Here is a 109870-nt window from a genome sequence, read left to right as displayed (position 1 = left end):
TTGCCTCGCGCGCCGATAGCAGCCGGTCCAGCAAGCCCAGCAAGCTGCGCACCGACCCCAGCCGGAGGACCGAATGATCACGAAATACCTTGTCTCCTTTCCTGCAAGGGCGATGGAAGTCCCGGCAGAGGATCTGGCCGTCGTGGGTGAAGCTGCGCGCGAGGTCATACGCGAGGCGAAGGCTGCAGGCGTGTACGTGTTCGGTGGTGGTATCAACGCGGATGTCGCACCACTCATGGTCGCCTCGGACGGTGCGGTCACAACCGAAACCTATCCCCAGACGAAGGAGTTCGACGGCGGCTTCTGTGTACTCCAGCTCCCGTCGCGCGAAGCCGCCATCCTGTGGGCTGCAAAGATCGCAAAAGCTTGCCGCTGCTCGCAGGAACTTCGCGAGTTTGGGTATGACCCCGAGAGTTGACGGGAAAGGCCTGCAGTCGGCCGCGAGCCGACGTTCGCCAGACGCATCAATCAAACACCAGGGCGGGTGCGAGAATCAATTGCTGACTAGCACCCTCTCTTCATGGCTCTTCTTCTCAAGTGTCTTCTCGGCGCCGCAGCCGTCCTTCTCATCGCGGTCCTTTCCAGAACACGCAACTTCTACATTGCCGGGCTCGTGCCGTTGTTCCCGACGTTTGCGCTTATTGCACACTTCATTATCGGCACTGACCGTACTATGGCCGACCTGCGTATTACTGCGCTTTTCGGTTTGGCATCGCTCGTACCTTACGCGGTGTACTTGGGTGTTGTGTATTGGTTGGCGATACGCATGTCGTTATTCAGCACGCTGGGACTCGCAACACTTGCGTGGTGCGGAGCGGCTGCCGTACTACTGATACTTTGGCCCAAGTAGCGCCCTGCGTCTGAGGCGGACGTACCCATGCCGTTGTCTTCCGCCCGCGAAACGGTCGACTTGCTTTGATATTGAGCGGCTGCTCGGGAGACAAGACGAAGGACGGCTCAGGGCGCGAACCGCTGGTAGCCACGTCTGAGCCATTGAGCGCCGTGTTTGCAATAGCGAGACGGCCGGGCGGCTCGACATGGGGTTGACCCAGCCGGTGCAAGCGAAAAGCGTATCCCCGCGACGCTCGTCCCGGAATTGAAAGTTGCCCTTCATCCCGGCGACGGCGCTCTGGCGTTCTCGCCATTCAGACGCATCACTCTTGCCGTGCGACACGCGTCGGGGCAGTCGGAGCCAGGCTTGCGCCGCCAGTTCACGACGCCGCGCTCACTGCATATCAGGAAATACCCCAGGATTCCGCCTCAATTGTCAATACTATTGAGGATGTATCCTTCGTGTTTCAAACCACACAATCGATTACACGAACGAAGTAGACCGATTCGCCTATACAACCCGTCCCTCCAACGATTTGACCGGCAACTTGCATTTATGCGCGCTGATTTGGCATTGAAGAAGAACTCGGACCTGTTCTGGACAGGGCCCGTGCTACGCCTTCCGTTTCTCGGTTCGGCGATGCTGGCGGGCCTTCAAACCAGCGTGGTGAAGGTGATCACGCGAGACCAGGAAATATCGCTGACCTTCTGCGGCGATCGATAGCTGGCTGAGTTCGTAGATCAGTGGAAGGGAAAGTACGGGGTGTCTCGAGTCGCAGCGACCAGGCCGTCGCCAACAACGGAAAAGTTGCGCGGCAGGCGTGCAATCAACGGACTCGTGATTGCAATGATGACTGCGACGCAAACATGCGCCGCCGAGAGCACCCAGGCCGCAGCAGGCTCCAATAGCACCTCGAGTCGCCTGCAGTTCAACATTGCGATTCCGCCGGTGTTTCGCGTGCTGCAGGTCACGCCAATCAAAGAGGGCTATCAGTACCGGGTCTGGACAAATGTTTCCTCCATCCGACTCAATGGCATCGAGTATCGGTTTGACCGACTCGGGGAGAACACACTGATCATTCTGGCATTGCCAGGCGAGCTAATGGTGGTGCACGGACTGTGACGTTTGAAGCGATGCACGTGCGCCCCAAATGGATTGCGCGAAGAAAGATGGTCTCGATCATCGTCCTGGCGCTCATCGGAGTTTTCTTTAAACGCCTCACCAAGGAAAAACCACTACTGTCTATGAGTCTGTCAAAAGTCGAGCGTCATCGAAGCGGCCAAGCGCTGCAATCCTTCCTGCAGATCAAGCCCCGAGGCCTTCGGGGATGAAGGTACTGCTTTACTCACACGCCTTCCACCCGTCCACAGGCGGCGTCGAGACCGTTTCGATGCAGCTGGCCGAGGGTTTCTCGCTCCGAGGCATCGCGTGCAAGGTTGTCACCAGGACGCCGAGCGACACCGAAGCCAATCACCGTTTTCCGGTAATCAGGAATCCGAACAAGGCGCAGATCAAGGATCTCGTGAGATGGGCTGACATCGTGCTGTCAAACGGCGCCAGTCTTGCCCTCCAGCCTTGGACGCTCCTGTATCGCAAGCCCGTCATCTGGGTGCATGTTGGATACCAGACGACCTGTATCGACGGCGCTGGGTGGGTCGATGGCGCGCCCGCGCCGCGCACGCCCTGGGCCTCAGTCATGCACCGAGCACGGCACCAAGGCCCCGTCGACGCCATGCGCGAGGGCTTCAAGCTGGCGGTGCGCCGCTTCGTAGCCAAGAGACTGGTGACGAGGAACGTGGCAATCACGCGCTGGATGCAAGAGGCCAACCCACTGCCGCGCCAAGTCCAGATCTACAACCCGTTTCCTACGGGGTTGTTCAGGCCGTCGACTGGTAAGGCTCCTGAGTTCGACTTCCTCTATCTCGGACGCCTGGTTTCCGAAAAGGGCGTCGACACCCTACTAAGGGCGCTTGCGTCAATTGCCCACTCAGAGGGCCGCACGCCGCCGACGCTTCTCATCATCGGCGATGGGCCCGAGCGAGTGAATTTGGAGCGTCTGGCCGAGTCGCTGGGTGTGGAGGAGAGAGTCAAGTTCGTCGGCAACCACACGGGGAGATCGCTCGTCGAGCAGGTCGCTCGCGGCCGCATCGCAGTCGTTCCCTCGTCGTGGGCTGAGCCGATGGGTGGGGTGGCCATCGAACTGATGGCGGCTGGACGAAACGTCATCGTGTCGAAGCACGGCGGCCTGGCGGAGTGCGTAGGGGAGGCTGGTTTCGTCTTTCCCAACGGAGATGCAAGGGCGCTTGCCGACGGCATGACGAAGTTGTGGAGCGAGCTTGTCGGTCCCTGGCGCCCGTCAGCGCAGTCACTTGCCCGAGCAAAGGACTTCGATCCGGAGACGTTCATCGACCGTTACGTCGAACTACTGCGCGTGACTGCGCGAAGTCCGGTGGCGCTGCCTCACCCCAAGCAAGCACCCGCCCTTGACCGGTTGGGCACGGACACGATGCCTCTCTGAAAGCTGCTTGGCGGAGTTCAAGCGTGACGGTTTTCGCGGGAGGTCGTGCTGGCTATACTTTCCTCGTCACGTCAAAAAAAGACGCGACTGGGATTGGCGTCCCAATGAAGTCTCTGCGACGAAAGCCGCAGCCACTACCGCAGTAGTCCTGCGGCTTCGTCGTTCGTGCCTCCATTTTTGGCGGCTCGAGCGGGGAGCCGCAAGGCTCGCCGGTTCTCGCAGGAGCTTCCCGGTACGCCAACCCGTTCGAGTCGCCGCCCTTGATTGGCGTCAAGCGCGGCGGTTTCTGCAAACCGAAGCTCTTGGAGGCCACTCATGGTCCACCCTACTTGCGCGCCCGCGCGCCACCCCGACGTTCCCCCCGCCGGCGAGAACTCGCTTCCCAATCCTGTAGACCATCGCCCGACACCCGCAGTGCCCGCCGAGGCCGAACTCGACGAACTGCGGGAGGCCTTTCACGCCATTGCGTGCGTCCGCGAACTGTTCACCGAGTCGCTGCGGACCGGCAGCCGTGAATGCCGCATCGACCGCAGCAAGGTTGCACGACTTGTGGATTTCCTTCACGCGGAATTCCAGCGTCGCGCGCATGTGGTCAGGGCGACCATCGCATCGATGCAAGCGCCCTGACCTTAGGCATCCCCGGCCTCGGTCATGCACGAGGAAGAATTCCTCGGGGAGCGCAGCGCCGTGCCGGCGACCCGGCTACAGTCGGCCAGACTTGTACCGTGCGGATCCCCTCACTCACAAGAAAGGTCAGGTATGGATCAAAGTGGCAATGAAGTCAGTTCTCCAGTTGCTGGCCAGTTTGCGCTCCCATTGCGCGCCACGTTCGCCCTGGGAGATCGCGTACGCAAGAAATCCGGCGCAGCCTGGCAGGGGCAAGTTGTCGGCTGGTACTGCACGAAACTGACCCCTGAAGGCTATGCCGTCGAGTCCGAGTCTCATCCAGGCTCAGTACAAATCTATCCCGTGGCCGCACTCGAACGCGTGACCTGACCCCTCGATCGAGGGGACGTCGGCCGGCAAGCCGGGCGCCGCCTCTCACCTACTCTTCGGACTGACCACTGACGAGCGAAGCATGCAATTCCCGAAACTCGGACTCATCCCTTGGTTGCTCCTCGGTGCCACGCCCGTGGTTGCGCAGATCAACGCCGGAACGCTGCCTCCCACCCCGTCGCCTCCGTTCAAGCTCACGAAGGTCGCGGAGTTCGATCTGCCATGGCGCATCGCCTTCCTGCCGGACGGACGCATGCTGATCACCGAGAAGATCGGCAAGCTATTCCTGGCGACCCAATCTGGGCAGAAGCTCGAAGTCACTGGCGTGCCGCCGGTGCTGTACCAAAACCAGAACGGCATGCTCGGCGTTTACGTGGCCCCGTCCTATTCGAGCGATGGGGCGATCTACCTGACCTATTCGGAGCCCGGACGGGACACGGGCACTTCGAGCCTGGCGCTCGCCCGCGCGACGCTCAGGATCGGCACCGACACCGCATCGCTGGAAGACCTGAAGGTCGTCTGGCGCGACCCCATCAAGGGCAAGGGCGGCCAGGTCGGCGCTGCCGTGGCCTTTTCGCCGGACCGGAACTTTCTCTTCCTCACGGCCGGCGATCGGCAGCGCTTCACCCCCGCCCAGGATCCGAACCAACCGGCCGGCAAGATCCTGCGACTGACCCTGGACGGCAAGCCCGCGCCGGGCAATCCCATGGAGGGCAAGACCGGCGCAAAGTCCGTCCCGGTGATCGATCCGCCGAGAGACACGGAGGCGGCCAAGACCGCGCCGGTCGTGGGCACCTATGTTTTCGACGGTCCCAATCTGACGCCGTCCGAGACATGGACCTCGGGACATCGCACGCCGTACGGCCTCGCGTTTGCGCCGGATGGCCGCCTTTGGGAGATCGAGCATGGGCCGCGCGGCGGCGACGAACTCAACCTGATCGAGCCGGGCAAGAACTACGGTTGGCCGTTCGTCTCCTATGCAGTGAACTACGACGGCGTGCCCATTGCGAGCCCCGACACGCGCCCCGACCTCACAAGGCCCGTGATCTACTGGACGCCTGTCCTCGCGCCCGGCAACCTGATGTTCTACAGCGGCGAAATGTTTCCGGAGTGGAAGGGCTCGGCGTTCGCGGGCGGCCTCATCAGCCGAGCCCTGCACCGGATCGAGGTGCACGGCGCGACCGCGACACCGGCCGAACACTGGGCGGTCGGCTTCCGCGTCCGCGACGTCGAGCAGGCCCCGGATGGTGCGCTATGGCTGATAGAGGACAACCACGAGGGCGGCTTGTATCGGCTCACGCCGAAGTAATTGCATCGCGGCGCCGAGCGGGCGCGGTCTCCTTGAGGAGCAGAGCAACCACCAATCCGACCACGAGCGCGATCGCGGCGAGATGCATGATGTATTGAATGCCGTAGTGGTGCGCCACGTAGCCGGCGATCACCGGGGCGATGCCGCCGCCGAAGATCTCGCCGGTGCCGATCACGATGCCCGACGCGGTGGACATGAGCGTCGCGGGAACCGATTCAGCGCTGATCGGCCCGACGGTCAGGCAGATCATGCTGAAGATGAAGAACAGCGTTGTGGCCAGGCTTGCGAAGAGTGCGAGGGGCTCCGGTCCCGCATGCATCAGGAAGTACAGGCCGATGCCGGCACCGACGACCGAGACGATCATCACGGGCTTTCGACCCAGCCGATCCGACAGCGCCGGCATCACCAAGGTGCCGAGCGTGCCGCCGAAGCCGATGGCTGAAAGCACATAGCCCATCTGTTCGAGCGTCAGGTGCAGGTAGTCGATCAGGTAGCTGGGCAGCAGGGCGCTGAGCACCACGAGGTTCGTGAGCCAGCACAGCATGCCGATCATGTTGAGCAGGATGTTGCGGTACTTGAAGACGTCGGTCCACGGGTGAGCAGCCGCATCGTGCGTCGCGGTGTGCGCTGCGGCCGATTTCGCGTCGGGATTGCGAAGCCCGCGGTAGAGCAGGTACGCAACCACCAGGCCCGGAATGGAGACCATCGCGAAGATCCAGTGCCACTCGACGACCTTTAGCAACTGCGTGACCAGGATCGGCGCGATGCCCAGACCGAACAGTGGCAAGGCTGCCTGCTGAATCCCGACGTTCATCCCCTGGCGGCTCGGCTTCGACGCATCGATGGTCGCCACGATGCTTGCAGGCGTGTAGGCGCCTTCGGCCACACCCATCAGTGCGCGGATGATCATCAAGCTCCCGACACCGGTGGCGAGTCCGCTGAGCCCGGCCAGCAGCGAGAAGATGATGATCGCGGGAATTATCACCTTGCGATGGCCGAGACGATCCGAGAGGTTGCCCATGAACAGCGCGGCGACGCCCCAGGCGATGGCGAGCACGCCGGTGATCTGGCCAAGGTCCTGATAGTCGAGGTTCAGTTCCTTCGAGATCACGGGGAACAGCGGCAGGATCATGAAGCGGTCGATGCCGACCAGGCCGAAACCGAGGCACAGCAGGGTAACGGTCTTCCATTCGTAGCCCGAACGCCTGCGCGTGGCAGGGCGGCTCAGGGGATGCGCGGCGATGTTCGTGTTCATGGCTTGTCTTCCTTGGGTAGTGGCGCGACCATCGCTTCAGGCGGGAACGGCAAGCGGCTCGAGGGCTTGCGCGGCTCGCCGCGTCGGCATGCCATCCAGTTGCACGCCGTGGCGCTGGAGGTCCGTGGCGAGGTCGTCGACCAGCGTGTTGACTTCATCCGCCTTGCCGACTGCGCCGTAGAGGTAGAAGTCCGGGCGCACGAGCATGGTGTCGATACCGTGCTGCGTCATGTAGGGGATGAACTTGTCGTCGAGATCGACCAACACCCCCGCAGTGGCCGTCGTGCCGCGCGCTGCGATCTGCACGCGCTTGGCGCCAAGCTTGTCGAGGAAGGCGCGCTGCTTCTTGCCGAGCAACGCCTCGGCTGCACTGCTGCGCGATACCAGCAGGAAGCCCAGTCCGGCCACGTCGTCGAATCGCCCCTCGCGATCACCGGCCAGCACCCGGCCGTGCGGACTGAGCAAGCCGGCAGGCGCGTGCACCACGCCGTCAGCGCCTCGGCGAAGGATGCCGTCCGTCAGGCTCGGGAAGGCGGGCGGCGGCGGCGCCTTGCCGCCGAAGAAGGCCTGGTCGCGCTCTGCCGCCTTGGCCGCATCAGGAATGCAGATGATCCTCCCAAGGTACATCGACAGGTCGATGACGTCGCTGACATGCGGGCGTCGCTCGGGCTGGTAGGTGTCGAGCAGGCTGTCATCGGCTTTGCCATCGAGGACCAGGCTCAGCTTCCACGCGAGGTTCCAGTCGTCGCGCAATCCGGCACACATGCCCTGACCCATGAAGGGGGGCATGACGTGCGCCGCGTCGCCGGCGATCAGCATCCGGCCCTTGCGCCAGGTGTTGGCAAGCAGCGAGCGGAAGGTGTAGACCTTGTGCCTCACGATCGTGGCCTGATCCGGCTTGACCCAGGGTGCGAGCAGGTCCCAAGCCACATGTTCGTGCTCGAGGTCCTCTCGCGTCTCGTGCGGCAAGCGCATGAACTCCCAGCGCCGGAAGTAGCGGCCTTCCTTGACGCCGGCAGGAACGATCGTCGTCGGACGCGCAGGGTTGCACCATTGCGCCGCAGGCGGAATGTCGAGCGTCACGCCGTCGTTGGGGAGCACGTCGATCACGAGCCAGTCGGCCTCGAACCCGCGGTCCTCCTGGGTGGACCCGATCGCCTGCCGCACCAGGCTGTTGGCACCATCGGCCCCGATCAGGTATTTCGCGCGCACCGTGCGGCGTTCGTCGGTCTCGAAGTCGCGCACCACCAGTTCGACGTAGTCTGGCGTCTGGGTCGCTTCGATGGCCTCCCAGCCGAGGTTGAGTTCCACGTTCGGGCAGGCTTGCACGACGTCTTCGAACATCTTCTCCAGCGTCGGCTGGTGCACGAAGTTGACTTCGGGTCCGCCGGAGATCGACTCCGACTCCCAATCGATGGCCAGGAGTTCCTTCCAGTCGGCATTGAACCAGCGGTACATCGGCCCCTTGTGGCTGACGGCGGGCAGGTCCTTGCTCATGCCCAGGGCGGACAGCACGCGGTACAACTCGTGGTCGATGCACACGGCGCGAGGCAATGCGAAGCGGACTTTCCAGCGTTCGAACACGGCCACGCTGCGCCCCTGGCGCGCCAAGGCGAGGGCCATGATTTCACTGACCGGGCCGTAGCCGATCTGGACGACGTCGTAGAGGGGAATCTGTGCGGTCATGATGTGCTCCTGGTATTTGCGGTCGATAGGACGGGTTGGTCAGCGGGTCGCGAGTTCGTGGTTGAAGATGAAGTCCGCGGGCAGTTCGGGCCCCCAGACATAGAGGGAGTCCTCACCCGGGTGGTCCGCCGAAGGCCACGCGTTGCCGGGCGCAACGAAGTCGATGTCGTAGGAGTACTCGGCATAGCTGCCCCACGGATCCCGCACATAGCGGAAGTAGTTGGAGCCGAGCACATGCCGCCCGATGCCCCAGCCTTGCGGATAGCCGGCTTGCGCCATCTGCTGCGTGCCGATGCCGACGGCATCGATCGACGGCACGCACCAGCTGCTGTGGTGCAGCCCGAGGCCTTCGGCTTTCGCCAGTGCGATGAGGTGGTGGTCGCTGCCGTGCGGGCTGTGCAGAAAGGCGATCACGGAGCCTGATTTGTCCGAAAGGCGCAGGCCGAGCACATCCTCGTAGAACTGGCGGGCACGATCCACGTCGGCGCTGAACAGCAGGATGTGCGAGAGGTAGAGGGGTCGCGTCAGTTGCGCCTTGCTGCGGCTTGGTGAACGACCGACGTTCGCGCTCTCCGGAGGGATTTCCCTCGGGGACGGCTGCGAGGGCGAACTCTTGGCAGCGATGCGCAGTTGTATCGGCAGTCCATCCGGGCCCTCGATCCAGAGGCCTTCTGCATCTGCGTTCGAGGGCGCCGCGATGCGTTCGATGCCTTGCTCCGCCAGGCAACGCTCGAAGCGGGGAAGGTCATCCGCATGCACGCCAAGGCTGAGCCAGAGCAGACGCTTGGCCTGGCCCCGAACGATGCGCGCCCAGCGATGCGGATGGCCGAAGGTGTGGAGCGCGAGCGCTTCGCCTTCCTCTCGCACGTCCAGGCCGAAGCTCGCGTAGAAGTGCCGCGCCTCCTCGAGGTCCGGCACGCTGAAGACGAATTCGTCGACCGAGTGCACAGCCAGCAGCGATTCGCGCTTGCCTTGATTCAGAGTCATCGTTATCTCCATGTCATCGGGCAAGGCTCCGCCCGCGACCGTGCGGCGCACGGCCTTGTCTCTCGTTGGGATTCGACCGACCCGGGCGGGTCAGATCACTTGCTGGCGCTGGGTGCCGAGTGGACCGGCACTGAGGGTCATGACATCGCCGCGGCGCAGGAAAACAGGATTCGGCTTGACGCCGAGGCCGACGCCTTCAGGCGTGCCGGTGATCACCACGTCGCCCGGCAGGAGGGTCATGAACTGGCTAAGGTAGGAGACGATCTCCGCGACCGGGAAGATCATGTCGGCCGTGTTGCTGCGCTGCCGCGTCTCGCCGTTGACTGCCAGTTCGAGCGGGATCTTCTGCGGGTCCGGCAGTTCGTCGCTGGTGACGAGCCAGGGGCCGATCGGGCCGAAGCCGTCGAAGCTCTTGCCCTTGCCCCATTGGCCGTTGCGCTTGATCTGCCAGTCACGCTCGGAGACGTCGTTGGCCAGGCAGTAGCCGGCCACATGCGAAAGAGCGTCGGCGACCGAGACCTTCTTCGCCTGGGTGCCGATCACGAACCCGAGTTCGATCTCCCAATCGCCCGCTTCCGAGCCTTCCGGTAGCTCCACGTCGTCGTTGGGGCCAGCCAGCGAGGTCAGGGCCTTCGTGAAGACCACCGGCTCCTTGGGGATCTCGAGACCGGATTCAGCCGCGTGCTTGCGGTAGTTGAGCCCTATCGCGACGAATTGCCTCGTGCCGGCGACCGGCGCACCGAGGCGGGTGCCGGCGGGGACCAGCGGCATGCGGCTCAGATTGATCGCCTTCAGGGCTTCGAGCTTCGCGGGCGACATCCATTCGGGCGTGAAGTCGGGAACGAGGAGCGACAGGTCTCGCACTTGACCGTCCGCGTCCAGTGCGCCGGGTTTTTCCGCCCCGACGGGGCCATGGCGTAGCAGCTTCATTGGGTTTGCCTTCCGTGTTGATTTAGACTGTTTGTCTAGAATGAACTTTATCTGTTCTGACAGTTTCGTCAACATGACAAGGCACGCAAAATGGCAGGGATTTCCCTAGGTGCCAACGACGCGTATCCGGGGCGTTTGCCTCGTGTACGCTCGACACCGATGAAAGAGCCGATGAGTGAATCGAAGGGGGAAGACCACCGCGTGAGGGTCGGGGCGCAGCGCCGGGAAAAAACCCGCTTGCGCCTGCTCGAGAGTGCGCTGGCTGTGTTCACCGAGAAGGGGGCCGACGCGGCCGTCATTGACGACTTCATCGCGGCGGCCGGGGTGTCGCGCGGCACCTTCTACAACCACTTCAAGACCACCAACGAACTGCTGCTCGCACTCGCGACCGCAATGAGCGACGAAGTGCTCCAGATCGTCGATCCGCTCGTGCTCCACCTCGACGATCCGGTCGAGCGCTTTTCAGCCGGCACCCGCCTCTACATGCGGATGGCTTTGCGCTATCCGGTGTGGGGCAGCTTCATCACGCAGGTCGGAACGCGCATCGCGACGCGCGGGCAACTCATCGACATCTATCTCACGCGAGATCTCGAACTTGCGAAAAGCCAGAACCGCTTGACCGTCGACAGCGTGCGTGTGGCACGCGACATCGTGCTCGGCGCGATCTTCTATGGCATCGAGACGATGCTGACCGAACCCACGCGCGCGAACCACCCGGAACTGATCCTGCAGAGCGTGCTGGTCGGCTTCGGTCTCACGCCCGCAGAGGCCGACCGCATTGCCTTCATGCCGCTCGAGATTCCAGGCGCAGTGGAGGGTCCGATCTTCTCCGGCCTCAAGGCCAGCCCGAAGAAGTCGGGATCGAGCGCCAGACGCGAGCTCGGTTCCGATTCCGCCCCCAATCAGCCGGCGGAACAGTCTGAAGCCAATGTGAGCTCTCGGCCCAAGCGGAAACTGGCGGCCAAGACCTGAGGCGAGGCGTCGGGAGGCGCCTCATGGAAGCGCACAGCGCAAAGGAGGCAAGTTGCAAGTCAGACGCATCGTCGCCAATTTCGAGGCGCCCGACCCAGGCGGGGCCAGGGCGTTCTATCAGGATGTCCTTGGCCTCGAACTCCTGATGGACCATGGCTGGATTCAGACCTATGGTTCTCCGACCGAGATGACCGTGCAGGTGAGCTTCGCCGCGGAAGGTGGGTCCGGCACCCCGGTGCCGGACCTGTCAATCGAAGTGGATGATGTGGATGCCGCGCTCGATCGCATGAGGGCCGCCGGCTTCCCTATCGAATACGGACCCGCTGACGAACCCTGGGGCGTCCGTCGGTTCTTTGTTCGCGACCCGTTCGGGAAGCTGGTCAATATCCTCGCGCACCGGTGAAACGCACTACGGCCGGAAGCTTGTAGCTGCCTTCGGAGCACGCGTCGCGGGACGGCGAAAGTGCTGGTGGCCTCCGATCGCGCGAGGAAAATGCCACTACGAAGAAGCACTCCTGCGCGAAGCGCTGACCTGAACGCTCATTCCAGGTAATCGGTGAACTGGGGAATCACTTCGCGAAGGAAGGCGATTTCCTCTGCGGGAATGCTGCGCGGCTCCAGGTCGAAATGGATGAAGGTGCCATAGGGCGTGCCGCACTCTCGCGTCAACAGCCGGCCATAGTACGACTCGACCATTCCGGCGTAGGGACGATTGGTCAAACGCCGATCCTTGGAGGCATGACTGGTCACGAACTCGCCATGCTCGAGCGCATGCTGGCAGAAACTCTTGCTCAGAGGCACAACCTTCAGCCAGGTGCGGTACTCGGAGTCGCGGTCGTAGGCGTGCGCCGCGTGCATCACCTCGCCGTTCAATTTGTAGATCGCCGTGAAGCGATAGGGCGTCCTGTCGTTGAGCAGGGCCAGCGCCGGAACGATTCCGCCGTTGGCAAGAAGTTTCTGGATGGCCGTAGCGGGCGCTGGCAAGTCGACGTCGAGCATGGGCAACTTGATTGTGGCGTGGGCGCGAATCTTACGTAATTCTTGCCGCGCTCGAGAACAGGGTTCGACCCTCATCCTGTCAGCGCAAACCCTTGGATCCCTCCACGAGTTCAAGCTATCGTGGCTGGCGACCATACGCTATGGACTGCACCACGCCCGAGCGCAGGTAGACAGTGGCGGCCATCTCGCCCGGCCCGCGCTCATACAGCCACTGTTCGATTGGCTGGCACGGCACCACGGAGGATGCGAAAGGCTCGGGAACCAGATTGAGAGTGCCGCCGTAGTACACCGGTGCACAGTAGGTATCCGTGAGCACCGGTTGACCGCACTTGTAGATGACCGAGAGACGCGTGTCGCCTTCCGAGACGATGCCTCCAGCGCACCGGAGCGACTCCGCAGTCGCCAGGCATGGCAATCCGACCAAGACCGTGACACACGCGAGCTTCAGGAGCTTCATGGTCGTTTCTTTCATTCCACCTTGGCATTTTGCTCTCGGGTGCAGCCCACTGCTCTGATGCCCGTTCCCATCCCGGACCCATTGCGGCATGATGCCGCGTCATCGTCGACGGAGGATTGAGATGTCCGATTCAACACCCATCAAGGTAGGCCGGTTGTCCGTTCGCTATCTCCTGGACGGCTCGAAGTCTGACAGCGTCGGCATGTTTGAACTCGAGGTTCCGCCGGGCTCCAACGTGCCGCCCCCGCACAGTCATACCAGGAACGACGAATGCGTCTACGTCCTGGAGGGAACGCTTCGGTATTCCGTCGACGGTGAAGTTCGCGATCTCTCTGCGGGCGAGAGCATGTTCAGCCCGAAGGGGAGCGTCCACCAGTTCTCGAACCCTTTCGAGGCAGGCGTCAGAGCCCTCATCGTGCAGTCGCCGGACATTGGTGCCCAGTACTTTCGAGACGTGGGCGCCGTCGTGAACGCGGGAGGACCGCCGGACAAGGCGGCCTTGATTGGCGTCATGGCCCGCTACGGTCTGGTCCCCGCCTCACCGGGCGGCGCGTAGTCGGGCACATGGCGTCCCGTGTCGGGGGGCTGGTAACCGTGACGGGGCGCTGAATTGCGATGATTCGGATCCCGGCTTCATTCGATAGGGAGACCACCATGCCCGCCTACCTCATCGCGCAAACCGAGATCCACGACCACGCGACCTACGACAAGTACAAGGCGCAGGTCCTGCCCGTGATCCAGAAATTCGGTGGCAAGTTCATCGTGCGCGGCGGTGCGCTCGAGGTGCTGGAAGGCGACTGGACCCCGAGCCGCATGGTGGTGATCGAATTCCCCTCGATGCAGCACATCCGGGAATGGTTCGCCTCGCCCGAATACGCGCCGTTGCTGGCGCTGCGCCAGCCTGCCGCTGTCGACTGCCTTGTTGCAGTCGACGGCTGCTGAGCCAGGAAACGCTCGCAATTCGAGCCACGCGCCGACCGGCTAGGCCAAAGCCAGCCGGTCGGCCCGAGCTGCAGAATTCGCGAGATAGCAGTCGTCGCGGCCTCAGGGCGGCAAGGATAGTGGTGCGGTTTGCCTTCACGAGTGCGGTCATCTGCGTTGCACCCGGCCACAAGACCAGGCCCTCGAGGTTGATGGGTGTCTTAGTCGCGACCGGGCCCTCGTGGCGCCCACTATCCTTGAACAATGGATTTTTTTGACGTTCTGAATGACGCGGACGCTCTCTGCATGGCGCTGGCTGCCATTAATCCCACGGAGCGGCAACTGAAGGACCTGCGCTTGCTCTTTGAGCGCACTGAAGGGTTTGCCATCGAACGGGATTCCAATCGCCGGGTGCGCGGCGATTCGGTCAATTCATGCAGCAAGATAGGTGGCCTGCTGACCGCCCACTTGGCAGGGACAAGGCCCACCGACTTGATGATGTGGGTCGGATTCCTCGCCAAAGACTCCGTGGGCAATGAGACCTGGCATCTCAGACCACAGGTCCGGACTGCCATACAGCGGCTCGGTTGGTTCGGACCTGGGCCAAATGTGATGCCGAACCCCCCACCTGTTGGGACTACTGCTGACCTCTCTGAGATGGCAGACCGCTTTGCACTGGTCCAAGTACGGACTGAACAGGCGGACTTTCGCCGAGCGGTCTTCCTCGCTTACGGGGGCCGATGCGCGGTGACCGGATGTGCTGTTCCCGAAGTGCTTGAGGCTGCACATCTGCACGGCAGCAAGTGGCGAGCAGGCATGAACACCGCCAACGACGGCGTGTTGCTCAGGAGGGACATACACGCGCTCTACGACTGCGGTTTGGTGAGCTTTTCCTCGGAGGGCGCGGTCGTCTTTCATGAGTGCGTCCTCAACGAATATGGTGGCTTTCATGGGCGGATGCTCGGGAACGCCCTCGCGTGAAGACCGACTGCACTTGCCGCGCGGGTAATCGTCAATCCGGGATGCGTACGAATGTGCGGGGAGCTAGCCAAACGATGGAGTGAGGCACGACACGGACGCCCTTTGTGTGCAGGAGATTTGTGCCTCTCCAGGGCTTTGCGCTCTCCGGAATCCTGTCATTGTTCAAAGGGTACGACTTGTCCTCCTTGGCCTGTAGCACGGGATAGCTAACTCCTGCCCACGTGAAGTAAGCCCCAGGGATGGGCTTGTCCCAATTGGGGTCAGTCAACGTTGATGCATCCATTCCTCACTCCTGCAATGACCGCCAATCGGCGCTGCGGCGGGCCGTGCGCGCCATGCTACGCGGACTACCTAGTCCAAGCCAACGTCTGCTTTGGGCAGGCGCGTAGCGCCGCCATGGCCCATCGCGGCTGTACGGATCCGGCAAGAGCGGTTCAATATGACCCTCGAACGAGGCCGCGCAGCGATTCCGCAAGAGGCGACGCTGGCTATACTTTCCTCGTCACGTCAAAAAAAGACGCGACCGGGATTGGCGTCCCGACATTCAGATCAGCGACGAAAGCCGCAGTCACTACCGCAGTAGTTCTGCGGCTTCTTTGTTCGTGCTCCAGTTTTGGCGGCTCGGGCAGGGAGCCGTGAGGCTCGCCGGTTCTCGCAAGATCTGTCCGGTACGCCAACCTGTTCGAGTCGCCGCCCCCAATTGGCGTTGGGAGCGGCGATTTCAGTCAACAACAGATCTTGGAGGCCCTTGATGGTCCACCCTATTTGCGCGCCCGCGCGCCACCCTGACGAATCCCCCATCGGCGAGAACACGCATCCCAGACCCGCGGACCATCGTGAGACCCCCGCAGTGCGCGCTGCTGCGGAACTCGACGAATTGCGGGAGGCCTATCGCGCCATCGCGTGCGTTCGCGAACTAGTCACCGAGATGAAGCGGTCGAGCAGCGGCGATTGCCGCATCAAGCGTAATGACGTCGAGCGCCTCGTGGACTTCCTACGTGCGGAGTTCCAGCGCCGAGCGCAAGTGGTCAAGACGACCATCGCGTCGATGCAGGCGCCCTGACCCGCGAGCCCGCGCCTCCGCCGAACAGGATCACAACTGCCGACTACGCGCCAGCGGCGGGTTCTGTGCAAAGTAGCGCTGGATCCCGCGCATCAGCGCGTCGGCAAGGTCTTCCTGATAGGCGGTGCTGCGCAGCTTGGTCTCTTCCTCGGGATTGCTGATGAAGGCCGTCTCGACCAGCACGCTCGGAATGTCCGGCGCCTTGAGTACCGCGAACCCGGCCTGCTCGACCTGCGGCTTGTGCAGGCGTGCGCCGATGCCTCGGATCTCGCCCAGCATCGCGCCGCCGAGCTTGAGGCTGTCGTTGATCTGCGCGGTGGTGCTCATGTCGAGCAGCGCGCGCTGCACCTGTGCCTCGTGGTTGCCGACGTTCACGCCGCCGACCTTGTCGGCCTGGTTTTCCTTGTTGGCAAGCCAGCGTGCGGCGCTGCTCGATGCGCCGCCCTGGCTCAGCGCGAACACGCTCGCACCCTTGGCATCGGGTGTCGTGAAGGCATCGGCGTGGATGCTGACGAACAGGTCGGCTTGCACGCGCCGCGCCTTCTGTACCCGCACGCCGAGGGGCACGAAGAAGTCGGCGTCGCGCGTGAGGTAGGCGCGCATGGGGTTGCCGTTGACGCTGCTCGCATTGATGCGCTCGCGCAGCCGATGGGCGATCAGCAGCACGATGTCTTTCTCGCGCGTGCCGTTCGGGCCCATGGCGCCGGGGTCTTCGCCGCCGTGGCCGGGATCGAGCGCGACGATGATGATGCGGTCGGTCTGGCTCGCCGTGGCGACGCTGCGTCCGGTGGTGGGCGCAGGGGGCGCCGTCGGAGCGCTCCCTGTGGACGGCAGGGGAATGGGCAGCGGGCCGACCGGTGCGGTCGGGCGATTGGCTTGCGTAACCGTCACCGGCGGCGTCACGCGGGCGGCTTGCTGCGCCATGAGGTCGCCGAGCGGATCGGCGGCGGTGCCCGCAGCGACACCGGCACTTGGACGCGTGGGTGCCGGTGTGTCGGCGGGAGAGGGCGCCGCGCTGGCCGCGGCGATCTTGGGCGCGTCGCGCAGCCGCTCGGCGATCAGCGATTCAAGCGGATCGGCGGCCTGCTGCGGATAGAGGTCGAGCACGAGCCTGTCCCTGTACGCCGCCACGGGCGCCAGCGAGAACACCTGCGGCGCCACCGACTGCTTGAGGTCGAACACGATGCGCACGACGCCCGGCGCGAACTGCCCGACGCGAAGTCCGTTGATGAAGGGGTCGTCGGGCTTGATCTTGCCGACGAGTTCGCGCAGCGCGGGATTGAGGTCGATGCCGGTGATGTCGACCGCCAGCCGCGGCGGGCTGCCGACCACCAGTTGCTGTGAATTCAGCCGGCCATCGGATTCGATGGTCACGCGGGTGTAGTCGGAGGCGGGCCACACGCGCACCGCGACGATGGTGGCGCCGCGGGCGATTTCGTGGATGCCCAGCAGCAATGCCATGCTGCCGCCTTGCAGCAGCGCGCGTCGTTTCAGTCCGTCCGCCTTCATGCGGCGTCGGCAAGCAACCGGCTGCCGCGCTGTGTGTTCGCGCGGAGAGTCACTAAGCGGGTGTCGTCGGTCATTGCTTCTATTTTAATAGCGAGGTCTGCAAGCGGAATGCGCCCCGCGGCGTTTTCGGGCCATTCCGCCAGCTTTACACCGGGGCCGGCGAAGATGTCGCGGAAGCCGGCATCCTCCCATTCGCGCGGATCGTTGAAGCGGTAGAAGTCGAAATGGAAGATGGCGAGCCCGTCGGGCGCTTCGTGCGGCTCGACGACCGCGTAGGTGGGGCTCTTGATGCGGCCGGTGATGCCGAGCGCCCGCAGCAGGTGACGCACGAAAGTGGTCTTGCCCGCGCCCAGGTCGCCCTGCAGCGAGATGAAGGCGTCGCGCAGCGCCGGGGACCTCGCCAGCGCAAGCGCCAACGCGTCCGTGTCGTCTTCGGTACGCCAGACCTGGGTGGCGGTGTGCGTTTCTACAATCGGCAGGTGATCGGCAGCCATCAACTCGTGATTCGGATTCAGGCTTTGGCCCGGGAGCTGGGATTCTCCCAAATCGGCGTTGCGGGTGTCGATCTGTCGAGCGCGGAGCCGGGCCTGATGCATTGGCTGGGAGAAGGATTTCACGGCGACATGCATTACATGGCCGCGCACGGCACGCGGCGCGCGCGGCCGGCGGAACTGGTGCCCGGCACCGTGTCGGTGATCACGGCGCGCATGGACTACCTCCCGCGTGCCACACCGGACGACTGGCAGGCGGTGGAGTTCGCGCGGCTTCGACGGCCGGGCGAAGGCATCGTCTCGCTCTATGCGCGCGGGCGGGACTATCACAAAGTGCTGCGTTCGCGCCTCTCGAAACTGGCCGATCGCATTGCCGAGGAGGTAGGCCCCTTCGGCCATCGCGCCTTCACCGATTCCGCGCCCGTGCTCGAGGCCGAGCTTGCATCGCGCAGCGGCCAGGGCTGGCGCGGCAAGCACACGCTGGTGCTGGACCGCGATGCGGGCTCGATGTTCTTCCTCGGCGAGATCTACGTGGACATGGCACTGCCGCCGAGCGAGCCGGTCACGCCGCACTGCGGAAGCTGCAGCGCGTGCATCGACGTGTGTCCCACGCAGGCCATCATCGCGCCGCACCGGCTCGATGCGCGGCGCTGCATCTCGTACCTCACGATCGAGCATGCGGGGTCGATTCCGCTCGAACTGCGGCCGCTGATGGCCAACCGCATCTACGGATGCGACGACTGCCAGCTCATCTGCCCATGGAACAAGTTCGCGAAGAAGAGCGCGCTGCCCGACTTCGACGCGCGCGACGGTCTGACGGGGCGTCAGCTCGGCGAACTCTTCGCATGGAGCGAGGAAGACTTCCTGCGCTACACCGCAGGCAGCCCGATCCGTCGGATCGGCCACGAGCGCTGGCTGCGCAACGTTGCGGTGGCGCTGGGCAATGCGCTGCGCGGCGGGGACGAGGGGGCGCGGTCGGCACTCGCCTCGCGCCGCGAGCATCCGAGCGCGCTGGTGCGCGAACACGTCGAATGGGCGCTCGCGATCAGTGCCGGATGATGGCGGAGATCTGCGCCGTTCCCGAGTCCAGCGAGCGCATCGAACTCAGGCGGATCGACGCGTACTTGAGCGCGGGGTTGTTGATCAGCTTGCCGCTGAAATGGCCGTTGAAGCGCGTGTCCCGGCAGCCTGCGACCGTGAGTTCGACGGTGGCATTGGCGGGCGACACGTAGTCCATGCTCGATCCGGTCAGGGTGCAGGCGGCTTCGGGCACGTTGCCATGCACGCGGCCGTCGGCATCGATCTGCAGTACGCCGGGGTAGACCTCCGGCGGCCCCTGCGCGCCCGTGTCCTGCTGCGCGACATAGAACAGGAACGGGCCCTCCCAGGCACCCTGGTAGCGGGTGTATTCCTGTGCCTGGACTGCACCTGCGAGCGATGCGGCTAGAACGGCCAGGAGGTAGCGACGCATGGGAGCATGGTAGCGGTGAAGCCTGAGGCCTAGCCTGCGAGCGAGAGTGCGAACGGCAGGCTCGCCACGCCGAGCATGGTCGAGAGCGTCACCAGCCCGGCCACGAAGGCGCCGTTGTAGCCCATGCGCGCCGCCAGCACATAGGCGCTCGACGCGGTGGGCACCGCCGAAAAGGTCATCAGCACCGCCGCCTGCGAGGGATGCAGCCTGAGCACGATCGCGAGGCCCCAGCCGATCAGCGGCAGGACGAGGTGCCGGATCGCAAGCACCGACACGGCCAGCACCTTGCCTTGCGCGAGCGTTGCGAACTGCATGCCCGCGCCGGCCGCCATCAGCCCGAGGGCGAGCGATGCCGCGCCGATGCGCGTGAGCGTCGGTTCGAGCCAGGTCGGCACGCCAAGGCCGAGCAGGTTGGCGACGAGGCCGCTCACCGTGGCGATGATCAGCGGGTTCCGCGCAAGCTGGCGGGCGAAGCCGGTCTGCGCGTGGCGCGCCATCGGCCAGACGGCGGCGATGTTGAACATCGGCACGCAGACGCCGATCAGCACGGCGATCATCAGCAGGCCCTCCGCGCCCGCCAGGCGCTCGGCAAGGGCGAGGCAGATGAACGAGTTGAAGCGGAAGGCGACCTGCGCGCTGGCCGCGTGGTCGCGACGGTCGATGTGCGCGCCGATCCACGGCATGAAGGGCAGGGCATAGGCCAGGGCGATGCCGCAGAGCCCGACGCCCACGCCCGCGGTCAGCAGGTTCGATGTCGCGCCGAAATCGAGTGGGCTCCGCACGATCGAGTGGAACAGCAGGACCGGGAACAGGAAGTAATACACCAGGCTCTCCACCTGGTTCCACACCTGGCGGTCGAGGGCCGTATAGCGGCACAACAGCCAGCCGCAGGCGATGAGCGAGAAGTCGGGAAAGAGGAGCTGTGCGTAGTTCACTCGTTCGAGGATATCCGGCGCCCGGCATGGGTTATCCACGAGTCCCGGGGGCGAGCGACCCGTTAGCATCCGGGCTTTCGTTTACGGCCCAAGGAGGCTATTCAATGCAACGTCGTCAATGGAATGCGTTCGCCAGCGCTACCGCGCTGCTTGCGTTCGCGGGGTCCAGCTGGGCGCAGGGTTATCCGAACAAGCCCGTGGAACTCTCGGTGCCCTTTGCACCGGGCGGCACCACGGACATCGTGGCGCGGGTGATTTCGGAACCATTGGGCAAGGCGCTGGGCCAGCCGGTGGTGGTCATCAACCGGGCGGGCGGCGGCGGCATCGTCGGCGCGGCCGAAACGGCACGGGCCACGCCCGACGGCTACAAGCTCGGCGTCGCGACGGTGTCGAGCACGGCGGCCAATCCGGCCATCAACCCGAAGACGCCGTACGACCCGATCAACGACTTCACGCCGATCGTCAACATCGCGGCCACGCCGAACATCATCGCGGTGCATCCGAGCTTCCCGGCCAAGAACTACGCCGAGTTCGTCGCCGAGCTGAAGAAGAACCCGGGCAAGTACTCCTACGCGTCGTCCGGCACGGGCGGCATCGGGCACCTGCTGATGGAGCTCTACAAGAGCCTGACGAACACCTACGTGACGCACATCCCGTACCGCGGCGCCGGCCCGGCGCTGAACGACGTGGTGGCCGGCCAGGTGGCGATCATGTTCGACAACATCCCATCGGCACTGCCTTTCATCCAGACGGGCAAGCTGGTGCCGATCGTGGTGTCGGCGCCGCAGCGCCTCGCCGCGCTGCCGAATGTGCCGACCTTCAAGGAAGTGGGCCTGGAGCCGGTGAACCGCATGGCCTACTACGGCATTTTGGGTCCGAAGGGCCTGCCGAAGGATGTGGTCGACAAGGTCAACGCGGGCGTGAAGAAGTCGGTCGAGGATCCGGCCGTGCGCAAGCGCATCGAGGACACGGGCTCGCTGATCGTGGCCAACACGCCGGACCAGTTCGCGGCGCAGATCAAGGCCGAGTACGAGGTCTACAAGCAGGTCGTGGTCAAGCAGAAGCTGCAGCTCGACTGACCGAGGCGCCATCGCCCGAAGCCGCTCCGTCCGGGCGGCTTTTTCTTTTGTTATCTTGCATCGCATGACCGCGGCCACCGAAACGCCCCCCGACACGCCTGCCGAGACACCGGAAATCGACGACTTCATCGATGCCTTGTGGCTGGAGGACGGTCTCTCGAAGAACACGCTGGCCGCCTATCGGCGCGATCTGGAGCTGTTCGCGCACTGGATGCGGGCCGAGCGCGGCAAGGCGCTGGATGCCGCGCTGGAGAACGACCTGCAGGCCTACATGGGCGTGCGTCTCTCGGACAAGGGCAAGGCGACCTCGGCGAACCGGCGGCTGACCGTCTTCAAGCGCTACTACCGCTGGGCGCTGCGCGAACATCGGATCGCCGCCGACCCGACCCTGCGGCTGGCGCCCGCCCGGCAGATGCCGCGCGCAATCAAGACGCTGTCGGAAAAGCAGGTGGACGATCTGCTCGCCGCGCCCGATGTCGATACGCCGCTCGGCCTGCGCGACCGCGCGATGCTCGAACTGATGTATGCGAGCGGGCTTCGCGTGAGCGAGCTGGTGGAGCTCAAGGTGTTCGAGCTGAGCCTCAACGATGGCGTGCTGCGGGTGCTCGGCAAGGGCAGCAAGGAGCGGCTGGTGCCCTTCGGCGGCGAGGCGCGCCGCTGGATCGAGCGCTACCTGCGCGAGTCGCGCCCCGTGATTCTCGACGGCCAGCAGACCCCGGACCTGTTCGTCACGAACAGGGGCTCGGGCATGACGCGGATGATGTTCTGGGTCATCGTGAAGAAGAACGCACTGGCGGCCGGCATCCATGTGCCGCTGTCGCCGCACACGCTGCGCCATGCCTTTGCGACGCACCTGCTCAACCACGGCGCCGATTTGCGCGCAGTCCAATTGCTGCTCGGCCACGCGGACATTTCGACGACCACGATCTACACGCATGTCGCGCGCGAGCGGCTGAAACAGCTCCATGCGCAGCACCATCCACGGGGCTGACCTCGCGCGCGGGTCATTCGCTGGAGAATGGGCAATCAATCGTGGAGTCGTATCGATGTCTTTGAGTCTTTCCCGTTGGGCCCTGGCGATTGCCTTGGGCCTTGCATTGTCCGCGGGCGCTTCGCAGGCGCAGGTCATCCCGAGGACGATTCGCCTCGTCGTCGGCTATCCGGCCGGCGGCGTCAGCGACGTCGTGGCCCGTGCGCTTGCCGACAAGCTCGCGGTGCAGCTCGGCAGCACGCTGGTGGTCGAGAACAAGGCGGGCGCCAGCGGGACGATCGGCATGGACGCGGTCGCCAAGGCAGCGCCGGACGGCGCCACGCTGGGCTTTTCCGCGATCAGTCCCCTGGTGCTGAATCCGCATCTCGGCAAGTCGCCCTTCGATCCGCTGAAGGACATCGCCCCGGTGGTCAGTGTCATGTACTCACCGGTGCTGCTGCTGGCGACGCCGGCGACGGGCATGCGCGATCTCAAGTCCTTGCTCGATGACGCCAGGGCGCGGCCGGGTGCCGTGCGGTGGGCGACATCGGGCCAGGCCTCGCTAGGCCATGTCGTGCTCGAACAGTTGCGCGCGGCTGAAAAGGTCGACATCACGCACATCCCTTACAAGGGCGGCGGGCAGCAACTGAACGACGCGTTGGGGGGACAGTTCGAGGTCCTGTCGACCAATGCGGGACCGGCCGTGGCGGCGCAGATCAAGGCTGGCCGGCTGCGTCCGCTGGCCGTCGGTGCGCCGGCGCGGCTCGACACCCTGCCGAAGGTGGCCACGCTCGCGGAGCTGGGCTATCCCGCGGCGAACGTGACCTCGCTCTTCGGCGTGTTCGCGCCGGCCGGAACGCCGGCGATTCTTGTCGAGAAGTACAACGCGGAGATCAACCGGGCGCTGGCCAGCCCCGATCTGCGCGCCAAGCTGGCGTCGACCGACAACGTGCCGACCGGTGGGGGCGTCGAGGAGTTCGCGAACGAGATCGCCGAAGAGTTCGAGAGCAACGGCCGCATCGTTCGAGCCGCCGGTATCAAGTCGGACTGAAGCCGAACCGGCAAATCGTTCGGATTGCGTCGCGCCTGCGGCGATGAGGAAATATGCGCTCTCAGAAACGGGAGGGCATATGCAGTTGGACCTACATCACCCTGACGCCAGCGGTGATCATTCGACACGCGGTTTTACAACGCGGCCCATCTCCGTTGAGCCGCCGATACATGCCGTCCTCTGTCGAGAAGTGGAGTCGCAGCGCGATGCTGCGTTCATCGCGCTTCTGAGCGCATTTCGGCCGACCGGCGGACTCTTTCGGGGCGATGAACTGGCCGATCTTCTCATCGCAAGACGCTCCGGCGACCACGCCAGCCTGGCACGTTCGATCGTCTCGGGCGAGATCCTGTGCTTCGACTGGAATCGAACCCTCTGGATACCGGCATTTCAACTGGACCGTGACAGCCTTGCGGCAGGAATCGCAACGCGGCGTGTGCTGGCCGAACTGTCGAGGATCTTCGACGGCTGGTCGGCCGCGCATTGGTTCGTCGCGCCCAACGCATGGCTGCAGGAGCGCGCACCGATCGAACTGCTGGACGCCCAGTTCGACGCCGTGCTCCACGCAGCGCGCGCCCAATGCTTTGCCGCGTGATCGAGGCCTGGTGGGCAAGCCCGTAAAGTCCTCGGTGCTTCCGGGATCGACTTTCAGCCCTGCGAAAGCGCCTGCAATTCCTCGTCGGTGAAGCCGGCGCGGGCGCGCGCCTCCAGGTTGAAGGGCGCTCGCAGGCGCGGCGCCTCGTGGCGGCGGTACAGCACGCGGTAGTGCGCGATCGGGTCGAGGCCTTCGCGCTCGCACAGCCAGCGGTACCAGCGATTGCCGATCGCCACGTGCCCGACTTCGTCGCGCAGGATGATATCGAGGATCGCGCAGGCGGCCAGCGCGTCCGGGGTGTTCACGCGGCGCAGTTTGGCCTGGATCAGGGGCGTGGCGTCGAGTCCGCGCGCTTCGAGGGTGCGCGGCACCAGGGCCATGCGGGCGACCACGTCTTCCTTCGTCTTCTCGCACATGTTCCAGAGGCCGTCGTGGCCGGTGAAGTCGCCGTAGCTGTAGCCCATGCCGCGCAAATGATCGTGCAGGAGGGTGAAGTGCTGGGCTTCCTCGTCGGCCACGCGCAGCCAGTCCCGGTAGTAGGCCTCGGGCATGCCGTCGAAACGCCAGGCCGCGTCGAGGGCGAGGTTGATGGCGTTGAACTCGATGTGGCAGATCGAATGGATCAGCGCGGCCCGGCCTTCGGGCGTGAAAGGCGAGCGCTTTTCGACCTCGGTCGCGGAGACGCGAAGCGGCCGCTCGGGGCGGCCGGGCACGCCGGCTTCGTCGTCCGCCGTCCGGACGGGCTCCAGCGGCATCGGATGCGAGGCCGACGCCGCCACCGTGGTCCGCGTGGCGGCCACCTTGAGTTCGGGATCGGTGAGGCGCAGCGCGGCCAGGGCGCCATGGCGGGGGTGCATCCCTACAATTCTAGTTTTCGACCTCTGGAGACTCCGCGATGGCACTTTACGAACTCGATGGCGTGGCACCCCAACTCGGCGAAGGCGCGTGGGTCGCCGACAGCGCGCAGGTCATGGGCGACGTCGTGCTGGCCGAGAACGCCAGCGTGTGGTTCGGCGCGGTGCTGCGCGGCGACACGGAGACACTGCGCGTCGGCCGCAACAGCAATGTGCAGGATCTGTCGGTCCTGCACGCCGACCACGGCTGCCCGCTGACCATCGGCGAGAACGTGACGGTGGGCCACCAGGTCATGCTGCACGGCTGCACGATCGGTGACAACTCGCTGGTCGGCATCCAGGCGGTGATCTTGAATAACGCGAAGATCGGCCGCAATTCGATCGTTGGCGCCGGCAGCGTCGTGACCGAGGGTAAGGTGTTTCCCGACAACTCGCTCATCATCGGCTCGCCGGCCAGGGTGGTGCGCACGCTCGACGATGCGGCCGCCGCAAAGCTCCGGCAGAGCGCCGAGCACTATGTGGAAAACGGCCGTCGCTTCGCGAAGGGCCTCAAGAAAATCGCCTGAAACGGCGGGAGAGCGAGTCCCCATTGAGCGAATTGCACAAGTTCCTGTTCGACGGCCTGCCGGTGCGCGGCATGATCGTGCGCCTCACCGATGCCTGGCAGGAGATCCTGGCGCGCCGTGCCTCCAACACCGGCACCGGCGCGTATCCGCCGCCCGTGGCCGAACTGCTCGGTGAAATGACGGCCGCGGCCACGCTGATGCAGGCCAACATCAAGTTCAACGGCGCACTCATCCTCCAGATCTTCGGCGACGGTCCGGTCAAGATCGCGGTCGCCGAGGTCAAGCCCGACCTGAGCCTGCGCGCCACCGCCAAGGTCGTCGGCGAGCTTGCGCCCGATGTGCGCCTGCCGGGGATGGTCAACGTCCACAACAAGGGGCGCTGCGCGATCACGCTCGATCCGAAGGACAAGCTTCCGGGCCAGCAGCCCTACCAGGGCGTGGTGCCGCTGTTCGGCGACCGTGGCGAGAAGCTCGACCGGCTCAGCGACGTGCTGCAGCACTACATGCTCCAGAGCGAACAGCTCGACACGACGCTCGTGCTGGCGGCGGACGACAAGGTAGCGGCGGGCCTGCTGATCCAGCGCCTGCCGGTCAAGGGCGAAGGCAACCTCGAGGGCACGTCCCGCAGCGACGACGACCAGGCCAACGAAGACGAGATCGGCCGCAACGAGGACTACAACCGCATCTCGATCCTGGCTTCGAGCCTGACCCGCGACGAACTGCTGACACTGGACGTCGACACGATCCTGCGCCGCCTGTTCTGGGAAGAGAAGCTGCTGCGCTTCGAACCGCAGGCGGGCCTGCTGGGGCCGCACTTCGCGTGCACCTGCGGCCGCGCCCGCGTGGCGAACATGATTCGCGGACTGGGCTTGGAGGAGGCGGAAGGCATCCTCGCGGAGCGCGGCGACATCGAAGTCGGATGCGATTTCTGCGGCAAGCAATATCGTTTCGATGCGGTCGATGCCGCGCAGATCTTCACCGCGCCCGGAGACCAGATGCCTGGCACGGCGGTGGTCCAGTAGGGCGGTCCACCGCGCCCTACGGAACCTGCAATTCCGCCAGGGCCAGGGAATCGGCGTCGTAGCCTCCCGCAACCAGCACATTGCCATCCAATAGAAGCGTTGCGGTGTGGAAGTAGCGGGCGGTCGCCATGGAGCCGGTTGCTGTCCACTGGCCCGATGCAGGGTCGTAGAGTTCGGCCGTGTTCCAGACGATGACGTCGTCGTATCCGCCCGCGGCCATCACCTTGCCAGCCAGCAGCAGCGTTGCCGTGTGCGCGGTGCGCGGCGTGTGCATCGAGCCGGTCGGCGTCCATTGGCCGCTCGCGGGGTCGTAGAGTTCCGCCGAGGCGAGCGACACGCCGCCGCCGAATCCGCCTGCGACGAGCACCTCGCCGCCCGGCAGCAGCGTTGCGGTGTGGGTCAATCGCGCTGTGTTCAAGGCGCCGGTGGCCGTCCACTGGCCCGTCGCGGGGTCGTACAACTCCGCCGAAGCCAGCGTGCTGCCGCCGAACCCGCCCGCGACCAATACCTTGCCACTCTGCAGCAGGCTCGCGGTGTGGAGGCTTCGCCCGGCGCTCATCGGCGAGGCTGGCGCCCATGCCCCGGTGGCGGGGTCGTACAGCTCGGCCGTGGCGAGATAGACGCCGTTGAAGCCGCCGGTGACCAATACCTTGCCGTTGGGCAGCAGCGTCGCCGTATGGCCGCTTCGGGCAGCGCTCATGGTCCCCGTCGATGTCCATGAACCGGTGGCGGGATCGTAGAGCTCGGCCGTGGCGCGATAGCCGCCGGTGTACTCGCCGCCCGCAACCAGGATCCGGCCATCCGGCAGCACGGTCGCGGTGTGGAAGAAGCGCGAGTCGGCCATGGTGCTGGGCGACGTCCACTGGCCCAGGGCCGGCGAATAGACCTGGGCCGTGGCCAGCGTACCGCCCCCGTTGTATCCGCCGGCGACCAGCACGTTGCCATTCGGCAGCAGCGACGCGGTGTGGTTCGTGCGAGCCGCGTTCATCGGGTCCGCGTTCGTCCACGAACCCGCAGGCAGCACCGTGATGCTCAGTTTGGCGGTGGCTATACCGGACTGGTTGCCGCCCGTCACCGTGTAGACGGTGGCCGGCTGGACGCCCAGCGGCGTGCCGGAAATGACGCCGGATACCGTGTCGATGCTCAGCCCCTGGGGCAATGGCGGTGCGACGGCGAAGACGCTGATTGCGCCACCGGTGCTGCGCGGATGGTTGGGCGTGATCGGCCTGCCGTCGGCGTAGAGGGCGGTGGGTTTCTGGTAGCTCAGCGATGCCGGGGGCGCGACGGGTGGATTGCGGATCTCGATCCTCAGCACGGCGCGGGTCGAGCCGGCACCGTTGCGCGCGGTCACGGTGTAGTTGGCGGGCGCAGCGGCCGAGAGGGGCGTCCCTGAAATGACGCCGGAGGCCGGGTCGATCGCCAGTCCGTCGGGCAGTGCGGGTTGCACGGCAAAGCCGGTCACGTCGCCGCCGTCCAATGTGGGGGCGTTCGGCGGGATGGGCTGGCCGACGGTGTAGACGGCATCCTGGTTCTCGAAGCCCAGGTTCGCGGGCGGCAGCGTGGCCGCCGTGACCGAGATCTGCACGCCGGTCGTGACGGAACCGCCGAAGTTGGTGCCGGTGACCGTGTAGACCGTGGGTGAGGCCGGCACCTGCGGCGTGCCGCTGATGATGCCGGTGACTGCATCGATCCGGAGTCCGTCAGGCAACGCGGGCGCGACGCTGTAGCGAACGATGCGGCCGCCGCTGTGGCCGGGGGCATTCGGCTCGATCGGATGGCCGAGGAGATAGACGACCGAATCGCGCTCGAAGTGCAGTCCCGCCGGGGGCTGCAGGGGTGAGCCGAAGCCGTCCCCCACGCCGAAGCCGCCGCTGCCGCCACCGCCGCAAGCGCTCAGGCACACCAGCGTCAGGAAACTCGTCAGGCCCCATGCCAGGAGGCGGACCATGCCTTGCCACGATGTTGTCTTCATACGGACTCCATCCCTCAAGATGGCCGACAGTATGCGCCTGTCCTTTTTGCTTGTGCTCAGGGTCCGGATCGCGGGGAGCCGGTCTGGAAGCCGCTGAACCGGATGTCCGGGGCGCTCGTGTTGTGGCGTGACGGTAGCGTCCGGCCGAACCGGACCTCTGCCGCGTCGAGCGTGGAGACGGCGGGCAGGTCCTGGTTCTGGAGAGCCGAAGTGGGCGTGGTCCGCCAACTCAGCGTGCTCATGTCCGCGTTGTCCGCGGCCACGTACATCGAGCGCAGCATCGCGAAAGGTTGGTCTCGACGGGTTGGCGGCCGCAGCGAAACATCGAGGGCCGTGCGGGTCCGGCTGATCTCCGCGACTTTCACGACCGCCCGGCCACCATTGGCGAAGCGAAGGTGGAAGGCGAGGGGCTGGGTGACGACCTCGATCGATGCGATGTTCACCACCGGCCGGCCATCGGTTTCCACGGGGCCCATCAGGAAGGACGAGCCGTAGACGCCGTCTCCGAAGCGAGCCAGCGGCAGCGGCTTGAGGCGCCAATAGCCATCGGCCGGATAGATCACCAGCGCCTCGAGAGGCTTGGCGCCGGGCTGCTTGGCGTAGACCTGCAGCAGATGGATGTCGTCTTCCGAACGCTTGCCGACGCGCACCGGCACGCGGTGCGGCCGCCAGAAACTGGGCAGCGTGATGCCGACGATCATCCATTCGTTGCCGTCGTGGAACACCACGCGGCGCGGCTTGAAGGGGTAGCTCGGGTCGGTGGGGTGCGCGCCGCCGTCGAAATTGCAGTTGGAGAAGTCCGGCTTGGTGACGTCGGCCTGGATGTCCGCCAGATAGGGCGGCTGGAGCGCTTCGACGCGGAAGCGCGCGATGCCCTGGGCGCGAAGGGTCAGGGAGACGTTGTCCTCCTCCGCGCAGGCGGTGGTCTTCGTCTGGTTCTCGACGGTCACGGTGACCGGGGCGGCCCAGGCCGATGCGCAGAAGAAGGTCGCGGCGGCCAACGAAGCGGCCAGGCGAAGAAGGTGCGGGTAGCTTGCCATGGAGGTTGTGAGCTTCACGAAGGACGGCGGGCCACGAGGTCGGTGAACAGCCTGTGTTCGCACGTGGGATCGGAACACTTGTCGCAAGGCCAGAACCAGGTGCGCTGATCCGCGGCGGCGCGACCCCTGCCGGACGCATTCGCGGCGGCTTCCGCGCAGAAGTTGATCGCGTTCCACGCATTGGCAAGTCGCTCCGGGCCACGGCCGTGGATCACGGAATAAGGTGCTCCCGCGCTTGTGAGGGCCGCGCGCAGTGCGGCGTCGGTGCGGTCGCGCTGCGCCCCGTTGTCGGGGGTGGACGGCACGTCGAGCGCCATGAGCAGCGTGATCGCGTAGCCCCGATGTGCGGCCAGCGCCTTGTCTTGCAACGCGTCGTCGTCGAACAGGATGTCGCTCTCGACCGCACTCATCAACGCCGTGGTGTCGGCCACGACGACCCCGCGTTCGGCGGCGGCCGCGATGCAAAGCGTCTGCTCGCGGGCGATTGCGGCCAAGTCGGATGGCTCGGGGCTGCGCCGCTCGCGCGTTCGCCATTCATTCGAGAGGTCCGCCACCAGCGTGGCGGCCATGCCGCGCTGCGAGAGTCTCGCAGCGAGCGCGTTCGCGAGTTCGGTCTTCCCGGTGCCCTTGGCGCCGAGCAGCGCGATGACGCAGCCGGCGGGAAGATCGGGCGTCATGCGGCCGCCGGGATCGAAGCCATTCAGTGCGTGATCTGCACGAATACTTCGTTGGGCTTGACCATGCCCAGCTCCTGCCGGGCACGTTCCTCGACCATCTCCAGGCCTTCCTTGAGGTCGTTGACCTCGTTGGCGAGCCTTTCATTGTTCAAGGCGGCGCGCGCGTTGGATTCCTTCAGGTCGGAGAGCTTTTCCTGCAGTTGCGCCACGTCGCGCACGCTGCCGCGCCCGGTCCAAAGTTGCCACTGGAGGATCAGCAGCAGAAGGACCAGGATGATCGGAACAATGCGTGATCGCATGGGCAGGGAAGTCTTCAGGAAGAGCTAGGCAGGCCGATCCCAGAAACACCGCGGAACCGGCTTGGCCGGGCCGCTGGTGTTGCCCCCGGTGAGGGGGAGGGCGGCCACACGAAGTGGGCAAGCCTGGGGGAGAGCCCCACCGCCAGCCTCATCTCAAGTTGTAGAACGCAGCGCGGCCAGGGTACGACGCGACATCGCCGAGGTCTTCTTCGATGCGCAGGAGCTGGTTGTACTTGGCGATACGGTCCGAGCGCGACAGCGAGCCGGTCTTGATCTGGCCGGCGTTCGTGCCGACCGCGATGTCGGCGATGGTGCTGTCCTCGGTCTCGCCCGAACGGTGGCTGATCACGGCGGTGTAGCCCGCGCGCTTGGCCATCTCGATGGCGGCGAAAGTCTCGGTCAGGGTGCCGATCTGGTTGATCTTGATGAGGATCGAGTTGGCGATGCCCTTGTCGATACCTTCCTGCAGGATCTTCGTGTTGGTGACGAACAGGTCGTCGCCGACGAGCTGCACGCGCTTGCCGAGGCGTTCCGTCAGGTGTTTCCAGCCGTCCCAGTCGCCTTCGTGCATGCCGTCCTCGATGCTGATGATCGGGTACTTGTCGACCCAGCTCGCGAGCATGTCGGTCCAGCTTTCGGCGCTGAGGCTGAGGTTTTCGCCGGAGAGCACGTACTGGCCGTCCTTGTAGAACTCGCTCGCGGCGCAGTCCAGGCCCAGCGCGATCTGTTCGCCGGCGGTGTAGCCGGCCTTGTCGATCGCTTCGAGGATCAGCTGGATCGCGGCTTCATGGCTCTCGACGCTTGGTGCGAAACCGCCTTCGTCGCCCACCGCCGTGCTGATGCCGCGGTCGCCCAGGATCTTCTTGAGCGCGTGGAACACTTCGGCGCCGTAGCGCACTGCCTCGCGGAAGCTCTTCGCGCCCACGGGGATGATCATGAACTCCTGCAGGTCCAGGCTGTTGTTGGCGTGCGCGCCGCCGTTGATGACGTTCATCATCGGCACGGGCAGTTGCATGCCGCCCATGCCGCCGAAGTAGCGGTACAGCGGCAGGCCGGATTCCTCGGCAGCGGCGCGGGCCACCGCCATCGACACGGCCAGCGTCGCATTCGCGCCCAGGCGTGCCTTGTTGTCCGTGCCGTCGAGGTCGTTCAGCGTGCGGTCGAGAAAGGCCTGCTCGCTGGCATCGAGGCCCAGCACGGCTTCGGAGATTTCGGTATTGATGTTCTCGACGGCCTTGAGCACGCCCTTGCCGAGGTAGCGGCTCTTGTCGCCGTCGCGCAGCTCGATCGCTTCGCGCGAACCGGTCGAGGCGCCCGAGGGAACGGCAGCGCGCCCCATGGTGCCCGACTCGAGCAGCACGTCGCACTCGACGGTAGGGTTGCCGCGGCTGTCGAGGATCTCGCGCCCGACGATGTCAACGATTGCACTCATTGTTCTGTTACTCCGAAAAAAACCAAGTATTCACACTCACCCCAAATCATGCCACTAGCCATTCGCGAGATACCCCAGAACCGGCTCCGCCGGGCTGCCGGTATCGCCCCCTGCAAGGGGGTAGGCGGCTACACGAAGTGAGCAAGCCTGGGGAATAGCCGCTAGACCCCTTCGACGACGATCATCCGCATGATCGCCGCGCCCTGGCGCGATGCGCGCGCCTTGCCGTATTCGGGCGAATCATTGAATTTCTTCGCTGCATCGACCGTCGGGAACTTGAGGAGCACGACACGCTGGGGATGCCAGTCGCCTTCGAGTACCTCGACCTTGCCGCCGCGAATGCAGACTTCCGCGCCGTGCGCCTTCATGGCCTCGGTGGACCACTTCTTGTACTCCTCGTACTGCGTCGGATTGGTAACTTCGACGTTCGCGATGATGTAGGCACTGCTCATTGCTGGAATACGTCCTCTAGGAATGCGTTTTTCTTGGTGACGCTGTCGAGTGCCAACAACGTTTCGAGCAGGGCCTTCATGTGCTTCAGCGGCACCGCATTCGGGCCATCGCTCAGCGCCTTGGCGGGATCGGGATGGGTTTCCATGAAAAGGCCGGCCACGCCCACCGCGACGGCGGCGCGCGACAGCACGGGCACCATCTCGCGCTGGCCGCCGGAGCTCGTCCCCTGGCCGCCGGGCAACTGCACCGAATGCGTGGCGTCGAACACCACCGGCGCGCCCGTCTCGCGCATGATCGCGAGCGAGCGCATGTCGGAGACGAGGTTGTTGTAGCCGAAGCTCGCCCCGCGTTCGCAGGCCATGAAGCTGTCTTCGGGCAGGCCCTTTTCCTTGGCCGCCGCACGTGCCTTGTCGATCACGTTCTTCATGTCGTGGGGCGCGAGGAACTGCCCCTTCTTGATGTTGACGGGCTTGCCCGACTGCGCCACGGCGCGGATGAAGTCGGTCTGGCGGCAGAGAAAGGCCGGTGTCTGCAGCACGTCGACCACCTTCGCGGCGGCCGTGATGTCGTCCTCGGTGTGCACGTCGGTCAGCACTGGCAGGCCCAGCTCGCGCTTCACCTTGGCAAGGATGTCGAGGCCCTTGTCACGGCCGGGGCCGCGAAAGCTCGTGCCCGACGAGCGATTGGCCTTGTCGAAGCTGCTCTTGAAGATGAAGGGGATGCCCAGAGAGGAGGTGATTTCCTTGAGCGTGCCGGCCGTGTCCATCTGGAGCTGCTCGGACTCGACCACGCACGGCCCTGCGATCAGGAAGAAAGGCTTGTCCAGCCCGATGTCGAATCCGCAAAGTTTCATGCTGCCCCCACGCTTGTCACTTCGTGTACTGCGCTGCCCCCCGAGGGGGCCTTCGCGCCTCGGAGCGGTCCAGCGCCGCTCATGCCACCACCTTGAGTGCCTTCTCGTCCGCGCCCTGATGCTCGAGCGCAGCCTTGATGAATGCGTTGAACAACGGATGACCGCCCCACGGCGTCGACTTGAATTCAGGGTGGAATTGCACGCCCATGAACCACGGATGCACGTTCTGCGGAAGTTCGACGATTTCCGTGAGGTGCTCGCGCTGCGTCAGCGCCGAAATCACCAGGCCGGCCTTGCGAAGTTCGTCGAGGTAGTTGACGTTGGCTTCGTAGCGATGGCGATGGCGCTCGGTCACGACGTCGCCGTAAATGCTGTGCGCCAGCGTGCCCGGTGCCACGTCGGAGCTTTGCGCGCCCAGGCGCATCGTGCCGCCGAGGTCGGACTTCTCGTCGCGGGTCTTGACCGTGCCGTCGTTGTCTTTCCACTCGGTGATCAGCGCGATCACGGGGCAGGGCGTCTCGGGGTCGAACTCGGTGCTGTTCGCGTTCTTGAGGCCCGCCACGTTGCGGGCGTACTCGATGGTCGCGACCTGCATGCCCAGGCAGATGCCCAGGTACGGCACCTTGGTTTCGCGGGCGAAGCGGGCGGCCGCGATCTTGCCCTCGACACCGCGCTGGCCGAAGCCGCCGGGCACGAGGATCGCGTCGTACTTGGAAAGGCGCGCGACGTCTTCGCGGGTGATGGTTTCCGAATCGACGTAGTCGATCTTCACGCGGGCGTGGTTCTTCATGCCGGCGTGGCGCAGTGCCTCGTTCAATGACTTGTAGCTGTCGGAGAGGTCGACGTACTTGCCGACCATCGCGATGGCCACTTCCTTCTGCGGATGCTCGACTTCGTAGACCAGGTCGTCCCAGCGCGAGAGCTTGGCCGGCGGCGTGTTGATGCGCAGCTTGTCGCAGATCAGGCCGTCCAGGCCCTGCTCGTGAAGCATGCGCGGCACCTTGTAGATGGTGTCCACGTCCCACATCGAGATCACGCCCCATTCGGGAACGTTGGAGAAGAGCGAGATCTTGGCGCGCTCGTCGTCGGGGATCGGGCGGTCGGCGCGGCACAGCAGGGCGTCGGCCTGGATACCGATCTCGCGCAGTTTCTGCGCCGTGTGCTGCGTGGGCTTGGTCTTGAGTTCGCCGGCCGCGGCGATCCAGGGCACGTAGCTCAGATGCACGAAGGCCGAATTGTTCGGGCCCATGCGCAGGCTCATCTGGCGCACGGCTTCGAGGAAGGGCAGCGACTCGATGTCGCCGACCGTGCCGCCGATCTCGACGATCGCCACGTCCACCTCGTGCGGCGTGCCGATGCCGGCGCCGCGCTTGACGTATTCCTGGATCTCGTTGGTGATGTGCGGGATCACCTGCACCGTCTTGCCGAGGTAGTCGCCGCGGCGCTCCTTCTCGAGCACGGACTTGTAGATCTGGCCGGTCGTGAAGTTGTTGGCGCGCCGCATGCGCGTCGTGATGAAGCGCTCGTAGTGGCCGAGGTCGAGGTCGGTTTCGGCGCCGTCGTCGGTGACGAAGACTTCGCCGTGCTGGAAGGGGGACATCGTGCCGGGGTCGACGTTGATGTAGGGGTCCAGCTTGATGAGGGTGACTTTGAGGCCGCGCGATTCGAGGATTGCGGCGAGCGAGGCGGAGGCGATTCCCTTGCCCAGGGAAGACACCACACCACCGGTGACGAAGACAAATTTGGTCATGCCAGTTCCGGACGCAGGTCCGGGAAGTGGGAAATGCAGATTATAGGTGCGCCCTCCAGCCCTTCAGGCGCAAAGGCTTGATTGGCGAGGGCCGCCGCGCCCGGCCGCCGGAAGCGGCCGGCCCGCCCTGGTCCGGGGGGAGGCGTACGACACGAAGTGCGGAAGTCTGGGGGTGAGCAACAATACGTTCCATGCAAGAACTTGGCGGCAAACACATCGTTCTGGGACTCACCGGCGGCATCGCCTGCTACAAGTCGGCGGAGTTCTGCCGGTTGCTGGTCAAGGCCGGCGCCACGGTGCAGGTCGTGATGACCGAGGCGGCCACGCAATTCATCACGCCGGTGACGATGCAGGCGCTTTCCGGGCGGCCCGTCTACACCTCCCAATGGGATGTGCGCGAGTCCAACAACATGCCCCACATCAACCTCAGCCGGGAGGCCGACGCGATCGTCCTCGCGCCCGCCAGTGCCGATTTCATCGCCCGGCTGGTGCAGGGGCGCTCCGACGAGCTGCTGAGCCTCCTGTGCCTCGCGCGGCCGATGGACCGGGTGCCCTTGCTCATCGCCCCCGCCATGAACCGCGAGATGTGGGTCCATCCGGCGACCCAGCGCAACCTGCAGCAGGTCGATGCCGACGGCGCCCGGGTACTGGGCGTGGGCAACGGATGGCAGGCTTGCGGCGAGACGGGCGACGGCCGCATGCTCGAGGCCGATCAGCTGCTCGACGAAGTCATCGCGCAGTTCCAGCCCAAGGTGCTCGCGGGCCAGCATGTGGTCGTGACCGCCGGACCGACCTTCGAGGCGCTCGATCCGATCCGCGGCATTACGAACCATTCGTCCGGCAAGATGGGTTTTGCCATCGCCCGCGCCGCGCGCGATGCGGGCGCCGAAGTCACGCTGGTGGCCGGCCCCGTGCATCTGCCGACGCCGCGCGGCGTGCGCCGCGTCGACGTGCTCTCGGCGCAGCAGATGCTCGAAGCGACGGTGCATTCGATCCAGACCGCATCGATCTTCGTCGCGACGGCTGCCGTTGCCGACTGGCGACCCGCGGCGCACAGCGAGCAGAAGATCAAGAAGGACGGCAGTGGCAAGCCGCCGGTGCTCCATTTCGTCGAGAACGAGGACATTCTCCTGACGGTCGCGCAGAGCCCACGCGCCAAGGGCGGGGGGCTGTTCTGCGTCGGCTTCGCCGCCGAAAGCGAGAATCTCGCGGAGCACGCCAAGGCCAAGCGCGAGCGCAAGGGCATTCCGCTGCTGGTAGGCAACATCGGGCCGCTCACCTTCGGGCAGGACCACAACAGCCTCCTGCTGGTCGACGCCAAGGGCGTGCGGGAGCTGCCGCGCGCACCCAAGCTCACGCTCGCGCGCGAACTCGTCGCCGAGATCGCAGCGCGCCTGCCCGCCGGGGGCCGTCCCTGAATCCACCCTCCATGAATCAACAGCAACCGCAAAGCCAAAGGCGCAATCCGTGAAAGTCGACGTCCGAATCCTCGATCCCCGCATGCAGGACCAACTGCCAGCCTATGCAACGCCCGGCAGCGCCGGTCTCGACTTGAGGGCGTGCCTCGATGCGCCCATCACCCTGGAGCCGAACGCGTGGCAGCTGGTGGGCACTGGCATCGCCATCCACCTGGCCGACCCCGGCTTTGCGGCGCTGATCCTCCCGCGCTCGGGGCTGGGTCACAAGCACGGCATCGTTCTGGGCAATCTCGTCGGCCTGATCGACAGCGACTACCAGGGCGAACTCAAGGTCAGCGCATGGAACCGCAGCGACACGCCCTTCGTGCTCCAGCCGATGGAGCGTCTGGCGCAACTGGTGATCGTTCCCGTGGTCCAGGCGCAATTTCACGTCGTGGCCGAGTTTCCGCCCAGTGAGCGGGGCGAGGGCGGCTACGGTTCGACCGGCAAGCACTGAAGTCCCGGGCTGCGCAGCCTTTTTGTAGGCCCGTTCCTTCAGCTTCTCGCAAGGCGTGCCCACGCGTAAAGCATGGAACCTGGGACGCCGCTGCGCGTCATAGGTTTCAGCATGTGGCTCATGTCATCGCGCGCTCCTGTGTTGCGTTAATCCACATGCAGGGTGCGCATCGGACGTGCCGCTTACGAGGAACCACACCATGAAAATCTCTCTTCGCTCGATATCCATCACCGCTTCGCTTCTGGCCATCACGACGCTCACCGCGTGTGTCGCGCCGGCACCCGTCTACCAGACCTCCCGCTATCCGTACCAGCCCGTGCAGCCGGTCGCGCAGGGGCCGTACGTCGAATATGGCCGCGTGGCCAACATCGAGGTGATCCGCAGCCAGACCGCGGGCACGCCCACGACGGGCGCCGGCACGGTTGCAGGTGGCCTGATCGGTGGGGTGCTGGGCAATCAGGTCGGAAGCGGCAGCGGCCGAGCGGCGGCCACCGCGCTGGGCGTGGTCGGCGGTGCACTGCTGGGCAACAACATCGAGGCCAATCGCAACGGCCCGCGCGCCTATGAGAGCTACCGTGTCTCGATCCAGACCGAAAACGGCGGCTATCGCGCCTTCGATGTGCCGTCGCCCGGCGACCTGCGTATCGGTGACCGCGTTCGCATCGACAACGGGCAGATTTCGCGCTTCTGATTCGCGCGGGCCAACCGTTGAAAAAGCCGGGCATGCCCGGCTTTTTCACACCCGGAAGCGTGGCTCAGTGCAACAGGTCGTTGCCGGGCGCCGTGGGCGGAACCTTGAAAAAGCCCGTGCCCGCCGTGCCCCGGCCGACCTCGTCTTCAGTCGCTTCACGCACCGACTTCACCGTCATGTCGAGCCGGATCGCGATGCCCGCCAGCGGGTGGTTGCCATCGAGCACCAGATGATCCGGGTAGATCTCGCTCACGGTATAGAGCACGTCCTTGGGCATGTCCGGATTCACCCCTTGCGGCAATGCAGCGCCGTCGAAGGTCATGCCTTCCTCGGTGCCTTCGGGAAAGAGGTTGCGGGGCTCGAGAAAGAGCAACTGGTCGTTGAAGTCGCCGAAAGCCTGTTCGGGTTCGAGCTGAAGCTGAACCCGGGCGCCGGGGCCATGGCCCATGAGCGCGGCCTCGATGGCCTCGAAAAGATCGTCGCCGCCGACCAGGAATTCCACGGGTTCGTCGAGCACGTCCAGGACTTCGCCCAGCGTGTCCTTCAGCGTCCAGGTCAGGCCGACCACGCATTGTTCAGTGATTTCCATAAGCGAGAATTCTCCCATGGAGATTGATCAACCCTTGACCTTGCTCGGTGGACTGAGCGCCCAGCAGTTCATGCGACGCCACTGGCAGAAAAAGCCGTTGCTGGTTCGCCAAGCCGTGCCCGCCATGGTGCCACCGATTCCGCGCGCCGAGCTGTTCGATCTGGCTTCGCGCGAAGAAGTCGAGTCGCGGCTCATCCGGCATGGCAAATCGGGGTGGACGCTCAAGCATGGCCCCTTCGCGCGCCGTGGGCTGCCGTCGCTCAAGCAACCCGCGTGGACGCTGCTGGTGCAGGGCGCCGACCTGCATCACCAAGGTGTGCATGAATTGTTGCAGCAGTTCCGATTTGTTCCCGATGCGCGGCTCGACGACGTGATGATCAGCTACGCGAGCGACACCGGAGGCGTCGGCCCGCATTTCGACAGCTACGACGTGTTCCTGTTGCAGGCCCAAGGACAGCGGCGCTGGTCGATCGGCAAGCAACGCGATCTGCGCCTGCAGCCGAACGTGCCGCTGAAGATCCTCTCCAGCTTCGAGCCCGAGCAAAGCTTCGTGCTGGAGGCCGGCGACATGCTCTATCTGCCGCCGCGCTATGCGCACGATGGCGTCGCGGTCGGCGACGACTGCATGACCTATTCGATCGGCCTTCGCTCGCCGGCCGCTGCACCGCTCGGCGCGGACCTGCTCGCGCGCATCGCGGAGGCACAGGCCGATGCCGTGCAGGACGCGGCGGCCCAGGCCGCGGTGCACTATCGCGACCCGTCGCAGCATGCACTCGACACACCGGCGGCGATGCCATCCGCCTTGCAGGCCTTTGCCCGCGAGGCCGTGCTCGCCGCCATGCGCGATGGCGGCATCATCGACCGGGCGCTCGGCGAGTCGATGACCGAACCCAAGCCCACGGTGTGGTTCGACCAGGGAGAAGCACCGGCCGAACTGAAGTCCGTCTTGCTCGATCGCCGCACGCGCATGCTCTACGACGAGCGCCATCTCTACATCAATGGCGAGAGCTTTCGTGCGTCGGGGCGCGATGCGAAGCTCATGCGGCGTCTCGCGGACCAACGCCAGTTGGGGCCTCGCGACCTGGTCGGTGCGAGCGAAGGCGCACTGGCGCTCCTGAGCGACTGGTGTGAAGCGGGGTGGGCCCATGCCGAATGAAGATGCGCGCGCCGATCTGCCGCAGGGCGCGTTCGACGGACGCCTCGCATTTCGCGAGCACCTGCAGACGGTGCTTGGAGCTGCAGCGCGATACAACTGGCGCGAGATCGTCCTGAGCGACCCGGACTTCGACGACTGGCCGCTGGGCGAGCGCGCCATCGTCGATGCACTCCAGGCTTGGGCCGGAGCAGGTCGCAGCTTCGTCCTCCTGGCGCAGCGATTCGATGTCTTCGAGCGCGAACATGCGCGCTTCGTGACGTGGCGACGCATGTGGAGTCACATCATCGAATGCCGGGCCTGCAACGGACCGGGCTTGCCGGAAGTGCCGAGCGCCATCTGGACGCCTTCGTGGTTTCTGCACCGCATCGACATCGATCATGGCCGCGGAGTCTGCGGTGCCGAGCCGGAAGGACGGCGCAGCGTGCGCGAGCGGATCGACGAGTGCCTTCGGCATGCGCGGCCGGGCTTTGCCGCATCGACACTGGGCTTGTAAGCCAATGCCGCGAATCGCACCTCGAGACACATTCCCCAGAGGGTGGAGGTCTAGAATTTTTCGTTTGAGACCTTCATCCAAAGGAGTCCTGCAATGAAGAAGTCTGTACTGATTGCTTCGCTGATTGCCGCCGCCGCGTTGACCGCGTGCGGCAAGAAGGAAGAGCCGCCGGTCGTCGTCGTACCGCCACCCGCCGCCGCACCGGCACCTGCGCCCGCGCCCGATGCCTCGGCGACACCGGCTCCCAATGCGTCATCCGCACTCGATGCGGCCAATGCGGCGACAGAGGCTGCCAAGAAGCAGGCCGAGACGCCACCGGCCAAACCTTGAGCCTCGGCTCAGCAGAAAGATGGCCGCCCTCGGGCGGCCTTTTTCATGCGCTCAGAGATCGAGCCACTGCGAGCCATCCGCTGCCGTGGCGGTCAGCATCTCGTCCTCGTTCGAACCCAGGGCTTCGGCCATTACGCGTCGCACGATCTCCGGCCTGTTGTTCTGCTCGCTCAAGTGTGCGCCCAGCACGTGGCGCAATCCGGAATGCATCACCGCCTTGGCGATCGCTGCAGCGGCCGCATTCGAAAGGTGGCCGTAGTTGCCGCCCACGCGCTGCTTGAGGAAAGGGGGATAGGCCGAGCCTGCCAGCATGTCGCCGTCATGGTTGAACTCGAGCATCAGCGCATCGAGCCCCATGAGGTGTCCCAGCACATGCGGCGTGGCGTGCCCGAGATCGGTCAGGACTCCGAGGCTGCGAGCGCCGTCGGTGCATCGAAGTTGCAGCGGCTCACGCGCATCGTGGGGCACGGTGAAGGGTTGAACCACGAGATCGCCGACCTGGATGTCGACGCCGTCTCGTGCGAGATGCAGGCGTCCCTTGAAATCGCGTCCGCCCGTTGCGAGCCAGGTGCCTTCGCTCATCCACACGGGGATGCGCTCCCGTCGCGAGAGCGCATGCGCGCAGCCGATGTGATCGCCGTGCTCGTGCGTGATGAAGACCGCGTCGATGTCGGAGGCAACGAGGCCCGCGCGGGCGAGCCGGCCATCGAGGTGACGCAGCGCGAAGCCGCAGTCGATCAGCAGCCTCGACGTCCGACCGCCGCTGGTCGCTTCGACCAGCGTGGCGTTGCCCGTGCTGCCGCTGCCGAGACTGCGGAAGCGCAGCATCCTTAAGCCGCCGCCAAGCCGCCCCGAGGCGGCCGGGCCTCACCCCCGGAGGGTGGCGAAGCACACGAAGCCGAAGCGGCAGGCCGGGGGGCGCGCATCACTTCAGGTCGTCGGCGATGACCTGCACGATGCGCTGTGCATTCGCGGACTTCTCGGGCGCACCGTTGCCGTCCAGCACCGACACCGTGCTGCTCGATTCCCCGCCCTTGACCAGGATGCGGAACTTGAGCGGCGCGTCGTTCTTGGTCGAGCCGAAGGTGAACAGCTTGCCGAAGAAGCCCGGATCGCTCTTGTTCGGATCCGGTGGCACGTAGCGCACGAAGTAGGTGCCGGCGGCGCGGTCGCGGTCCTCGACGGTGAAGCCGGTGCGATCCAGTGCCAGGCCGACGCGGCGCCATGCGCGCTCGAAGCCTTCGCTGATCTGCACGACCGGTTGGCCTTCGACGTTGGCGATGCGTGCGGTCTGCGCCGGAGCACCGGCGGCGGCGATCACCTTGGATTGTTCCTGCGAAACGCCCAGCTTCACCATCAGGCGACGCAGGAATTCCGCTTCGAGTTCAGGGTCGCTGGGGCGGGGCTGCCAGATCGTCTGATCCTGGCGCGAGGTGCTGTAGACCTCTTGCATGCCCCGGTGGCTGATGAAGATCTCGGTGCCGTTGGGCGTGCGCTCCATGCGCGTGCGGAAGCGGTCGAGTTCGCCGGTCGAGTACATCGATTCGACCAGCTTGCCGAGCGTGCCGCGGATGATGTCCTGAGGCAGCTTGGCGCGGTTCTCGGCCCAGTCGGTTTCCATGATGCCGAGGTTGCGCTGCTCGGTGGTGATCAGGAAGCCGCTCTCCTGCCAGAAGTCCTTGACGGGATCCCAGAGCTGGTCGGGCGCACGGTTGATGACCAGCCACCGTTGCGAACCCGAGCGCTCCATGCGCACGTCGCCAACGTTGCTGACCGCAGTCGGAATGCCGGGCGCGTTGGAAAGGCCCGCCTGGTAGCTGTTGGCCGTGACGGCACCGCCCGGCACCGCATAGCGGTTGTCGCGCGACAGCTGCGTCAGGTCGGGCGGCACTTCGAGGGTGGGCGCCTTGCCGGCGCTCTTGTAGTCGATCTTGTCGCTCTCGAGGGCCGAACACGCGGCGAGACTGGCCAACAGGGCCAGCAGTGCGAATCGCGAAATGGTATTCAACGTCGTCTTCCTTCTTGGAATGGCAAATGGGCCGCAGCGCCCGCAGTTTCAGAGCGCCGTCCGGCCAAAAGGTTGCCGGCGTTTGCGAACAGCGCGGTAAAGATGGATCAGTCCTTGAGCAAGCCGCTGGCGCGCAGCGCGGACTCGACCACTGGACGACTTGACTCGGCGAGAGGGGTCAGCGGGAGGCGCAGCGCGCCGCCGCACAGGCCCAGCCGCGACATGGCCCACTTCACCGGAATCGGATTGGGTTCGACGAAGAGATGGCGATGCAGGGGCATGAGCTCGAACTGGATCTGCATCGCGCGACGGACGTCGCCGGCGATGGCGGCCACGCAGAGCTCGTGCATCTTGCGCGGCGCAATGTTGGCCGTGACGCTGATGTTGCCCTGGCCGCCGCACAGCATCAGCGCGACCGCGGTCGGGTCGTCGCCGGAGTACACCGCAAAGGACTTCGGCAGGTCGCGGATGAGCCATTGCGCGCGCTCGATGTTGCCCGTCGCTTCCTTGATGCCGATGATGCCGGGCACCTGCGCGAGGCGGAGCACGGTGTCGTGCGCCATGTCTGCGACGGTGCGGCCGGGCACGTTGTACAGCACGGTGGGGAGGTCGCCCACCGCTTCGGCAATCGCCTTGAAGTGCTGGTACTGCCCTTCCTGGGTGGGCTTGTTGTAGTAGGGAACCACCTGGAGCTGGCAATCGGCGCCCACGCCCTTGGCGAACCTGGCGAGTTCGATGGCTTCCTTGGTGGAATTGGCGCCGCAGCCTGCCATCACTGGCACGCGCCCGCGCGCCTGTTCGACCGAGACGCGAATGATCTCGCAATGCTCCTCGACGTCGACGGTCGGCGATTCGCCGGTGGTGCCGACCACGCCGAGACAATCGGTGCCTTCGTCGATGTGCCAGTCGATCAGCCGGCGCAGGGCGGGATAGTCGACACTGCCGTCGTCAAGCATCGGCGTGACGAGCGCGACGATGCTGCCTGTCAGTTGCTCCAAGGGAATCTCTTTGTCGGTGGACGAAAAGCAGACATTCTACTAACTCGGCCCGGTTGCGCCGCCCGGATCGGGGGCGGGTGGGCCAGGGGGGCCGGCAGCCTCTAGGCGCCCACGAGCAGATGGCGCGGCGGGGTGGAACCGGAGGGGCCCTGTGGCCGGACGGCCGCGATTCGCTGGACGAAGCGGTCTGGCTCGGGAAGAAACCCGTCTTCGTACGCCACGATGCGCAGGTCCGCGCAGATGGCGAGCAGCTCGCCCGGCTGCAGCAGGAAGTCCGGCCGGGACGGCTTGCCGACCGTCTCGTTGCCCGCGGCAAAGGTTTCGTAGAGGAGCACGCCGCCGGGCGCGACGGCGGCCACGATGTCGGCCAGCCTCGGCCGCCAGAGGTAGTTGGTGACCACGACCGCACCGAAGCCCTGGCCGGCGAAGGGCCAGGGTCCGGATTCGATGTCGGCGAGCACCGTGCGGCCAAAAGGCGCCGCGGCGTCGAGCGCTTCCTGCGACCGGTCCACGCCGGTCGTCGGATGGCCGCGCCCCACCAGCCAGCGCATGTGACGGCCAGAGCCGCAGGCCACGTCCAGCACCGTGGCGGTGGGCGCCAGCAGGTGCGACCAGCGGACAATCCAGGGCGAAGGCGCCAGTTCCGGATGATTCAAAAGCAGGCCCAGAGCTGGTCGATCAGCGTCACGAGGAACGCCGGGCGCGTGTACAGCGCGAACACCGCCGCCAGCGCCAGCGCGGCTGCGCTTAGCCAGCCGGCCTGTACGAGTCGACGGCGCATCGGCGCGGTCATGAACGGTGTCAGGCCGGTTGCGGCGTCGGACGCGCGATGGCGCCTTCCTTGACCGGCAGGTTGATCAGCGCCGCAGCGATGCCCAGCGCGATCGCGATGTACCAGACCACGTCGTAGCTGCCGGTCCGGTCGTAGAGGTAACCGCCGAGCCAGACGCCCAGGAACGATCCGACCTGATGACTCAGGAACACGATGCCGCCCAGCATCGACAAGTGGGCGACGCCGAAGATCTGCGCCACGAGCCCGCTGGTGAGCGGCACGGTCGAGAGCCACAGGAAGCCCATGACGCTCGCGAACACATACACCGTCAGCGGCGAGATCGGCACGACCAGGAAGAGCGCGATGGCCGCCGCCCGGCTGAGGTAGATGGCCGCCAGGAGCTTGCGCTTGGCGAGCCGCGCGCCGAGGGAGCCGGCGATGTAGGTGCCGAAGACGTTGAACAGCCCGATCAGCGCCAGCGCGTAGCTGGCGACCTCGGGCGACAGCCCCTTGTCGCGCAGGTAGCTCGGCATGTGCACGCCGATGAACACCACCTGGAAGCCGCAGACGAAATAGCCGACCGTCAGTAGCACGAAGCTGGGGTAGCCGAAGGCCTCTTTCATGGCCTGCATGATGGTCTGGCTGCGGCGCACCTGGGTGGTCGCGCCATGGCGGGGCTCGCGCAATCCGAAGGCGAGCGGCACGATGATCAGCACCATCGCGGCGAGCACCAGGAGCGCCGTGTGCCAACCGAGGCGCGCGATCAACTGGCCCTCCACCGGCACCATCAGGAACTGGCCGAAGGAGCCGGCCGCCGCCGCCACGCCCATGGCCCAGGAGCGCTTCTCGGCCGGGATCTGCCGGCCGATGACGCCGTAGATGACGGCGTAGGTGGTGCCGGCCTGCGCGGCGCCGATCAGGACGCCCGCCGTCAGCGCGAACATCAGCGGCGTCGGCGACAGGGCCATGCCCGCGAGGCCGAGGGCATAGAGCACGGCGCCGGCCACCAGCACGCGAAACGCCCCGAGCTTGTCCGCCAGCATGCCCGCGAACACGCCTATCACGCCCCACGAGAGGTTCTGGATCGCGATCGCCAGCGAAAACGCCTGCCGCGACCAGCCCTGTTCCTGCGTGATCGGCTGGAGCCAGAGTCCGAAGCCGTGGCGGATGCCCATCGACAGCGTGACGATCATGGCGCCGCAGATGAGAACCTGCTTGAGGCTGAGAGGCTGGCTGGAAGAGGAAGTCATCCCGGGCAATGTACCCAAAAGCCATGCCCAGCGTCGGAGGTGGGCCGCCGGCGATTGTTGAAATTTTCGGGCGGCTTTGATGCGGTCGACGAATGTCGGACAGGCGGCACGGAGACCACGCCTAGAATCCCGCGCCATGGCAAGCAAGGAACCAGGCAGTTACGGCGAGGCGTCGATTCGCGTCCTCAAGGGCCTCGAGCCCGTCAAGCAGCGGCCGGGCATGTACACCCGCACCGACAACCCGCTGCACATCATCCAGGAAGTGCTGGACAACGCCGCCGACGAGGCGCTGGCGGGGTACGGCAAGAAGATCAAGATCGTCCTCCACAGCGACGGCTCCGTGAGCGTCGAGGACGACGGCCGCGGCATTCCTTTCGGATTGCACCCGGAGGAAAAGGCTCCCGTGGTCGAGCTGGTGTTCACCCGGCTCCACGCGGGCGGCAAGTTCGACAAGGGCTCGGGCGGCGCCTACAGCTTCTCGGGCGGCCTGCACGGCGTGGGCGTCTCGGTGACCAATGCGCTCTCGAAGCGCCTGGAAGTGACGTCCTACCGCGAAGGCTCGGTGGCGCAGATCGCGTTCTCGGCGGGCGACGTGGTCGAGGCGCTCAAGGTGCGTCCGCAGGAAAGCGCATCCGCATCCAATGGCGACGGGCCGCGCGACCGCCGGCAGGGCACCACCGTGCGTGCCTGGCCCGACGCCAAGTACTTCGAATCCCCGGCATTGCCGATCCACGAACTCACCCACCTGCTGCGCAGCAAGGCGGTGCTGATGCCCGGCGTCACGGTCACGCTGGTGGTCGAGAAGACCAAGGAGACCCAGACTTGGCTCTACAAGGGCGGCCTGCGCGACTACCTGATGCAGACGCTCAACGGCGACCCGGTGATCCCGCTTTTCGAAGGCGCGGGCCATGCCGACAAGAACGCCGACAACTTCGCCGAAGGCGAGGGCGCCGAATGGTGCGTGGCCTTCACCGAGGACGGCCAGCCGGTGCGCGAGAGCTACGTCAACCTGATCCCGACCAGCGCCGGCGGCACACACGAGAGCGGGCTGCGCGATGGTCTCTTCAATGCGGTCAAGAGCTTCATCGAATTGCATTCGCTCCTGCCCAAGGGCGTGAAGCTGCTGCCCGAAGACGTCTTCGCGCGCGCTTCCTACGTGCTATCGGCCAAGGTGCTCGATCCGCAGTTCCAGGGGCAGATCAAGGAACGGCTCAATTCGCGCGATGCGGTGCGTCTGGTGTCGAGCTTCGTACGCCCTGCGCTGGAGCTGTGGCTCAACCAGCACGTGGACTACGGCCGGAAGCTTGCCGAACTGGCGATCAAGGCCGCGCAGACGCGCCAGAAGGCCGGCCAGAAGGTCGAGAAGCGCAAGGGCTCCGGCGTGGCCGTGTTGCCAGGCAAGCTGACCGACTGCGAGAGCAAGGACATCGCGCACAACGAAGTCTTCCTGGTCGAGGGCGACTCCGCCGGCGGCAGCGCCAAGATGGGCCGCGACAAGGAAAGCCAGGCCATCCTGCCGCTGCGCGGCAAGGTGCTCAACACCTGGGAAGTCGAGCGCGACCGGCTCTTCGCCAACACCGAAATCCACGACATCTCCGTCGCGATCGGCGTCGATCCGCACGGGCCGGACGACACGCCGGACATGTCGGGCCTGCGCTACGGCAAGGTCTGCATCCTGAGCGATGCGGACGTGGACGGCTCGCACATCCAGGTGCTGTTGCTGACGCTGTTCTTTCGGCACTTCCCGAAGCTCATCGAGACGGGCCACGTGTACGTCGCCAAGCCGCCGCTGTTCCGCGTCGACGCGCCCGCGCGTGGCAAGAAGCCCGCGTCGAAGGTCTACGCGCTGGACGAGGGCGAGCTCACCGCCATCCTCGACAAGCTGCGCAAGGACGGCGTGCGCGAAGGCGCCTGGAGCATCAGCCGCTTCAAGGGCCTCGGCGAAATGAGCGCCGAGCAACTGTGGGAAACCACGCTCAATCCCGACACCCGTCGGCTGTTGCAGGTGCGCCTCGGGCGCTTCGACGTGCAGGGCACGCAGGGCGAGATCACTAAGCTGATGGGCAAGGGCGAAGCGGCCGCGCGCCGCGAGCTGATGGAACTTCGCGCGGACGACGTCGAAGTGGACGTCTAGCGCGTCCGCGGGCTGAACAAATTGTGACGCTGCCGTTGCCTTCGCAGAGTTCGTTCGCGTCATAGTGCCGCATGGCCATCGTGATGAAAGCACTTGGTTGCGTGCTGACACTGCTGCTGATCGCGCCGCGGATCGCCAGCGCCGCCGACATCTTCGGCTACATCGACGAGAAGGGCGTGGCGCATTTCGCCTCCGAGAAGATCGACGGGCGCTATCAGCTCTTCTTTCGCGGCGGCCAGAGCTTCGACACCGCGAACGGCATCGGGCCGATGGGACGCGGGCGCAAGGGCGACGGCAAAGTGCCGCAGGCTTCGCAGACCTTGCTGGCGATGTTCGAGGCCTCGCCCAGCTACAAGGTCGCGAAGTCCGCGCTGCGCGACGCGTCGCGCAAGCACGACATCGACTACGAGTTGCTGCAGGCACTGATCGCGACGGAGTCGGGTTTCGACGCGCAGGCGGTGTCGCCCAAGGGCGCGCTCGGCCTCATGCAGGTGATGCCCGCGACGGCGCAGCGCTACGGGGTCGCGTCGGACAAGCGCGCCACCATCGAGACCAAGCTCTTCGATCCGCGCATCAACATCGCCACCGGTTCGCGCTACCTGCGCGACCTGATCGCGATGTTCCCGGGCCAGATCGAGCTGGCGCTCGCGGCCTACAACGCGGGCGAGGGCGCGGTCCAGCGTGCCGGCAACAAGATCCCGAACTACCGCGAGACGCAGGACTACGTGCAGACGGTGTTGCAGCTCTACGCCTATCTCAAGCCGGCGGCGGCGATGGGCCGGGGCAAGGGGCCCTCGCGTATTCGCATGGAAATGACGGTTCCCAAGGGTGGGGCCCTCGGACGTGGCAATATGCCGCCCGCCTCCGGGACCTTGCCGGCGATGCCGCCCATGCCCGAGGCGCCGCCCGCGGTGCCCTGAGGCATCCACGCCTTTCGATCCGATGAAGGACCCCGCCATGCAACGCCGAAACCTCGTGCTTGCCACTGCCTCCGCCGCGGTGGTCGGCGTGGCGCGCGCGCAGGGTGCTGCGCCCCGGTTGCCCGTGGCACCTTCCGCCGACGAGCCCTACGCGCGCCTGCAGGGCGGCGTGCCGCACCACATGACGCCGGAGCAGGAGGCGCAGCGTTTCATCGAGAGCCCGGCGCCTGCCGGCACGCCCGGCCGCTGGGTGCCGCGCGCGGCCTTGCCGATCCCGCGCAGCGAGATGGCCTGGGCGACCGCGGCGGCCGGACGCATGCACGTGGTCGGCGGCTATGGCGAAGGCGCGGTCAACCGCGACTACCACCACATCTACGACCCGGCGTCCGACCGCTGGTTGTCGGGGGCGCCGCTGCCGCGTGGCGCGAACCATGTCGCCGTCGCTTCCGATGCCGGCAAGGTCTATGCGTTCGGCGGTTTCGTCGAGCAGAACCGCCGGTCGGACACCAACGCCTATGCGTACGAGATCGCCGCCGATCGCTGGGTGGCCATCGCGCCCCTGCCACGACCGCGGGGTGCCGCCGCCGCGGTGGTGATGGAGGGATCGATCCACCTGATCGGCGGTGCGTCCGAGCCCGCGAGCGAGCGCGCCAGCGTGGGCTGGCATGAGGTCTACGACCCGAAGGCCGACCGCTGGAGCGCGCGCAAGCCGCTGCCTGGCGCGCGCGACCACGTCGGCTGCGTGTCGCACAACGGGCTGATCCACGTGATCGGCGGGCGCTTCAACACCTTTGAATACAACACCGACCTGCACCACGTCTACCTGCCCGCGGGCGACACCTGGGAATTGCGCGCGCCGCTGCCCACCACGCGTTCCGGGCATGGCCTGGTGGTCTACCGCGGGCGCTACTACGCCATGGGCGGCGAAGGCGGCGTGCTGGTGGGCGGCGTGCCGCGCCAGGCCAAGGTGTTCGGCCAGATGGAAAGTTACGATCCGGCCACGGACACCTGGCAACGCCACTCACCGATGCCCACGCCGCGTCATGCCGTGGGCGCGGCGGTGATCGGCGACTGGATATACGTCGCCGGGGGCGGCGCCGTCCTGGGCGGTGCAGTGCAGTCGGCTGTGCACGAGGCATTCACTCTGGGTTGAGCGCACAGGGGTGCGCTGGCCCGCGATTCATTCTTCTCCTTACTTTTTTCCATGGACTCCCAACCTACGCTCGATCTCCAGAGCCCCGAAGAAGACGGCGCGCTCACGCTCGCCGACTACGCGCAGACCGCCTATCTCGAGTACGCGCTGAGCGTCGTCAAGGGCCGCGCCCTGCCCGACGTCAGCGACGGGCAGAAGCCGGTGCAGCGGCGCATCCTCTATTCGATGTCGCGCATGGGCCTCGGCTACGGCGGCGCCAACAACACGGTCGGCGCCAAGCCCGTCAAGAGCGCGCGCGTCGTCGGCGACGTGCTCGGCCGCTTCCACCCGCACAGCGACCAGGCCGCCTACGACGCGCTGGTGCGCATGGCGCAGGACTTCTCGCAGCGCTATCCGCTGGTCGACGGCCAGGGCAACTTCGGCAGCCGCGACGGCGACGGCGCCGCGGCCATGCGCTACACCGAGGCGCGCCTCGCCCGCATCACGAGCCTGCTGCTCGACGAGATTGACGAAGGCACGGTCGACTTCATCCCCAACTACGACGGCTCGACCGAAGAGCCGCGCCTGCTGCCCGCGCGACTGCCTTTCGCGCTGCTCAACGGTGCGAGCGGCATCGCGGTCGGCCTGGCCACCGAGATCCCGAGCCACAACCTGCGCGAGATCGCCGATGCCTGCGTGGCGCTGATCAAGTCCAACGGCAAGCTCTCGGACGAGGAACTGCTCACGCTCGTGCCCGGCCCGGACTATCCGGGCGGCGCGCAGATCATCAGCAGCGCGGCCGACATCGCCGACGCCTACCGCACGGGCCGCGGCTCGCTCAAGGTGCGTGCGCGCTGGAAGATTGAAGAGTTGGCGCGGGGCCAGTGGCAACTCGTCGTAAACGAACTGCCGCCAGGGGTCAGCACGCAGAAGGTGCTCGAAGAAATCGAGGAACTTACCAACCCCAAGATCCGCGCCGGCAAGAAGGCGCTCAGTGCCGAGCAGACGCAGTTGAAGGCCGCGGTGCTCGCCGTGCTCGACGTGGTTCGCGACGAGTCGAGCAAGGACGCCGCGGTGCGGCTGGTGTTCGAGCCCAAGACCTCGCGCATCAGCCAGGACGAACTCATCACCACGCTGCTGTCGCAGACCTCGCTGGAGACCTCGTCGTCCATCAACCTGACGATGGTCGGCATCGATGGCAAGCCGACGCAGAAGTCGCTGCGGCAGATGCTCAACGAGTGGATCGCCTTCCGCGAGATCACCGTCGAGAAGCGCTCGCGCCACCGGCTCGGCAAGGTGGAAGACCGCATCCACATCCTCGAAGGCCGGCAGCTGGTGCTGCTGAACATCGACGAGGTGATCGCGATCATCCGCGCGGCGGAAGATCCGAAGGCGGCGCTGATCGCGCGCTTCAACCTCAGCGAGCGGCAGGCCGAGGACATCCTCGAGATCCGACTGCGCCAACTGGCGCGGCTCGAAGCCATCAAGATCGAGCAGGAACTCAAGAGCCTGCGCGAAGAGCAGAAGAAGCTGGAAGACATCCTCGGCAGCCCCGCCGCGCTGCGTCGCCTGCTGGTGAAGGAAATCGAGACCGACGCCAAGAACTTCGAAGACGCGCGCCGCACGCTGATCCAGGCCGAGAAGCGCGCCGTCGCCGAGGTGCGCGTGGTCGACGAGCCGGTCACGGTCATCGTGTCGCAGAAGGGCTGGGTGCGCACGCAGAAGGGCTGGGCCAGCGAGCGCGCGGCCGGTGCGGCGCCGCCCGAGTACAGCTTCAAGTCCGGCGATGCGCTCTATGGCGCCTTCGAATGCCGCTCGGTCGACACGCTGCTCGTGTTCGGCACGGCCAAGGACAAGGGCGTGCGCGTCTACAGCGTGCCGGTGGCCTCGCTGCCCGGCGGTCGCGGCGACGGCCAGCCGGTCACGACGTTGATCGACCTGGACAGCGGCACGCACGTGGCGCACTACTTCGCGGGGCCGCTGGGCGCCAACTTGCTGTTGTCGAGCAGCGGCGGCTACGGCTTCATCGCGGCGGTCGAGAACATGATCTCGCGCCAACGCGGCGGCAAGGCCTTCATCGACGTGGGCGAGGGCGAGCAGATGTGCCGGCCTTCGCTGGTCGGCGGCGCGGGCGGCGCCGAGCCGCAGCCGGCCGCCACGCACGTGGCTTGCGCATCGACCGGCGGTCGCATCCTCACCTTCGAGATCGGCGAGCTCAAGGCGCTGCCGAAGGGCGGACGCGGGCTCACGCTCATCGACCTGGACGCCAAGGACACCCTCGCCGGTGCAGCGGCCTACACGCGCAGCGTGAAGATCGAAGGCATCGGCCGCGGCGGCAAGGAACGCGAGGAGACGCTGGAAATCCGGACGCTCAACAACGCGCGCGCCAGCCGTGCGCGCAAGGGCAAGGCGGCGGATCTCGGCTTCAAGCCGACGAGCGTCGTGCGCGTCCAGTAACGCGGCACACGGGAACGCAGATGGACATCGGAATCCTGGGTCTCGTCATCGCCCTGGTCAGCGGCCTCGGGAGCTTCGCGCTCGGCCGCTGGCTGTCGAAGCGGCGGCGACAGAAAAAGATGGAACAGGCCCGCGCCATCGCCGAGGCCGGACAGAGCCGGCAGGTTCGGCGCGCGCGCGAACGTCAACGGCGGCGTTGATTCGCGCGGCGGGGCTGGCTTACGGTTTGGTGGCTGCGGATTCGTCCCTGAACGCCTTCTCCCCCGCATCGGACACCTCGACCCATTTCTTGTCCGGCGCCGCGTCCGCGACGTAGCTGTCGTGCCAGTTCCACCACTTGTAGGGTGGCGTCTGGGGGTAGCCCTCGGGCGAGTCTTCCCAGACCTCCTGCCGGCCGAGCGGCGTGATGTCCAGGTAGTTCCACGTGCCGCCCATCTGCTCGTCGCCGCGGCTGTTGATGAGGTAGGTGCGGAATACGCGGTCGCCGTCCCGGTAGAACACGTTCGTGCCGTGCCACTCGCCGACGTCGAAGTCGGCGTCGAAACTGTCGGTGACGGTGAACCACGGCATCTCCCAGCCCATGCGTGCCTTCAGCCGCGCGATGTCTGCCTGCGGCGCACGCGAGAGGAAGACGAGGGTGGTGTCACGGGCGTTCAGGTGGGCAAGGTGGGCGACCTGGTCGGCCACCATGGAGCAGCCGCGGCAGGCCTGGTCGGGCCAGCCGAACACGCCCGGCTCGAAGAAGGCGCGGTAGGCGATCAACTGGCGCCGGCCGTCGAACAGGTCGAGCAGGCTGGCCTTGCCCGCGGGCCCGTCAAACGTGTAGGTCTTCTCCACGGCCATCCAGGGCATCCGTCGGCGCTCGGCGGCGAGGGCGTCACGGGCATGGGTGTGGGCCTTTTCCTTCACGAGCAACTGCTTGCGAGCTGCTTCCCACGCTTGCGGGGACACGACCGGTGGCGTGTGCATGGATGTCGTCATGGCTGAGATCTCCTGGTATGGGTGAACTTCCGGGCCGCATGGCCGCCGTGTGAAAGTTTGGCACCGGAAGTCGAACTCAGGGAGTAACAAGTGTGGCGCCATTCCGATGGAATGGCCGCTGGCTCACCAGGCCGACAGCGCCCGGAGCAGACCGGCCTTGACGTCAGGATTCGCGAAGCTCGCCTCGATCGAATTGCGCGCGAGTGAACGCAGGTCGTCATCCGACCAACCGAAGGCCTTGCTGCACAGCGCGTACTCGCCCACGAGGCTGGCACCCAGCAGCACGGGGTCGTCCGTGTTGATGGACACGACCGCGCCGGCACGGCGAAGGCGGTCGATCGGATGCGCCTCGATGGATGCGTACACACCCAGCCGGAGATTGGAAGTGGGGCAGATGCCGAGGGGGATCCGGCGATCGACCAGCAGGTCGAGCAGTGCGGGATCCTCGATCGCCCGCACGCCGTGATCGATGCGGTCGGCGCCAAGCAGTTCGACCGCATCGCGCACGCCCTCGGGTCCGCTGGATTCGCCCGCATGCACGGTGCGGCACAGTCCCGCCGCACCGGCGCGTCGGAATGCTTCGGCGAAACGCGGGCCGGTGCGTCCGGCCGCGGCTTCGTTGCCGTCGATCGAGAGCGCGACGACGCGCGGATGTCGGAGGTCCACCAGCGTGTCGACCAGTTCGATCGCGGCGGACGACGATTGCGTGCGCAGCAGGCTGACGCACAGGCCCGCCGGCGGCAGGCCGTCCTGCTCCGCGGCGGTGAAGCCGGCGTCGATCGCGTCGATCATGGCGGGGAGGCGACCATGCCACGCCTTCCAGTGGGTCGGGTTGACGATCACGTCCGCGTAGCCCGCGCCGGCCTCGGCCAGCCGCTTGCTGAAGCCGTAGCTCAGTTCGGCCAGGCGTTCGCGTGTCGACGCGAGGCCGCAAGCCCAGTCGAGGAAGTGCAGGAAGTCGGCGAGGCCTTCGAACTCGAACAGGCGATCGCGGGGCCTCGGCATGGCCACCCCTGCCTGCGTGGCCCATTGCGCGAGGACGGCGGGTTCGAAGCAACCTTCGAGATGGGCATGGATCTCGGCCTTGGGCAGGGCACGCAATCGATCGAGGGGGGAGGGCTGGGGACTGGACATCGATCGCCAGTCTCGCGCATCGAAAGCGCCACGACATACGTCGGTACGCATAGTCAGTATCGGCCCGCGCTGCCGCCAGGCAGACCGCGCTCAGAACTTTGCCGGAGATGAAAACGGCTGGGTTGCGTCCAGCACGAACATCACCAGGGCGCGCAGGTCCGTCGAGCCGCTGCTCGACACCTGCATCGGCATCCCGCCGCCATGGCCCGGTTCGGGCTGGCCGGCCTTGACGCGCATCAGGCCGTCGGGACCCCGAATGCTCTGCTCGCCCGTGAGAACCAGGAAGGCCTCGTTGCCCGGGTGGCTGTGGACGGGCGTCGTGCTGCCCGGTGGGCCGCTGGCTTCGTTGATCCGAAGGAGATATTGAGGTGCAGCGACCCGCGGGATGGGCCCGACTTCCGCGACCTTGACGCCGCCCGCGGACGATCCACCCGCCGGGCCGAGCGTGAAGAGCCAGACCTTGCCCTCTGCCTCGGCGACGAGTGCCCAGGCGTTGGCCGCGCCCTGGGCCTGCGCGACCGAAGGAAAGTTTTCAATTCGCCAGTAGAGCTGTCCGGCGGGCAACTCCGCGACCTTCCGCTCGGCCAGGGCCGTGATGACGAGGGGTTGCTGCGCCATCGCCGCGGATGGCCATGCGCACGCGCCCCATGCGAGGACCCAGGCCACGATCGTGAGAAAGCGCTTCATCCGGAAGACCTCGCCAGCGCCGCCATGGGCGCACCGGAGGCAGGATGCGCACCGGCGCCTGACAGCGAGCTGACCTTGTTCAGCCGGCGGCTACTTCAGCCCTTGCCACCAACGCACGTTGGTGCGTGGCTGCCCGACGGTCAGTACCTCGCCGATGACCGGGGTGGCGAGTTCGATCTTCTGGTTTTCCGACAGGTCGGCGATGCGATCCAGTGGATCGTGCCAGGTGTGGAAGGCCAGGTCGAAAGTGCTGTTGTGCACCGAGAAAAGCACCTTGCCGTGCAGGTCCCGGAAGGCCTTGACGGTTTGCTCGGGCGTCATGTGCACCGAGGGCCAGTAGGCGTCGTACGCGCCGTTCTCCATCATCGCCACGTCGAAGCCGCCGAAGCGTTCGCCGATCTCGCCGAAGCCCTTGAAGTAGCCGGAGTCGCCGCTGTAGAAGATGCGCTGGTCGCCGCTCTGGATGACCCACGACGCCCACAGCGTCCTGTCGCGGTCGTTCAGGGTGCGTCCAGAGAAATGCTGGGCAGGGGTTGCGGTGAGTTGCACGCCGTCGTGCTGTCCGCTCTGCCACCAGTCGAGCTCGGTGATGCGATCGGGCGGCACGCCGAGTTCCACCAGACGCGCACCCACGCCCAGCGGCACGAAGTAGCGGTGCACGCGCTGCGCGAGGTATTGGATGGTCGCGACGTCGAGATGATCGTAGTGGTCGTGCGAGAGGATCAGGCCTTCGATCGGCGGCAACTGATCGAGCGCGAGCGGCGGCTTGTGGAAGCGCTTCGGCCCGACCCACTGGAACGGCGACGCGCGCTCGCTGAAGACCGGGTCGATCAACCAGAACTTGCCGCGCAGCTTGAGCAGGTGGGAAGAATGCCCCAGCCGGATCACGTGATTGGCCTGCGGATCCAGCGCCTCCAGTTGCGCGGTGCTGAGGGGGCGCACGGGAATCGGGTCGGTCGGCACGGTGTCGGTCTTGGTGCCGACGAGAAAGCGCGTCCAGATCTTCCACCGGCTCTCCGACGGGAGCGCGTCGGGGTTGGGTGGATTCCGGAAGCCGCAGCCGACGAACTGCGGCGATGCGGCATAGGGCGACTCGCAGGCGCCGTGGCTTGCACAACTGGTGAGCAGGGCGCATGTGGCTGCCGCCAGCATTCCGCACCAGCGGTGCCACCGCGGAGGCGCGGGCCGCGTTCTCGGGGGGAAATGCATCGGCTCAGTCCGACCCGGGCCGCCACACCCTCGCCAGCACGCCCAGCTTGGTACTTAGCGTGTGGCGCTCGTCGGAAAGCGCATCGATGAAATCCGACAGCCGCTTCGACTTGACCATGGTGTAGACCGTGAGCCAGGTCGTGAACCCAAAGGTCACGCCGAACCAGAGCAGCTTGCGCCACATCGGCGAGTCCGCTTCGGCCAGCAGGTTCATGCCGAGGAAGCCGGTCGTGATCGTGCCGATCAGGCCGAACAGCGTGACCACGGTCAGCCGCACCACCGTGTTGGCCTGCCGGCGCAGGCTGTCGGCGTCGAGGTAGGTGTTCATGTCCGCGATCCGCTCCTTGACCTCCTCGTAGAGCGGATCGAGGCCGAGGTGCGTGGTGCACAGGTGCGACAGTGCGCGCACCTGCGCCTGCTCGGAGATTTCGTGGAACCAGTAGCGGTGCGTGAAGCGCAGGAAGCCTTCGAAGCTCGCGCGGATCGCGCGCTTGAAGCGCTTGACGCTCGCGACGTCGTGGATGTCGAGGTTTCGCAGGGCCTCGACGAGCCGGTCCGAATACATCAGCAGCGCCGCCTTCTGGAAGTGCGCGATGAGGAAGAGCAGGAAGTGCTGGTGACGGAACTGCGCCAGCACGCCGCGGTCGCGGCAGCAGAAGAACTCGGCGTGCGCATCGCCGATCACGATGAGCGCGCGGCCGTTGCACAGGTAGCGCGTGTTCGGCGCGGAGCCGGCGGCGACCCAGAAGCGGTCGTAGCAGTAGCGCTGCTCGAAGTCCGCGACGTGCTCTTCCGCGTAGGGCAGGGGGCCGGCGCCGCTGGCGGCCGGCTCGGCCGCGCCCGTCACCAGCGCCAGCCGGATGAAGTCGCTGCGCGAGAGCTTGCGCGGATCATCGAGCGCGAGATAGGCCATAACCGGCATGCGGTAGTACTCGATCTGGCGGAAGCGCAGCGCGCCGGCTTCGTCCGAATGGTCGCTGACGAGCGGTCGCATCAGCCACGCCCAGTGCGCCGCAAGGCGCGGTGCGCGGTGCTCGGCCACGTGCGACAGGAAGGCCTCGCGCTGCTGCGCATCGGAACTCGACAGCACGCTGCCGTCGGCCCCCAGCCATTCAACGCTGCTCATGCAATGCAACGCGTGGCCTTGTGCATCCCAGCCGCCGGGATACGCGCGGCCGAAGCGGTAGAGGATCTCCTGCGCCTGCGGCAGGCTCAGGTCATCGGCGCCGACTTCGACATTGAGCAGCACCACGTCGACGTCGAAGAAGAAGTAGAGGTCGACGTGCACCACCTGCAGCGTGATCGGCGCGTCGCCGGGCTTCGCTACCACGCGCACCGCCGCGATATCGCCGCGACGGAACACGCGCATCGGTGAGTCGCTGCCGGAGTCCTTGCCGGCCTGGCGTCCCTTGCGGCCATCGCCGTACAGGAAGCGCTGCACGTAGGGCAGGAAGCTCACGAACTCGTTGTAGTGCCGCTCATGGAAACGGTCGCTGCCGCCGGTGTATTCGTCGATCTCCTCGCGCCATGGTGATGCATCGCCGAGGTCGCGGAGCTCCTGCCACGGGCCGCGGTGCGCGTGCCGCGGTTGCACCGTCGGCATCAGCCGCAACGGCCACAGCAAGGTCTGTCGCAAATGGCGCACCGCGGGCGCGGATCCCGTGGTCGCGGCCTGCATCTCCGTGTCCGGCGTTTCGGTGATCAGCATCGCTCCAGTGTAGGCACGCGGGGCGATTAGGGGAATCCCTAGTGCGGTGCTGAAACCGGTTTCACATATACTGCGCTGCACCGCGATGAAGCGTATTTGCAGCGCGGCGCACCACCCCCGAACCCTTCCGGAATCCACGTCTCCCGTGAACTACCAATTCCAGTTCGATGCCGTCTTTGCCGCCTGGCCGCTGCTGCTGAAGGGCACCTGGATCACGATCCAGCTCTCGCTCGTCGCCACGCTGCTGGGCCTCGTGGTCGCCATCTTCTGCGCCTGGGGAAAGACCTCGGGGCCGGCCTGGCTGCGCTTCATCGTGAACGCATACATCGAGGTCATCCGCAACACGCCCTTCCTGGTCCAGCTGTTCTTCTTTTTCTTCGCGTTGCCGGCCATCGGCCTGCGCTGGTCGCCCTACACGGCGGCGCTCACCGCGATGGTGGTGAACCTCGGCGCCTATGCGGCTGAGATCGTGCGCGCCGGCATCGAATCCATCCCCAAGGGGCAGATCGAAGCGGGCAGGGCGCTGAATCTCAAGCCGTGGGAAATCTTCCGCTTCGTGATCATCAAGCCCGCGCTCAAGGCCATCTACCCGGCGCTCACGAGCCAGTTCATCCTGCTGATGCTGAGTTCGGCGGTGGTGTCGGTGATCTCGGCCGATGACCTCACCTCGGTCGCGGCCAACCTGCAGTCGCAGACCTTCCGCAGCTTCGAGATCTACATCGTGGTCGCGTGCATCTACCTTGCGCTGGCGCTGTCGTTCTCGGGGCTGTTCAAGCTGATCTACAGGCGCACCCTCAACTATCCGGATCGGCGCTGAACACCATGCGTACCTTCGGCTTTCCCGAATTCCTGTTCATCCTCGAAGCGGCCCGGTGGACGCTGGCGCTGTCGCTCATCGCCTTCGTCGGCGGCGCGGTCCTCGGGCTGATCGTCGCGCTGGCACGCACGTCCGAAAGCAAGACCGCGCGCGTGCTCTCGACCGGCTTCATCCAGATCTTCCAGGGCACGCCGCTGCTGCTGCAACTGTTCCTGATCTTCTTCGGCGCGCCAGTGTTCGGCCTCGACATCAATCCGTGGATCGCGGCGGGCGCGGCGCTGGTGCTCAACAGTGCAGCGTTCCTCGGCGAGATCTGGCGCGGCTGCATCGAAGCCATCCCGCGCGGCCAGTGGGAAGCGGCGCAAGCGCTCAACCTCAGCTACACCTCGCGGATGCGCGACGTGGTGCTGCCCCAGGCCTTCAAGATCGCGCTGCCGCCGACCGTGGGCTACGTGGTGCAGATCATCAAGGGCACCTCGCTCGCAGCCATCATCGGCTTCACCGAGATCACCCGCGCCGGGCAGATCATCAACAACGCGACCTTCCAGCCGCTGCACGTCTTCACGACAGTGGCCGCGCTCTATTTCGTCATTTGCTGGCCGCTCTCGTTGCTGGCTGCGCGCATGGAGCGCAAACGCGCTCGCGCCTTGAGCCGCTGATTCCGCCTTTCTTTCGCCTTTCCTGTTTTCAGTCCTCAACCTTAGGAGTCCCGACATGATTCGATCCACCACCCGTCGCGCCGCCATCGCAGCGCTGGGCCTGGGCGCCGCACTCACTGCGTTCGCACCTTTCGCATCCGCCCAGAGCGTGGCCGACATCAAGAAGAAGGGTGAGATCACGATCGGCATGCTGGTCGACTTCCCGCCCTACGGCACGACCGACGCCAAGAACCAGCCCGACGGCTACGACGCCGACGTCGCCAAGCTGCTGGCCAAGGACTGGGGCGTGAAGGCCAACATCGTGCCGGTCACCGGCCCGAACCGCATTCCCTTCCTGCTGACCAACAAGGTCGACCTGCTGGTCGCCTCGCTGGCCGTGACGCCCGAGCGCGCCAAGCAGGTCCAGTTCTCGCAGCCCTATGCGGCCGCGACCATCGTGCTCTACGGCAAGACCGGTGCGCCGATCAAGAGCGCCGCCGACCTGAAGGGCGTGCGTGTGGGCGTGGCCCGTGCCAGCACGCAGGACGTGGCCGTGACCAAGGCCGCACCGGAAGGCACCGAGATCCGCCGCTTCGACGACGACGCGTCGGCCATGCAGGCGCTGATGTCGGGCCAGGTCGATGCGATCGGCGCGTCCACCACTGTCGCCGCGCAGATCGCCAAGCGCGTGCCGGCCAACACCTTCGAAAACAAGTTCACGCTGGTGCAGCAGAACATGGGCATCGCGATGCGCCCGGGCCAGGACGATCTGGCGAAGAACGTGAACGAGTTCATCCAGAAGAACACGGCCAATGGGGAGTTGAACAAGCTGTACCAGAAGTGGTTGCAGACCGATTTGCCGAAGATGAACTGACCCCCAGGCTCGCGCACTTTGTGTCGCTCTCCACCCCCTTTCAGGGGGCAACACCGGCGGCCCGGCGGAGCCGGTTCCGCGGTGTTTCACGAAGGGGGAGCGGGGCACGACGGTTGTTTTTTTGAATTGACGGGATTTTTATGACCGACGCAGTCACGACCCACGCTGGGACCGAATCGATTATTCAGATGGAGGCGGTGAACAAGTGGTACGGCACTTTTCAGGTGTTAACCAACATCGACCTCTCGGTTCGCACTGGGGAGCGGATCGTGATCTGCGGGCCGTCGGGGTCGGGCAAGTCGACGCTGATTCGCTGCATCAACCGTCTGGAGACGGTGCAGAAGGGCCGCATCGTGGTGGACGGCATCGAGCTGACGGCGGGTGGGAAGAACGTCGACGCGGTGCGGGCCGAGGTGGGCATGGTGTTCCAGCAGTTCAACCTGTTCCCGCACCTCACGATCCTGCAGAACTGTACGCTGGCGCCGATGCGTTCGCGCGGCATGTCGAAGGCGCAGGCGGAGGAGGTCGCGATGAAGTACCTCACGCGCGTGCGCATTCCCGAGCAGGCGCACAAGTATCCGAGCCAGCTCTCCGGGGGGCAGCAGCAGCGCGTGGCGATCGCCCGTGCGCTGTGCATGGCACCGAAGATCATGCTGTTCGATGAGCCCACTTCGGCGCTCGATCCCGAGATGGTGAAGGAAGTGCTCGACACCATGATCGGGCTGGCCGAGGACGGGATGACGATGTTGTGCGTGACGCACGAAATGGGCTTCGCGCGCAGCGTGGCGGATCGCGTGATCTTCATGGCGGACGGCAAGATCGTCGAGCAGGGTCCGCCGGCTGATTTCTTCGGCAATCCGAAGCACGAAAAGACGCGCCAGTTCCTCGGTCAGATTCTGAGCTCCCATCAGGCGCATTAAATGGCACACCCCCAGGCTTCGCGCACTTCGTGTCGCTTCGCCAACCCCCTTGCAGGGGGCAATACCGGCGGCCCGGCGGAGCCGGTTCCGCGGTATTTCTGGAATGGGATTTTGGAGCTTTGGACGTGACGGACGTATTGATTTCTCTCTCATCGTTCGGCGCTGCCGAAACCGGGCGCCATGGCCAGCTGTGGTGCTCGCAGCTTGCGAAGGCCGCCGGCGCCGACAGCGTCGAAGTGCGCGGCGAGCTGCTGCGTGATCCGGCGACCGAGCTGCCTGCGCTGGCCGGTATTGCTTCGGTCTACTCGAGTCCCGAAGGGCTCTGGGCTGAAGGCGGTTGGCTCGACAGCGCGGCGCTCGGGCGTGGCATCGCTGCAGCAACCACCCTGGGTGCGAAGCGGCTCAAGATGTCGATCGGCGACTTTCGTCCGTCGTCGCATGGCTCGCTGTGGGGCCTCAAGGTGCAATTGTCCGAAACCCGGATCGAACTCGTGATCGAGAACGACCAGACCGTTTCCGCGGGCACGCTGCCTGCATTGCTGACCTTCTTCGACGTCGCCGACCGTGCGGGGCTCGACCTGGGCATGACCTTCGACATGGGCAACTGGCACTGGGTCGGCGAATGCCCGCTGCAGGCGGCGCAGGCGCTGGGGCGCCGCGTGCGCTATGTGCATTGCAAGGGCGCGCAGCGGCTGCCGGCCAAGTGGGTGGCGGTGCCGCTCACGGATTCCGTTGCGCCCTGGCGCGCGGTATTGCGTGCGCTGCCCGCCGATGTGCCGCATGCCATCGAATATCCCTTGATCGGCGATGACCTGCTGACCGTCACGCGCGACCAGATCGCGCTCATCCGCTCCCTGCGAGCCACACCATGACGAACACTTCCTTCGATGTCGCGCTGTTCGGCGAAGCGATGCTGCTGCTGGTGGCCGACCAGCCGGGGCCGATCGAGAACGCGACCGCCTTCCACAAACGCACGGCCGGCGCGGAGACCAACGTGGCGATCGGCCTTTCGCGCCTCGGCCTCAAGGTCGGCTGGGCCAGCCGGCTCGGGACCGACTCGATGGGTCGCGCGCTGCTCGCCACCATGCAGGGCGAGGGCATCGACTGCTCGCACGTGATCACCGACCCGACGCAGCGCACGGGCTTCCAGTTCAAGGGCCGCGTCACGGACGGTAGCGATCCGCCGGTCGAATACCACCGCAAGGGGTCGGCTGCGAGCCAGATGGGTCCGGCCGATGTGGACGAGGCCTGGCTGCGTTCCGCGCGGCACCTTCATGCGACGGGCGTGTTCGCGGCCATTTCCGGCACCAGCCTGCAGGCGGCGATCAAGTCGATGGACGTGATGCGCCAGGCCGGCCGCACCATTTCGTTCGACCCCAACCTGCGCCCGACGCTGTGGTCCTCGCCTGAGGTGATGCGCAGCGCGATCAACGATCTCGCTGCGCGTGCCGACTGGGTGCTGCCGGGCATGGAAGAGGGCCTGATCCTCACCGGCGAAAGCACGCCGGAAGGCGTTGCGAAGTTCTATCGGCAACGCGGCGCGAAGCTGGTGGTCGTCAAGCTGGGTGCCGAGGGTGCCTACTACGATGGCGACGTGGCCGGCACCGGCCGCGTGGAAGGCTTCCCGGTCAAGGAGATCGTCGACACCGTGGGCGCGGGCGACGGCTTTGCGGCCGGCGTGGTGAGCGCATTGCTCGAAGGTAAGACCGTTCCCGAGGCCGTGCGCCGCGGCGCATGGATCGGCGCCCGTGCCGTGCAGGTGCTGGGCGATACCGAAGGCCTGCCGACGCGGGTGCAACTTGAAGAGGCTGGACTATGACGCGCAAGAACATCCTCGTTTTCCGCGAGCTGCCGGACGACCAGCTGGCCCGCCTGCAGGCGGCGCATGAAGTCGTCGTCGCGAATCCGCGCGTGGCGGCGCAGGAGCAGTCCTTCGAGGCGGCATTGCCGACCGCGCAAGGCCTGATCGGCTCGAGCTACCCCATCGACGACGCGCTGATCTCGCGGGCGCCGCAACTCGAAGTGGTCTCCAGCGTGTCGGTCGGCGTCGACAACTACGCGCTCTCCGCCCTGCATGCGCGCGGCATCACGCTGTGCCACACACCCGGCGTCCTCGACGAGACGGTGGCGGACACCGTGTTCGCGCTGCTCATGGCGACCAGCCGCCGCGTGGTCGAACTGTCCAACCTCGTGCACGACGGCCGATGGACCCAGAACATCGGCGAGGACCTTTTCGGCTTCGACGTGCACGGCAAGACGCTGGGCCTGCTCGGCTTCGGCCGCATCGGCCAGGCGATCGCGCGCCGCGCCGCGCTCGGCTTCGGCATGCCGGTGCTCTATCACACGCGTCGCCCGGTCGACCTCGCCGCGCAGGCGCCCGAGCTGCAGGGCCGCGCCACGCACACCTCGCTCGACGCGATGCTCGCGGCATCCGACTTCGTGGTGGCGATGCTGCCGCTGTCGGACAGCACGCGCGACATGATCGACGCCGGGTTCTTCGGCGCCATGAAGCCGGGCGCCGTCTTCATCAACGGCGGCCGCGGGGCCACCGTGCAGGAGGATGCCTTGCTGGCAGCGCTCGACCAGGGCACCCTGCGTGCCGCGGGCCTCGACGTCTTCGCGACCGAGCCGCTGCCGATGGCGTCGCCCTTGCGCACGCATCCGCGCGTCACGCCGCTGCCGCACATCGGCTCGGCCACGCACGAGACGCGGCATGCGATGGCCGAGCTGGCGACCACCAACCTGCTGCGCGCATTGGCGGGCGAGAGGCCCCTGGCCGTCTACGACACGGCGTCCGCTTGAACGCGAGGGCTCCCATGCAGCGGCCCGGGCGCGCAACCATCGCCGATGTGGCCAAGGCGGCGGGCGTCTCGAAGGCCACGGTCTCGCGATTCCTCAATCACCGCGAGCGCCTGCTGAGCCCCGACATTGCCGCCCGCGTCGAGGCCGCGGTCGCCGAGCTGGCCTACACGCCGAGCCCGATGGCACAGGCCCTGAGCCATGGCCGCTCGCGGCTGATCGGGCTGATCGTGGCCGACATCACCAATCCCTATTCAGTCGCGGTGCTGCGCGGCGCCGAGAAGGCCTGCCAGGACGCGGGCTATCTGGTGATGCTCTTCAACCTGGGCAACGACATCGACCGCGAGCGGGAGGCCATCGATGCGCTGGCTGGCTACCAGGTCGATGGCTTCATCCTCAATACGCTGGGGCGGGGTGCCGGGCTCGTCGATGCCGACGCCCTGCACGGCAAGCCGGCCGTGCTGGTGGACCGTCGGCATGCGGGCATGCACACCGACTTCGTCTCGCTCGACAACGTCGCTGCCATGAAGACGGCCTGCGGGCATCTCGTCGAAGGCGGGTATCGCGAACTGCTCTACATCACCGAGCCCCTGAAAGGCGTGAGTTCGCGCCGCGAGCGCACGGCGGCTTTCGGCGCCTGCCTGGCGGCGCATGAACCGCGCGTGGCCGGCGAGGTCTTCGAGTGCGCCAGCGAGGACGGCGATGCCCTCGACTCGGCATTGCGCGCCCTGCACAAGCGCGCCAAACGTGGCCGCCGCGTCGCCGTGCTGGCCGGCAATGCCGTGGTGACACTGCGCGTGGCGTCGGCCATGGCGCGACTGGGCTTGCGCTTCGGCACGGATGTCGGCTTCGTCGGCTTCGACGATGCCGAGTGGGCGCCACTGATCGGCCCCGGGCTGAGCGCGATCGCGCAGCCGACGGATGCGATCGGACGGGTCGCCGCAACCTGCCTCATCGAGCGCCTGGGTGGCCTCGAAGGACCGCCGCGGCAGCTGCTGCTGCCGGGTGAACTTGTGGTCCGGGGATCGTCGGCCGAGGCCTGATCACCCGCGTCGCCGGACTGAGGCCTGGCCTAACCCTCGACCAGCGCGAGGACGCGCAGCGGACTGCCGGAGCCTTCCTCGATCTTCAGCGGCGCGGACACGATCAGCGCGCCCGTGGGCGGAAGCTGGTCGAGGTTCTTCAGGCATTGCAGCCCATAGCGGTTGGCGCCGTGCATGAGCGTGTGGCAGGGGTAGGGCAGCGGCCAGCCGTAGGACTGGCCGGCGTCGGTGTTGATCGTTTCGACACCGAAGCCGTGGACCTTGCGCTCCTGGATGAGCCATTCCACCGCCGCCTGCGTCGGGCCCGGCGTGTGGGCGCCGTCCTCGCGCATGTTGACGAAGGCGGCCGGATCGACGAGGCGCTTGGACCAGTCGGTGCGAAAGAGCACCCAGGCGCCTTCGGGAATGCGGCCGTGCTTGCCTTCCCACACCTGCAGGAACTCGACGGTGAGCAGCCAGTCGGGGTCCTTCGCGACTTCGGCGCTGGCATCGACGACGACGGCCGGCGCAATGAAGTTTCCGGGATCGATGGTGTCCACGGTGTTGCGATCGTGGTCCTTGCCCGTCACCCAGTGCGCAGGCGCGTCGAAGTGCGTGCCGGTGTGTTCGCCGCACGAGAAGTTGTTCCAGTACCAGCCGGGGCCCGCTTCGTCGTATTGCGAGATGCGCTCTTTCTTGAAAGCGGCGACCTGGCCGAACTGGGGCGGAAGTTGCAGTGGCGGGAAGTCTTCGCTCAGCGTGTGCGTGAGGTCGATGGTGCGAACCGACTGGTTGCGCAGGGCCTGGGCGAGTTGCGTGAGGAGGGTCATCGAGGAATCCAATCCAAAAAAAGACAAGTCAACAGACCGGAGCGACTCAGATGCTACGCCGCGCGGTCACTTCGAGTTCGACCTTGGCGCCTTCCACGGCGAGCGCACTGCACACCGTGGTGTTGGCCGGACGGTTGGCGCCGAAGCGGCGACGGAGCACTTCGCTGACCGGGATGACGTCGGCCCGATCGGGCACGTAGACGCGCACCCGTACCACGTCGGCAAGGCCGGATCGCGCCTGCGACAGCGCGGTCTCGATCGTGTCGAGCGCCCGCTCGGCCTGCTGCTGCGCCGTGGGCGGAAACTCCCCGGTGGCGAAGTCCTGGCCCAGCGTGCCGGACACGAAGACCCAGTCGCCATCGACCACGGCGCGCGAGTAGCCGGCGAGCTCTTCCCAGCGCGATCCGCTCTGGATGAATTCGCGTCCGCCGCGTGTGTTCGTGTTCATTGCGCCTTGAAGCCCGAATCGCGGATCACCTTGCTCCAGTTGCGGTTGGCGTCGATGACCCACTGCTCGACCTCCTTCGACGGGGCCGGGTTGACTTCATTGCCCATCTTCGCCAGGCGCTCCTGCAGGTCGGGCTGCGCCAGCACGGTCTTCATGGCGCTGTCGAACTGGTCGATGAAGTCCTGGGGCATTCCCTTCGGCCCGAAGAAGGCGAGCCACGGGTTCTTGTCGATGCCGCTGAAGCCCAGTTCGAGAAAGGTGGGAATCTCGGGCGCAGTCTTGCTGCGCTCCTGGCCGGAACTGGCCAGGATGCGGACCTTGCCGGCGCGGTGGTATTCGATCAGCTCGGTCATCGAGGCGATGCCGATAGGGATCTGGCCCGCGAGCAGGTCCTGCACCATCGGTGCGCCGCCCTTGTACGGCACCGAGTTCATCGGCACGCCGAAGGACTTCCCGATCACGTGGCCGATGAACTGCGGCACGCTGCCGGCGGCGGGAATGCCGTAGTTGGCCTCGTTTGGATGCGCCTTCAGCCAGGCGCCGAGTTCGGCCATCGTCTTGACACCGGTGCTGGCGCTGACGGCGAGGACGTTGTAATAGCCGGCCACCCCCGCCAGCGCGGTGAAGTCGGCCACAGGGTCGTAGCCGGCGGCGGCGATGGTCAGCGGGATGATCACCTGCGTGTGATCGATCGACAGCATGATGGTCGACCCGTCGGCCGGCGCCGCCTTGAGCAACTGCGCCGCGATCTGCCCGCCGGCGCCCGGCTTGTTGTCCACGATGAAGACCTGGCCGTTCATGGCCTTGCCGAGCTTGTCGACGACCGCGCGCGCGACCACGTCGGTGGCGCCGCCCGGCGGGAAGCCCACCAGCACGCGGATGGGCCCGGTGTAGGCCTTGGTGCTGGCTGGGCCGGCACTCCAGGCCGGTAGCGCAGATGCCAGCACGGCTGCCGTGAGTGCCTGGTTGAAATGGCGTCGATTCATGATCTCTTCCTCATCGTGGTTTCAAAGAACGCGTGGCTCGGCGCTCGAGGCGCGCCTGGATCAACAGCACCTCGACCTCGTGGCAGCGCATGAGGCGCAGCCACCGGGCATCGTCCATGCCGGGCATGCGGGTTGCAAGCAGGCTGACCCGGCACGCGTCGCCTGCGCCGTCCGCTCTCGCGGCGGGCTCGACGACAGCGCTGATGCGCGGGCTGAGCGCATCGGCGGTGGCGCCGACGTGATAGATCACCGTCATGCGGGCAGTGTCCAGCACGGGGCGCACGCAGCCGGGCTGATCGTCGAAGAGGGAGCGGCCGCGCACGACACCGTCGCCGATCGGCTCCGTCTGCCAGCAGCCGAGCGCCCAGTGGCCGAGCTCCACGCCATCGGCCAGGAAGGCCAGCGCCTCGTTCGCAGCCACCCCGCAGACGACCGAAGCGCAATGCGAACTGGCGGAGCCGGGAGGCGAATCGTTGAACATCGGCATCAGCGCGTCAGGCGCGCGAGTTCGCGCAGGGCGCCCACGACGTCGTCGGCGGTGTTGTAGAAGTGCGGCGCGATCCGGATCACGTCGTTGCGCGCCGAGACCACATAGCCCGACTGCAACATCTGTGCCTCGACCTGCCCCGCATTGGCAATGCGCACGGCCGTGTTGGCGCCCTTGGCCGACGGCGTGGTCGGGCTGGCGACCGAGAGCCCGAGGCGTGCCGCCTCCTCGATGGCGACCGCGGAAAGCTCGGCGAGGTAGGCCTCGATTGCCGGTATGCCGATCTCGTTGAGCAGGCTCATGCTGGCCCGGGCCACGCTGGCGCACATCATCGGCGGCGTGCCGGTGTTGAACCGGGTCGCGCCGGCCGCGAAATCCAGCTTTGCCGGGTTGAATTCGAACGGGTTCACGCGGCCGAACCAGCCGGTGACGGACGGCGTGAGCCGTCGCGCAAGCTCGGGCCGCACATACAGGAAGGCGATCCCCGGAATGCCCAGCAGGTACTTCTGCGCGCCCGCCGCGAGAACGTCGACCTCCTGTTCGCGAACGTCGATCGCGATGGAGCCGGCGGACTGGTAGGCGTCGACGAACTGGATGGCGCCGTGCTCGCGCGCGGCGCGACCGGTGGCGGCGATATCGACGATCTGCCCGTCGTAGAAGCAGGCGTGCGACACCGACACCAGCGCGGTCTGCGCGTCGATGGTGCTGGCGATGCGCTCGGTGGCGGTGGTGCTGCCGGCCTCGCCCTCGACGAAGCGGACCCGGGCGCCACGGGGCTGCTGCGCCAGCCACACGTGGCAGATGGACGGGAAATCCAGCGTCGTGGTGACGATGTCGCGGCGGTCCTCGTTGAAGCGCTGCGTCGAGGCAATGCTCGAAGCCGCGTCCGAGACGCTCCCCAGCACCGCGATGTCGTCCACATCGGCATGGATCATGCGAGCGAACTCCGCGCGTGACAGGGCGACCTGGTCCATCCAGTAGCCCCAGTCGGCGCCGCGCCGCACCCAGACGTCGAGGTAGTCGTCGATCGCCTGCCGCACCGGCAGGCTGAGCGCGCTTTGCGAGCAGCTGGAGAGCTGGACCGCGTTGTCCAGGATGGGAAAGAGCTTGCGGTACGAAGAGAATGGATGATTCATGAACTTGCCTTGCACGACGACAAGGCCTTGAGGCGATGAACAAAAACGGCGACGCGGCGACTTCCCCCTCGGCATGGATCGAGGTGCCGCACTTCGCGTGGAAGACGTTGACGGAAGGCGCGCCGACGGTGCGCTTCGGCAAGGGACAGACCCTGTTCTCGCAGGGCGACCCGGTGAATCATGTGTTCGTCGTCGAGGAGGGGCGCGTGCGCCTGGTGCTCCTGTCGGAGGCCGGCCACGAGAAGCACATGGCCATCGTCGGCACCCACGGCATGGTCGGCGAGTGCAGCGCCTTCCTGGACGGCAGGCATTCCGTAACGGCGGTGGCCTCGTCCGACGTGGTCGTGCGACAGGTCGACCGGCAACGCTTGCTCGACTGCATGCAGCGCGACGGCGAATGCCTGCGACAGGTCCTCTGGCTGATGAACGTCAAGCTGCGCGTGCTGGCGCACCAGAACCTGCTCCTGAGCCAGGCGACCGCCGCGCAGCGCGTGAGCCACCACCTGGTGCAACTGGCCGACACCTATGGCCAAACGCAGGCGGAGGGCGTCGCCATCCGCATTTCCTTCACCCACCAGGAGATGGCGAACCTCGCCGGCCTGAGCCGCGTCATGACCTCGAACGTGCTGATCCAACTCCAGGAGCAGGGAGTGATCGAGATGATCAAGTCGCATTGCGTGATTCGGGATCTGCAAGGATTAAGGCGGCGTGCGCTGAGCTTGTGATGCGGGGGCCGAAGCGGCGAATTGCGGCCCAGTGTAGGAACGCCTGCTGGCACCGTATGTCAACGGCTTTACAAGGTTGAAGATATTTCGCCCGCGGACGGCTGGCTGACCTTTCGAGCGTCGGTCCCGTCGATTCGTCCGAACGACGCCCGCCTTCGACGCAATGCCGGCTTCCCACTGCCAGCGGACCCTCCTAGAGTTATTTCAGCGTGACCGCTGAAAACCAAGGAGGTGCCCCATGAACCCCGTCGACATTCGCAAGGTCCTCGTCCTGGGCGCGGGCAAGGTCGGCGCCACGGTGGCCGACATGGTGGCCGAATACCACCGGCTGCCAGTCACGCTCGCCGACCGCGATCACCGACGGTGCGAGCCCGACGATCGGCTCGTGCAGCGCACCAGCGTCGACGCCGAGGACGACACCGCGCTCGCCGCTGCGATGGTCGGGCATGACGTCGTCATCAACGCGCTGCCTTTCTTTCTCGCATCGGGCGTCGCGGCGGCAGCGCGATCCCTCGGCGTCCACTACCTCGACCTGACGGAGGACGTCTCCGCCACCACTGCCATCCGCGCCATGGCTGAGGGAGCGCACGCGGTGCTGATGCCGCAGTGCGGTCTCGCGCCCGGCGTCATCGGAATGCTGGGCGGCCATCTGGCGAACCGATTCGACGAGCTCTACGACCTGCACCTGCGCGTCGGCGCCCTGTCGCGCCACGCCACGAACGGCCTGCGCTACAACTTCACCTGGAGCGTCGACGGCGTCATCAACGAGTACTGCCATCCGTGTGCAGCCATCGTGCAGGGCCATCCGGTGTCGGTGCAGCCGCTCGACGGACTCGAGACGCTGGTGCTCGACGGCGAGAGCTACGAAGCCTTCAACACTTCCGGCGGGCTCGGCACGCTCTGCGAGACGCTCGCGGGCCGTGTGCGCAACCTCGACTACAAGACCCTGCGCTACCCCGGTCACCGTGATGCCATGGCGCTGCTGCTGCACGACCTGCGGCTGATCGAGCGACGCGATCTGCTGCGCCAGGTGCTCGATCATGCGGTGCCGCACAGCCGGGAGGACGTGGTGATCGTGTTCGCTTCGGCGTCGGGGCTGCGCAAGGGCCGCTTCGAGCAGGAGACGCGCATGGCGCGCATCCACGGCGGCCGCCTGCGAGGCGTGGACCGCACCGCCATCGAACTCGCGACGGCGGCCGGCGTGGTGGGTGTGTTCGAACTGCTGCGCGACGGGCGATTGCCGGCGCACGGCTTCGTCGGCCAGGAGAAGGTCGCGCTGGAAGCCTTTCTTTCCACGCGGGTCGGCAGCTGCTACGGCGCATTGGCAGAAGCCGGTGCGGACGGAGGGCGCGCGAATCCGCATCGCGCACAAACCTTCGCACATACTTGGCCGCCTCAGGCACGACGCCGGACCCGGAAGGAGCCACAAGCATGAGCGACGTACCAGCTGTTCTCGGACGCTGCGGAATCGGTGCGGCGGAATTGTCCGGTGGCGCGCTGCGCGTGCGCTCGGCGGTCGACGGCGCCGAACTCGCGCAACTGCATGAGACGCCGACCGCATCGATGGCCGAAGTCATCGCCCGTTCGCAGGCTGCATTCCGTCGCTGGCGCGACGTGCCGGCGCCGGCGCGCGGCGAGCTGGTAAGGCTCTGGGGCGAGGAACTGCGCACCGCGAAGGCCGACATCGGCCGGATCATCTCGCTCGAAGTCGGCAAGATCGCGCAGGAGGGCCTGGGCGAGGTGCAGGAGGGCGTGGACATCTGCGAGTTCGCGCTCGGTCTGTCCCGGCAGCTCTACGGCAAGACCATCGTGTCGGAGCGGCCCGGCCACCGGATCATGGAGCAATACCACCCGCTGGGGCCGGTCGCCGTCATCACGGCTTTCAATTTCCCGAGCGCGGTGTTTGCCTGGAATGCAGCCATCGCGCTGGTGTGCGGTGACCCCGTGATCTTCAAGCCGTCGGAGAAGGCGCCCTTGTCCGGGCTGGCGACCTTCAGGGCGCTCGAACGGGCCATTGCCCGCTTCGGCGAGCGTGCGCCGGAGGGGCTCGCACAGATCGTGATCGGTGGCGCGGCGCAGTCGCAGGCACTGGTCGACAGTCCCGACGTTCCGCTGGTCTCCGCGACCGGCTCCACGCGCATGGGCCGCGAGGTCGGTCCTCGCGTGGCGGCCCGGTTCGGGCGACGCATCCTCGAACTCGGCGGCAACAACGCGATGATCGTCACGCCCGCCGCGGACCTGGACATGGCGCTGCGGGCGATCCTGTTCAGTGCGGTCGGCACCGCCGGCCAGCGTTGCACGTCGCTGCGCCGGCTCATCGTTCATCGCACGGTCAAGGCGGCCTTGATGGCGAAGCTGTTGACCGCCTACGAGAGCCTCCGCGTCGGTCATCCGCTGGAGGAGGGCACGCTGGTCGGCCCCCTGATCGACGAGGCCGCCTACGACACGCTGCGGCACGCCATCGCCGAAGTCGAGGCGCAGGGCGGCCGCATCCTCACCGGTGGCGATCGCGTGCTCGCCGAGCGCTTCCCGAAAGCCTTCTATGTTCGCCCGGCCATCGCCGACATGCCGGCGCAGACCGAACTGGTCCGGCGCGAAACCTTCGGCCCGCTGCTCCACGTGCTGCACTACGACGATCTCGATCAGGCGATCGACCTCCACAACGATGTCCCGCAAGGCCTGTCGTCCTGCATCTTCTCCAACGACTTGCGAGAGGTCGAGCGATTCATCTCGGCGGCCGGCTCGGACTGCGGCATGGCGAACGTCAACATCGGCCCGAGCGGGGCGGAGATCGGCGGTGCGTTCGGCGGAGAGAAGGAGACCGGGGGCGACCGGGAAAGCGGGTCGGATGCATGGAAGCAGTACATGCGCCGCACGACCAACACGATCAACTTCTCGCGTGAACTGCCGTTGGCGCAGGGGATTCGCTTCGGGTGAGTTTTCCGCCTCACCCGGGCGGCAACAACAGCGGGCGCTGGGCCTCGACGGTCTGCCTCAGGAAATCCCAGGTGGCCTTCATGCGGGCCAGGTGGCGCGTCTCCGCCGGCACCGACATCCAGAAGGTGCGCGTGAAGTTGGCTTCGTCCGGCAGCACCCGTCGAAGCGACTTGTCGCGTTCGGCGATGAAGGCCGGCAACACCGCGATGCCCGCACCCGCCAGCGTCGCCTGGTACTGCGCGAGGATGCTCGTGCTGCGCAGTGCGAACGAATCCGGCCTGTACAACTCGTCGAGGTACTGCAACTCCTTGCTGAAGAGCAGGTCATCCACGTAGCTGATGAAAGTATGACCGCGCAGGTCCTCTCGCGTCCGGATGGCGCCGTGCTTCGCGAGATAGGGCTTCGATGCATAGAGACGCAGCGCGTAGTCGGTGAGCTTCGCGACCACCACCGTCCCGCGCGCCGGCCGTTCCAGCGAGATCACGATGTCGGCTTCGCGCCGTGAGAGGTGCACGAGCCGCGGCATGGCCAGGAGGTCGATCACCAGCTTGGGATGCTGCTGGGCGAACAGCGCAAGCTGCGGCGCCAGGACGATCGTGCCGAACCCTTCAGTCGCCCCGATTCGGACCAGGCCCGACAGGCCTTCGTCCGAAGCGGGCGTCGCGCTTTCGACCGTGAGGAAGGCGCTTTCCATCGCCTCGACCTGCGGCTGCAACCGGCGCCCCGCCTCGGTCAGCCGGTGCCCGTCGGCCTCGCGCGAGAACAGGGCGGTCCCCACCTGCTTTTCCAGGGCCTGGATGCGACGCGCCACCGTCGTATGGTCGACCGCCAGCCGCCGCGCCGCGCCGACCAGCGTGCCCGAGCGTGCGAGTTCCAGGAAAAAGCGCAGGTTGTCCCAATCCATGATGTGCAATTATGCAGATCGCGAGTGCGAATTTGTCTATTGCCATGGCAAAAGTGCAAAGCTAGCATCCGACTCCTGCACCCCCAATCTGGAGACAAAGTACATGGACGCCACCACCACGCCCGCCACGAAGATCGCCACCGTCAAGCTGCTCATCGGCGGCAAGTTCGTCGAATCGAAGACCACCGAGTGGCGCGACATCGTCAATCCGGCCACGCAGGAAGTGCTCGCCAAGGTGCCTTTCGCCACGCCGGCCGAAGTCGACGCCGCCGTGGATTCCGCCAAGGAAGCCTTCAAGACCTGGCGCAAGACGCCCATCGGCGCGCGCGCCCGCATCTTCCTGAAGTACCAGCAACTCATTCGCGAGAACATGGCCGAGCTGGCCGCGATCCTGACCGCGGAACAGGGCAAGACCTTGCCCGATGCCGAGGGCGACGTGTTCCGCGGGCTCGAAGTCGTCGAACACGCGGCCGCCATCGGCAACCTGCAACTCGGCGAGCTGGCCAACAACGTCGCCAATGGCGTCGACACCTACACACTGCTGCAGCCACTCGGAGTGTGCGCCGGCATCACGCCGTTCAACTTCCCGGCCATGATCCCGCTGTGGATGTTCCCGATGGCGATCGTCACGGGCAACACCTTCGTGCTCAAGCCTTCCGAGCAGGACCCGATGGTCACGATGCGCCTGTGCGAACTCGCGCTCGAAGCCGGCATCCCGGCCGGTGTGCTCAACGTGGTGCACGGCGGCGAGGCGGTGGTCAATGCGATCTGCGATCACAAGGACATCAAGGCGATCTCCTTTGTCGGGTCGACCAAGGTCGGCACGCACGTCTACAACCGCGCCACGCTGGCCGGCAAGCGCGTGCAATGCATGATGGGCGCGAAGAACCACGCCATCGTGATGCCCGACGCCAACAAGGAGCAGACGCTCAACGCATTGGCCGGTGCGAGCTTCGGCGCCGCGGGCCAGCGCTGCATGGCCGTGTCGGTCGCGGTGCTGGTGGGCGATGCGCAGAAGTGGGTGCCGGACCTGGTCGAGAAGGCCAAGACGCTGAAGGTCGGCGCCGGCACCGAGAAGGGCGTGGATGTCGGCCCGCTGGTGTCCTGTGCAGCCTACGATCGCGTGAATGGCCTGATCGAACGCGGCGTGGCCGATGGCGCGACGCTGGCACTCGATGGCCGCAAGCCCACCGTGCCCGGCTACGAGAAGGGCAACTTCGTCGGCCCGACGGTGTTCGCCGACGTCAAGCCCGGCATGAGCATCTACGACCAGGAAATCTTCGGCCCGGTGCTGTGCCTGGCGAACGCGGCGGACATCGACGAGGCCATCGAGCTCATCAATGCCAACCCGAACGGCAACGGCACCGCCATCTTCACGCAATCGGGTGCGGCGGCGCGTCGCTTCCAGGAAGACATCGACGTGGGGCAGGTGGGCATCAACGTGCCGATCCCGGTGCCGGTTCCGATGTTCTCGTTCACCGGCTCGCGTGCGTCGAAGCTCGGCGACCTGGGGCCGTACGGCAAGCAGGTCATCATGTTCTACACGCAGACGAAGACCGTGACCGAGCGCTGGTTCGACGACAGCACGGTCTCGCACGGCGTCAACACCACCATCAGCTTGAAGTGACGCTCTCCCCCAGCCTCGCCCACTGCGTGTGGCTCGGGCACCCCCTCTCCGGGGGCAATCCCGGTGGACCGGCGGAGCCGGATCCACGGGATTTCTCGGATTCGTCCATTCGCTAAGCTGGCAGCTATGGAATTTGAACTTTCGGAAGAACAGCGGGCATTTGCGCAAACGGCGCGCGAGTTCGCGCAGGCCGAGTTCGCGCCGCATGCTGCACAGTGGGACGCGGAGGCGATCTTTCCCAAGGAGGCGATCGCCAAGGCGGGCGAGCTTGGTTTCTGCGGACTCTATGCGCCGGAAAGCATCGAGGGGCTGGCGCTGCCGCGGCTCGATGCAACGCTGGTGTTCGAGGAGTTGGCGGCGGTCGATCCTTCGACCACGGCCTTCATCACGATCCACAACATGGCGACGTGGATGCTCGGCACCTGGGGCGGACCGGCCGTGCGCGAGCGCTGGGGCGCGGACCTGACAAGTGGTCGGAAGCTGGCTTCCTATTGCCTCACCGAACCGGGCGCCGGGTCGGACGCCGGGTCGCTCAAGACGCGGGCGGAACTGCAGGGCGGTGAATACGTCATCAACGGCGGCAAGGCCTTCATCTCCGGGGCCGGTTCGACCGACGTGCTGGTGCTGATGGCGCGCACCGGCGGTGGTGGGGCGAAGGGCATCTCGGCGCTGGCTGTGCCGGCGGACGCGCCGGGCATCAGCTACGGCAAGAAGGAACACAAGATGGGCTGGAACAGCCAGCCCACGCGTACCATCAATTTCGACAACGTCCGCGTGCCTGCCGGAAATCTGCTGGGCAGCGAAGGCGAGGGCTTCCGCATCGCGATGAAGGGACTCGACGGCGGGCGCATCAACATCGCGACGTGTTCGGTGGGTGCGGCGCAAGGTGCGCTCGATGCGGCGCGGCGCTACCTGCACGAGCGCCAGCAATTCGGCAAGCCGCTGGCGAGCTTCCAGGCCCTGCAATTCAAGCTGGCGGACATGGCGACCGAACTGGTCGCGGCGCGCCAGATGGTGCGCCTCGCCGCGAGCAAGCTCGACGCCGGCCATGCGGACGCGAGCACGTATTGCGCAATGGCCAAGCGGTTCGCCACCGATGCCGGCTTCACCGTGTGCAACGAAGCGCTGCAACTGCACGGCGGCTACGGCTACCTGAGCGAATTCCCGCTGGAGCGGCTGGTGCGGGATGCGCGCGTGCACCAGATCCTCGAAGGCACCAACGAAATCATGCGCGTGATCGTCGCCCGCAAGCTGCTTGAAGGCGATGCCGACATTCGATGAACCCTCAAGAACCAATGACAGAACCCGTCGTCCTTTTCAAGGAAATCAAGGCCTCCAACGGCAAACGCTTCGGCGTCGCGACCCTCAATGCGCCAGCTTCGCTGAATTCGCTCGCGGTCGCGATGGTGCGGCTGCTCATCCCCCAGTTGCGTGAATGGGCGCAGGACGCGGGCATCGTCGGCGTGCTGATGGATGCGAGCGGCGAAAAAGCCTTCTGCGCCGGAGGTGATCTGCGTCAGCTCTACCAGACACTGCTCGACTGCGGACCGGAGCGCAATACCTACGCCGAGAGCTTCTTCAGCGAGGAGTACGAACTCGACCACCTGATCCACACCTTTCCGAAGCCCTTCCTGTGCTGGGCCCATGGCATCGTGATGGGCGGAGGTGTCGGCCTCATGGCGGGTGCTTCGCATCGCGTGGTGACCCTGCAAAGCCGCGTTGCGATGCCGGAGATCAACATCGGGCTCTATCCGGACGTGGGCGGCAGCTGGTTCCTGCGGCGTGCGCCTGGGCGGGTCGGCCTGTTCCTCGCGCTCACCGCTGCGCCGCTCAATGCGGCCGACACGATCTTCTGCGGCCTGGCCGACATCGCGGTGCCGCAGGAGCGAAAGTCGCAGGTCCTCGAGTCCATCGCTGCCCATGCATGGAAGGGCGAGGCCAAGGCCGATCGTGCCGCGCTGTCGCGCTTCCTTGCGGAGGCCGGCGTGGGCGCGGAAAAGCAGTCGTCGAAGCTGCGTGAGCATTTCGACACCATCAACGAACTGATGGCTGGCGACGATCTTCTCGACATCGCGAAGCGTCTGCGGGACCTGAAGTCCGACGATGCATGGTTGCAGACGGCTGCCACGACTTTCACCAAGGGCGCGCCCAGTTCGGCCGCCTTGTCGTTCGAACTCTGGCAACGCGTGCTGCGCATGTCGCTGGCCGAGGTGTTCCGGCTCGAGTACTGGGCGTCGCTCGGCTTTTGCGCACACAAGGATTTCGCTGAAGGGATTCGCGCATTGCTGATCGAGAAGGACCGCAATCCGCGCTGGAACCCCGCGACGCTCGAAGAGATCACGCCCGCGTTCGTCGACGACCACCTGCGCGTGCGAGTCGAAGGCCCGCATCCACTGGCGGCGCTGGTCTGACCCTTTCAACAATCCGAGCAACCATGCAACTACCCCAGGAATCCCACGGAACCGGCTTCGCCGGGCCGTAGGGATTGCCCCCTGCAAGGGGGTGTCCGAGCCACACGAAGTGGGCGAGGCTGGGGGTCACAGGAGACTTTTATGAAGATCGCGTTTATCGGCCTTGGCAACATGGGCGGCCCGATGGCCCTGAACCTGCAGAAGGCCGGCCATGCAGTCACCGCCTTCGACCTGTCGGCCGACGCCTGCAGGAAACTGGGCGCGGAAGGCCTGGGCATCGCGAAGTCGGCGGTCGACACGCTCACCGGCGCCGAAGTGATGATCAGCATGCTGCCAGCCAGCCAGCATGTCGAGGCGCTCTACCTCGGCAGCGATGGCAAGCCGGGGTTGCTCGAAAGCATTCCCGCCGGCACGCTCGTGATCGACAGCAGCACCATCGCCGCCGCGACCTCGCGCAAGGTGGCGGAAGCGGGTGCGAAGCGTGGTGTGGCGGTGATCGACGCGCCCGTGTCGGGCGGCACCGGCGGCGCGATGGCGGGCACCTTGACATTCATGGTGGGCGGCTCGGAGGCCGACCTGGAACGCGCGCGACCCGTGCTCGAAAAGATGGGCGCAAACATCTTCCACGCCGGCGGCGCCGGCGCGGGCCAGACAGCGAAGATCTGCAACAACATGCTGCTCGGCATCCTGATGATCGGTACGTCCGAGGCCATTGCGCTGGGCGTCGCCAACGGGCTCGATCCCAAGGTGCTGTCCGAGATCATGCGGCGCAGTTCGGGTGGCAACTGGGCGCTCGAAAAGTACAACCCGCTGCCGGGCGTCATGGAGACGGCGCCGGCCTCCAAAGGCTACGCCGGTGGCTTCGGCACCGACCTGATGCTCAAGGACCTGGGGCTTGCGCAGGAGAACGCGGCAGCCGTGCGCGCAGCCACGCCGCTCGGTGGGCTCGCGCGCAATCTCTATGCGGCGCACAGCCTTGCGGGGCATGGGGCGCTCGACTTCTCGAGCGTGATCAAGCTCGTTCAGCGCAAGTCGGACTGACGAGCCGGTTCGCACGCCCGGCGCAGGGCGTCAGTTCGCGCGTCGCGTGTTGTGTTGAATACCGCGGTCAGCAGGCTCTGCCAATCGGAGCCCTCGGGGCGCCGCGCGAGCACGGTGTTCAATCGCCCATCGATCAGCAGCATCGCGAAGCCGTGCACCAGCGACCATGCGGCAACCATGGTCGCGCCCTGGTCCGGTGTGATGGGCGCCGCCGTTTCGTGCGCGAGGCCGAGGCGATCCGCGGCAGCGCCGGCCAGTGCCTGGCGCGCCTGCTCGATCGCCTCGCGCAGGGTGGGCCGGTCCATGTCGAGCCTTTCGCCGCGGAACATGAGCAGGAACATCGCAGGATGCGCGCGTGCGAAGGCGACATAGGCGTGGCCGATGGCATCGAATCGTTCTGGCGAAGCGGAAGCGTGCCCGACGGCGGCGGCTCGCAGTGCCTCGGCGAACTGGCGAAAGCCCACTGCGGCCAGTTCGCTCAACAGGCCGGTGAGGTCGCCGAAGTGGTTCTTCGGTGCTGCATGTGACACGCCGGCCGCGCGCGCCGCGGCCCGCAGTGTGAGGCCTTCCAGTCCCTGGCTTTCGAGAATATCCTGCGACGCTGCGAGAAGCGTGGCATGCAGCGCGCCGTGGTGATAGGGCGCGGTAACGGGCTTGCGCCGACTGCGAGGCGCCGGCGCGGCGTGGCGCGGGGTCCTGGACGATGCTGGCATGGCGGGGAGGCGGCGGAGGCTTGATATTGACGGCGTCAATTTTACTTGACTTCGCGTTCGAAGCGTTTTCCAATGGACTTGTTGACAGCGTCAATATCAACCCGAGGAACCTTGCCATGACCGAGGAAAAACCACGCAGGCGCGTGAACGGAACTCCCATCAGCTTCGAAGCCGAGGCTGCCTTCCTGCCCGTGGTGGGTGAACTGCCCGCCGGCCTGAACGGCACGCTGCTCCGCAACGGGCCCAATCCGCAGTTCCCGAGTGCCGATGCGCACCTGTTCGGCGGCGATGGCATGTTGCATGCCTTCGAACTGTCGAATGGCCGCGCAAGCTACCGGAATCGCTGGGTCCGCACGGCCCACTGGAAAGCCGAGCGCCAGGCCGGTCGCCGCCTGTTCGACGGCTTCGGCCGCGCCAGGGAGGGGGACAGCGCAGCCGCGGAGGTGGCGGATGAGGGCGTGGCCAATACGCACATCGTGTGGCACGCGGGCCGGCTGCTGGCGCTGGAGGAAGCGCATCTGCCCATCGAGATCGAACCCGGCACGCTGGCCACGCGGGGTCCCGTCGATTTCGGCGGCGGCTTGCATGGCCCCTTCACTGCGCACCCGAAGACCGACCCCGCGACCGGCGAATTGATCTTCTTCGGCTACGGCACGACAGGGCCGCTGTCCAGCGGCATGACCTACGGCACGATCGACGCGGATGGCCGGGTGACGCGATTCGATCGATTCGAGGCGCCCTACGCGAGCATGGTGCACGACTTCGCCGTGACCGAGCGCCATGTGCTGTTTCCCGTGTTGCCGCTCTCGGCCAGCATGACCCGCGCGCAGCGCGGCCAGCCGCCCTTTGCGTGGGAGCCTGCACTGGGTGCTCGCGTCGGTGTGATGCCACGCCAGGGGCGGATCGAGGACATCCGCTGGTTCGAAGGCGAGGCGGGCTATGTCTTCCACGTGATGAACGCGTGGGAAGAGTCGGACGCCAATGGCGGCCAGCGCATCGTGGCCGACGTGATGCGCTACGACGAACCGCCGCTGTTTCCCTATCCCGACGGCCGGCTGACCGATCCTCTGCGCAGCGTTGCCCGTCTGTGCCGGTGGACTTTCGATCTCGCAACGGGCACGACCCGCTTCCAGCAGCAGCCGCTGGACGACCTGGCCGGCGAGTTTCCCCGCATCGACGATCGGCGCGCCGGATTGCCTTATCGCCACGGCTGGTATGCCTGCCAGCGCGAAGCCGTTTATGGCGCTGGCAACGAAGGGCTGGCGCACTTCGACGCTGTGACGGGTCGGCGCACGCTGCACTACCTGCCGCCCGGAGACCGCGTATCGGAGCCAGTATTCGTGCCGCGCGCGCCGGACGCGCCAGAGGGTGAGGGCTGGCTGCTTGCGACGGCCTATCGTGCCGCCGAATGCCGAAGCGACTTGGTCGTGTTCGATGCACAGGCCCTGGCCGATGGGCCGGTCGCCACTGTGCAGCTTTCGCATCGGGTGCCGTCCGGGTTTCACGGAAGCTGGCTGCCCGCTGGGCGCTGAACGCCACACCCCAACAGGAGAGATCCGTGAACATGCTGATGAGCTTCTCGCCCTTCATCGCCTTTGCGCTCTTGTCGAGGTACTTGCCGGTGACGGCCGCACTGCTCGTCGGCGCCGCCGTCGCCGTTGCACTGATCGTGCGTGATCGCGTGCATCACGGGCGCAGCGTCAAGATCCTGGAGGTGGGGACCGCGCTTCTTTTCGGCGGCCTTGCCTTGTTCGTGCTCGCGACCGGCGGCGCGTGGAGCATCGTCGAGGTCAGATTCGCCGTCGACGCGGGGCTGCTCCTCATCGTGGTGATCTCCATGCTGCTTCGTCGGCCCTTCACGCTGCAGTACGCCCGCGAGCGCGTGTCGCCCGAGGTGGCAGCGTTGCCGCAGTTCGCGGTAGTGAACTATGTGCTCACGGGTGTCTGGGCGCTCGCATTCCTGGCGATGACGATGGCCGACTTCGTGATGGCCCGCATGCCTGCGGTCCCTCTTTGGATCGGCGTGGCGGTCACGGTGGCCGCCATCGCAGGCGCGGCCTGGTTCACCGGCTGGTATCCGGAGCGGCGACGCCGCCAGGCGGAAGCTGCGGGTCGCATCATCGCCTAGAGGGACGCGAGGCGTTGGCGCAGATCAATAGCCCAACGTCGGATTGCGTCGAGCCTCGTCGCGTCGGCGCTCCTCCCGCACGAGATTGCAGCGGGGGTGCCGGGTGTATTCCGGCTTGTCGCAATGCGCGGCTTCGCACCGGGCCGCAAAGATAAAGTTGAGGGTTTCGCAACCGGTCCGCGGGTCGAGCGCCAGCGGACGCGCCGGCGCCGTGGCAACGCGCGGCGATTGCCTGTGCTCTGGCGTTGATTGCGGCGCGGGCGCTATCGCTGGCCGCGCCGCCGCGGGCGCCGGACCAGGCGGAACTTCCACCTCTCCTGCGGCCAGTGAGTTGCCGAGTGGCACGGGGTCCACCGCCTTCCGTACTTCCTGAACCTCGGGCCGCGTCGCAGCGGCCACTGCCGGCGGGGTGGGCCGGGCCGGCTGCGGCGCCACGACCTTTGCTGTCTCCGGTGGACGGGAGGGCACCTTGCGCGTCACATAGACAAACCACCCGAAGAAGCCGATCGCTATGACAAGTATCAGCAGGCCGATGTGGATCCAGAACCTGCGCATCTCATCGGACAGGATGATGCGGCCGGGTCCTTCCAGGACGCCGGCGCCCGAAGGAGCAGTGCCAGGCCTCCTTGGCCTGATCGAATCCAGCAGGGACGGGCCGGTCGCTTCGAAGCCGGGCAACTTGCGCGCACAGCCGTGACAAAACTTCGCTGCGTCGCGATTCTCGGTGTGGCAGACAGCGCAGATCACCGGCATTCATAGCTCTCCAGGCGCGTGAAAACGCGATTCTCGAATATGCGCATTTCGATAGCGTGATGTCTGCCAGTCGCCTCCTACTTTTGCGCCCAAATGCCAGTTTTGCCCGGTAAGAGACGGGGCCGGTGATCTTCCAGAAGTTTCGCGCTCGGGCGGTTGTGCTTTCCTGTTTCCTATTGCCGCTGCGTTTCATAAAGTCGACCTCATAGGCCGATTTGGCTTTCGATCATCGCGACAGCGATCGCCGGCACCACGCCGGGCACGGGCAGGACTGCCCTCGCATCTCGAATCAACAAGGAATTTCAATGGCGGCAGTGATGGCCCAGGAAGACGAGCTCGTGACAGCGCAGCCCACGATGGACGATGAAGAAGATCAGGACGTTTTTCTGGCGGCAGTGCAGTGGCTGTGCGCACACCATGGGGTGCCGCTGAGCGAGCCTGCGCTGCAGGCCGGCATCGATGCGGGGTGGGTGAGCCGGGACGTGGGCGGACTGCTGTCGTACCTGTACGGCGGCCAGGCGCTGCTGGCGAATCCGAGAGACGCTAGCTGCTGTCCTGATGGACCGCAACGATATCGAATAGAACTTAGCGCTGTCGTTGAGGGGCACAATCCGCGTCCTCTAAGCAATGGACCAGCAACAGGGTTCTAACGGAAAGCGCGGACGTTATGGATGTCAATGCCAACAAGACAGTCCTCGTAGTGAGTCACAACGGAAAGAGTGTGGAACGTCCGTTGGGCAACGAAGTGGGCGAAGGGCCACTCAAGATCTCAGTCGAGCCGGACACCAGGTACTTGCTGCGAAACAGTAACGACGCGGGGCCCGAGAACTTGACAGTGAACCGGCTGGGCGAAGACCTTCAAGTCACATTGGAAGGTGAGTCCCAGCCTTCGCTGATTCTTGCCAGCTATTTCTCGACGGAGTCTGAATCCGCGGGACTCTTCGGTGCCGCCGAAGACGGTCAATTGCATCCCTATGTCCGTACCGATGCGGATGGCGAAATCTTCACATTGGCCGAAGGCCAGCTGACGCCGGCGGTCCTTGGAAGCGATGCTGCAGATGTTGGCGATCTGCATCCAACGACTGCGACTGCAGCTGCACCCGCGATTGCCAGCGCCGATGAAGGCAATGGCATCTTTACCCCATTGCTCATTCTCGGCGGCTTGGCGGGTGTCGGTATCGCGAGTTCGCACGGCAGTGGATCCGACTCCTCTGCGGCCCTTCCAGTTCATGCTCCTTCAACTGCGTCCGTCAAGCCGGAGGCCGATGGGGGCGCGCACGCTGTCGTGGTCAACGTCAAGTCCGTTCCGGATGCAGGAGTGGCAACCATCGTCGGAGTCGAGGATGACACGGGCAATGCCAAAAGACTGATCGCGTCGGGTGAAGCGACCGACGATAGCCGTCCGGTACTCGAGGGGACTGCCAGTCCAGGCCACACAGCGGTCATCACGGTCGACGACGCGGCCGGAAGCCATGAACTCGGCCGGGCCGAGGTCAGCGCGGACGGCACCTGGACGCTGCACGTCGACGCACCGCTGAAGGCGGGCCTGAATGAATTCCACGTTTACATGATCGATTTGTCCGGTGTCCGCAGCGACAACGTCGGTGCGGCCCAGGGCTACGCTGTGTGGGTGGATCCGGCCGGCACAGGGTCGCAGACCGCAACAAGCGCTGATGTGTCGCACTCGCACGCATCCGCTATCGAACCGAGCGGATTGCTGTTTGACACCGGCAATCACGAGATCGACCTTTCCAGGCTGGATCTGCCAACGAAACCAGTCGTGCCAACTTCCGCGATCGACGGCGCAGCGCCTTCTCTGTCGATTGAAACCGTCGCTTCGCAGACTGGCCACGGCCACATCGCACCGACGACGGATGTGGCTTCACTGCTGATCGACGACAAGAGCCATCACACCATCCTGTAGGCAGGCCACAGCCGTTCGCCAGCGAAGTTCCCAACCAGATGAATGATCGATCGAAAGACTCAGGGGGAAATCCGTCCATGACGTCATCAAGATCAGAGCGCTCGTGTTCGCGCCTTGCGGCACCAACGACTCGGCGCGCAATCCCATCGGCAACGTGCAGGTAACCACGCCCGTGTACGACTGGGGCCGCATCAGCCGCACGGTGGAGAGCCGCACCGAGACCGCCAAGGCGGCGCAGGAGCAGATGCTGCAGGTGCGCCAGCAGGTGGCCTACGACACGGTCAACGGGCTGATCGAGCTGCAACGCAACCAGCAGGCGCTGGCGATCAGCGACGCCTACGTGGCGCGCATGAGCGAGCTGGTGGACATGCTTGCGGAGATCGTCAAGGTCGATCGCGGCCGCGACAGCGAATTGGTGCAGGCGCGCGGGCGTCGCCTGCAGGCCCAGGCCAGCCGCGACCTGGTCGTGGCCAGGCAGCGCGAGGTGCAGATCAGCCTGGCCAAGCTGGTCGGCGAAGAGGTCAGGCTGCCCGCGCAGCTGGCATGGAACGCGCCCGTGCTGGACGTGAAGGAGGCGTTGCTCGCAGCGCCCGATCACCCCTCGCTGCGCCAGGCGAGGGCAGAGGCGAAGGCGGCGGACCTGTACGCGCAGTCGGTGCACGCCTCGCGGCTGCCGCAGCTCAACTGGGTGATCTCCAAGACCACGCAGCAGGACGCCTACGGCAACGTGCAGCCCTGGGCGACCGGGCTGTCGGTGCAGTGGACGGCCTTCCAGGGCGGCTCCGGGCAGGCGGCGGAGCGGGCGGCCTTCGGTCGGGCGCAGGCCAGCCAGGACAAGGCGGCGGTGGCCACGCGCGACCTGGAGTACCGGCTTCGCACCTCGGCGCAGCAGCGCGATGCGGCTCTCGGCAGGGCCGAGGACTACACGCCCCTGATCAAGGACTCCGACCGGGTGCGCAAGATCTTCTTCGAGCAGTGGTACCACCTCGGGAGGCGCACGCTGCTGGACGTGCTCATCGCCGAGGGCGAGCTCTACAACAACCAGATCGCGCAGGTCAACAGCCGCTCTGACGGAGAAGCCGCCGACCTGCGCATGCGTGCCGACGCGGCCTTGTTGCTGCCCTGGGTGTTCGGCAACCGCGAAGCCATGAACCAGTAGTCCTCCACAGGCCGGTTCATCCCCCCGCCGGAGGATCGACATGGCGCACGAAACGGCGCAAGGTACGCCTTTCGCTCACGCGCCGGAGAATTTGTGGACCAAGCGGCTCCCCACGATCGATCGCCACGACAGCCGGCCTCGTTCTCCTGGATCGATGCGCTCGCGATCTGGCTTCGCAAGCTCTGGCCCGGATGGCGGAACGGCGTCGTGGCCCCGCCCCTGGCCCCTCCGCCCCTGAATCCCCTGAACCCGGCCAACTTCGTCGGAAGCTTCACGCCGAGTTCGACACCGGTCGTCAATGGCGGGCAGGCCACCTACGAAGGCGCGATGTTCGTCACGACACTGCAGATGGGCCTCGTCAACGCCGCATTGCCGCCGGGATTGAGCCTCGCCGAGCACGCCGACCCCGGCGCGACACGGCATCCGGTGATCCTCATGCTCGGCAAGCAGGGCGACCTGTGCTGGGTGCGCAACGGCGCGCCGATCAAGGCCGGCATTCCGCCCTACACCGAACTGATCCTGCTGATCCCCTATACCGTTCGCAGTTCGGGCTCGAAGTGGCACAACTATGCCGTGCGCATGTACCTCGACAACCTGAATGCCGTCGTGGTCGGCGACGCGGTCTACGCCTACGCGAAGCAGTTGGCCTCTTTCGCAATTCAGTCCACGAAGACGAAGGTGCTTCAGTTCGGCGCACCGGTCTTCGAATGCGACGTCCAGTCCACCGGTCCCTCAGTCAGTGGTGCCCCTGGCTCGCCACTGCCTGCAGGGTTCGTGGAGCTCCAGCAAATATTCCAGATGCCGCTCGTCGGATTTTTCGACAGCAGTCCACCCGTGCCATTTCCACCGCCCAACTTTCCGTTCAGTTGCTCGTACTTCGAGTGGGACTACACCAACGCGCAAGTGGCACCCGCGAACAGCCTTTTCACCTTCGTTCAGCAATTCAAGCCGGGCATGCAAGGCTGGGTGGCGCTGGGACAGCTCGCCAACATGCCGAATGGCGCGTTCAGGCTCAGTGGCTTGCGCTGGCGCCTTTCCTCTGAACTGCCCCCCTGGCTTCCCAACCAGCCGCCGGCCTGCAACTTCTCCTGACGACATGGGATAGACAGCGCCGAACGCTGCAGCCTGCGTAGACTCGCACGCCTACGCACATTCTCCGAACCCGGATCCCCTCATGAATCGATCGACCCTGTCCGCCCTCTGGGCGGCACTCGCACTGGCATTTGTCCAACCCGCGCCCGCCGACACGCTCAAGAAACCCGAGCTCGACAAGCTCGCCGCTGCCCAGCAGGCCGCTCCCTCGACCAGCTTTCGTGCTTTCCTCGCCCAGGCGGCGAAGGCGAATCCAGGCCTCAAGGCCACCGTCGCGGCGTACGAACGAAAGGCGCCGCTCACCGGCGACGACCTCACCAACATCAGCCGGCTGCTTGGCCTCTACAACCGCCTGCACAACCAGAAGGCGGTGCTCGCGTCCCTGGAAGCGATGGTGGCGATACCGACGGTGCGCGATGACAAGATCCCGCCGTACGAGAGCAAGCCGATCATCGAGTTCGGCCAGCTCGTCGAGAAAATGGCCAGGGACTTCGGCCTCCAGTACCGCAACGTCGACAACCGCATCTTCGAAGTCAAGCTGCCGGGCCGCGGCAAGGAGGAGTTCGGCATCCTGACCCATGCCGACGTCGTCCCTGTCGTCGCGGACGAATGGGTGCTCGACGATGGTACGAAGCTCGACCCCTTCAAGATGACGCGCGTGGGCGACTACCTCTACGGCCGCGGCACCATCGACGACAAGGGTTCCATCGCGGCGGTCCTCTACGCGATGAAGACCGTGAAGGAGAGCGGCTTGCCGCTCGACCGCACCATCCGCCTCATGATCGAAACGACCGAGGAAGGGAGCGGTGATGGCATGAAGTACTACCGGGCCAAGACGCCACTGCCCGAGTACAACATCGTGCTCGACAGCAAGTACCCGGCAGTCGTTGCCGAAAAGGGCACGGGCGCCCTGAAGGTCTTCTTCCCGGTCGATGCAGCGGAAGGCAGCAATACCGCGCGCACGTACATCACCGCAATGACCGCCTCGGCCTCGGCCAATGCGATCCCGCAGACGGCCACGGCCACGTTGAAAGGCGGTGACCTCAACCAGCTCGCCGCGCGGCTGGAATTCGCGAAGATGCCCTTCCTTCAGAAGTACGAGAGCCAGGGCGGCAAGTTCGGCATCGACGTAGTTAAACAGACCGACAGCGTCGAGGTGAAAGTCACCGGCGTGTCCGCACACGGCTCGCGGCCGGAAGAGGGCGTCAACCCCCTGCCGAGACTCGCGCTGTTCCTGCAGGAGTCCGCCACGGTGACGGGCGGCAACCAGTACAGCAAGGCCGTCAAGTACCTCAACGATCTCTACGGCACCGGCTATCTCGGCGAGAAGATGGAGCTGGGCTACAAGGACGAGTTCATGGGCCCGCTGACGATGTCGCCGACCCTCGTTCGCGAGAAGGACGGCAAGCTCGAAGTCACCGCCAATGTGCGCATGCCGCGCGGCAACTCGCCGGAGAAGCTCACGCAGGCCGTCAACGAGAAGATCAACGCGTGGGCGGCCGCCAACCAGGCGAAGATCGAGATCGACTACCAGCAGGGCGACTGGATGGCGCGCGACCCCAAGGGCGCCTGGCTCGCGACGCTGCTCAACATCTTCGGCGACACCACGGGCCTCGAAGCCAAGCCCGTGCCGACCGCGGGCAGCACCACCGCGAAGCTGATGCCCAACGCCATCAACTTCGGTCCCGCCATGCCGGGCAAGAAATACACGGCGCACAACGCGAAGGAATTCAAGGAAGTGGTCGACCTCGACGCGGACATGCAGATGTTCACCGAGATGCTGGTGCGCATCGGCAATCTGGACAAGATGCAGTAGGCGGTCCTGGGCGGGCGCGCGGCGGGCCGCTCGCGGCCCGGCGGCCATCAACCCGATTTGCCGCGACTCGTCTTCTTCTCGGCGCGCGGCGTGTCCGTCTGGCCCAGTGCGATGGCGCCATGCAGCTGCTCGAGACCCAGCAGCGCGTCGACGTATGAGACGAACCGGTTGAGATATTCGGGCGAGATGTCACGCATCAACTGGAGCGAGCGATGCACGAGATGATGGGAGTTGAGCGGGCCGGCATTCTGCGGCACCGTCGCCAATGACTGCGTGAGGCGTCGTTCAGCGCTGAGCCGCGACCAGGTGCTTCTGAAATGCGTGAGCGTCTTCAACTCGTCCCTGGCCGCTGGCGCGTCATCGATGGATGACGCTTGCCTTGCGATGTGATCGACGAGCGCGCCGAGCGCCCCACGCTGTGGGCTCCTGTCCTGTTTCGCGGCGCTTGCCTCGGCGCCGCGGGCTTTCTCGAGATCGTCGCCATAGGCTGCGAGCAGCGCCGATACCTTGTCGTCCAGAATGCGCCGCGCTTCGCCGCGATGGGTGGCAGCCCGGCCGGCCAATGCCTCGATGAAGCGAAAGCGCACAGGGTGGAAGCGATGGTCGCCACGGGCGCGCCATGCCTCGATCACCGCGCCGGCTTCGCCTCCCATGTCGTTACTCACGGGACTTCACGATCGCGTTGGATGGCCTCGGCGTGGGCGCCATTTCCACGCGCCGGTTCTTCGATCGGCCATCGGCATCGGCATTCGACGCCACGGCCTGCTCGGAACCGAATGCGGCCGCGAAGACCGAAGACGACGGAATGCCTTCCTCGATCAACGCACGGGTCACCGTCAGGGCGCGCTGCGCCGACAGTTCCCAGTTGTCTGCGAACTGGCGATTGCCTCCGCGCACCTGACGGTCGTCGGTGAAGCCGCTCACCATCAGGATCTCCTCGCGCGCCTGCAGGTAGGCGGTCAGGGGGGCGGTCAGGGTCTTCAGCAGTTGGCGGCCTTCAGGCTGCAACTCTGCGGAATTGACTGCGAACAGCACGCTGCCGCTGATGCCGATGCGCCCGTTGTTCAGCGTCACCCGGCCTGCGGCCAACGGTCCCGCCAGCGCCTTCTCCAGTGCCTGCAGCCGCTGCGCGGCTTCCTGCCGCTGCCTGATCTCGGCCTCCAGCTTCGTCGTGAGGTCGAGCTGCATGCCGACCACGCAGACAAGGATCAGCACGAAGGCCCCCAGCAGCCCCGACATCAGGTCGCCGAAGACGGCCCATACCGGCACCGTCGGCTCCACGCCGGCGTCGAGATCCTCCGTCATCACGCTTCGCTGCCTATGGCGGAGCGGTTGCTGGCGAGCTGCTGCAGGTCCTCGACGATCTGCTTCTGCGACATGATGCTCAGGTCGATGACTTCGCGCGCCTGCGCCACGTAGTAGTCCAGTTGCTCGTCGCTGCGCGCGATGGCCTTGCCGAGCGCGCCTTCGATGCGCTGCAGTTGCGTCACGAGCTTTTCGTTCGATTCGCTGAACAACTGCACGCCGAAGCCGAATGCCTCGCCCAGGCTCGCGACCTCGACGGCGCTGCCGGTCATCTGTGCGGCGGCTTCGGTCATCTTGCCGGTCTCGGCTTCGACCTTGTCGTTGAACTGCGTGCCGACACGCTCAAGCAGATCGGCCGACGCGCCGACCAGCGCATCGATTGCGGAGCGCTGCTCGGTGGAGGCGTGGTTCACGGCACCCAGCAGGGTCTCCAGCGTTTCGAGGATGCGGCTGCGCTCTTCCAGCATCGCGTTGTCGCGTGCCATGCTGTCGGACAGCTTCTGGCGCAGTTCGGCGATCACTTCGGCCGCGGCACGGGGCGCTTCGGAAGCGGCCTGCATGAGCTGGGCGATCTCGGCGATCGTGTTCTTTGCATGCGCTTCGTTCTGCGCCGAGATCTCGCGCGCGGTTTCGGCCAGCGTCTTGCAGATCGCTTGTTGCTGGCTCTCGGTGCGCGTGCCGGCCTCCTGCCATTCCTGCTGGAGCGAGGCGGCGACGGCTTCGAGTGCCTGGGTCCAGGCTGCAAGTCGTTGCGCGTCCCGCGATGCCATCTCGGTCTGAAGGCTCGCGTGCGCCTGGTCTACCGTGCGCAGGAGCGACACCGAATGCGCCTCGAAGGTGGCTGCCGCCGCTGCCAAGGCGCCCTGGGTGTCGGTCGCGAGCTTCCCGCTGACGCGCTCCTGCTGCGCCAGGGCCTCGTTCCACGTCCCCGACACATGCTCGACGGCGTTTTCCAGACGGGCAGAGACGTTGTCCACCAGCGATGCGGAGCGTCGCTCGAAGGTCTCGGCGAATTGACCGAGCGAAGCGCGCAAGTCCCTGGACAACGCCTCATTCGTGCCCTGCTGCCCGGCGAGCGCGGTCTTCCAGAGATCGGTGACAGTCGAGGTGCTGGCCTCGAAGCGGCTCGAGAGTCCATCCAGTTGCCGTTGCACGCTGTGCTCGACAGTGTCGTGCAGCGATGCGGTCTCACGCGCAATGCTGGCCATCGTCGCTTCGACGACGGGCTGGATCGTCGCGCTGGCCGCGCGGGCGCTTTCGGTCAGGCTCTCGTTCAACGATCGGCCAACGGAGGAAGCGAGGTTCGCATACACGGCCTCCGCCTTGCCGTGGAAGGTGTCCTGGCTGGCGATCAGGCGTTCGTTCAGGGCGTGGCTCTGTTGCTCGATGGTCGCCATCATGGCCTGCAGGCGATCGACCAATACCGGCATCAGCTGGCCTTGCTGCTGCAGCAGCTTGAAGGACTCCTCGCGCTGATGGGCCAGGGAGAACACGCGCAAGGTGGTCGCGATGCGGGTGTCGAGCATCTGCGCACTCTGCAGCCTGTCGCGGCGGCACAAGGCGGAGACCAGCCCCAGCATCGCCGATGCTGCGACGCCCGCGAGCGAGGTGCCGAATGCCACGCCGAGGCCCTTAACCGGAGCGGCCAGCGAGGCGCGCATGCCTTGCAGGTCCGATGCACTCTCGAGCGCCGTCCCGGTGCCATTCAAGGTGACCACCATGCCGAGAAAGGTGCCGAGCATGCCCAGCAGCACCAGCAGTCCCGCGAGGTAGGGCGTGAGCGCGGGGCCCGGCAGCGCGACGCGTTCACCCTCGACGCGCAGGCGCACGGCGTTGCGAAGGGAAGGGTGCAACTGCTCCAGCCACTGGCCCAGGCTCGTCGGGGCAGCGGGCATGTCCGATACCGCATGCGCCAAGGTGGCCGTGGCCTGGTGGAAGCGATGCAGTTCCAGTGCGCCCATCAGGTAGAACGCGCCGATCAGCACCGTGATGACCAGCGCCAGCGGGTTCGTGCCGATGTATCCGATGCCGACCCAGCAGACGGCCACGAGGCCGACGAGGAAGGCGGTGAAATGAAGAAATCTGCTCATGGGGCCTGGTTCACTCACTGACGCACGCGAAGGGCTTCGAGGAGCCCGTCGACCGGTTGAAATCGAATATCCAGTTCGGCGAGCAACACGCCCTGCATGTCCTTGCGGAACACGTCCAGCCACGCTTCGGGCTGGTGCCGGCCACCGGGCTCGTCAGGCGACGGCATGTCAGCCCGGGCAGCCTGGTCGGCCCTTCGCAGGCGACCGAAGTGCTTTTCGAGCAGTCCGGGCACTGTCGCCAGCAAGCGATGCTCGTGCTCGCCGAGCACCTGCTCTATCACGGCATCGACGGAAGCCAGACGCGCCATGGCGGGCGTTCCTGCTGCCAGCCGGGCCCTCAGGCGCAAGCGCAACGGGCCGATGCCTGCCTCCATCGCCTGCTGCCGGGAGAGGTAGCGCTGGCGGTACGGCGGAAAGTCCGGTGCCGGGTCCATGGGGGCGGCGATGGCATTCACCAGCGCTGCGCGCGCGCGGCTGCATTCGCCTTCTTCAGCGCTGAAGGCCGTTCGTGCGCCGGAGGACGCGGCGGGACTGCCGTCGAGCGCCCCTGCGAGCGAGATGGCGTCCGTCCAGCTGACCCATTGACTCAATCGGTCCGCAAAGGCCTGTTTGGATGGGGGGACGCTGGTTTCGGTCAGCCGAGCGAGCAATCGAACGAGCGCCGAGCCGGTGAAACCTGTGCGCCGTGACACTTGCACCATGCTGCCAATTTGGATAAACCCGGCAGTCTACACTGCCGCCCGGAGGCAGGACTCACTTCCGGCAGATGCCGAGCACCAGTTCCTGCTCCGTGCAAGGGCGGGCCGGCGCGGGTGCCGGCGCCGCCGCCTGTGCCCTGGCGGACGTGGGCGTGCCGAAGCCCGACTGGCCGGCGATGCAGGCGCGCATGCGTTTCTCCATCGGGCCGTAGTAGCGCCACCCCTGGCTCAGCGGAGGCAGTTCCAGTTTCACCTGCTTCCACTTGGGATGGCCATTGGCCTGGAGCTTGTCGAAGTTGGTGCAGAGCGCTTCGCCGAAGCGGACGAGATTGCCGACCGTCGACTGCAAGCCGTAGTCATAGGTCACCAGATAGGCCTTCACCGTGAGGGTGGGGGTGTCTTCCGTGAGCCACGAGGGGTAGCTGCTCACGCGAATGGCCGCGGGGAAGTAGGTCTTCTTGGCGCGCGCCGTTTCAGGCGCCGCCTCGTCCAGCTTCAGGATCTTGATGAACTTCCGTGCCTCGGGCTTCATGTCCGAGAACAGCTTGGCCGGCTGGCCGGCCACGATGATGGCGACATCGATCGTCTTGTCGACCGTGAGCTTGACCAGCGCGTCCTCGTTGGTGAGGTACTGCGCGTTGGCGGGCGATATCGGCTGGTCGAACATCAACTGGTAGAGCGTACGCGCCGTAAGGGCCGTGCCGCTGCCCAACGGCCCGACGCTGATCTTCTTGTCCTTGATCTCGTGGATCGAATTCAGCGGCGAGTCGGCACGCGCGACGAAGTAGATCTCCTCGTCGTAGAGCGGCATGATGAGACGCAACGGGCGGATGATGTTCCCCGCATCCGCGTTGCCCGCCTTGGCCTCGTCGAGGAAGGCCTGGTAGACGTCGGACTGCACCAGCGCCAGCTTGACGCCCGGCTCGAAGCGCATGCGCTGGACGTTCTCCGCCGATCCCTTCGACTCCAGCACCTCCAGGTCGATGCCCGCAGGCTCGGCGACCCACTTGGCGAGATCCTCTCCGATCTTGATATAGGTGCCGGTCTTGGAGGCGGTGACGATCTTGTACTCCGCCCTCGGCGCTGCGAACGCAGAGGACAGTAAGGCCATCCAAATCAGGCCGGTCAACAGGATTCTTGTAGGCATGCTGGCTCCATCGAAGTTTGGTGAACCACGCCAGGCGATGCCCGGCTCCCTTTTCTTGCTCCTCGCCCTCTCGCTTGCGGATTCTGGTTTCTCATCGCTGGCAAAGGGCCAGTGCCGCAAGTGCCTCATTGCACTCTTTTTCCTTCGGGTCCGCTACGCTGATTGCCCTCGGAGGTGCATCGGTCTTCGGAGGCGCCTGCGACACGGAGGCAGGTGCAGCCGGAGGTATCGGGGCCGCTGGCGCGGTGGGCGCGGCCGTTCCCAGCGCGCTGGATGCCTTCTTCGCGGCGTTCTGAAGCTGTTCGCGGCGGTCGGCCTGTGCTTGCAGCCCCTGTTCGAACGACTCCCTCAACGACTGCACCGCAGGATCATCCGAATGGTCGACCTCCAGTTCGTCGAGCACACGTTCCGCCGCGGCCAGGTCGCCGCGGCTCAGGGCGCTCTGCACCTGTGCGACATTCGACTTGAACTCGCGCTGCCTTCCGGCATCGCTCTCACTGTCGAGGTAGAAGTGGTCGAAAAGCAGGGCGGCCGCAAGCACCACCAAGGTGGCGACGATGGCCGTCACAAGGCGAATCGGCACTGCTGCGCTGCCGGCCCAGTGACGCGGAGCGCCGCCTCCCGCCACTTCCTGCTGCCAGAAGGCACCCGGGCGGACCTGCCCGATCTCGGAGCTCTCCTCGTCATTGATGGCGCGGGTCAGGACCAGATTGCCGATGCTTTCCTGGTCCGGCTGGATGGTGTCCGAGAAGTCCACCTCGATGGGCGCCAAGGCCCTGCCCCCGGTCCATTTCGCCTTCGCGACAATCAACGGGAGGGTCTGATCAGTCCCGCAGAATCGGCAAAACCGATCCCCCTCCTGCAACAGCGCAGCACAGTGCTTGCAGGTCACAGGGGACGTCGAGTGCGGATTGGCCACGTTCTCCATAGCTCGGAACAAGGTTGTTCATGCGCACGGCGGAGGATGCAGTCTCAGTCTGGATCCGCGTGGCGTCAATCCGAAGGTGCCGGGCGGGTTCCGGGCGGTCATCCTCCAGCGGGAGGATGCGCTGCGGGTCGACACGCCAAACGTACTTGCTCGGCTATTTCTTCTTGGGGAAATTCCCTGTGAAAAAGTGTCGTTCTGGCAGGGCAAGTGTTGCGCGAGCGCAAAAGTACGCAATCCGCGCGGGCTACCATGAGCCATGGACTGCACGACCCACCTGGAGGCTGAACTGGACCTCTATTTCGCTTGGCTCGCCCAGTTCGAAGCCAGTGTTCCCCGCGCTCACGACGTCGTATCGAGCTGGTATCGCAGCACGGTGCTGCAGGCCTACACGCGCTACTCGTGGTTCAAGCCCTCCACGCCCGGAGAGCCGGCCTTGTGTCTGGCCAACGTCATGGTGGCCGACAGCGCCAGGGGCCAAGGCTACTTCGCGAGGTTCGTCGAGCGCTTCTCCAACGGCGGCGATGGCTTGCAGGCGCGGGTGCTCTATCTCGAGAACATCGCGAGCCCACGGTTCGAGGAAAGGCTCCGTCGCATGGGCTTCCAGCGCTGCTCCTATGGCAGCGGCGAGTTCTCGGCCTATTACCTGACCCGCTAGCAAGCCTCGCTGAGCCGCTCAGATCTCGCGGTCCAGTCCCTGCGCGCGAAGGACGGCCTTCAGGCGCCGCACTTCGTGTTCCAGGTCGAGGATCAGCGCGGCGGCATCGAGGCCCACGCCGAAGTCGCGCTCCAGCCGTCGCGCATCGAGCGCGCATTGCAGGTCGCTGCTGTGAAAGCGCCAGTCGTCCGGCCGCTCTGCGGGCGCGCGCGACTGGATGATGCCCACCTCGACCAGTTGAACCACCCACTCGATCTCCGCCCCGCAGGCGTGGGCGAGTTCGCTGGTGGCGAGCGGGTGCGAGGCGCTCAAGGTGGTGCTGGTGACGGTAACGGTGGCCATGGTCATCACACTCCGAGATGACGGCGCGGATCGAAGGGCGCCGCCTGTGCCAGTTGTTCGTAAGCCTTGCGCGCTGCCTCCGTGTCGGCCGGCGGGAGCGCGATTTCGATCAGCAGATAGAGATTGCCCGGCGGCTTGCCCGGCAACCCCCGTTCCTTCAGCCGCAGCTTGAGGCCGTTGCGCGCATTGGGCGGCACGGTGACTTCCACCACGCCGCCAGAGGGTGTCGGTACTTGCACCTTGGCGCCCAGTGCGCCTTCGGTCGGCGTGATCGGCAGCGTCATGTAGAGATCGCGATCCTCGACGCGGTACAGCTTGTGCGGCGCGATGCGAACTTCGAGGTAGAGATCGCCGGCCGGCTCGCCGCCGTGGCCCGGCATGCCCTGCCCGGCGAGACGGACGTACTGCCCCGGATGCACGCCCGGCGGGATCTTCACGCTCAGCGTCCGCGTCTTCCACTCGGGCCGGCCCTGTGCGTCGATCTCCTGTGAGCGCAGCGTGATCTCGCGTTCCGCACCGTTGAGCGCATCCTCCAGCGCGATCTCGATGGCGGCATGGTGGTCCTCGCCGCGCGCGCGGTAGTTCTTGCGCTCCGCGCCGCGCCGCTCCGCAGCGCCGAACAGCGACGAGAAGAACTCGCTGAAGTCCGCATGGTCGGCCGGCCCCTGGTTCGGGCCGCGATGGAACTCGAAGCCCTCGTCCCATCCGGGTGGCGGCTGGAATCCGCCCTCCGGGCTCCCGCCGCGTGCCACGTGATCGGCGAGCTGGTCGTAGGCGGCGCGCTTTTCCTTGTCACGCAGCACATCGTTCGCCTCGTTGACGTCGCGCATGCGCGTCTCGGCGTCCGGCTCCTTGCTGACGTCCGGGTGGTACTTGCGCGCCAGCTTGCGATAGGCCTTGCGCACCTCGTCCTCGGACGCGCCGCGTTCGAGGCCGAGGATCTTGTAGTAGTCCTTGAAGTCCATGCTGATGAATCCCGAGGTCGACCCGTTCAGGCCAAGGCGGCTCCTCCATCCACGGCCTGCAGGAGCGCCTTCACGCGCCATGCGGAGCCGCTTCGTTCGAAGCGCAGGGGTTGCGCATTGCCGAGCACGCTCATGTCGATCGGCACGCCGAGCAAGGCGGCAAGCACGTAGAGCGATCCGCCGTGCGCCACGATCAACACGGGCGCAGGGTGCGAAAGCGCGTGCGCGAGTGCCGCGCGCTTGCGAGCGACGAACTCGGGCAGCGTCTCGCCGCCTTCGGGCTCGCAGGCCCAGTCGATGTTGGCGGACGAGGTGCCGATCAGCGCGCCGAAATTTCGCTCGCGCAAGCCTTCGAACACCATCGGCGCAATGCCGTGCGGTGCCGACACGGCGTGCGCCGTGGTCAGCGCGCGATGCACGTTGCTGCTCACGATGCTTCGGATCGGTTCGCCGGCCAGCAGCTCGGCGGCGCGAGCGGCCTGCTGCAGTCCCAGTTCGCTCAACGGTTCATCGACTGCCTGGAAGATGCGCCGCGCATTGCACTCGGTCTGGCCGTGGCGCAGGAAGTAGAAGTGGTCGCAGGCAGGCGTCAGCGGCTGTGCGGCCGCCATCCTGGCGAGTTGTCGGAGTCCTTCGTTCATCGGTTCTACAGCATCCATTCGATGGGCAGGATCTCCAGGAAGTTGATCCAGCCACGCTTGAGCGCGCCACTGCCCGGTTCCGTCGTGTAGATCACCTCGCCCTGCGGGGTGCGGTCGATCCACTCCATGCTGCCATCCGGCTTCAGCCGGACCTGGTAGGCCGCCTTGGGAATCGTGGTGTCGACTTGTTGCGCGAGCCGGCCCGCCAGCACAGGGCTGTCGATGATCACGCCCATTTCCGTGTTGAGGTGCGCCGAGCGCGGATCCAGGTTGTAGGAGCCGACGAAGATCCGGTTGCGATCCACCGCAAAGGTCTTTGCGTGCAGGCTCGCGGCGGAACTCGACCGGCTGCCGCTTCCGGGTAGACCCCTGGGCCTGTCGTCGTCCTTGTCGGGCGGCGGTACGCCGATGCCCGGCTTCAACTCGTAGAGCGTGACGCCGGACTGCAGCAACTCCTTGCGGTACTTGGAGTAGCCCGCATGGACCGGGCTGACATCGGTCGCCGACATCGAATTGGTCAGCACGCGGACCTTGATCCCCTTCTGCGCCAGCGCGGTCAGGCCCTTCGTACCGCCCTGGCCGGGCACGAAGTAGGGTGATACCAGGTCGAGTTCGCCCTGCGGATTGCCGAATGCTTCGATGAGCTGCGGCATCATCTCCAGGTCCTTGCGGTTGGTCCGGTCGAGCACCTTGGCCGGGTCGTCGTGGATCACGCGCGCCGTGGTCCATTCGAAATCGAGTTGTTTGTTGGCCAATTGCCGCAGCAGGGGGGTCTCGCGCACCGCCTCGATGTAGCGCTTCGCTTCCAGATCCTGGCGGACCTCGTCCCACTTGGCGCGCAGACGTGCCGCGCCGTCGGCCTCTGCGGGCGGCAGCACGCTCGCGGCAGGATAGGCGGACGCACTGTTCCAGAACAGGTCGAATTCCTTCGACACCTCCTGCACCACGGGCCCTACCGCCATCACGTCGAGATCCTGGAAGCCGACTTCCATGTTGGCGCCGTAGTACTCGTCGCCCACGTTGCGTCCGCCCACGATCGACACCAGGTTGTCGGCAGTGAAGGACTTGTTGTGCATGCGCCGGTTGACGCGCGAGAAATCGGTAATGAAGTCGCCGGCCCTGAAGCGGCGGCTCGGGAAGGGATTGAAGAGCCGGATCTCGATGTTGGGGTGCGCGTCCAGCGCCGCCAGCGTGGGGTCGAGGCCCCCGGTGTTCGCATCGTCGAGCAGCAGGCGAACGCGGACGCCACGCTCGGCGGCTTTCCAGATCGCCTCCCACAGCAACTGGCCGGTCGTGTCGCCATGCCAGATGTAGTACTGCAGGTCGAGGCTTCGATCGGCGATCTGCGTGAGCACGATCCTGGCCGCAAAGGCATCTTCGGCGACGGAAAGCGCGTGGATGCCGGACTTGCCCGGATGGGCGGCCGTGAGAGCCCGCAGCGACTGCGCGAGGCGGGTGTCGTCGGTCTTCGTAATGGCGGTGGATTCGGTGCGCTCGACCTGTCCGGGCAAGCTGGCACAGCCCGAGACGAGCAAGCCGAAGAGGAAGGCAACGAGTACACGCGACAAGATCATGAACGGCCCGGGTCGACGATGACGAGCGGCCATTCTAGGCAGAGCTTCATGTCTCACCGGACTTTCCTACAGCTTGGGAATGCGCAGGGTCTTGCTGATCATCAGGGTGCCGGACAGCGCAAAGAGCAGCGATAGGGGATGGAGGATCCACGGTCCGATCGACCATGCACCGCCCCAGACCGCATCGCCGATCCGGCCCTGCCAGGCGGCGAGCGCGAGAACGCCCACCAGCACGACGCTGGTCGGAATCGGCGTGCCTTCGAAGTACTTGACCTTGTCGGCACCTTCGGAGAGCGCTTCGGCCGTCACGTTGTACCGCGCGAGCCGGCTCACGCCGCAGCAGACGAAGTAGATGAGCACGACGCAATCCCAGCCGCCGTTGAGTCCCGCCGCGAAGGCGAGGGACGCAGGCATCACGCCGAAGGAGATGACGTCGGCCAGCGAGTCGAGTTCGCGCCCGAGTGCGGAATGCGTCTGGCGCCAGCGAGCGATGCGGCCGTCGAACACGTCGAAGATGAAGGCGGCGGGTGCCAGTGCGGCGGCCCACAGGAAGTGGCTGAGCGACTTGCTGCCCACATAGGCCATCGCGAGGAATACCGCGCCAACGCCGCAGGCCGCGTTGCCCAGGGTGAACACATCGGCCAGGTGGAAGCCCCGGATCATCGAGAAGTGCTTTCGGACGGGCGCCGCTGCGGAGGGGGTAGTGGCCATGGGTGCTTTCGTTTTTGGAAAGTTGCGGGACACCTTAGCGCATGCGCGCTTGGGATTGTGTAGTCGCATTCTGATGTGTTGGGCTGGGGGGTGGGGCGGCGTCGTCGGGCGGTGTGCCCCGTGCCGGCCGACGTCACCGGCCGCTTCGCGGCTTCCCTGCGCTGCTCACGCCAGGCGGGGTCCGCGCAAACTCGCTGCACTTCGTTTCGCTCAAACACGCGCGGCCCTTATCCGCCTGTCGCTGCGCTGCTCGGCGGTGCCTCAACGGCCGGCACAGGGCACACCGCCCGACGACGCTGAACGGGATGGTTGAACTGTCCGCTGCAATCGTCGTGAATGTGCGCAGGCTGCGACGTTAGAGACGCCCACAACCGTTGCATCTTTGACAGAGCCCGGTAGGTGGTGCGGGCCGGCGGACCCCTCTGCGCCGCTGAGGAGCGCAGCTTCAGGCGGAAAAAGGGCCGCGCGTGTTTGAGCGCAGCGAGTTTGCGCGGACCCCGCCTGAAGCGAGCACCGGAAGGCAGCCCGAAGGGCCGGCGCAGCGGGGTCCGCCGGCCCGCACCGCCTACCGGGCGCCCCCCGCAGCGAACACAACGTCACCCCCCAACAGCACTACGCCGATCCACCTTCCGACTAAGCACGACAGAAGTATGCGTCTGCTGAATCCCATCAATAAGCCCGATCCGATCAAGCAAGTCATCCAGTTGCTCATTCGTCTCGCACCGAAGAAACACCATGTAGTCGAACTGCCCGCTGACCGCCGACAATTCCTCGACCTCCGGCAACCGCTCCAGCGCACGGACAACACCCGCCCCCATCTTCGGCGCGACGCTCAGCCCGCAATAGGCACGCACAGCCGCCTGTTCCAGCCGCTTGCCGAGCCGCACGCCATACCCGGCAATCACACCGTCGCGTTCAAGACGCGCAATACGCGCAACGATCGTCGTACGTGCCACACCGAGCTTGCGCGCCAGGAGCGCCGCCGACTCGCGCGCGTTGGCCTGGAGCAGGCTCAGCAGGTGACGATCGATGTCGTCCAACGGGTGTGGACCCTATTCGACTTCCGCGATGAGTTCGATCTCGACACAGGCGCCCAGCGGAACCTGCGCCACGCCAAAGGCGCTGCGCGCGTGCGCACCCTTCTCGCTGCCGAAGACCTCCGCCATCAACTCACTCGCACCGTTCGTCACCAGATGCTGCTCGGTGAACGTGCCGACCGAATTCACCAGACTCATCAGCTTGACGATGCGCTTCACCTTGTTCAGATCGCCGATGGCTGCGTGCAGCGTGCCGAGCAGTTCGATCGCGATACCGCGCGCCGCCTGCCTGCCCTCGTCCGTCGTCAGCGTGGCGCCGAGCTGGCCGACCCACGGCTTGCCATCTTTCCGCGCAATGTGGCCGGACAGGAACACCAGATTGCCCGTCTGCACGAAAGGCACGTACGCGGCAGCGGGAACCGAAACGGGCGGCAGGGTGATGCCGAGGCTGGAAAGCTTGTCGTAGACGCTCATGAAGACTCCTTGTTCTGGGATTGCGTTTGCGTTTGCATTTGCGATTGCCCCTGCGATTGTGCGACGCGCGCCGCCTCCTCGCGAAGCTCCTCCAGAGGCCGCACCGTCACGCTGACGGCCAGCGTGTGCCGCGCGCCGCCGTGCAACACGCCGCGCATGGGCGACACGTCCGAATAGTCACGCCCGATCGCGAGCGTCACGTAGTCCTCGCCCGGCTGGCGCCCGTTGGTCGGGTCGAAGTCGGCCCAGGCACCCGGTCCGTCTTCACCGGGTAGATAGACCGACACCCACGCATGCGACGCATCGGCGCCGATCAGGCGCGGACGTCCCGGTGGCGGCTGCGTCAGCAGGTAGCCGCTCACGTAGCGCGCAGGCAGGCCCATCGTTCGCAGGCACGCGATCATGATGTGCGCGAAATCCTGGCAGACGCCGCGGCGCTGGGCCAGTGCCTCGATGGCCGGCGTGCTGATCTCGGTGCTCTCGGAGTCGTATTCGAAGTCGCGGTACATGCGCATCGTCAGATCCATCGCGACGTCGAATGCCGGCCGGCCCGCCGCGAAGCTGGGTCGCGCGTAGGCGGCGAAGTCGTCATGCCGGGGAACATAGCGCGACGGAAAAACGAAGTCCGAAGCCGCGTCGTAGCCCGAATCCTTGACGTAGCGAAAGCGCTCGCGCACCTCCTCCCACGGGAGTTCACGCGCCACCGCAGTCGACAGCACGGGGGACGAAGTGTCCACCACGCTCTCCGCCGTGACGACCAGTTCCTCGTGCGTCGACTCCAGCGCGAAGAAGGCGCGCGCGTTGCCGTAGACGTCCGGCGACTCGTTGCGCTGCGCAGGTGTGGGACTGATCGTCAGCGCATGGCTCACCAGGCGCTGCGACAGCGTGTCCATCGGCTTCAGGTGCGCCAGGTGCTGCGCCGTCTCGACCGGCGGCGTGTAGTCGTAGCGCGTGGAATGCGTGACATGGAGCAGCATGGTCAGACTCCCACGGACCGGACGGATTCCGAAGTCAGCGTGAAGTAGCGCGTTCCGATCGCGTCCGACACGTGGTACGCGGCCGTTTCGCAGGCGTCGAAAAGCTGGACCAGCGCAGGATACTGCGCGTCGGGCCCGGCCGCGCACAGGTGTTCCAGCGTCCAGGTGTCCGGATCGGGCAACTCGTAGGACAGCGCAGTGAGCTTGTCCGGCGCGCTGCCCGCGAGCCGGGCGATGCGCTTGCGCAGTGTCTGCGTCACCCAAGCCAGTGAACGCGGGTTGTCGCCGTCGAGCACCAAGAGATCGACCAACGTGGCGACGTCGCGACGCTGCTGATAGCGCGCGTGGAAGGTGATGGTGCTGTCGAACAGCGCCACCATCGCCTCGAAGCCGCTCACCTCGTGCACCGAGCCATGCTCGAAGCCGGCCGCCAGCGCGCTGGCCAGGAACCCCAGGCGCTCGATGTGGCGGCCGATCGACAGCAGCCGCCACGCGTCGTCGCGCGTCATGCGGTCGGTCTGGGCGCCGGTCATCGCGGCCAGCGCGGTGCTCGCGGATTCGAGCAGGCGGAGCGCCGCGCCGGTGGCATAGCCGCCTTCGCCTTTTTCGCTGGCCTGCTCGGCGCTTCGGCGCAGGAAGTCGGTCTCGGCCCGGACGATCTGGTTCCAGTGGTCCTGCGACAAGCGCTCGCGCACCGCAGCGGCCGACTGCCGCACGCAGCGCAGGCTGTAGCCCACGCTGCCTCCCATGTCCACGTCACCGAGCTCCGCAATCAGCGCGCGCTCGAACACGCGACGCGACTTCGGCAGGCTCGGCACTTCGGGCGACACCAGCGCATTGCGCAGCGCCAGCCGATGCAGCCAGACCAGCAGCGCGCGGGAGGAGGTGTCCTCGCCGCCCAGCAGGTCGATGGTGAGCCGTGCCAGGCGCACTGCGTTCTCGGCGCGTTCCGTATAGCGGCCCAGCCAGAACATGTTCTCGGCTGCACGGCTGGTGACCGGTGCGCGATGCCGCGCCAGCGAGGCCGGCGTCGCGTGCGGCTGTAGAAGGCTGGTGCGGTCGACCTCGCCATGGGTTTGCACCCACACGTCGGCGCTGCTGCCGCCGCGCTGCATCGAGGCGATCTGCGCATCGGGCCCGACCAGGCGCGCGAGGCCGCCCGGCAGCACGCGCCACGAGCGCGGGCCGTCGATGACGGCGAACACCCGCAACAGCACCGAGCGCGGCGCGATGTGGCCGCGGCCCATGTCCTGCGTCCAGGTCGGCATCTGCGACAGCGGCAGGTAGCTCTGCACCGTGTGCTCGTCGCCCTGGCGCACGATGCGGCCGGCCCACTCGTCGAGTTCGCGTCGGCCCATGTGGTGGCCCAGCACCGCGTCGAAGCTGGTGTGCGAGTCGTCGCCGGGGTAGGTGGACTTGATCGCGCATTCGGCCAGTTGCGGCAGCACGCCCTCCATGGCGGCGCGCTCGCCGCACCACCAGGTGGGCAGCGCGGGCAGTTGCAGCTTCTCGCCGATCAAATGCCGCGCCAGCGCGGGCAGGAAGCCGAGCAGGGCGGGCGACTCCAGGAATGCCGAGCCGGGCATGTTGGCTACCAGCACGTTGCCAGCGCGGATCGCCTGCAGCAGGCCCGGCACGCCGAGCGTCGAATCGGGGCGTAGCTCCAGCGGATCAAGGTACTGGTCGTCCAGCCGCTTGATCAGCCCATGCACCGGCCGCAGTCCCTGCAGCGTCTTGAGGTAGAGCCGCTGGTCGCGCACCGTGAGGTCGTTGCCCTCGACCAGCGTGACGCCCAGGTAGCGGGACAGGTAGGCGTGCTCGAAGTAGGTCTCGTTGTACGGGCCGGGCGTGAGCAGCGCGATGTGCGGCGGCTGGCCGGACGGGCACATGGTCTGCAGCCCTTCCATCATCGCGTTGTAGGTGGCGGCGAGGCGCTGCACATGCAGGTTCTCGAAAGCCTGCGGGAACTGGCGTGCGATGGCGAGCCGGTTTTCGAGCAGGTAGCCCAGCCCCGACGGTGCCTGCGTGCGCTGCGAGACGACCCACCAGTTGCCGTCGGGCCCGCGTGCAAGGTCGAAGGCCGCGATGTGAAGCCAGGTGTCGCCGGGCGGCTTCACGCCGTGCATCGCGCGCAGGTAGCCCGGATGGCCCTGGACCAGGGCCGGTGGCAGCAGGCCTTCGGCCAGCAGTTGCTGCGGTCCGTAGACGTCGGCCAACACACGGTCGAGCACGCGCACGCGCTGCTGCACGCCGGCCTCGACCTGCGCCCAGCTCTCGGGCGAGACGATCAAGGGGAACAGGTCGAGCGACCACGGCCGCTGCGGGCCGTCGGCATCGGCGTAGACGTTGTAGGTGACGCCGTTGTCTCGGATCTGCCGCTCCAGGCTGATCGCCCGGCGCGGCAAGTCGTCGAAGCCGCCGGCCCCGAGGTTTTCGAAGAAGCCGGCCCAGGAGGGCGAGAGGGGCGCGTGTTCACGGAGCGCTTCATCGCCTTCCTCGGCCACGCGTGCGGCCGGTGGGACGGACGACGCGTCATAGAGCGGCGCGGGTTGCGAAGGCGGCCCGTGGCGCGAGGCGCTCTGCGGCGTGGCCGCGCCACGCAATTCATCGAAGTGCCCCGGCGCAGCCGGTGGGGCGAGGGCGGACGCTAGCGCTGCAGGTGCTTCCAGCGCTTGTGCGTCAAAGAGGGATTCGTTCATTGGGTCCACGGTGCGTTGATTGTCACACTGCGGTCACGGCGCCCGGCTTGTGCGGCGTGAGAAATGTCCCAATGGATGTGCTTGACACCCCTCAGCGACGAAGGTCCAGCGTGAACGGAAACTCGCGGCTTCCCGCCAGCTCGATGGTCGCCGGCGGTGTGCTCATCAGCCCCGGCGTGTGCCCCATGCGCGAGAAGCGCGAGTGGCGCCGGCTCTCGGCCTCGTAGGCGTTCACCGGGAAGGTGTCGTAGTTTCGTCCGCCCGGATGGGCCACGAAGTACTGGCAGCCGCCCAGCGAACGCTTCATCCACGTGTCGACGATGTCGAAGGTCAAAGGCGCATGCGCGCCGATGCTCGGATGCAGCGCCGATGGCGGATTCCAGGCCTTGTAGCGCACGCCCGCCACGAACTCGCCGACCGTGCCCGTCGGCTGCAGCGGCAGCACCTTGCCGTTGACGGTGATGACGTGCCGGCTTTCGTTCAGGCCGGTCACGCGCACCTCGATGCGTTCCAGCGACGAATCCACATAGCGCACCGTGCCACCGGCCGAGCCCTCTTCGCCCATCACGTGCCATGGCTCCAGCGCATTGCGCAAGGTCAGCTCGATGCTCATCGCCTGCACCTGCCCCACCAGCGGGAAGCGGAATTCGAAATGCGGTGCGAACCAGTTAGGGTCGAAGGCGAAGCCGGCCTGCCGCATCTCGCTGATGACGTCGTCGAAGTCCATCTTGACGAAGGTGGGCAGCAGGAAGCGGTCGTGCAGCTCCGTGCCCCAGCGCGTGGCGGGGGCCTTGTAGGGCTCGTCCCAGAAGCGCGCGATGAAGGCGCGCAGCAGCAGTTGCTGCGCGATGCTCATGCGCGCATGCGGCGGCATCTCGAAGGCGCGCAGCTCCAACAGGCCCAGCCGGCCGGTGCTGGAGTCGGGCGAGTAGAGCTTGTCGATGCAGAACTCGCTGCGGTGCGTGTTGCCGGTGACATCGACCAGGATGTTGCGCAGCGTGCGGTCCACCAGCCAGGCCGGCATGTTCTGGCCGTAGATCTCGCGGTTGCGGGCAATCTCCTTGAGCGCGATCTCCAACTCGTAGACCTGATCGTTGCGGGCTTCGTCGACCCGCGGCGCTTGGCTGGTCGGGCCGATGAACATGCCCGAGAACAAATAGCTGAGCGACGGATGGTTGTGCCAGTACAGCAGCAGGCTCGCGAGCAGCTCGGGCCGGCGCAGGAAGGGGCTGTCGGTCGGCACGGCGCCGCCCATCACGAAGTGGTTGCCGCCGCCGGTGCCGGTGTGGCGGCCGTCGGTCATGAACTTTTCTGCCGAGAGGCGCGTCTCGAACGCGGCGTTGTAGAGGAACTCGGTGTGGTCGACCAGTTCGCGCCAGTTGTGCGCCGGGTGGATGTTCACCTCGATCACGCCCGGGTCCGGCGTGACCTGCAGCATCTTGAGGCGCGGGTCGCGCGGCGGCGGGTAGCCTTCCATCACGATCTTCACGCCGAGTTGTTCGGCCGTGGCTTCGACGGCGGCGACGAGGTCGAGATAGTCCTCCAGCCTTGCGAGCGGCGGCATGAAGACGTACAGCACGCCCGAGGCGCTGCCGAGCTTCTCGGCTGAAGGACCGTTGGCGCGGCGCGGGTCGCGCACTTCGACGCACAGCGCGGTGCGCGTGACCCAGTAGGCCGACTCGCCGCGACGCGGCATCCGTGGCGTCGTCGGGTCCGATGAGGATTCCTTTCCGTCACCGGTCTCTCCGCCGGGCGTCTGCAGGCGCAGCGCCGCGGCCGTCACCGGCGGCGTGCCGAAGGCGTAGGGCACCGCGCTGCGGTCCGCGTTCGGCCCGGCCGGCGGGCCTGCGTAGCGGGCACGGAAGTCCGCGCCGGTCGGCAAGGCACCGCGTGGCGCGGTCGGGTCGCGCTCGACGAGGTAGGGGTAGTCGCCCTTGCTGGCCCACGGCTGCGAGTCGAGTGGCAGGCGATAGCCCATCGGCGAGTCGCCCGGGATCAGGTACATGCGGTCGTCGCGCAGGAACCACGGCCCGGTCTTCCAGCCCGGACCCGCCAGCGCCGGCGCATCGGAATCGGCATTGGATGCCTCGATCGGCAGCATGTAGCCGATCACCGCGTCGAGCTTCTGAGTGAACACGCGGCGCAGGCGCACACGTTCCATCTCGTCGTCGAGCTTCGACTCGAAAGGATCGACGTTGACGGGCAACCGGCGTTCGCGCCAGAGGTAGTAGTAGACGTCTTCGTAGCCCGGCTGGATGTAGCGCTCGGTCAGACCGAGGCGGTGCGCGAGCACGGTGGTGAAGCGGCGCGCGTCCTCGCTCGTGTAGTGCGTGGGGTGGCGCTCGTCCGCGAAGAGCTCCGGGTTGTGCCAGAGCGTCTCGCCGTCGGCGCGCCAGAAGATCGACAAGGCCCAGCGCGGCAACTGCTCGCCCGGGTACCACTTGCCCTGCCCGAAGTGCAGGAAGCCGCCCTGGCCGTATTCGGCGCGCAGCTTGTGCACGAGTTCGGTCGCGTAGCCGCGCTTGGTCGGGCCGAGCGCATCGGTGTTCCATTCGGCCGCATCGCGGTCGCTGGTGGCCACGTAGGTCGGCTCGCCGCCCATGGTGAGGCGCACGTCGCCAGCCTTCAGGCGCTTGTCGACCGCGTCGCCCAATGCCAGCACCTCGGCCCATTGCTCCTCGGTGTAGGGCTTGGTCACGCGCGGCGATTCGTGGATGCGCGTGACCTTCATTTCATGGCCGAACTCGACTTCGGCATCGTCCACCACGCCTTCGATCGGCGCGGCGCTCGATGGCGTCGGCGTGCAGGCCAGCGGGATGTGGCCTTCGCCGGCCAGCAGGCCGGAGGTGGCGTCGAGACCGATCCAGCCCGCGCCGGGCAGGAAGACCTCGCACCAGGCGTGCAGGTCGGTGAAATCGACGGTGGTGCCGCTGGGGCCGTCGAGCGCCTTCACGTCGGGCGTCAACTGGATCAGGTAGCCCGACACGAAGCGCGCCGCCAGCCCGCAATGGCGCAGCAGCTGCACGAGCAGCCAGCCCGAGTCGCGGCACGAGCCGGAGCCGTTGGTGAGCGTCTCTTCCGGCGTCTGCACGCCGGGCTCCATGCGGATCAGGTAGTTGACGTCCTTCTGCACCTGCTGGTTGATGCCGACCAGGAAATCGATGGTGCGCTGTTCCTTGCGGTCGATCTTCTCCAGGTAGGCCTTGACCAGCGGTGTGGCTTCCTCGACGACGAGGTAGGGCGCGAGTTCGGTCGCCTGCGACTCGGTGTACTTGAAGGGGAAGTTCTCGGCCTGCGGCTCCAGGAAGAAGTCGAAGGGGTTGTAGACCGCCATCTCGACCACGAGGTCGACCGTGACCTTGAATTCCCGCGTCTTCTCGGGAAAGACCAGCCGCGCCAGGTAGTTCGCGAACGGATCCTGCTGCCAGTTGATGAAGTGCTGCTCGGGCTCGACGCGCAGCGAATAGGAGATCACGTTACTTCGGCAATGCGGCGCAGGACGCAGGCGGATCACCTGAGGCCCAAGTTGCACCGGACGGTCGTACTTGTAGTGAGTGACGTGGTGGAGCGCGGCGTGAATGGACATTATTTTTCAGTGCGTCGAGCGTGCCTCGGGTGAGACGCATACTAGCCGACATGGAAAGCAATTAGCGCGCCACAGAGCCGTGTTAAGGGAGAGGTTGCAGCATGAGGTCGGGAGTTCTCGTGAGGCCGGGCAGGGAATCGCCCGGCCTGGTCGTTTTCGCCGCCATGGCGGGTTCGGTGCTGGGCGCCGCGCTGCAATTGCAGCAACCGGCGCTCTGGGCCTGGACGGGTTATGCAGGGCTCATGGCGGGTGCGCTGGCTGGCTGGCTGGCCTTGCACTCGTTTGGAAGCCGGGTCCGACGCGCCTTGCCGATGGCGTTGCTTCTTGGCGCCTTGGGCGGCGCCGGGTTGGCGGGCTGGCGTGCCGTGGGCTACGCCGATGGCGCGTTGCCGGCGGCGCTCGAAGGGCGGGACGTGCGGGTGGTCGGCGTCGTCGCGCAGATGCCCCAGCCTGGCGAGGGCTCGGTCCGCTTCACCTTGGACGTCGAATCCGCCGAGCTTCCGGGTGTGCCCGGGGTTCTGTCGCTGGCCTGGTATGCCGAAGGGTCCGGCCTGTGGGGCGGAGGCGACGCAGGCGAAGCGCCCGGCCCTGTGCACGCGGGCGAGCGCTGGCAACTCACGGTTCGGCTCAAGGCGCCGCACGGCAACCTCAATCCGCATGGCTTCGACCACGAACTGCGCCTGTGGGAGCAGGGCGTTCATGCCACCGGCTATGTGCGGACCGGCCCCCGTGATCCGCGCCCCGAACGCCTCGCCGTGACCTGGCACCACCCGGTCGAGCGCATGCGGGAGTCCGTGCGCGATGCGATCGTAGAACGGGTGGCCGACCCGCGCCTGTCGGGCGTCATCGCCGCGCTGGTCACCGGCGACCAGGGCGCGATCGATCGTGCCGACTGGAACGTCTTCCGCGCGACCGGCGTCGCCCACCTGATGGCGATCTCCGGTCTCCACATCACGATGTTCGCCTGGCTGGCCGCGCTGGTGGTGGATGCCCTGTGGCGGCGCAGCGGCCGTCTGATGCTGCGCTGGCCGGCACAGCATGCGGGGCTGGTCGGCGGCGTGCTGCTGGCGGCGCTGTACGCCATCTTCAGCGGCTGGGGTGTGCCTTCCCAGCGCACGGTCTGGATGCTCGCGGCCGTCGGCCTGCTGCGCCTGACGGGGCGTCGCTGGCCCTGGCCCTTCGTCTGGCTTTGTGCCTGCGCGGTCGTGGTGGCGCTCGATCCGTGGGCGTTGACGCAGCCGGGTTTCTGGTTGAGCTTCGTGGCGGTGGGGGTGCTCTTCGCGGCTAATGCCGAATCGCCCCCGGGCGATCGTCCCGGCATCGGAAGCCGGCTGGCCCGCGTCTGGCGCGAGCAATGGGTCGTCACGCTGGCGCTGACGCCGCTGACCTTGCTGCTCTTCCAGCAAGTCTCGGTTGTCGGCCTGCTGGCGAACGGGGTGGCGATTCCCTGGGTCACGCTGGTCGTCACGCCGCTCGCGATGCTCGGTGTCCTGCTGCCACCGCTTTGGGATGCTGCCGCCTGGGCCGTGCAGGTTCTGTCATGGGGGCTGCAGTGGCTCGCGAGCCTGCCATTCGCTACCTTGACGATGCCCGCGCCCCCACTCTGGATGGCCGCGGCCGGCGTGGCGGGCGGCATTCTGCTGGCCATGCGCCTGCCGTGGTCGATGCGCCTGCTCGGCCTGCCGCTGCTCCTTCCGGTGCTGCTCTGGCAGACGCCGCGACCGCCCACGGGCGAGTTCGAGCTTCTGGCAGCCGATATCGGGCAGGGCAACGCCGTCCTGGTGCGCACCGCCGGGCACAGCCTGCTCTATGACGCCGGGCCCCGCTACAGCCTGGAAAGCGATGCCGGCGATCGGGTCATCGTGCCGCTGCTGCGGGCTTTCGGCGAGCGGCTCGACACCCTCGTGCTGAGCCACCGCGACAGCGACCACACCGGCGGGGCGGGCGCGGTACTCGGCGCGCAGCCGCAGGCGGAACTGTTGAGCTACATCGAGCCCGGGCATCCGCTGCAGGCGCTTCGCCCGGCCAGGCGCTGCGAGGCGGGGCAGCGCTGGACCTGGGATGGCGTGGACTTCGAAGTCCTGCATCCGTTCGGGTCCGACTACCGGACCTTCACCAAGCCCAACGCCGTCTCGTGCGTGCTCCGCATCGCCAACGGCCGCGCGACAGCCATCCTGGCCGGCGACATCGAGCGCCTTCAGGAAGCCGCGCTGGTGTCGCGCACGCCCGACCTGCGGGCCGACCTGCTCCTCGTGCCCCACCACGGAAGCAGTTTCTAGCATTCATGCGGCTCGCAGCCCGATGTGCGGGATTCGTGCGAGTTTCGCCGGCTTACGGTGGATGTACGCCCGCACCTCCGCACGCAGCCA

Annotated in this window: 111 protein-coding genes; 56 read left to right on the top strand and 55 right to left on the bottom strand. The window is 66.3% G+C overall.

All coding sequences use genetic code 11. The features are described 5' to 3' along the window. Positions 1 to 112: 112 nt before the first annotated feature. The 8 genes from ACSFBL_RS09100 to ACSFBL_RS09065 all read left to right on the top strand — a co-directional run bounded on the left by ACSFBL_RS09100 (position 113) and on the right by ACSFBL_RS09065 (position 5655). The gene (locus tag ACSFBL_RS09100) at positions 113 to 418 is read left to right on the top strand and encodes a YciI family protein (protein WP_435515915.1); all 306 of its coding nucleotides are present in this window, start codon (positions 113 to 115) and stop codon (positions 416 to 418) included. A 102-nt stretch (positions 419 to 520) separates the two neighbouring features. Next, on the top strand, positions 521 to 850 hold the full coding sequence (locus tag ACSFBL_RS09095; protein ID WP_435515449.1) for a GlpM family protein: 330 nt from the start codon (positions 521 to 523) through the stop codon (positions 848 to 850). Between the two features lie 555 nt (positions 851 to 1405). Beyond that, complete coding sequence (locus ACSFBL_RS09090) at positions 1406 to 1555, top strand: hypothetical protein (protein WP_435515448.1); 150 nt, start codon at positions 1406 to 1408, stop codon at positions 1553 to 1555. A gap of 114 nt (positions 1556 to 1669) precedes the next feature. Then, positions 1670 to 1954, top strand: coding sequence for a hypothetical protein (locus ACSFBL_RS09085; RefSeq protein ID WP_435515447.1), 285 nt, complete (start codon positions 1670 to 1672; stop codon positions 1952 to 1954). Positions 1955 to 2159: 205 nt separating this feature from the next. Then, positions 2160 to 3350 carry a glycosyltransferase family 4 protein gene (locus ACSFBL_RS09080; protein WP_435515446.1) on the top strand — a complete coding sequence of 397 codons (1191 nt, stop codon included), beginning with the start codon at positions 2160 to 2162 and terminating at the stop codon, positions 3348 to 3350. Between the two features lie 315 nt (positions 3351 to 3665). Next, positions 3666 to 3977: a hypothetical protein gene (locus ACSFBL_RS09075; RefSeq protein WP_435515445.1), complete on the top strand. Its 312-nt coding sequence runs from the start codon at positions 3666 to 3668 to the stop codon at positions 3975 to 3977. A 132-nt stretch (positions 3978 to 4109) separates the two neighbouring features. Beyond that, positions 4110 to 4346, top strand: a complete 237-nt coding sequence (gene dfrB, locus ACSFBL_RS09070; protein ID WP_435515444.1) for a trimethoprim-resistant dihydrofolate reductase DfrB — start codon at positions 4110 to 4112, stop codon at positions 4344 to 4346. 82 nt (positions 4347 to 4428) lie between these two features. Further along, positions 4429 to 5655 carry a PQQ-dependent sugar dehydrogenase gene (locus ACSFBL_RS09065; protein WP_435515443.1) on the top strand — a complete coding sequence of 409 codons (1227 nt, stop codon included), beginning with the start codon at positions 4429 to 4431 and terminating at the stop codon, positions 5653 to 5655. On the opposite strand, the gene ACSFBL_RS09060 is transcribed toward ACSFBL_RS09065, so the two are convergent. The 4 genes from ACSFBL_RS09060 to ACSFBL_RS09045 form a co-directional block, all read right to left on the bottom strand. Further along, positions 5642 to 6910: an MFS transporter gene (locus ACSFBL_RS09060; RefSeq protein ID WP_435515442.1), complete on the bottom strand. Its 1269-nt coding sequence runs from the start codon at positions 6908 to 6910 to the stop codon at positions 5642 to 5644. The genes ACSFBL_RS09065 and ACSFBL_RS09060 overlap by 14 nt on opposite strands. A gap of 36 nt (positions 6911 to 6946) precedes the next feature. Then, positions 6947 to 8596: a bifunctional 3-(3-hydroxy-phenyl)propionate/3-hydroxycinnamic acid hydroxylase MhpA gene (gene mhpA, locus ACSFBL_RS09055; RefSeq protein WP_435515441.1), complete on the bottom strand. Its 1650-nt coding sequence runs from the start codon at positions 8594 to 8596 to the stop codon at positions 6947 to 6949. A gap of 39 nt (positions 8597 to 8635) precedes the next feature. Continuing rightward, on the bottom strand, positions 8636 to 9583 hold the full coding sequence (locus ACSFBL_RS09050) for a VOC family protein (protein WP_435515440.1): 948 nt from the start codon (positions 9581 to 9583) through the stop codon (positions 8636 to 8638). A gap of 90 nt (positions 9584 to 9673) precedes the next feature. Next, positions 9674 to 10513, bottom strand: a complete 840-nt coding sequence (locus ACSFBL_RS09045) for a fumarylacetoacetate hydrolase family protein (protein ID WP_435515439.1) — start codon at positions 10511 to 10513, stop codon at positions 9674 to 9676. Positions 10514 to 10684: 171 nt separating this feature from the next. Here ACSFBL_RS09045 and ACSFBL_RS09040 point away from each other — a divergent pair, with 171 nt between their 5' ends. Then, the gene (locus tag ACSFBL_RS09040; protein ID WP_435515438.1) at positions 10685 to 11485 is read left to right on the top strand and encodes a TetR/AcrR family transcriptional regulator; all 801 of its coding nucleotides are present in this window, start codon (positions 10685 to 10687) and stop codon (positions 11483 to 11485) included. A 52-nt stretch (positions 11486 to 11537) separates the two neighbouring features. Further along, the gene (locus tag ACSFBL_RS09035; protein WP_435515437.1) at positions 11538 to 11888 is read left to right on the top strand and encodes a VOC family protein; all 351 of its coding nucleotides are present in this window, start codon (positions 11538 to 11540) and stop codon (positions 11886 to 11888) included. A 137-nt stretch (positions 11889 to 12025) separates the two neighbouring features. Here the strand turns inward: ACSFBL_RS09035 and ACSFBL_RS09030 are convergent, their stop codons facing one another. Next, positions 12026 to 12484: a hypothetical protein gene (locus tag ACSFBL_RS09030; RefSeq protein ID WP_435515436.1), complete on the bottom strand. Its 459-nt coding sequence runs from the start codon at positions 12482 to 12484 to the stop codon at positions 12026 to 12028. Between the two features lie 115 nt (positions 12485 to 12599). Further along, complete coding sequence (locus ACSFBL_RS09025; RefSeq protein ID WP_435515435.1) at positions 12600 to 12956, bottom strand: DUF2845 domain-containing protein; 357 nt, start codon at positions 12954 to 12956, stop codon at positions 12600 to 12602. A gap of 106 nt (positions 12957 to 13062) precedes the next feature. Here ACSFBL_RS09025 and ACSFBL_RS09020 point away from each other — a divergent pair, with 106 nt between their 5' ends. The 4 genes from ACSFBL_RS09020 to ACSFBL_RS09005 all read left to right on the top strand — a co-directional run bounded on the left by ACSFBL_RS09020 (position 13063) and on the right by ACSFBL_RS09005 (position 15906). Further along, a complete protein-coding gene (locus ACSFBL_RS09020) occupies positions 13063 to 13497 on the top strand; it encodes a cupin domain-containing protein (RefSeq protein WP_435515434.1) in 435 nt (144 codons plus the stop codon). A gap of 98 nt (positions 13498 to 13595) precedes the next feature. Beyond that, positions 13596 to 13883 (top strand): DUF1330 domain-containing protein, encoded by a 288-nt coding sequence (locus ACSFBL_RS09015; protein ID WP_435515433.1) that lies wholly within the window; start codon positions 13596 to 13598, stop codon positions 13881 to 13883. A gap of 285 nt (positions 13884 to 14168) precedes the next feature. Further along, positions 14169 to 14843: an HNH endonuclease gene (locus ACSFBL_RS09010; RefSeq protein WP_435515432.1), complete on the top strand. Its 675-nt coding sequence runs from the start codon at positions 14169 to 14171 to the stop codon at positions 14841 to 14843. Between the two features lie 751 nt (positions 14844 to 15594). Further along, positions 15595 to 15906 (top strand): hypothetical protein, encoded by a 312-nt coding sequence (locus ACSFBL_RS09005; protein ID WP_435515431.1) that lies wholly within the window; start codon positions 15595 to 15597, stop codon positions 15904 to 15906. A 30-nt stretch (positions 15907 to 15936) separates the two neighbouring features. Here the strand turns inward: ACSFBL_RS09005 and ACSFBL_RS09000 are convergent, their stop codons facing one another. Both ACSFBL_RS09000 and tsaE read right to left on the bottom strand, forming a co-directional pair. After that, complete coding sequence (locus ACSFBL_RS09000; RefSeq protein WP_435515430.1) at positions 15937 to 17415, bottom strand: N-acetylmuramoyl-L-alanine amidase; 1479 nt, start codon at positions 17413 to 17415, stop codon at positions 15937 to 15939. Continuing rightward, positions 17412 to 17909: a tRNA (adenosine(37)-N6)-threonylcarbamoyltransferase complex ATPase subunit type 1 TsaE gene (gene tsaE, locus ACSFBL_RS08995; RefSeq protein WP_435515429.1), complete on the bottom strand. Its 498-nt coding sequence runs from the start codon at positions 17907 to 17909 to the stop codon at positions 17412 to 17414. The genes ACSFBL_RS09000 and tsaE overlap by 4 nt, the downstream gene beginning before the upstream one ends. On the opposite strand from tsaE, the gene queG reads away from it, so the two are divergent. Beyond that, a complete protein-coding gene (gene queG / locus ACSFBL_RS08990) occupies positions 17895 to 18965 on the top strand; it encodes a tRNA epoxyqueuosine(34) reductase QueG (protein ID WP_435515428.1) in 1071 nt (356 codons plus the stop codon). The two genes, tsaE and queG, sit on opposite strands and share 15 nt — an antisense overlap. Here queG and ACSFBL_RS08985 read toward each other — a convergent pair. Further along, the gene (locus tag ACSFBL_RS08985; protein WP_435515427.1) at positions 18952 to 19377 is read right to left on the bottom strand and encodes a hypothetical protein; all 426 of its coding nucleotides are present in this window, start codon (positions 19375 to 19377) and stop codon (positions 18952 to 18954) included. The two genes, queG and ACSFBL_RS08985, sit on opposite strands and share 14 nt — an antisense overlap. Positions 19378 to 19406: 29 nt before the next feature. Then, entirely contained in the window at positions 19407 to 20324 is a 918-nt protein-coding gene (locus ACSFBL_RS08980) for an AEC family transporter (RefSeq protein WP_435515914.1), read from the bottom strand. A gap of 92 nt (positions 20325 to 20416) precedes the next feature. Between ACSFBL_RS08980 and ACSFBL_RS08975 the strand changes: the two genes are divergently transcribed. The 4 genes from ACSFBL_RS08975 (at position 20417) to ACSFBL_RS08960 (ending at position 24004) form a co-directional block, all read left to right on the top strand. Continuing rightward, entirely contained in the window at positions 20417 to 21391 is a 975-nt protein-coding gene (locus ACSFBL_RS08975) for a tripartite tricarboxylate transporter substrate binding protein BugE (protein WP_435515426.1), read from the top strand. A 64-nt stretch (positions 21392 to 21455) separates the two neighbouring features. Beyond that, positions 21456 to 22382, top strand: a complete 927-nt coding sequence (xerD, locus tag ACSFBL_RS08970; protein WP_435515425.1) for a site-specific tyrosine recombinase XerD — start codon at positions 21456 to 21458, stop codon at positions 22380 to 22382. Between the two features lie 55 nt (positions 22383 to 22437). Beyond that, entirely contained in the window at positions 22438 to 23412 is a 975-nt protein-coding gene (locus ACSFBL_RS08965; RefSeq protein WP_435515424.1) for a Bug family tripartite tricarboxylate transporter substrate binding protein, read from the top strand. A gap of 43 nt (positions 23413 to 23455) precedes the next feature. Then, the gene (locus tag ACSFBL_RS08960) at positions 23456 to 24004 is read left to right on the top strand and encodes a hypothetical protein (RefSeq protein ID WP_435515423.1); all 549 of its coding nucleotides are present in this window, start codon (positions 23456 to 23458) and stop codon (positions 24002 to 24004) included. 53 nt (positions 24005 to 24057) lie between these two features. Here ACSFBL_RS08960 and ACSFBL_RS08955 read toward each other — a convergent pair whose 3' ends face one another. Then, a complete protein-coding gene (locus tag ACSFBL_RS08955; RefSeq protein WP_435515422.1) occupies positions 24058 to 24861 on the bottom strand; it encodes a ferritin-like domain-containing protein in 804 nt (267 codons plus the stop codon). 38 nt (positions 24862 to 24899) lie between these two features. On the opposite strand from ACSFBL_RS08955, the gene ACSFBL_RS08950 reads away from it, so the two are divergent. Together ACSFBL_RS08950 and hslO are read left to right on the top strand one after the other, a co-directional pair. Continuing rightward, positions 24900 to 25424 (top strand): gamma carbonic anhydrase family protein, encoded by a 525-nt coding sequence (locus ACSFBL_RS08950; RefSeq protein WP_435515421.1) that lies wholly within the window; start codon positions 24900 to 24902, stop codon positions 25422 to 25424. Positions 25425 to 25447: 23 nt separating this feature from the next. Then, the gene (gene hslO, locus ACSFBL_RS08945; RefSeq protein WP_435515420.1) at positions 25448 to 26446 is read left to right on the top strand and encodes an Hsp33 family molecular chaperone HslO; all 999 of its coding nucleotides are present in this window, start codon (positions 25448 to 25450) and stop codon (positions 26444 to 26446) included. 16 nt (positions 26447 to 26462) lie between these two features. Here the strand turns inward: hslO and ACSFBL_RS08940 are convergent, their stop codons facing one another. The 8 genes from ACSFBL_RS08940 to ACSFBL_RS08905 form a co-directional block, all read right to left on the bottom strand. After that, positions 26463 to 28418, bottom strand: a complete 1956-nt coding sequence (locus ACSFBL_RS08940) for a Kelch repeat-containing protein (protein WP_435515419.1) — start codon at positions 28416 to 28418, stop codon at positions 26463 to 26465. Between the two features lie 56 nt (positions 28419 to 28474). Next, positions 28475 to 29458 (bottom strand): hypothetical protein, encoded by a 984-nt coding sequence (locus ACSFBL_RS08935; RefSeq protein ID WP_435515418.1) that lies wholly within the window; start codon positions 29456 to 29458, stop codon positions 28475 to 28477. Between the two features lie 14 nt (positions 29459 to 29472). Beyond that, a complete protein-coding gene (locus tag ACSFBL_RS08930) occupies positions 29473 to 30135 on the bottom strand; it encodes an AAA family ATPase (RefSeq protein WP_435515417.1) in 663 nt (220 codons plus the stop codon). Positions 30136 to 30158: 23 nt separating this feature from the next. Further along, positions 30159 to 30434 carry a septum formation initiator family protein gene (locus tag ACSFBL_RS08925; RefSeq protein WP_435515416.1) on the bottom strand — a complete coding sequence of 92 codons (276 nt, stop codon included), beginning with the start codon at positions 30432 to 30434 and terminating at the stop codon, positions 30159 to 30161. 148 nt (positions 30435 to 30582) lie between these two features. Further along, positions 30583 to 31866, bottom strand: coding sequence for a phosphopyruvate hydratase (eno, locus tag ACSFBL_RS08920; RefSeq protein WP_435515415.1), 1284 nt, complete (start codon positions 31864 to 31866; stop codon positions 30583 to 30585). 161 nt (positions 31867 to 32027) lie between these two features. After that, the gene (locus ACSFBL_RS08915; protein ID WP_435515414.1) at positions 32028 to 32318 is read right to left on the bottom strand and encodes a DUF1330 domain-containing protein; all 291 of its coding nucleotides are present in this window, start codon (positions 32316 to 32318) and stop codon (positions 32028 to 32030) included. Next, a complete protein-coding gene (kdsA, locus tag ACSFBL_RS08910) occupies positions 32315 to 33172 on the bottom strand; it encodes a 3-deoxy-8-phosphooctulonate synthase (RefSeq protein WP_435515413.1) in 858 nt (285 codons plus the stop codon). The genes ACSFBL_RS08915 and kdsA overlap by 4 nt, the downstream gene beginning before the upstream one ends. A gap of 79 nt (positions 33173 to 33251) precedes the next feature. Then, on the bottom strand, positions 33252 to 34922 hold the full coding sequence (locus ACSFBL_RS08905; protein ID WP_435515412.1) for a CTP synthase: 1671 nt from the start codon (positions 34920 to 34922) through the stop codon (positions 33252 to 33254). Between the two features lie 191 nt (positions 34923 to 35113). Between ACSFBL_RS08905 and coaBC the strand changes: the two genes are divergently transcribed. From coaBC to ACSFBL_RS08890, 3 genes are all read left to right on the top strand, one after another. Next, the gene (coaBC, locus tag ACSFBL_RS08900; RefSeq protein WP_435515411.1) at positions 35114 to 36340 is read left to right on the top strand and encodes a bifunctional phosphopantothenoylcysteine decarboxylase/phosphopantothenate--cysteine ligase CoaBC; all 1227 of its coding nucleotides are present in this window, start codon (positions 35114 to 35116) and stop codon (positions 36338 to 36340) included. 49 nt (positions 36341 to 36389) lie between these two features. Further along, positions 36390 to 36836 carry a dUTP diphosphatase gene (gene dut, locus ACSFBL_RS08895; protein WP_435515410.1) on the top strand — a complete coding sequence of 149 codons (447 nt, stop codon included), beginning with the start codon at positions 36390 to 36392 and terminating at the stop codon, positions 36834 to 36836. A gap of 199 nt (positions 36837 to 37035) precedes the next feature. Further along, a complete protein-coding gene (locus tag ACSFBL_RS08890) occupies positions 37036 to 37527 on the top strand; it encodes an outer membrane lipoprotein (protein ID WP_435515409.1) in 492 nt (163 codons plus the stop codon). Positions 37528 to 37591: 64 nt separating this feature from the next. Here ACSFBL_RS08890 and ACSFBL_RS08885 read toward each other — a convergent pair whose 3' ends face one another. Further along, positions 37592 to 38116, bottom strand: coding sequence for an FKBP-type peptidyl-prolyl cis-trans isomerase (locus tag ACSFBL_RS08885; RefSeq protein ID WP_435515408.1), 525 nt, complete (start codon positions 38114 to 38116; stop codon positions 37592 to 37594). A 16-nt stretch (positions 38117 to 38132) separates the two neighbouring features. On the opposite strand from ACSFBL_RS08885, the gene ACSFBL_RS08880 reads away from it, so the two are divergent. The 3 genes from ACSFBL_RS08880 to ACSFBL_RS08870 all read left to right on the top strand — a co-directional run bounded on the left by ACSFBL_RS08880 (position 38133) and on the right by ACSFBL_RS08870 (position 40095). Next, positions 38133 to 39272: a JmjC domain-containing protein gene (locus ACSFBL_RS08880; protein WP_435515407.1), complete on the top strand. Its 1140-nt coding sequence runs from the start codon at positions 38133 to 38135 to the stop codon at positions 39270 to 39272. Further along, positions 39262 to 39765: a hypothetical protein gene (locus ACSFBL_RS08875; RefSeq protein ID WP_435515406.1), complete on the top strand. Its 504-nt coding sequence runs from the start codon at positions 39262 to 39264 to the stop codon at positions 39763 to 39765. The genes ACSFBL_RS08880 and ACSFBL_RS08875 overlap by 11 nt, the downstream gene beginning before the upstream one ends. Positions 39766 to 39858: 93 nt before the next feature. Then, a complete protein-coding gene (locus ACSFBL_RS08870; RefSeq protein WP_435515405.1) occupies positions 39859 to 40095 on the top strand; it encodes a hypothetical protein in 237 nt (78 codons plus the stop codon). 51 nt (positions 40096 to 40146) lie between these two features. Here ACSFBL_RS08870 and ACSFBL_RS08865 read toward each other — a convergent pair whose 3' ends face one another. The 6 genes from ACSFBL_RS08865 to ACSFBL_RS08840 all read right to left on the bottom strand — a co-directional run bounded on the left by ACSFBL_RS08865 (position 40147) and on the right by ACSFBL_RS08840 (position 45123). Then, positions 40147 to 40923: an MBL fold metallo-hydrolase gene (locus ACSFBL_RS08865; RefSeq protein ID WP_435515404.1), complete on the bottom strand. Its 777-nt coding sequence runs from the start codon at positions 40921 to 40923 to the stop codon at positions 40147 to 40149. 97 nt (positions 40924 to 41020) lie between these two features. Beyond that, on the bottom strand, positions 41021 to 42103 hold the full coding sequence (gene bamC, locus ACSFBL_RS08860; protein ID WP_435515403.1) for an outer membrane protein assembly factor BamC: 1083 nt from the start codon (positions 42101 to 42103) through the stop codon (positions 41021 to 41023). A 107-nt stretch (positions 42104 to 42210) separates the two neighbouring features. Beyond that, on the bottom strand, positions 42211 to 43107 hold the full coding sequence (gene dapA, locus ACSFBL_RS08855; RefSeq protein ID WP_435515913.1) for a 4-hydroxy-tetrahydrodipicolinate synthase: 897 nt from the start codon (positions 43105 to 43107) through the stop codon (positions 42211 to 42213). A gap of 95 nt (positions 43108 to 43202) precedes the next feature. Next, positions 43203 to 43757, bottom strand: a complete 555-nt coding sequence (locus ACSFBL_RS08850) for a class I SAM-dependent methyltransferase (RefSeq protein WP_435515402.1) — start codon at positions 43755 to 43757, stop codon at positions 43203 to 43205. Further along, positions 43754 to 43882 carry a hypothetical protein gene (locus tag ACSFBL_RS08845; protein WP_435515401.1) on the bottom strand — a complete coding sequence of 43 codons (129 nt, stop codon included), beginning with the start codon at positions 43880 to 43882 and terminating at the stop codon, positions 43754 to 43756. The genes ACSFBL_RS08850 and ACSFBL_RS08845 overlap by 4 nt, the downstream gene beginning before the upstream one ends. 20 nt (positions 43883 to 43902) lie before the next feature. After that, positions 43903 to 45123: an MFS transporter gene (locus ACSFBL_RS08840; RefSeq protein WP_435515400.1), complete on the bottom strand. Its 1221-nt coding sequence runs from the start codon at positions 45121 to 45123 to the stop codon at positions 43903 to 43905. Between the two features lie 136 nt (positions 45124 to 45259). On the opposite strand from ACSFBL_RS08840, the gene ACSFBL_RS08835 reads away from it, so the two are divergent. The 5 genes from ACSFBL_RS08835 (at position 45260) to ACSFBL_RS08815 (ending at position 51966) form a co-directional block, all read left to right on the top strand. Further along, positions 45260 to 47257, top strand: a complete 1998-nt coding sequence (locus tag ACSFBL_RS08835) for a DNA topoisomerase IV subunit B (protein ID WP_435515399.1) — start codon at positions 45260 to 45262, stop codon at positions 47255 to 47257. Positions 47258 to 47340: 83 nt separating this feature from the next. Then, positions 47341 to 48177, top strand: coding sequence for a lytic transglycosylase domain-containing protein (locus ACSFBL_RS08830; protein ID WP_435515398.1), 837 nt, complete (start codon positions 47341 to 47343; stop codon positions 48175 to 48177). 37 nt (positions 48178 to 48214) lie between these two features. Continuing rightward, positions 48215 to 49330: a Kelch repeat-containing protein gene (locus ACSFBL_RS08825; protein ID WP_435515397.1), complete on the top strand. Its 1116-nt coding sequence runs from the start codon at positions 48215 to 48217 to the stop codon at positions 49328 to 49330. Between the two features lie 51 nt (positions 49331 to 49381). Further along, positions 49382 to 51766, top strand: coding sequence for a DNA topoisomerase IV subunit A (parC, locus tag ACSFBL_RS08820; RefSeq protein ID WP_435515396.1), 2385 nt, complete (start codon positions 49382 to 49384; stop codon positions 51764 to 51766). 20 nt (positions 51767 to 51786) lie between these two features. After that, positions 51787 to 51966 (top strand): hypothetical protein, encoded by a 180-nt coding sequence (locus ACSFBL_RS08815; protein ID WP_435515395.1) that lies wholly within the window; start codon positions 51787 to 51789, stop codon positions 51964 to 51966. A gap of 19 nt (positions 51967 to 51985) precedes the next feature. Here the strand turns inward: ACSFBL_RS08815 and ACSFBL_RS08810 are convergent, their stop codons facing one another. The 5 genes from ACSFBL_RS08810 to ACSFBL_RS08790 form a co-directional block, all read right to left on the bottom strand. Continuing rightward, positions 51986 to 52735, bottom strand: coding sequence for a DUF899 domain-containing protein (locus tag ACSFBL_RS08810; RefSeq protein ID WP_435515912.1), 750 nt, complete (start codon positions 52733 to 52735; stop codon positions 51986 to 51988). Between the two features lie 135 nt (positions 52736 to 52870). Further along, positions 52871 to 53881: an adenosine deaminase gene (gene add / locus ACSFBL_RS08805; RefSeq protein WP_435515394.1), complete on the bottom strand. Its 1011-nt coding sequence runs from the start codon at positions 53879 to 53881 to the stop codon at positions 52871 to 52873. Between the two features lie 90 nt (positions 53882 to 53971). Then, a complete protein-coding gene (locus ACSFBL_RS08800) occupies positions 53972 to 54568 on the bottom strand; it encodes a hypothetical protein (protein ID WP_435515393.1) in 597 nt (198 codons plus the stop codon). A gap of 90 nt (positions 54569 to 54658) precedes the next feature. Next, the gene (locus ACSFBL_RS08795) at positions 54659 to 55720 is read right to left on the bottom strand and encodes an MBL fold metallo-hydrolase (protein ID WP_435515392.1); all 1062 of its coding nucleotides are present in this window, start codon (positions 55718 to 55720) and stop codon (positions 54659 to 54661) included. A 61-nt stretch (positions 55721 to 55781) separates the two neighbouring features. Further along, positions 55782 to 57485 (bottom strand): magnesium transporter CorA family protein, encoded by a 1704-nt coding sequence (locus ACSFBL_RS08790; RefSeq protein WP_435515391.1) that lies wholly within the window; start codon positions 57483 to 57485, stop codon positions 55782 to 55784. Between the two features lie 145 nt (positions 57486 to 57630). Between ACSFBL_RS08790 and ACSFBL_RS08785 the strand changes: the two genes are divergently transcribed. The 8 genes from ACSFBL_RS08785 to ACSFBL_RS08750 all read left to right on the top strand — a co-directional run bounded on the left by ACSFBL_RS08785 (position 57631) and on the right by ACSFBL_RS08750 (position 64576). After that, a complete protein-coding gene (locus tag ACSFBL_RS08785) occupies positions 57631 to 58302 on the top strand; it encodes an amino acid ABC transporter permease (protein ID WP_435515390.1) in 672 nt (223 codons plus the stop codon). Positions 58303 to 58307: 5 nt separating this feature from the next. Then, on the top strand, positions 58308 to 58961 hold the full coding sequence (locus tag ACSFBL_RS08780; protein WP_435515389.1) for an amino acid ABC transporter permease: 654 nt from the start codon (positions 58308 to 58310) through the stop codon (positions 58959 to 58961). A 55-nt stretch (positions 58962 to 59016) separates the two neighbouring features. Next, positions 59017 to 59814, top strand: coding sequence for a transporter substrate-binding domain-containing protein (locus ACSFBL_RS08775; protein ID WP_435515388.1), 798 nt, complete (start codon positions 59017 to 59019; stop codon positions 59812 to 59814). A 140-nt stretch (positions 59815 to 59954) separates the two neighbouring features. Further along, the gene (locus ACSFBL_RS08770; protein WP_435515387.1) at positions 59955 to 60734 is read left to right on the top strand and encodes an amino acid ABC transporter ATP-binding protein; all 780 of its coding nucleotides are present in this window, start codon (positions 59955 to 59957) and stop codon (positions 60732 to 60734) included. A 125-nt stretch (positions 60735 to 60859) separates the two neighbouring features. Then, positions 60860 to 61606 (top strand): sugar phosphate isomerase/epimerase family protein, encoded by a 747-nt coding sequence (locus ACSFBL_RS08765; RefSeq protein WP_435515386.1) that lies wholly within the window; start codon positions 60860 to 60862, stop codon positions 61604 to 61606. Next, a complete protein-coding gene (locus ACSFBL_RS08760; protein WP_435515385.1) occupies positions 61603 to 62553 on the top strand; it encodes a sugar kinase in 951 nt (316 codons plus the stop codon). The genes ACSFBL_RS08765 and ACSFBL_RS08760 overlap by 4 nt, the downstream gene beginning before the upstream one ends. Continuing rightward, positions 62550 to 63536: a 2-hydroxyacid dehydrogenase gene (locus ACSFBL_RS08755; protein WP_435515384.1), complete on the top strand. Its 987-nt coding sequence runs from the start codon at positions 62550 to 62552 to the stop codon at positions 63534 to 63536. Before ACSFBL_RS08760 ends, ACSFBL_RS08755 begins: the two co-directional genes overlap by 4 nt. 14 nt (positions 63537 to 63550) lie before the next feature. Next, complete coding sequence (locus tag ACSFBL_RS08750; protein ID WP_435515383.1) at positions 63551 to 64576, top strand: LacI family DNA-binding transcriptional regulator; 1026 nt, start codon at positions 63551 to 63553, stop codon at positions 64574 to 64576. 29 nt (positions 64577 to 64605) lie between these two features. Here the strand turns inward: ACSFBL_RS08750 and ACSFBL_RS08745 are convergent, their stop codons facing one another. From ACSFBL_RS08745 to ACSFBL_RS08725, 5 genes are read right to left on the bottom strand one after another with little or no spacing between them, the layout of a single operon-like run. Next, the gene (locus tag ACSFBL_RS08745; RefSeq protein WP_435515382.1) at positions 64606 to 65385 is read right to left on the bottom strand and encodes a cyclase family protein; all 780 of its coding nucleotides are present in this window, start codon (positions 65383 to 65385) and stop codon (positions 64606 to 64608) included. A gap of 46 nt (positions 65386 to 65431) precedes the next feature. Continuing rightward, positions 65432 to 65833, bottom strand: coding sequence for a RidA family protein (locus ACSFBL_RS08740; RefSeq protein ID WP_435515381.1), 402 nt, complete (start codon positions 65831 to 65833; stop codon positions 65432 to 65434). Next, the gene (locus ACSFBL_RS08735) at positions 65830 to 66819 is read right to left on the bottom strand and encodes a Bug family tripartite tricarboxylate transporter substrate binding protein (protein ID WP_435515380.1); all 990 of its coding nucleotides are present in this window, start codon (positions 66817 to 66819) and stop codon (positions 65830 to 65832) included. The genes ACSFBL_RS08740 and ACSFBL_RS08735 overlap by 4 nt, the downstream gene beginning before the upstream one ends. A gap of 10 nt (positions 66820 to 66829) precedes the next feature. Next, complete coding sequence (locus ACSFBL_RS08730; protein WP_435515379.1) at positions 66830 to 67306, bottom strand: hypothetical protein; 477 nt, start codon at positions 67304 to 67306, stop codon at positions 66830 to 66832. Next, the gene (locus ACSFBL_RS08725) at positions 67306 to 68442 is read right to left on the bottom strand and encodes an aminotransferase class V-fold PLP-dependent enzyme (protein WP_435515378.1); all 1137 of its coding nucleotides are present in this window, start codon (positions 68440 to 68442) and stop codon (positions 67306 to 67308) included. Before ACSFBL_RS08725 ends, ACSFBL_RS08730 begins: the two co-directional genes overlap by 1 nt. A gap of 35 nt (positions 68443 to 68477) precedes the next feature. Between ACSFBL_RS08725 and ACSFBL_RS08720 the strand changes: the two genes are divergently transcribed. From ACSFBL_RS08720 to amaB, 3 genes are all read left to right on the top strand, one after another. Next, on the top strand, positions 68478 to 69167 hold the full coding sequence (locus ACSFBL_RS08720; protein WP_435515377.1) for a Crp/Fnr family transcriptional regulator: 690 nt from the start codon (positions 68478 to 68480) through the stop codon (positions 69165 to 69167). A gap of 238 nt (positions 69168 to 69405) precedes the next feature. Next, a complete protein-coding gene (locus ACSFBL_RS08715) occupies positions 69406 to 70602 on the top strand; it encodes a saccharopine dehydrogenase family protein (RefSeq protein WP_435515376.1) in 1197 nt (398 codons plus the stop codon). Beyond that, positions 70599 to 72104, top strand: coding sequence for an L-piperidine-6-carboxylate dehydrogenase (gene amaB / locus ACSFBL_RS08710; RefSeq protein WP_435515375.1), 1506 nt, complete (start codon positions 70599 to 70601; stop codon positions 72102 to 72104). Before ACSFBL_RS08715 ends, amaB begins: the two co-directional genes overlap by 4 nt. Positions 72105 to 72114: 10 nt before the next feature. Here amaB and ACSFBL_RS08705 read toward each other — a convergent pair whose 3' ends face one another. Beyond that, a complete protein-coding gene (locus tag ACSFBL_RS08705; protein WP_435515374.1) occupies positions 72115 to 73008 on the bottom strand; it encodes a LysR family transcriptional regulator in 894 nt (297 codons plus the stop codon). A 103-nt stretch (positions 73009 to 73111) separates the two neighbouring features. Here ACSFBL_RS08705 and ACSFBL_RS08700 point away from each other — a divergent pair, with 103 nt between their 5' ends. The 4 genes from ACSFBL_RS08700 (at position 73112) to mmsB (ending at position 78087) form a co-directional block, all read left to right on the top strand. Beyond that, the gene (locus ACSFBL_RS08700) at positions 73112 to 74635 is read left to right on the top strand and encodes a CoA-acylating methylmalonate-semialdehyde dehydrogenase (RefSeq protein WP_435515373.1); all 1524 of its coding nucleotides are present in this window, start codon (positions 73112 to 73114) and stop codon (positions 74633 to 74635) included. 126 nt (positions 74636 to 74761) lie between these two features. After that, positions 74762 to 75916, top strand: a complete 1155-nt coding sequence (locus tag ACSFBL_RS08695; protein WP_435515372.1) for an acyl-CoA dehydrogenase family protein — start codon at positions 74762 to 74764, stop codon at positions 75914 to 75916. Positions 75917 to 75930: 14 nt separating this feature from the next. Beyond that, positions 75931 to 77046 carry an enoyl-CoA hydratase/isomerase family protein gene (locus tag ACSFBL_RS08690; RefSeq protein ID WP_435515371.1) on the top strand — a complete coding sequence of 372 codons (1116 nt, stop codon included), beginning with the start codon at positions 75931 to 75933 and terminating at the stop codon, positions 77044 to 77046. 141 nt (positions 77047 to 77187) lie between these two features. Then, positions 77188 to 78087: a 3-hydroxyisobutyrate dehydrogenase gene (mmsB, locus tag ACSFBL_RS08685; protein ID WP_435515370.1), complete on the top strand. Its 900-nt coding sequence runs from the start codon at positions 77188 to 77190 to the stop codon at positions 78085 to 78087. Here the strand turns inward: mmsB and ACSFBL_RS08680 are convergent. Next, positions 78069 to 78800, bottom strand: a complete 732-nt coding sequence (locus tag ACSFBL_RS08680) for a TetR/AcrR family transcriptional regulator (protein WP_435515369.1) — start codon at positions 78798 to 78800, stop codon at positions 78069 to 78071. The two genes, mmsB and ACSFBL_RS08680, sit on opposite strands and share 19 nt — an antisense overlap. A gap of 116 nt (positions 78801 to 78916) precedes the next feature. Here ACSFBL_RS08680 and ACSFBL_RS08675 point away from each other — a divergent pair, with 116 nt between their 5' ends. Then, positions 78917 to 80332, top strand: coding sequence for a carotenoid oxygenase family protein (locus ACSFBL_RS08675; RefSeq protein WP_435515368.1), 1416 nt, complete (start codon positions 78917 to 78919; stop codon positions 80330 to 80332). A 32-nt stretch (positions 80333 to 80364) separates the two neighbouring features. Next, the gene (locus tag ACSFBL_RS08670) at positions 80365 to 80928 is read left to right on the top strand and encodes a hypothetical protein (protein ID WP_435515911.1); all 564 of its coding nucleotides are present in this window, start codon (positions 80365 to 80367) and stop codon (positions 80926 to 80928) included. Between the two features lie 24 nt (positions 80929 to 80952). On the opposite strand, the gene ACSFBL_RS08665 is transcribed toward ACSFBL_RS08670, so the two are convergent. Further along, positions 80953 to 81681 carry a hypothetical protein gene (locus ACSFBL_RS08665; RefSeq protein WP_435515367.1) on the bottom strand — a complete coding sequence of 243 codons (729 nt, stop codon included), beginning with the start codon at positions 81679 to 81681 and terminating at the stop codon, positions 80953 to 80955. Between the two features lie 305 nt (positions 81682 to 81986). Here ACSFBL_RS08665 and ACSFBL_RS08660 point away from each other — a divergent pair, with 305 nt between their 5' ends. The 5 genes from ACSFBL_RS08660 (at position 81987) to ACSFBL_RS08640 (ending at position 87672) form a co-directional block, all read left to right on the top strand. Further along, the gene (locus ACSFBL_RS08660; RefSeq protein WP_435515366.1) at positions 81987 to 82331 is read left to right on the top strand and encodes a hypothetical protein; all 345 of its coding nucleotides are present in this window, start codon (positions 81987 to 81989) and stop codon (positions 82329 to 82331) included. A gap of 17 nt (positions 82332 to 82348) precedes the next feature. After that, a complete protein-coding gene (locus tag ACSFBL_RS08655) occupies positions 82349 to 83605 on the top strand; it encodes an Ig-like domain-containing protein (RefSeq protein WP_435515365.1) in 1257 nt (418 codons plus the stop codon). A 103-nt stretch (positions 83606 to 83708) separates the two neighbouring features. Then, the gene (locus ACSFBL_RS08650) at positions 83709 to 84764 is read left to right on the top strand and encodes a TolC family protein (protein WP_435515364.1); all 1056 of its coding nucleotides are present in this window, start codon (positions 83709 to 83711) and stop codon (positions 84762 to 84764) included. A gap of 93 nt (positions 84765 to 84857) precedes the next feature. Next, positions 84858 to 85856, top strand: a complete 999-nt coding sequence (locus tag ACSFBL_RS08645) for an acetoacetate decarboxylase family protein (protein WP_435515363.1) — start codon at positions 84858 to 84860, stop codon at positions 85854 to 85856. Positions 85857 to 85938: 82 nt separating this feature from the next. Then, positions 85939 to 87672: a dipeptidase gene (locus ACSFBL_RS08640; RefSeq protein WP_435515362.1), complete on the top strand. Its 1734-nt coding sequence runs from the start codon at positions 85939 to 85941 to the stop codon at positions 87670 to 87672. Positions 87673 to 87719: 47 nt separating this feature from the next. Here ACSFBL_RS08640 and ACSFBL_RS08635 read toward each other — a convergent pair whose 3' ends face one another. From ACSFBL_RS08635 to ACSFBL_RS08610, 6 genes are all read right to left on the bottom strand, one after another. Beyond that, positions 87720 to 88325, bottom strand: coding sequence for a DUF2894 domain-containing protein (locus ACSFBL_RS08635; RefSeq protein WP_435515910.1), 606 nt, complete (start codon positions 88323 to 88325; stop codon positions 87720 to 87722). Positions 88326 to 88329: 4 nt separating this feature from the next. Further along, on the bottom strand, positions 88330 to 88977 hold the full coding sequence (locus ACSFBL_RS08630) for an OmpA family protein (RefSeq protein ID WP_435515361.1): 648 nt from the start codon (positions 88975 to 88977) through the stop codon (positions 88330 to 88332). Further along, positions 88977 to 91067 carry a DUF802 domain-containing protein gene (locus ACSFBL_RS08625; protein ID WP_435515360.1) on the bottom strand — a complete coding sequence of 697 codons (2091 nt, stop codon included), beginning with the start codon at positions 91065 to 91067 and terminating at the stop codon, positions 88977 to 88979. The genes ACSFBL_RS08630 and ACSFBL_RS08625 overlap by 1 nt, the downstream gene beginning before the upstream one ends. Positions 91068 to 91081: 14 nt before the next feature. Further along, positions 91082 to 91768, bottom strand: a complete 687-nt coding sequence (locus tag ACSFBL_RS08620) for a DUF3348 domain-containing protein (protein WP_435515359.1) — start codon at positions 91766 to 91768, stop codon at positions 91082 to 91084. Between the two features lie 52 nt (positions 91769 to 91820). Then, on the bottom strand, positions 91821 to 92912 hold the full coding sequence (locus ACSFBL_RS08615) for a TAXI family TRAP transporter solute-binding subunit (protein ID WP_435515358.1): 1092 nt from the start codon (positions 92910 to 92912) through the stop codon (positions 91821 to 91823). 91 nt (positions 92913 to 93003) lie between these two features. Beyond that, positions 93004 to 93840 (bottom strand): zinc ribbon domain-containing protein, encoded by an 837-nt coding sequence (locus ACSFBL_RS08610; RefSeq protein ID WP_435515357.1) that lies wholly within the window; start codon positions 93838 to 93840, stop codon positions 93004 to 93006. A gap of 256 nt (positions 93841 to 94096) precedes the next feature. Between ACSFBL_RS08610 and ACSFBL_RS08605 the strand changes: the two genes are divergently transcribed. After that, the gene (locus ACSFBL_RS08605; RefSeq protein ID WP_435515356.1) at positions 94097 to 94495 is read left to right on the top strand and encodes a hypothetical protein; all 399 of its coding nucleotides are present in this window, start codon (positions 94097 to 94099) and stop codon (positions 94493 to 94495) included. 18 nt (positions 94496 to 94513) lie between these two features. On the opposite strand, the gene ACSFBL_RS08600 is transcribed toward ACSFBL_RS08605, so the two are convergent. From ACSFBL_RS08600 to ACSFBL_RS08555, 10 genes are all read right to left on the bottom strand, one after another. After that, positions 94514 to 94837 carry a chaperone modulator CbpM gene (locus ACSFBL_RS08600; RefSeq protein ID WP_435515355.1) on the bottom strand — a complete coding sequence of 108 codons (324 nt, stop codon included), beginning with the start codon at positions 94835 to 94837 and terminating at the stop codon, positions 94514 to 94516. A gap of 5 nt (positions 94838 to 94842) precedes the next feature. After that, positions 94843 to 95802, bottom strand: a complete 960-nt coding sequence (locus ACSFBL_RS08595; protein ID WP_435515354.1) for a DnaJ C-terminal domain-containing protein — start codon at positions 95800 to 95802, stop codon at positions 94843 to 94845. A gap of 26 nt (positions 95803 to 95828) precedes the next feature. Continuing rightward, complete coding sequence (locus ACSFBL_RS08590) at positions 95829 to 96443, bottom strand: histidine phosphatase family protein (protein ID WP_435515353.1); 615 nt, start codon at positions 96441 to 96443, stop codon at positions 95829 to 95831. 5 nt (positions 96444 to 96448) lie between these two features. Further along, the gene (locus tag ACSFBL_RS08585) at positions 96449 to 98017 is read right to left on the bottom strand and encodes a phospholipase D family protein (RefSeq protein ID WP_435515352.1); all 1569 of its coding nucleotides are present in this window, start codon (positions 98015 to 98017) and stop codon (positions 96449 to 96451) included. A 66-nt stretch (positions 98018 to 98083) separates the two neighbouring features. Then, positions 98084 to 98728 carry a CDP-alcohol phosphatidyltransferase family protein gene (locus ACSFBL_RS08580; RefSeq protein WP_435515351.1) on the bottom strand — a complete coding sequence of 215 codons (645 nt, stop codon included), beginning with the start codon at positions 98726 to 98728 and terminating at the stop codon, positions 98084 to 98086. 596 nt (positions 98729 to 99324) lie between these two features. Next, entirely contained in the window at positions 99325 to 99768 is a 444-nt protein-coding gene (locus ACSFBL_RS08575; protein WP_435515350.1) for an Lrp/AsnC family transcriptional regulator, read from the bottom strand. 12 nt (positions 99769 to 99780) lie between these two features. Beyond that, positions 99781 to 100239: a RidA family protein gene (locus ACSFBL_RS08570; RefSeq protein WP_435515349.1), complete on the bottom strand. Its 459-nt coding sequence runs from the start codon at positions 100237 to 100239 to the stop codon at positions 99781 to 99783. Continuing rightward, positions 100236 to 101216 carry a transglutaminase family protein gene (locus ACSFBL_RS08565; protein ID WP_435515348.1) on the bottom strand — a complete coding sequence of 327 codons (981 nt, stop codon included), beginning with the start codon at positions 101214 to 101216 and terminating at the stop codon, positions 100236 to 100238. Before ACSFBL_RS08565 ends, ACSFBL_RS08570 begins: the two co-directional genes overlap by 4 nt. A gap of 2 nt (positions 101217 to 101218) precedes the next feature. Next, positions 101219 to 103915: a circularly permuted type 2 ATP-grasp protein gene (locus tag ACSFBL_RS08560; protein WP_435515347.1), complete on the bottom strand. Its 2697-nt coding sequence runs from the start codon at positions 103913 to 103915 to the stop codon at positions 101219 to 101221. Positions 103916 to 104006: 91 nt separating this feature from the next. Next, entirely contained in the window at positions 104007 to 107501 is a 3495-nt protein-coding gene (locus ACSFBL_RS08555) for a transglutaminase family protein (protein ID WP_435515346.1), read from the bottom strand. 101 nt (positions 107502 to 107602) lie between these two features. Here ACSFBL_RS08555 and ACSFBL_RS08550 point away from each other — a divergent pair, with 101 nt between their 5' ends. Next, positions 107603 to 109780, top strand: a complete 2178-nt coding sequence (locus ACSFBL_RS08550; protein ID WP_435515345.1) for a DNA internalization-related competence protein ComEC/Rec2 — start codon at positions 107603 to 107605, stop codon at positions 109778 to 109780. Positions 109781 to 109870 lie beyond the last annotated feature (90 nt).

The sequence above is a fragment of the Variovorax glacialis genome (assembly GCF_051216375.1).
Lineage (GTDB): Bacteria > Pseudomonadota > Gammaproteobacteria > Burkholderiales > Burkholderiaceae_C > Variovorax.
The sequence above is the reverse complement of the archived record's forward strand: the minus strand, read 5'-3'. Positions and strand labels throughout refer to the sequence as shown.

What these genes read in the sequence shown, in the direction of transcription:
- ACSFBL_RS08750 (WP_435515383.1), top strand. Translation starts at nt 63,551, where the DNA reads ATGCAGCGGCCCGGGCGCGCAACCATCGCCGATGTGGCCAAGGCGGCG.
- ACSFBL_RS08595 (WP_435515354.1), bottom strand. Translation starts at nt 95,802, where the DNA reads ATGGACTTCAAGGACTACTACAAGATCCTCGGCCTCGAACGCGGCGCG.
- ACSFBL_RS08950 (WP_435515421.1), top strand. Translation starts at nt 24,900, where the DNA reads ATGGCACTTTACGAACTCGATGGCGTGGCACCCCAACTCGGCGAAGGC.
- ACSFBL_RS08585 (WP_435515352.1), bottom strand. Translation starts at nt 98,017, where the DNA reads ATGATCTTGTCGCGTGTACTCGTTGCCTTCCTCTTCGGCTTGCTCGTC.
- ACSFBL_RS08670 (WP_435515911.1), top strand. Translation starts at nt 80,365, where the DNA reads ATGCTGATGAGCTTCTCGCCCTTCATCGCCTTTGCGCTCTTGTCGAGG.
- mmsB (WP_435515370.1), top strand. Translation starts at nt 77,188, where the DNA reads ATGAAGATCGCGTTTATCGGCCTTGGCAACATGGGCGGCCCGATGGCC.
- ACSFBL_RS08720 (WP_435515377.1), top strand. Translation starts at nt 68,478, where the DNA reads ATGAACAAAAACGGCGACGCGGCGACTTCCCCCTCGGCATGGATCGAG.
- ACSFBL_RS08915 (WP_435515414.1), bottom strand. Translation starts at nt 32,318, where the DNA reads ATGAGCAGTGCCTACATCATCGCGAACGTCGAAGTTACCAATCCGACG.
- ACSFBL_RS08885 (WP_435515408.1), bottom strand. Translation starts at nt 38,116, where the DNA reads ATGGAAATCACTGAACAATGCGTGGTCGGCCTGACCTGGACGCTGAAG.
- ACSFBL_RS09010 (WP_435515432.1), top strand. Translation starts at nt 14,169, where the DNA reads ATGGCGCTGGCTGCCATTAATCCCACGGAGCGGCAACTGAAGGACCTG.
- ACSFBL_RS08740 (WP_435515381.1), bottom strand. Translation starts at nt 65,833, where the DNA reads ATGAACACGAACACACGCGGCGGACGCGAATTCATCCAGAGCGGATCG.
- ACSFBL_RS08760 (WP_435515385.1), top strand. Translation starts at nt 61,603, where the DNA reads ATGACGAACACTTCCTTCGATGTCGCGCTGTTCGGCGAAGCGATGCTG.
- ACSFBL_RS08725 (WP_435515378.1), bottom strand. Translation starts at nt 68,442, where the DNA reads ATGAATCATCCATTCTCTTCGTACCGCAAGCTCTTTCCCATCCTGGAC.
- ACSFBL_RS08560 (WP_435515347.1), bottom strand. Translation starts at nt 103,915, where the DNA reads ATGAACGAATCCCTCTTTGACGCACAAGCGCTGGAAGCACCTGCAGCG.
- ACSFBL_RS08570 (WP_435515349.1), bottom strand. Translation starts at nt 100,239, where the DNA reads ATGAGCGTCTACGACAAGCTTTCCAGCCTCGGCATCACCCTGCCGCCC.
- ACSFBL_RS09050 (WP_435515440.1), bottom strand. Translation starts at nt 9,583, where the DNA reads ATGACTCTGAATCAAGGCAAGCGCGAATCGCTGCTGGCTGTGCACTCG.
- ACSFBL_RS08835 (WP_435515399.1), top strand. Translation starts at nt 45,260, where the DNA reads ATGGCAAGCAAGGAACCAGGCAGTTACGGCGAGGCGTCGATTCGCGTC.
- ACSFBL_RS08680 (WP_435515369.1), bottom strand. Translation starts at nt 78,800, where the DNA reads ATGCCAGCATCGTCCAGGACCCCGCGCCACGCCGCGCCGGCGCCTCGC.
- ACSFBL_RS08700 (WP_435515373.1), top strand. Translation starts at nt 73,112, where the DNA reads ATGGACGCCACCACCACGCCCGCCACGAAGATCGCCACCGTCAAGCTG.
- ACSFBL_RS09100 (WP_435515915.1), top strand. Translation starts at nt 113, where the DNA reads ATGGAAGTCCCGGCAGAGGATCTGGCCGTCGTGGGTGAAGCTGCGCGC.
- ACSFBL_RS08795 (WP_435515392.1), bottom strand. Translation starts at nt 55,720, where the DNA reads ATGCTGGCGGCAGCCACATGCGCCCTGCTCACCAGTTGTGCAAGCCAC.
- ACSFBL_RS08840 (WP_435515400.1), bottom strand. Translation starts at nt 45,123, where the DNA reads ATGACTTCCTCTTCCAGCCAGCCTCTCAGCCTCAAGCAGGTTCTCATC.
- ACSFBL_RS09005 (WP_435515431.1), top strand. Translation starts at nt 15,595, where the DNA reads ATGGTCCACCCTATTTGCGCGCCCGCGCGCCACCCTGACGAATCCCCC.
- ACSFBL_RS08830 (WP_435515398.1), top strand. Translation starts at nt 47,341, where the DNA reads ATGAAAGCACTTGGTTGCGTGCTGACACTGCTGCTGATCGCGCCGCGG.
- ACSFBL_RS09080 (WP_435515446.1), top strand. Translation starts at nt 2,160, where the DNA reads ATGAAGGTACTGCTTTACTCACACGCCTTCCACCCGTCCACAGGCGGC.
- ACSFBL_RS08865 (WP_435515404.1), bottom strand. Translation starts at nt 40,923, where the DNA reads ATGCTGCGCTTCCGCAGTCTCGGCAGCGGCAGCACGGGCAACGCCACG.
- ACSFBL_RS08940 (WP_435515419.1), bottom strand. Translation starts at nt 28,418, where the DNA reads ATGAAGACAACATCGTGGCAAGGCATGGTCCGCCTCCTGGCATGGGGC.
- ACSFBL_RS08780 (WP_435515389.1), top strand. Translation starts at nt 58,308, where the DNA reads ATGCGTACCTTCGGCTTTCCCGAATTCCTGTTCATCCTCGAAGCGGCC.
- ACSFBL_RS08635 (WP_435515910.1), bottom strand. Translation starts at nt 88,325, where the DNA reads ATGGGAGGCGAAGCCGGCGCGGTGATCGAGGCATGGCGCGCCCGTGGC.
- ACSFBL_RS08880 (WP_435515407.1), top strand. Translation starts at nt 38,133, where the DNA reads ATGGAGATTGATCAACCCTTGACCTTGCTCGGTGGACTGAGCGCCCAG.
- ACSFBL_RS08600 (WP_435515355.1), bottom strand. Translation starts at nt 94,837, where the DNA reads ATGGCCACCGTTACCGTCACCAGCACCACCTTGAGCGCCTCGCACCCG.
- ACSFBL_RS09015 (WP_435515433.1), top strand. Translation starts at nt 13,596, where the DNA reads ATGCCCGCCTACCTCATCGCGCAAACCGAGATCCACGACCACGCGACC.
- ACSFBL_RS08985 (WP_435515427.1), bottom strand. Translation starts at nt 19,377, where the DNA reads ATGCGTCGCTACCTCCTGGCCGTTCTAGCCGCATCGCTCGCAGGTGCA.
- ACSFBL_RS08875 (WP_435515406.1), top strand. Translation starts at nt 39,262, where the DNA reads ATGCCGAATGAAGATGCGCGCGCCGATCTGCCGCAGGGCGCGTTCGAC.
- ACSFBL_RS09075 (WP_435515445.1), top strand. Translation starts at nt 3,666, where the DNA reads ATGGTCCACCCTACTTGCGCGCCCGCGCGCCACCCCGACGTTCCCCCC.
- ACSFBL_RS08800 (WP_435515393.1), bottom strand. Translation starts at nt 54,568, where the DNA reads ATGAAGCGCTTTCTCACGATCGTGGCCTGGGTCCTCGCATGGGGCGCG.
- kdsA (WP_435515413.1), bottom strand. Translation starts at nt 33,172, where the DNA reads ATGAAACTTTGCGGATTCGACATCGGGCTGGACAAGCCTTTCTTCCTG.
- ACSFBL_RS08675 (WP_435515368.1), top strand. Translation starts at nt 78,917, where the DNA reads ATGACCGAGGAAAAACCACGCAGGCGCGTGAACGGAACTCCCATCAGC.
- ACSFBL_RS08810 (WP_435515912.1), bottom strand. Translation starts at nt 52,735, where the DNA reads ATGCACACGCCACCGGTCGTGTCCCCGCAAGCGTGGGAAGCAGCTCGC.
- ACSFBL_RS08755 (WP_435515384.1), top strand. Translation starts at nt 62,550, where the DNA reads ATGACGCGCAAGAACATCCTCGTTTTCCGCGAGCTGCCGGACGACCAG.
- ACSFBL_RS08845 (WP_435515401.1), bottom strand. Translation starts at nt 43,882, where the DNA reads ATGCGCCGTCGACTCGTACAGGCCGGCTGGCTAAGCGCAGCCGCGCTG.
- ACSFBL_RS08890 (WP_435515409.1), top strand. Translation starts at nt 37,036, where the DNA reads ATGAAAATCTCTCTTCGCTCGATATCCATCACCGCTTCGCTTCTGGCC.
- ACSFBL_RS08930 (WP_435515417.1), bottom strand. Translation starts at nt 30,135, where the DNA reads ATGACGCCCGATCTTCCCGCCGGCTGCGTCATCGCGCTGCTCGGCGCC.
- ACSFBL_RS09045 (WP_435515439.1), bottom strand. Translation starts at nt 10,513, where the DNA reads ATGAAGCTGCTACGCCATGGCCCCGTCGGGGCGGAAAAACCCGGCGCA.
- ACSFBL_RS09025 (WP_435515435.1), bottom strand. Translation starts at nt 12,956, where the DNA reads ATGAAAGAAACGACCATGAAGCTCCTGAAGCTCGCGTGTGTCACGGTC.
- ACSFBL_RS08620 (WP_435515359.1), bottom strand. Translation starts at nt 91,768, where the DNA reads ATGGTGCAAGTGTCACGGCGCACAGGTTTCACCGGCTCGGCGCTCGTT.
- coaBC (WP_435515411.1), top strand. Translation starts at nt 35,114, where the DNA reads ATGCAAGAACTTGGCGGCAAACACATCGTTCTGGGACTCACCGGCGGC.
- ACSFBL_RS08625 (WP_435515360.1), bottom strand. Translation starts at nt 91,067, where the DNA reads ATGAGCAGATTTCTTCATTTCACCGCCTTCCTCGTCGGCCTCGTGGCC.
- ACSFBL_RS09095 (WP_435515449.1), top strand. Translation starts at nt 521, where the DNA reads ATGGCTCTTCTTCTCAAGTGTCTTCTCGGCGCCGCAGCCGTCCTTCTC.
- ACSFBL_RS08590 (WP_435515353.1), bottom strand. Translation starts at nt 96,443, where the DNA reads ATGAACGAAGGACTCCGACAACTCGCCAGGATGGCGGCCGCACAGCCG.
- ACSFBL_RS08815 (WP_435515395.1), top strand. Translation starts at nt 51,787, where the DNA reads ATGGACATCGGAATCCTGGGTCTCGTCATCGCCCTGGTCAGCGGCCTC.
- ACSFBL_RS09060 (WP_435515442.1), bottom strand. Translation starts at nt 6,910, where the DNA reads ATGAACACGAACATCGCCGCGCATCCCCTGAGCCGCCCTGCCACGCGC.
- ACSFBL_RS08580 (WP_435515351.1), bottom strand. Translation starts at nt 98,728, where the DNA reads ATGGCCACTACCCCCTCCGCAGCGGCGCCCGTCCGAAAGCACTTCTCG.
- dfrB (WP_435515444.1), top strand. Translation starts at nt 4,110, where the DNA reads ATGGATCAAAGTGGCAATGAAGTCAGTTCTCCAGTTGCTGGCCAGTTT.
- ACSFBL_RS08790 (WP_435515391.1), bottom strand. Translation starts at nt 57,485, where the DNA reads ATGCTGATCACCGAAACGCCGGACACGGAGATGCAGGCCGCGACCACG.
- eno (WP_435515415.1), bottom strand. Translation starts at nt 31,866, where the DNA reads ATGAGTGCAATCGTTGACATCGTCGGGCGCGAGATCCTCGACAGCCGC.
- ACSFBL_RS09040 (WP_435515438.1), top strand. Translation starts at nt 10,685, where the DNA reads ATGAGTGAATCGAAGGGGGAAGACCACCGCGTGAGGGTCGGGGCGCAG.
- ACSFBL_RS08870 (WP_435515405.1), top strand. Translation starts at nt 39,859, where the DNA reads ATGAAGAAGTCTGTACTGATTGCTTCGCTGATTGCCGCCGCCGCGTTG.
- ACSFBL_RS09030 (WP_435515436.1), bottom strand. Translation starts at nt 12,484, where the DNA reads ATGCTCGACGTCGACTTGCCAGCGCCCGCTACGGCCATCCAGAAACTT.
- ACSFBL_RS08565 (WP_435515348.1), bottom strand. Translation starts at nt 101,216, where the DNA reads ATGCTGCTCCATGTCACGCATTCCACGCGCTACGACTACACGCCGCCG.
- ACSFBL_RS08605 (WP_435515356.1), top strand. Translation starts at nt 94,097, where the DNA reads ATGGACTGCACGACCCACCTGGAGGCTGAACTGGACCTCTATTTCGCT.
- ACSFBL_RS08655 (WP_435515365.1), top strand. Translation starts at nt 82,349, where the DNA reads ATGGATGTCAATGCCAACAAGACAGTCCTCGTAGTGAGTCACAACGGA.
- ACSFBL_RS09020 (WP_435515434.1), top strand. Translation starts at nt 13,063, where the DNA reads ATGTCCGATTCAACACCCATCAAGGTAGGCCGGTTGTCCGTTCGCTAT.
- ACSFBL_RS08630 (WP_435515361.1), bottom strand. Translation starts at nt 88,977, where the DNA reads ATGACGGAGGATCTCGACGCCGGCGTGGAGCCGACGGTGCCGGTATGG.
- ACSFBL_RS08825 (WP_435515397.1), top strand. Translation starts at nt 48,215, where the DNA reads ATGCAACGCCGAAACCTCGTGCTTGCCACTGCCTCCGCCGCGGTGGTC.
- add (WP_435515394.1), bottom strand. Translation starts at nt 53,881, where the DNA reads ATGTCCAGTCCCCAGCCCTCCCCCCTCGATCGATTGCGTGCCCTGCCC.
- ACSFBL_RS08610 (WP_435515357.1), bottom strand. Translation starts at nt 93,840, where the DNA reads ATGGAGAACGTGGCCAATCCGCACTCGACGTCCCCTGTGACCTGCAAG.
- ACSFBL_RS08640 (WP_435515362.1), top strand. Translation starts at nt 85,939, where the DNA reads ATGAATCGATCGACCCTGTCCGCCCTCTGGGCGGCACTCGCACTGGCA.
- ACSFBL_RS08550 (WP_435515345.1), top strand. Translation starts at nt 107,603, where the DNA reads ATGAGGTCGGGAGTTCTCGTGAGGCCGGGCAGGGAATCGCCCGGCCTG.
- ACSFBL_RS08965 (WP_435515424.1), top strand. Translation starts at nt 22,438, where the DNA reads ATGTCTTTGAGTCTTTCCCGTTGGGCCCTGGCGATTGCCTTGGGCCTT.
- amaB (WP_435515375.1), top strand. Translation starts at nt 70,599, where the DNA reads ATGAGCGACGTACCAGCTGTTCTCGGACGCTGCGGAATCGGTGCGGCG.
- ACSFBL_RS08690 (WP_435515371.1), top strand. Translation starts at nt 75,931, where the DNA reads ATGACAGAACCCGTCGTCCTTTTCAAGGAAATCAAGGCCTCCAACGGC.
- ACSFBL_RS08975 (WP_435515426.1), top strand. Translation starts at nt 20,417, where the DNA reads ATGCAACGTCGTCAATGGAATGCGTTCGCCAGCGCTACCGCGCTGCTT.
- ACSFBL_RS08730 (WP_435515379.1), bottom strand. Translation starts at nt 67,306, where the DNA reads ATGCCGATGTTCAACGATTCGCCTCCCGGCTCCGCCAGTTCGCATTGC.
- ACSFBL_RS08615 (WP_435515358.1), bottom strand. Translation starts at nt 92,912, where the DNA reads ATGCCTACAAGAATCCTGTTGACCGGCCTGATTTGGATGGCCTTACTG.
- ACSFBL_RS08770 (WP_435515387.1), top strand. Translation starts at nt 59,955, where the DNA reads ATGACCGACGCAGTCACGACCCACGCTGGGACCGAATCGATTATTCAG.
- ACSFBL_RS08905 (WP_435515412.1), bottom strand. Translation starts at nt 34,922, where the DNA reads ATGACCAAATTTGTCTTCGTCACCGGTGGTGTGGTGTCTTCCCTGGGC.
- ACSFBL_RS08935 (WP_435515418.1), bottom strand. Translation starts at nt 29,458, where the DNA reads ATGGCAAGCTACCCGCACCTTCTTCGCCTGGCCGCTTCGTTGGCCGCC.
- ACSFBL_RS08925 (WP_435515416.1), bottom strand. Translation starts at nt 30,434, where the DNA reads ATGCGATCACGCATTGTTCCGATCATCCTGGTCCTTCTGCTGCTGATC.
- ACSFBL_RS08775 (WP_435515388.1), top strand. Translation starts at nt 59,017, where the DNA reads ATGATTCGATCCACCACCCGTCGCGCCGCCATCGCAGCGCTGGGCCTG.
- ACSFBL_RS08665 (WP_435515367.1), bottom strand. Translation starts at nt 81,681, where the DNA reads ATGCCGGTGATCTGCGCTGTCTGCCACACCGAGAATCGCGACGCAGCG.
- xerD (WP_435515425.1), top strand. Translation starts at nt 21,456, where the DNA reads ATGACCGCGGCCACCGAAACGCCCCCCGACACGCCTGCCGAGACACCG.
- ACSFBL_RS09065 (WP_435515443.1), top strand. Translation starts at nt 4,429, where the DNA reads ATGCAATTCCCGAAACTCGGACTCATCCCTTGGTTGCTCCTCGGTGCC.
- ACSFBL_RS08705 (WP_435515374.1), bottom strand. Translation starts at nt 73,008, where the DNA reads ATGGATTGGGACAACCTGCGCTTTTTCCTGGAACTCGCACGCTCGGGC.
- ACSFBL_RS08735 (WP_435515380.1), bottom strand. Translation starts at nt 66,819, where the DNA reads ATGAATCGACGCCATTTCAACCAGGCACTCACGGCAGCCGTGCTGGCA.
- ACSFBL_RS08960 (WP_435515423.1), top strand. Translation starts at nt 23,456, where the DNA reads ATGAGGAAATATGCGCTCTCAGAAACGGGAGGGCATATGCAGTTGGAC.
- ACSFBL_RS08745 (WP_435515382.1), bottom strand. Translation starts at nt 65,385, where the DNA reads ATGACCCTCCTCACGCAACTCGCCCAGGCCCTGCGCAACCAGTCGGTT.
- ACSFBL_RS08555 (WP_435515346.1), bottom strand. Translation starts at nt 107,501, where the DNA reads ATGTCCATTCACGCCGCGCTCCACCACGTCACTCACTACAAGTACGAC.
- ACSFBL_RS08660 (WP_435515366.1), top strand. Translation starts at nt 81,987, where the DNA reads ATGGCGGCAGTGATGGCCCAGGAAGACGAGCTCGTGACAGCGCAGCCC.
- ACSFBL_RS08715 (WP_435515376.1), top strand. Translation starts at nt 69,406, where the DNA reads ATGAACCCCGTCGACATTCGCAAGGTCCTCGTCCTGGGCGCGGGCAAG.
- tsaE (WP_435515429.1), bottom strand. Translation starts at nt 17,909, where the DNA reads ATGGCTGCCGATCACCTGCCGATTGTAGAAACGCACACCGCCACCCAG.
- ACSFBL_RS09000 (WP_435515430.1), bottom strand. Translation starts at nt 17,415, where the DNA reads ATGAAGGCGGACGGACTGAAACGACGCGCGCTGCTGCAAGGCGGCAGC.
- ACSFBL_RS08695 (WP_435515372.1), top strand. Translation starts at nt 74,762, where the DNA reads ATGGAATTTGAACTTTCGGAAGAACAGCGGGCATTTGCGCAAACGGCG.
- mhpA (WP_435515441.1), bottom strand. Translation starts at nt 8,596, where the DNA reads ATGACCGCACAGATTCCCCTCTACGACGTCGTCCAGATCGGCTACGGC.
- ACSFBL_RS08955 (WP_435515422.1), bottom strand. Translation starts at nt 24,861, where the DNA reads ATGCACCCCCGCCATGGCGCCCTGGCCGCGCTGCGCCTCACCGATCCC.
- parC (WP_435515396.1), top strand. Translation starts at nt 49,382, where the DNA reads ATGGACTCCCAACCTACGCTCGATCTCCAGAGCCCCGAAGAAGACGGC.